The organism is Caldimonas manganoxidans ATCC BAA-369, assembly GCF_000381125.1.
Taxonomy (GTDB): Bacteria; Pseudomonadota; Gammaproteobacteria; order Burkholderiales; family Burkholderiaceae_C; genus Caldimonas; species Caldimonas manganoxidans.
This window is the reverse complement of record NZ_KB905933.1, coordinates 1-111,205: the sequence shown is the minus strand read 5'-3', so window position 1 is coordinate 111,205 and position 111,205 is coordinate 1. Positions and strand designations below refer to the sequence as shown.

At 66.7% G+C, this 111,205-nt stretch carries 108 protein-coding genes, 1 tRNA gene, 2 pseudogenes and 1 riboswitch (1 of these 112 cut by a window edge); of the genes and pseudogenes, 41 read left to right on the top strand and 70 right to left on the bottom strand.

Annotation, left to right across the window (positions count from 1 at the left end):
* The 6 genes from F615_RS0104480 to F615_RS0104455 all read right to left on the bottom strand — a co-directional run.
* Positions 1–190 carry the beginning of an ATP-dependent Clp protease proteolytic subunit gene (locus tag F615_RS0104480; protein ID WP_019559980.1) on the bottom strand. 437 nt of this gene lie to the left of the window's left edge, so the window shows 190 of its 627 coding nt (coding positions 1–190); the start codon lies at positions 188–190; its stop codon lies off the left edge, out of view.
* 81 nt (positions 191–271) lie between these two features.
* Positions 272–571 carry a hypothetical protein gene (locus tag F615_RS0104475; protein ID WP_019559979.1) on the bottom strand — a complete coding sequence of 100 codons (300 nt, stop codon included), beginning with the start codon at positions 569–571 and terminating at the stop codon, positions 272–274.
* A gap of 5 nt (positions 572–576) precedes the next feature.
* Complete coding sequence (thiS, locus tag F615_RS0104470) at positions 577–831, bottom strand: sulfur carrier protein ThiS (RefSeq protein ID WP_019559978.1); 255 nt, start codon at positions 829–831, stop codon at positions 577–579.
* 7 nt (positions 832–838) lie between these two features.
* Positions 839–2,113 (bottom strand): NAD(P)/FAD-dependent oxidoreductase, encoded by a 1,275-nt coding sequence (locus tag F615_RS0104465; RefSeq protein ID WP_019559977.1) that lies wholly within the window; start codon positions 2,111–2,113, stop codon positions 839–841.
* Positions 2,114–2,194: 81 nt separating this feature from the next.
* Positions 2,195–4,042 carry an aldehyde ferredoxin oxidoreductase family protein gene (locus F615_RS0104460; protein ID WP_019559976.1) on the bottom strand — a complete coding sequence of 616 codons (1,848 nt, stop codon included), beginning with the start codon at positions 4,040–4,042 and terminating at the stop codon, positions 2,195–2,197.
* Between the two features lie 12 nt (positions 4,043–4,054).
* Positions 4,055–4,531 carry a 4Fe-4S dicluster domain-containing protein gene (locus F615_RS0104455; protein WP_019559975.1) on the bottom strand — a complete coding sequence of 159 codons (477 nt, stop codon included), beginning with the start codon at positions 4,529–4,531 and terminating at the stop codon, positions 4,055–4,057.
* Positions 4,532–4,881: 350 nt separating this feature from the next.
* Between F615_RS0104455 and F615_RS19330 the strand changes: the two genes are divergently transcribed.
* The gene (locus F615_RS19330) at positions 4,882–5,976 is read left to right on the top strand and encodes a helix-turn-helix domain-containing protein (RefSeq protein ID WP_232301018.1); all 1,095 of its coding nucleotides are present in this window, start codon (positions 4,882–4,884) and stop codon (positions 5,974–5,976) included.
* Positions 5,977–5,982: 6 nt separating this feature from the next.
* Here the strand turns inward: F615_RS19330 and F615_RS0104445 are convergent, their stop codons facing one another.
* From F615_RS0104445 to F615_RS0104435, 3 genes are all read right to left on the bottom strand, one after another.
* Complete coding sequence (locus F615_RS0104445) at positions 5,983–6,819, bottom strand: ABC transporter substrate-binding protein (RefSeq protein WP_019559973.1); 837 nt, start codon at positions 6,817–6,819, stop codon at positions 5,983–5,985.
* Entirely contained in the window at positions 6,810–7,577 is a 768-nt protein-coding gene (locus F615_RS0104440) for an ABC transporter ATP-binding protein (RefSeq protein ID WP_019559972.1), read from the bottom strand. The genes F615_RS0104445 and F615_RS0104440 overlap by 10 nt, the downstream gene beginning before the upstream one ends.
* Before the next feature lie 79 nt (positions 7,578–7,656).
* Positions 7,657–8,370: an ABC transporter permease gene (locus tag F615_RS0104435; protein WP_019559971.1), complete on the bottom strand. Its 714-nt coding sequence runs from the start codon at positions 8,368–8,370 to the stop codon at positions 7,657–7,659.
* Positions 8,371–8,434: 64 nt separating this feature from the next.
* On the opposite strand from F615_RS0104435, the gene F615_RS0104430 reads away from it, so the two are divergent.
* Positions 8,435–9,520 (top strand): substrate-binding domain-containing protein, encoded by a 1,086-nt coding sequence (locus tag F615_RS0104430; protein ID WP_019559970.1) that lies wholly within the window; start codon positions 8,435–8,437, stop codon positions 9,518–9,520.
* A gap of 13 nt (positions 9,521–9,533) precedes the next feature.
* Here F615_RS0104430 and senA read toward each other — a convergent pair whose 3' ends face one another.
* Positions 9,534–10,736, bottom strand: a complete 1,203-nt coding sequence (gene senA / locus F615_RS0104425) for a selenoneine synthase SenA (protein WP_019559969.1) — start codon at positions 10,734–10,736, stop codon at positions 9,534–9,536.
* A gap of 88 nt (positions 10,737–10,824) precedes the next feature.
* Here senA and selD point away from each other — a divergent pair, with 88 nt between their 5' ends.
* A complete protein-coding gene (gene selD, locus F615_RS0104420) occupies positions 10,825–11,874 on the top strand; it encodes a selenide, water dikinase SelD (protein ID WP_026330013.1) in 1,050 nt (349 codons plus the stop codon).
* 15 nt (positions 11,875–11,889) lie between these two features.
* Here the strand turns inward: selD and dxs are convergent, their stop codons facing one another.
* The 3 genes from dxs to F615_RS0104405 are packed head-to-tail and all read right to left on the bottom strand — an operon-like array spanning position 11,890 to position 14,917.
* Positions 11,890–13,779: a 1-deoxy-D-xylulose-5-phosphate synthase gene (dxs, locus tag F615_RS0104415; RefSeq protein ID WP_019559967.1), complete on the bottom strand. Its 1,890-nt coding sequence runs from the start codon at positions 13,777–13,779 to the stop codon at positions 11,890–11,892.
* Positions 13,779–14,672, bottom strand: a complete 894-nt coding sequence (locus F615_RS0104410; RefSeq protein WP_019559966.1) for a polyprenyl synthetase family protein — start codon at positions 14,670–14,672, stop codon at positions 13,779–13,781. Before F615_RS0104410 ends, dxs begins: the two co-directional genes overlap by 1 nt.
* Positions 14,669–14,917 (bottom strand): exodeoxyribonuclease VII small subunit, encoded by a 249-nt coding sequence (locus F615_RS0104405; protein WP_019559965.1) that lies wholly within the window; start codon positions 14,915–14,917, stop codon positions 14,669–14,671. The genes F615_RS0104410 and F615_RS0104405 overlap by 4 nt, the downstream gene beginning before the upstream one ends.
* 303 nt (positions 14,918–15,220) lie before the next feature.
* Here F615_RS0104405 and F615_RS0104400 point away from each other — a divergent pair, with 303 nt between their 5' ends.
* The 5 genes from F615_RS0104400 (at position 15,221) to F615_RS0104380 (ending at position 20,456) form a co-directional block, all read left to right on the top strand.
* Positions 15,221–16,321: an aromatic ring-hydroxylating oxygenase subunit alpha gene (locus tag F615_RS0104400; RefSeq protein ID WP_026330012.1), complete on the top strand. Its 1,101-nt coding sequence runs from the start codon at positions 15,221–15,223 to the stop codon at positions 16,319–16,321.
* 71 nt (positions 16,322–16,392) lie between these two features.
* Positions 16,393–18,189: an adenylate/guanylate cyclase domain-containing protein gene (locus tag F615_RS17760; protein WP_019559963.1), complete on the top strand. Its 1,797-nt coding sequence runs from the start codon at positions 16,393–16,395 to the stop codon at positions 18,187–18,189.
* A 14-nt stretch (positions 18,190–18,203) separates the two neighbouring features.
* The gene (locus F615_RS0104390) at positions 18,204–19,079 is read left to right on the top strand and encodes a DMT family transporter (protein WP_019559962.1); all 876 of its coding nucleotides are present in this window, start codon (positions 18,204–18,206) and stop codon (positions 19,077–19,079) included.
* Positions 19,076–19,954, top strand: a complete 879-nt coding sequence (locus tag F615_RS0104385; protein WP_019559961.1) for a sulfurtransferase — start codon at positions 19,076–19,078, stop codon at positions 19,952–19,954. Before F615_RS0104390 ends, F615_RS0104385 begins: the two co-directional genes overlap by 4 nt.
* Before the next feature lie 67 nt (positions 19,955–20,021).
* Entirely contained in the window at positions 20,022–20,456 is a 435-nt protein-coding gene (locus F615_RS0104380; protein WP_019559960.1) for a universal stress protein, read from the top strand.
* A gap of 82 nt (positions 20,457–20,538) precedes the next feature.
* Here the strand turns inward: F615_RS0104380 and F615_RS0104375 are convergent, their stop codons facing one another.
* On the bottom strand, positions 20,539–21,315 hold the full coding sequence (locus tag F615_RS0104375) for a ZIP family metal transporter (protein WP_019559959.1): 777 nt from the start codon (positions 21,313–21,315) through the stop codon (positions 20,539–20,541).
* Positions 21,316–21,485: 170 nt separating this feature from the next.
* Here F615_RS0104375 and ppx point away from each other — a divergent pair, with 170 nt between their 5' ends.
* Positions 21,486–23,057 (top strand): exopolyphosphatase, encoded by a 1,572-nt coding sequence (gene ppx / locus F615_RS0104370; RefSeq protein ID WP_019559958.1) that lies wholly within the window; start codon positions 21,486–21,488, stop codon positions 23,055–23,057.
* Positions 23,058–23,070: 13 nt separating this feature from the next.
* On the opposite strand, the gene F615_RS0104365 is transcribed toward ppx, so the two are convergent.
* From F615_RS0104365 to apbC, 14 genes are all read right to left on the bottom strand, one after another.
* Positions 23,071–23,862 (bottom strand): heme ABC transporter ATP-binding protein, encoded by a 792-nt coding sequence (locus F615_RS0104365; protein ID WP_019559957.1) that lies wholly within the window; start codon positions 23,860–23,862, stop codon positions 23,071–23,073.
* Positions 23,859–24,884 (bottom strand): FecCD family ABC transporter permease, encoded by a 1,026-nt coding sequence (locus F615_RS0104360; RefSeq protein WP_019559956.1) that lies wholly within the window; start codon positions 24,882–24,884, stop codon positions 23,859–23,861. Before F615_RS0104360 ends, F615_RS0104365 begins: the two co-directional genes overlap by 4 nt.
* Positions 24,881–25,720, bottom strand: coding sequence for a heme/hemin ABC transporter substrate-binding protein (locus F615_RS0104355; protein WP_019559955.1), 840 nt, complete (start codon positions 25,718–25,720; stop codon positions 24,881–24,883). The genes F615_RS0104360 and F615_RS0104355 overlap by 4 nt, the downstream gene beginning before the upstream one ends.
* 1 nt (position 25,721) lies before the next feature.
* Positions 25,722–26,759, bottom strand: a complete 1,038-nt coding sequence (locus F615_RS0104350; protein WP_019559954.1) for a hemin-degrading factor — start codon at positions 26,757–26,759, stop codon at positions 25,722–25,724.
* A gap of 21 nt (positions 26,760–26,780) precedes the next feature.
* Complete coding sequence (locus F615_RS0104345; protein ID WP_019559953.1) at positions 26,781–28,028, bottom strand: HmuY family protein; 1,248 nt, start codon at positions 28,026–28,028, stop codon at positions 26,781–26,783.
* A gap of 20 nt (positions 28,029–28,048) precedes the next feature.
* Positions 28,049–30,061: a TonB-dependent receptor plug domain-containing protein gene (locus F615_RS0104340; RefSeq protein ID WP_245558317.1), complete on the bottom strand. Its 2,013-nt coding sequence runs from the start codon at positions 30,059–30,061 to the stop codon at positions 28,049–28,051.
* Between the two features lie 331 nt (positions 30,062–30,392).
* Positions 30,393–30,854: a phosphohistidine phosphatase SixA gene (gene sixA / locus F615_RS0104335; protein ID WP_019559951.1), complete on the bottom strand. Its 462-nt coding sequence runs from the start codon at positions 30,852–30,854 to the stop codon at positions 30,393–30,395.
* Between the two features lie 10 nt (positions 30,855–30,864).
* Positions 30,865–32,958, bottom strand: coding sequence for a polyphosphate kinase 1 (gene ppk1 / locus F615_RS0104330; protein WP_019559950.1), 2,094 nt, complete (start codon positions 32,956–32,958; stop codon positions 30,865–30,867).
* Between the two features lie 90 nt (positions 32,959–33,048).
* Complete coding sequence (locus tag F615_RS17755) at positions 33,049–33,966, bottom strand: UDP-2,3-diacylglucosamine diphosphatase (RefSeq protein WP_083932392.1); 918 nt, start codon at positions 33,964–33,966, stop codon at positions 33,049–33,051.
* A gap of 67 nt (positions 33,967–34,033) precedes the next feature.
* Complete coding sequence (locus F615_RS0104320) at positions 34,034–34,657, bottom strand: TorD/DmsD family molecular chaperone (protein ID WP_019559948.1); 624 nt, start codon at positions 34,655–34,657, stop codon at positions 34,034–34,036.
* A complete protein-coding gene (locus tag F615_RS0104315) occupies positions 34,654–36,783 on the bottom strand; it encodes a 4Fe-4S binding protein (RefSeq protein ID WP_245558316.1) in 2,130 nt (709 codons plus the stop codon). Before F615_RS0104315 ends, F615_RS0104320 begins: the two co-directional genes overlap by 4 nt.
* The gene (locus F615_RS17750) at positions 36,698–37,345 is read right to left on the bottom strand and encodes a DUF3306 domain-containing protein (RefSeq protein ID WP_019559946.1); all 648 of its coding nucleotides are present in this window, start codon (positions 37,343–37,345) and stop codon (positions 36,698–36,700) included. The genes F615_RS0104315 and F615_RS17750 overlap by 86 nt, the downstream gene beginning before the upstream one ends.
* A complete protein-coding gene (locus F615_RS0104305) occupies positions 37,338–37,850 on the bottom strand; it encodes a DUF3305 domain-containing protein (RefSeq protein WP_019559945.1) in 513 nt (170 codons plus the stop codon). Before F615_RS0104305 ends, F615_RS17750 begins: the two co-directional genes overlap by 8 nt.
* A gap of 12 nt (positions 37,851–37,862) precedes the next feature.
* A complete protein-coding gene (apbC, locus tag F615_RS0104300; RefSeq protein ID WP_019559944.1) occupies positions 37,863–38,954 on the bottom strand; it encodes an iron-sulfur cluster carrier protein ApbC in 1,092 nt (363 codons plus the stop codon).
* A 148-nt stretch (positions 38,955–39,102) separates the two neighbouring features.
* Between apbC and metG the strand changes: the two genes are divergently transcribed.
* Positions 39,103–41,166 (top strand): methionine--tRNA ligase, encoded by a 2,064-nt coding sequence (metG, locus tag F615_RS0104295; protein ID WP_019559943.1) that lies wholly within the window; start codon positions 39,103–39,105, stop codon positions 41,164–41,166.
* 18 nt (positions 41,167–41,184) lie between these two features.
* On the opposite strand, the gene lolA is transcribed toward metG, so the two are convergent.
* The 3 genes from lolA to F615_RS0104280 form a co-directional block, all read right to left on the bottom strand.
* On the bottom strand, positions 41,185–41,796 hold the full coding sequence (gene lolA, locus F615_RS0104290; protein ID WP_019559942.1) for an outer membrane lipoprotein periplasmic chaperone LolA: 612 nt from the start codon (positions 41,794–41,796) through the stop codon (positions 41,185–41,187).
* On the bottom strand, positions 41,796–44,054 hold the full coding sequence (locus tag F615_RS0104285; protein WP_019559941.1) for a DNA translocase FtsK: 2,259 nt from the start codon (positions 44,052–44,054) through the stop codon (positions 41,796–41,798). Before F615_RS0104285 ends, lolA begins: the two co-directional genes overlap by 1 nt.
* A gap of 243 nt (positions 44,055–44,297) precedes the next feature.
* Positions 44,298–44,966 carry a Crp/Fnr family transcriptional regulator gene (locus tag F615_RS0104280; RefSeq protein WP_026330005.1) on the bottom strand — a complete coding sequence of 223 codons (669 nt, stop codon included), beginning with the start codon at positions 44,964–44,966 and terminating at the stop codon, positions 44,298–44,300.
* Positions 44,967–45,233: 267 nt separating this feature from the next.
* On the opposite strand from F615_RS0104280, the gene trxB reads away from it, so the two are divergent.
* From trxB to rpmG, 3 genes are all read left to right on the top strand, one after another.
* Positions 45,234–46,193 carry a thioredoxin-disulfide reductase gene (gene trxB / locus F615_RS0104275; RefSeq protein WP_019559939.1) on the top strand — a complete coding sequence of 320 codons (960 nt, stop codon included), beginning with the start codon at positions 45,234–45,236 and terminating at the stop codon, positions 46,191–46,193.
* 282 nt (positions 46,194–46,475) lie between these two features.
* Complete coding sequence (gene rpmB / locus F615_RS0104265) at positions 46,476–46,709, top strand: 50S ribosomal protein L28 (RefSeq protein ID WP_026330004.1); 234 nt, start codon at positions 46,476–46,478, stop codon at positions 46,707–46,709.
* Positions 46,710–46,743: 34 nt separating this feature from the next.
* Positions 46,744–46,914 carry a 50S ribosomal protein L33 gene (gene rpmG / locus F615_RS0104260; RefSeq protein ID WP_019559936.1) on the top strand — a complete coding sequence of 57 codons (171 nt, stop codon included), beginning with the start codon at positions 46,744–46,746 and terminating at the stop codon, positions 46,912–46,914.
* A 271-nt stretch (positions 46,915–47,185) separates the two neighbouring features.
* On the opposite strand, the gene F615_RS0104255 is transcribed toward rpmG, so the two are convergent.
* From F615_RS0104255 to purN, 3 genes are all read right to left on the bottom strand, one after another.
* A complete protein-coding gene (locus tag F615_RS0104255; protein WP_019559935.1) occupies positions 47,186–48,409 on the bottom strand; it encodes a DesA family fatty acid desaturase in 1,224 nt (407 codons plus the stop codon).
* A 232-nt stretch (positions 48,410–48,641) separates the two neighbouring features.
* Positions 48,642–49,898 carry an RsmB/NOP family class I SAM-dependent RNA methyltransferase gene (locus F615_RS0104250; RefSeq protein WP_019559934.1) on the bottom strand — a complete coding sequence of 419 codons (1,257 nt, stop codon included), beginning with the start codon at positions 49,896–49,898 and terminating at the stop codon, positions 48,642–48,644.
* Positions 49,899–49,929: 31 nt separating this feature from the next.
* Positions 49,930–50,556 carry a phosphoribosylglycinamide formyltransferase gene (gene purN / locus F615_RS0104245; protein ID WP_019559933.1) on the bottom strand — a complete coding sequence of 209 codons (627 nt, stop codon included), beginning with the start codon at positions 50,554–50,556 and terminating at the stop codon, positions 49,930–49,932.
* 104 nt (positions 50,557–50,660) lie between these two features.
* On the opposite strand from purN, the gene F615_RS0104240 reads away from it, so the two are divergent.
* Complete coding sequence (locus F615_RS0104240) at positions 50,661–51,971, top strand: tryptophan--tRNA ligase (RefSeq protein ID WP_019559932.1); 1,311 nt, start codon at positions 50,661–50,663, stop codon at positions 51,969–51,971.
* A 17-nt stretch (positions 51,972–51,988) separates the two neighbouring features.
* Positions 51,989–52,435: a DUF3717 domain-containing protein gene (locus tag F615_RS0104235; RefSeq protein WP_019559931.1), complete on the top strand. Its 447-nt coding sequence runs from the start codon at positions 51,989–51,991 to the stop codon at positions 52,433–52,435.
* Here the strand turns inward: F615_RS0104235 and F615_RS0104230 are convergent.
* The 7 genes from F615_RS0104230 to F615_RS0104200 form a co-directional block, all read right to left on the bottom strand.
* On the bottom strand, positions 52,401–53,780 hold the full coding sequence (locus tag F615_RS0104230) for a sensor histidine kinase (RefSeq protein WP_019559930.1): 1,380 nt from the start codon (positions 53,778–53,780) through the stop codon (positions 52,401–52,403). The two genes, F615_RS0104235 and F615_RS0104230, sit on opposite strands and share 35 nt — an antisense overlap.
* Positions 53,781–53,783: 3 nt before the next feature.
* The gene (locus tag F615_RS0104225; protein WP_019559929.1) at positions 53,784–54,506 is read right to left on the bottom strand and encodes a response regulator; all 723 of its coding nucleotides are present in this window, start codon (positions 54,504–54,506) and stop codon (positions 53,784–53,786) included.
* Between the two features lie 108 nt (positions 54,507–54,614).
* Complete coding sequence (locus F615_RS19325; RefSeq protein ID WP_019559928.1) at positions 54,615–55,202, bottom strand: Spy/CpxP family protein refolding chaperone; 588 nt, start codon at positions 55,200–55,202, stop codon at positions 54,615–54,617.
* A gap of 215 nt (positions 55,203–55,417) precedes the next feature.
* Entirely contained in the window at positions 55,418–56,248 is an 831-nt protein-coding gene (gene cysW, locus F615_RS0104215) for a sulfate ABC transporter permease subunit CysW (protein ID WP_019559927.1), read from the bottom strand.
* Positions 56,245–57,102 carry a sulfate ABC transporter permease subunit CysT gene (gene cysT, locus F615_RS0104210; protein WP_019559926.1) on the bottom strand — a complete coding sequence of 286 codons (858 nt, stop codon included), beginning with the start codon at positions 57,100–57,102 and terminating at the stop codon, positions 56,245–56,247. The genes cysW and cysT overlap by 4 nt, the downstream gene beginning before the upstream one ends.
* Positions 57,103–57,154: 52 nt before the next feature.
* The gene (gene cysP / locus F615_RS0104205) at positions 57,155–58,171 is read right to left on the bottom strand and encodes a thiosulfate ABC transporter substrate-binding protein CysP (RefSeq protein ID WP_019559925.1); all 1,017 of its coding nucleotides are present in this window, start codon (positions 58,169–58,171) and stop codon (positions 57,155–57,157) included.
* Between the two features lie 46 nt (positions 58,172–58,217).
* Positions 58,218–59,249, bottom strand: a complete 1,032-nt coding sequence (locus tag F615_RS0104200) for a sulfate/molybdate ABC transporter ATP-binding protein (protein ID WP_019559924.1) — start codon at positions 59,247–59,249, stop codon at positions 58,218–58,220.
* A gap of 171 nt (positions 59,250–59,420) precedes the next feature.
* On the opposite strand from F615_RS0104200, the gene F615_RS0104195 reads away from it, so the two are divergent.
* From F615_RS0104195 to miaB, 3 genes are all read left to right on the top strand, one after another.
* A tRNA-Met gene (locus tag F615_RS0104195) sits at positions 59,421–59,497 on the top strand.
* 95 nt (positions 59,498–59,592) lie between these two features.
* Positions 59,593–59,976, top strand: coding sequence for a hypothetical protein (locus tag F615_RS0104190; RefSeq protein WP_019559923.1), 384 nt, complete (start codon positions 59,593–59,595; stop codon positions 59,974–59,976).
* A gap of 18 nt (positions 59,977–59,994) precedes the next feature.
* Positions 59,995–61,362, top strand: coding sequence for a tRNA (N6-isopentenyl adenosine(37)-C2)-methylthiotransferase MiaB (gene miaB, locus F615_RS0104185; RefSeq protein ID WP_019559922.1), 1,368 nt, complete (start codon positions 59,995–59,997; stop codon positions 61,360–61,362).
* A gap of 12 nt (positions 61,363–61,374) precedes the next feature.
* On the opposite strand, the gene F615_RS0104180 is transcribed toward miaB, so the two are convergent.
* Positions 61,375–62,550 carry a sensor domain-containing diguanylate cyclase gene (locus F615_RS0104180; protein WP_019559921.1) on the bottom strand — a complete coding sequence of 392 codons (1,176 nt, stop codon included), beginning with the start codon at positions 62,548–62,550 and terminating at the stop codon, positions 61,375–61,377.
* Positions 62,543–62,827, bottom strand: coding sequence for a hypothetical protein (locus F615_RS0104175; RefSeq protein WP_019559920.1), 285 nt, complete (start codon positions 62,825–62,827; stop codon positions 62,543–62,545). The genes F615_RS0104180 and F615_RS0104175 overlap by 8 nt, the downstream gene beginning before the upstream one ends.
* Before the next feature lie 80 nt (positions 62,828–62,907).
* Here F615_RS0104175 and hemA point away from each other — a divergent pair, with 80 nt between their 5' ends.
* The 3 genes from hemA to prmC are packed head-to-tail and all read left to right on the top strand — an operon-like array spanning position 62,908 to position 66,174.
* A complete protein-coding gene (gene hemA / locus F615_RS0104170) occupies positions 62,908–64,194 on the top strand; it encodes a glutamyl-tRNA reductase (RefSeq protein WP_019559919.1) in 1,287 nt (428 codons plus the stop codon).
* 58 nt (positions 64,195–64,252) lie between these two features.
* Complete coding sequence (prfA, locus tag F615_RS0104165; RefSeq protein ID WP_019559918.1) at positions 64,253–65,344, top strand: peptide chain release factor 1; 1,092 nt, start codon at positions 64,253–64,255, stop codon at positions 65,342–65,344.
* A complete protein-coding gene (gene prmC, locus F615_RS0104160) occupies positions 65,341–66,174 on the top strand; it encodes a peptide chain release factor N(5)-glutamine methyltransferase (protein WP_019559917.1) in 834 nt (277 codons plus the stop codon). The genes prfA and prmC overlap by 4 nt, the downstream gene beginning before the upstream one ends.
* 3 nt (positions 66,175–66,177) lie before the next feature.
* On the opposite strand, the gene F615_RS0104155 is transcribed toward prmC, so the two are convergent.
* Complete coding sequence (locus tag F615_RS0104155; RefSeq protein ID WP_019559916.1) at positions 66,178–67,077, bottom strand: LysR substrate-binding domain-containing protein; 900 nt, start codon at positions 67,075–67,077, stop codon at positions 66,178–66,180.
* 134 nt (positions 67,078–67,211) lie between these two features.
* On the opposite strand from F615_RS0104155, the gene F615_RS0104150 reads away from it, so the two are divergent.
* Positions 67,212–68,183 (top strand): tripartite tricarboxylate transporter substrate binding protein BugE, encoded by a 972-nt coding sequence (locus F615_RS0104150; protein WP_019559915.1) that lies wholly within the window; start codon positions 67,212–67,214, stop codon positions 68,181–68,183.
* Entirely contained in the window at positions 68,183–69,052 is an 870-nt protein-coding gene (locus F615_RS0104145) for an N-formylglutamate amidohydrolase (RefSeq protein WP_033370926.1), read from the top strand. The genes F615_RS0104150 and F615_RS0104145 overlap by 1 nt, the downstream gene beginning before the upstream one ends.
* A 3-nt stretch (positions 69,053–69,055) precedes the next feature.
* On the opposite strand, the gene F615_RS0104140 is transcribed toward F615_RS0104145, so the two are convergent.
* A complete protein-coding gene (locus F615_RS0104140; protein ID WP_156824536.1) occupies positions 69,056–69,265 on the bottom strand; it encodes a hypothetical protein in 210 nt (69 codons plus the stop codon).
* A 128-nt stretch (positions 69,266–69,393) separates the two neighbouring features.
* Here F615_RS0104140 and F615_RS0104135 point away from each other — a divergent pair, with 128 nt between their 5' ends.
* Entirely contained in the window at positions 69,394–71,190 is a 1,797-nt protein-coding gene (locus tag F615_RS0104135) for a SulP family inorganic anion transporter (protein ID WP_051090184.1), read from the top strand.
* 69 nt (positions 71,191–71,259) lie between these two features.
* Here the strand turns inward: F615_RS0104135 and F615_RS19610 are convergent, their stop codons facing one another.
* The 3 genes from F615_RS19610 to F615_RS0104120 form a co-directional block, all read right to left on the bottom strand.
* Entirely contained in the window at positions 71,260–71,421 is a 162-nt protein-coding gene (locus tag F615_RS19610) for a DUF1328 domain-containing protein (RefSeq protein WP_019559911.1), read from the bottom strand.
* A 22-nt stretch (positions 71,422–71,443) separates the two neighbouring features.
* Positions 71,444–71,776: a BON domain-containing protein gene (locus F615_RS0104125; protein ID WP_211211781.1), complete on the bottom strand. Its 333-nt coding sequence runs from the start codon at positions 71,774–71,776 to the stop codon at positions 71,444–71,446.
* A 146-nt stretch (positions 71,777–71,922) separates the two neighbouring features.
* Positions 71,923–73,818 carry an SLC13 family permease gene (locus F615_RS0104120; protein ID WP_019559909.1) on the bottom strand — a complete coding sequence of 632 codons (1,896 nt, stop codon included), beginning with the start codon at positions 73,816–73,818 and terminating at the stop codon, positions 71,923–71,925.
* A 128-nt stretch (positions 73,819–73,946) separates the two neighbouring features.
* Between F615_RS0104120 and F615_RS0104115 the strand changes: the two genes are divergently transcribed.
* The gene (locus tag F615_RS0104115) at positions 73,947–74,462 is read left to right on the top strand and encodes a LapA family protein (RefSeq protein ID WP_019559908.1); all 516 of its coding nucleotides are present in this window, start codon (positions 73,947–73,949) and stop codon (positions 74,460–74,462) included.
* A 26-nt stretch (positions 74,463–74,488) separates the two neighbouring features.
* Entirely contained in the window at positions 74,489–75,409 is a 921-nt protein-coding gene (locus tag F615_RS0104110) for a 5'-nucleotidase (RefSeq protein ID WP_019559907.1), read from the top strand.
* Positions 75,410–75,483: 74 nt separating this feature from the next.
* On the opposite strand, the gene F615_RS0104105 is transcribed toward F615_RS0104110, so the two are convergent.
* A complete protein-coding gene (locus F615_RS0104105) occupies positions 75,484–75,762 on the bottom strand; it encodes an HU family DNA-binding protein (RefSeq protein WP_019559906.1) in 279 nt (92 codons plus the stop codon).
* Between the two features lie 254 nt (positions 75,763–76,016).
* Here F615_RS0104105 and F615_RS0104100 point away from each other — a divergent pair, with 254 nt between their 5' ends.
* From F615_RS0104100 to F615_RS0104070, 7 genes are all read left to right on the top strand, one after another.
* Positions 76,017–76,496 carry an aminoacyl-tRNA deacylase gene (locus tag F615_RS0104100; RefSeq protein ID WP_019559905.1) on the top strand — a complete coding sequence of 160 codons (480 nt, stop codon included), beginning with the start codon at positions 76,017–76,019 and terminating at the stop codon, positions 76,494–76,496.
* Positions 76,497–76,557: 61 nt separating this feature from the next.
* Entirely contained in the window at positions 76,558–76,965 is a 408-nt protein-coding gene (locus F615_RS0104095) for a DUF2946 family protein (RefSeq protein ID WP_019559904.1), read from the top strand.
* Between the two features lie 74 nt (positions 76,966–77,039).
* A complete protein-coding gene (locus F615_RS17740; protein WP_019559903.1) occupies positions 77,040–79,316 on the top strand; it encodes a TonB-dependent receptor in 2,277 nt (758 codons plus the stop codon).
* A 12-nt stretch (positions 79,317–79,328) separates the two neighbouring features.
* Positions 79,329–80,660 (top strand): PepSY-associated TM helix domain-containing protein, encoded by a 1,332-nt coding sequence (locus F615_RS17735; protein WP_019559902.1) that lies wholly within the window; start codon positions 79,329–79,331, stop codon positions 80,658–80,660.
* Between the two features lie 36 nt (positions 80,661–80,696).
* Positions 80,697–81,209, top strand: coding sequence for a copper chaperone PCu(A)C (locus F615_RS0104080; RefSeq protein ID WP_019559901.1), 513 nt, complete (start codon positions 80,697–80,699; stop codon positions 81,207–81,209).
* A gap of 104 nt (positions 81,210–81,313) precedes the next feature.
* Entirely contained in the window at positions 81,314–82,276 is a 963-nt protein-coding gene (locus F615_RS0104075) for a patatin-like phospholipase family protein (protein WP_083932386.1), read from the top strand.
* Between the two features lie 45 nt (positions 82,277–82,321).
* The gene (locus F615_RS0104070) at positions 82,322–82,954 is read left to right on the top strand and encodes an L-threonylcarbamoyladenylate synthase (protein WP_019559899.1); all 633 of its coding nucleotides are present in this window, start codon (positions 82,322–82,324) and stop codon (positions 82,952–82,954) included.
* Positions 82,955–82,957: 3 nt separating this feature from the next.
* Here the strand turns inward: F615_RS0104070 and F615_RS19315 are convergent.
* The 6 genes and pseudogenes from F615_RS19315 to F615_RS0104035 form a co-directional block, all read right to left on the bottom strand.
* A pseudogene (locus F615_RS19315) lies at positions 82,958–84,928 on the bottom strand (PAS domain S-box protein).
* 26 nt (positions 84,929–84,954) lie between these two features.
* The gene (locus F615_RS0104055; protein ID WP_019559896.1) at positions 84,955–85,305 is read right to left on the bottom strand and encodes a RidA family protein; all 351 of its coding nucleotides are present in this window, start codon (positions 85,303–85,305) and stop codon (positions 84,955–84,957) included.
* Between the two features lie 10 nt (positions 85,306–85,315).
* On the bottom strand, positions 85,316–85,969 hold the full coding sequence (plsY, locus tag F615_RS0104050) for a glycerol-3-phosphate 1-O-acyltransferase PlsY (RefSeq protein WP_019559895.1): 654 nt from the start codon (positions 85,967–85,969) through the stop codon (positions 85,316–85,318).
* Between the two features lie 31 nt (positions 85,970–86,000).
* The gene (locus F615_RS0104045) at positions 86,001–86,492 is read right to left on the bottom strand and encodes an aminoacyl-tRNA deacylase (protein ID WP_026330000.1); all 492 of its coding nucleotides are present in this window, start codon (positions 86,490–86,492) and stop codon (positions 86,001–86,003) included.
* Between the two features lie 12 nt (positions 86,493–86,504).
* The gene (locus tag F615_RS0104040) at positions 86,505–87,572 is read right to left on the bottom strand and encodes an aldo/keto reductase (RefSeq protein ID WP_019559893.1); all 1,068 of its coding nucleotides are present in this window, start codon (positions 87,570–87,572) and stop codon (positions 86,505–86,507) included.
* A 67-nt stretch (positions 87,573–87,639) separates the two neighbouring features.
* Positions 87,640–87,990, bottom strand: coding sequence for a hypothetical protein (locus F615_RS0104035; protein WP_019559892.1), 351 nt, complete (start codon positions 87,988–87,990; stop codon positions 87,640–87,642).
* Between the two features lie 234 nt (positions 87,991–88,224).
* Between F615_RS0104035 and F615_RS0104030 the strand changes: the two genes are divergently transcribed.
* Positions 88,225–88,503: a GNAT family N-acetyltransferase gene (locus F615_RS0104030; protein ID WP_019559891.1), complete on the top strand. Its 279-nt coding sequence runs from the start codon at positions 88,225–88,227 to the stop codon at positions 88,501–88,503.
* 132 nt (positions 88,504–88,635) lie between these two features.
* Here F615_RS0104030 and F615_RS0104025 read toward each other — a convergent pair whose 3' ends face one another.
* Positions 88,636–90,915 carry a response regulator gene (locus tag F615_RS0104025; RefSeq protein WP_245558319.1) on the bottom strand — a complete coding sequence of 760 codons (2,280 nt, stop codon included), beginning with the start codon at positions 90,913–90,915 and terminating at the stop codon, positions 88,636–88,638.
* A 23-nt stretch (positions 90,916–90,938) separates the two neighbouring features.
* On the bottom strand, positions 90,939–92,198 hold the full coding sequence (locus tag F615_RS0104020) for a sensor domain-containing phosphodiesterase (RefSeq protein WP_019559889.1): 1,260 nt from the start codon (positions 92,196–92,198) through the stop codon (positions 90,939–90,941).
* A gap of 214 nt (positions 92,199–92,412) precedes the next feature.
* Here F615_RS0104020 and F615_RS0104015 point away from each other — a divergent pair, with 214 nt between their 5' ends.
* A complete protein-coding gene (locus F615_RS0104015; RefSeq protein WP_019559888.1) occupies positions 92,413–92,760 on the top strand; it encodes an FKBP-type peptidyl-prolyl cis-trans isomerase in 348 nt (115 codons plus the stop codon).
* Position 92,761: 1 nt separating this feature from the next.
* On the top strand, positions 92,762–92,983 hold the full coding sequence (locus F615_RS0104010; RefSeq protein WP_019559887.1) for an RNA-binding S4 domain-containing protein: 222 nt from the start codon (positions 92,762–92,764) through the stop codon (positions 92,981–92,983).
* Between the two features lie 11 nt (positions 92,984–92,994).
* Here the strand turns inward: F615_RS0104010 and F615_RS19605 are convergent, their stop codons facing one another.
* Positions 92,995–93,945 (bottom strand): GNAT family N-acetyltransferase, encoded by a 951-nt coding sequence (locus F615_RS19605; RefSeq protein WP_019559886.1) that lies wholly within the window; start codon positions 93,943–93,945, stop codon positions 92,995–92,997.
* Positions 93,946–93,998: 53 nt separating this feature from the next.
* Positions 93,999–94,190: riboswitch (yybP-ykoY riboswitch) on the top strand.
* A gap of 5 nt (positions 94,191–94,195) precedes the next feature.
* Here F615_RS19605 and F615_RS0104000 point away from each other — a divergent pair.
* A complete protein-coding gene (locus F615_RS0104000) occupies positions 94,196–94,765 on the top strand; it encodes a TMEM165/GDT1 family protein (protein WP_019559885.1) in 570 nt (189 codons plus the stop codon).
* A 60-nt stretch (positions 94,766–94,825) separates the two neighbouring features.
* Here the strand turns inward: F615_RS0104000 and F615_RS0103995 are convergent, their stop codons facing one another.
* From F615_RS0103995 to F615_RS17725, 3 genes are all read right to left on the bottom strand, one after another.
* Positions 94,826–96,970, bottom strand: a complete 2,145-nt coding sequence (locus F615_RS0103995) for a TonB-dependent siderophore receptor (RefSeq protein ID WP_156824535.1) — start codon at positions 96,968–96,970, stop codon at positions 94,826–94,828.
* A 323-nt stretch (positions 96,971–97,293) separates the two neighbouring features.
* Entirely contained in the window at positions 97,294–99,864 is a 2,571-nt protein-coding gene (cphA, locus tag F615_RS0103990) for a cyanophycin synthetase (RefSeq protein ID WP_019559883.1), read from the bottom strand.
* Positions 99,865–99,885: 21 nt separating this feature from the next.
* Positions 99,886–102,129, bottom strand: a complete 2,244-nt coding sequence (locus F615_RS17725) for a cyanophycin synthetase (protein WP_083932385.1) — start codon at positions 102,127–102,129, stop codon at positions 99,886–99,888.
* Positions 102,130–102,288: 159 nt separating this feature from the next.
* Here F615_RS17725 and F615_RS0103980 point away from each other — a divergent pair, with 159 nt between their 5' ends.
* From F615_RS0103980 to F615_RS0103965, 4 genes are all read left to right on the top strand, one after another.
* A complete protein-coding gene (locus tag F615_RS0103980; RefSeq protein ID WP_019559881.1) occupies positions 102,289–104,556 on the top strand; it encodes a cyanophycin metabolism-associated ABC transporter in 2,268 nt (755 codons plus the stop codon).
* Between the two features lie 14 nt (positions 104,557–104,570).
* A complete protein-coding gene (locus F615_RS0103975) occupies positions 104,571–105,035 on the top strand; it encodes a cyanophycin metabolism-associated DUF1854 family protein (protein ID WP_019559880.1) in 465 nt (154 codons plus the stop codon).
* A 118-nt stretch (positions 105,036–105,153) separates the two neighbouring features.
* Positions 105,154–105,522, top strand: a complete 369-nt coding sequence (locus F615_RS0103970; protein WP_019559879.1) for a YbaN family protein — start codon at positions 105,154–105,156, stop codon at positions 105,520–105,522.
* An 83-nt stretch (positions 105,523–105,605) separates the two neighbouring features.
* Positions 105,606–106,091 carry a universal stress protein gene (locus tag F615_RS0103965; RefSeq protein ID WP_019559878.1) on the top strand — a complete coding sequence of 162 codons (486 nt, stop codon included), beginning with the start codon at positions 105,606–105,608 and terminating at the stop codon, positions 106,089–106,091.
* Positions 106,092–106,226: 135 nt separating this feature from the next.
* Here F615_RS0103965 and F615_RS20380 read toward each other — a convergent pair whose 3' ends face one another.
* The 9 genes and pseudogenes from F615_RS20380 to F615_RS0103915 form a co-directional block, all read right to left on the bottom strand.
* Positions 106,227–106,457 (bottom strand): GDCCVxC domain-containing (seleno)protein, encoded by a 231-nt coding sequence (locus tag F615_RS20380; protein ID WP_083932398.1) that lies wholly within the window; start codon positions 106,455–106,457, stop codon positions 106,227–106,229.
* Positions 106,458–106,840: 383 nt separating this feature from the next.
* Positions 106,841–107,182, bottom strand: a complete 342-nt coding sequence (locus F615_RS0103955) for a type II toxin-antitoxin system RelE/ParE family toxin (RefSeq protein WP_019559876.1) — start codon at positions 107,180–107,182, stop codon at positions 106,841–106,843.
* Positions 107,182–107,457, bottom strand: a complete 276-nt coding sequence (locus F615_RS0103950) for a type II toxin-antitoxin system Phd/YefM family antitoxin (RefSeq protein WP_019559875.1) — start codon at positions 107,455–107,457, stop codon at positions 107,182–107,184. The genes F615_RS0103955 and F615_RS0103950 overlap by 1 nt, the downstream gene beginning before the upstream one ends.
* 15 nt (positions 107,458–107,472) lie before the next feature.
* On the bottom strand, positions 107,473–107,847 hold the full coding sequence (locus F615_RS0103945; protein WP_019559874.1) for a hypothetical protein: 375 nt from the start codon (positions 107,845–107,847) through the stop codon (positions 107,473–107,475).
* A gap of 13 nt (positions 107,848–107,860) precedes the next feature.
* The gene (locus F615_RS0103940; RefSeq protein ID WP_033370929.1) at positions 107,861–108,082 is read right to left on the bottom strand and encodes a helix-turn-helix domain-containing protein; all 222 of its coding nucleotides are present in this window, start codon (positions 108,080–108,082) and stop codon (positions 107,861–107,863) included.
* A gap of 311 nt (positions 108,083–108,393) precedes the next feature.
* Positions 108,394–109,848, bottom strand: coding sequence for an ATP-binding protein (locus F615_RS0103930; RefSeq protein WP_019559871.1), 1,455 nt, complete (start codon positions 109,846–109,848; stop codon positions 108,394–108,396).
* Between the two features lie 551 nt (positions 109,849–110,399).
* Positions 110,400–110,651, bottom strand: coding sequence for a ribbon-helix-helix domain-containing protein (locus F615_RS0103925; RefSeq protein ID WP_019559870.1), 252 nt, complete (start codon positions 110,649–110,651; stop codon positions 110,400–110,402).
* A 54-nt stretch (positions 110,652–110,705) separates the two neighbouring features.
* Positions 110,706–110,963, bottom strand: coding sequence for a type II toxin-antitoxin system mRNA interferase toxin, RelE/StbE family (locus F615_RS19595; protein ID WP_083932397.1), 258 nt, complete (start codon positions 110,961–110,963; stop codon positions 110,706–110,708).
* Positions 110,960–111,205: pseudogene (locus F615_RS0103915) on the bottom strand (hypothetical protein); the annotation flags it as partial. The gene F615_RS19595 and the pseudogene F615_RS0103915, both read right to left, overlap by 4 nt.

Here is a 111,205-nt window from a genome sequence, read left to right as displayed (position 1 = left end):
CCATGGCGATGAGCTTCTCACACGTCGCGCGCGCGACGGCCGGATTGATCTCACCAAACACCAAGACGAAGCGCGACTGGAACACCAGGCGTTCGGTGAGGTTTCCCGCCTTGTCGAGCTTGTCGGACTTGTCGCCGGCCTCACCGCCCCACACGGGATCGTTGGAAACGAAAAATGGCTGCATGGTCATGGGTTCTCGTCTGTGAACAAGAAGCCTTCCAACGATAGCGCATCTGCGGGCACCGCAAGGCCGAGCGCCGGTGTGCCGACCTCATCCGCCTCCGCGCTGCATGTACAGATCGAAGTGCCGCATGAAGGCCTGCCGCAGCCTGGCCTCCACCCCCTCGAAGCGGAAAGACACGCTCAAACGCGGCAACTGCACCAGCGCGATGCGCCGTGGCGGCAGCGCCTGCCAGCGCAACGTCAGACGACCGGAGCCCAGCTCCACCTGCGCTTGGCCGCGATCCAGCCGCAGTGGCGCCTGGCCGACCGCCCCGGGCAGCCAGGCCAGCCATTCGGCTTCGGTACATCCCATGTCCCGCTCGAAGCACTCGGCAGGCTCGAAGGGCATGGTCTTCAGCCCCCGGCAATCGGCGGCCAGATCGCCAACACATCGCCTTCTTGCAAGCGGCGGGTGGCGCGCTCCTGAGGCGGCACGAACACACCATTGACCAGCACCAAGTGCACGAGCTTCATTGGCAGGTTGAACGGGGCCACGATCTGCTCGATCGTGGCTTGTGGGTCCACGTCGAGCTCGATGCGGTTGTCGCTGCGCGCCTGCGGCGGCAGATAGTCGGTCAGTGTGGCGTAAAGCTTGAAGGTGATTTTCATGGCCCGATCATGCCGCCGCCTTCAGCCGCGCGGCTTGCCACTGGTGCTGCGCCTGCGCGCAGGCAAGGTAAGCCTCCATCAGCCGCGTGGGCTCGCGCAGCAGCCGGTCTTTCCACGCCCCCAGGCGCACCCGGCCCTCCACCAGGCCGCGCAAGACGCCCACATGCTCGGTCCAGCCAATGGTGTTGCAGCCCACCAGACGGTCTGCCTCGAACTGCAGGCTCAGGTGCTTCCATTGGGCCTCATCGGTCAGCTCGACACCCTCGCCGCCAGGCACGCCTTGCCACAGACCAAAGCTCGTGCTGATGAGCCCCAGGGTGTCGAGCACGTTGATCTGCGTCACGCCTTTGAGCACGGCGGGCTTGCCAGCCATGTTCATCGCTGCCACGTAGGCCTGATCGGCCGCGTTGGGCTGGATCGCGCTGACGATAGGGCGGCCGGTCACCAGGTCCAGCGCTTCGGCACAATCGCCAGCGGCATAGATGCCCGGCACATTGGTGCGCATGTGTTCGTCGGTCAGCACCCCCTGCAGGCAAGTCACGCCCGAGTTCTCGAGGAAGGCGATGTTGGGCTTCACACCGGTGGCGCTGATGACCAGGTCCACGCTGAGGTGCTGGCCATTGGACAGCCGCACTTTCAACGGCGTGCCGCTGTCGATGGCCTCCACCCGGGTGCCGGTGTAAACCGTCACGCCCTTGGACTCCACCCAGCGCTTGATCATGCCGCCGGCGGTCGGCCCCATCATGCGCGGCACCATGCGGTCGCCCATTTCCACCACGGTCAGCTGCACGCCGCGCAGGGCCAGCGCTTCCATGATGATGCAGCCGATGAAGCCAGCGCCCATCTGCAGCACGCGTGCGCCCTTGGTGGCCAAGCGTTCGATGGCACGGGCATCCTCCAGCGTCCAGCACGCATGCACGCCCGGCAGATCCAAGCCAGGAATGGGCGGGCGCACGGGGCTGGAGCCGGTGGCGATCAACAAGGTGTCGAAGTCCAGGAGGCTGTCGTCATCCAGCGTGAGGCGACGAGCCGCTGCATCGAGCCGTTTGGCCCGCTGCTGTCGCACCTGGATGTTCAAGCGCTGAAAGTGATCGGCTCGCTTGCGCAAGTAGGTGCCCGACTCGCCGATCTGGCCGCTCAAGAGATAAGGAATGGCCATGCGCGAGTATGGCGGCTCGCGTTCCGCTCCGATGAGGAGGATCTCGTCGCGCGGGGCGTGTTTGCGCAAGGTTTCCGCGGCGATCACGCCGGCCGGGCCGGCGCCGAGGATGACGTGTTTCATGGAAGGCTCCAAAAACCAGGGGCGGCGCCAGCGCGCTGGGCCGCCCCACGGGGTCACGCCACCGGAGTCACAGTCCCGTCGTCACAGTCCCAAACGGGCGCGCGTCTCCGGCTTGAGCTGGCCATCGGGGGTCCAGCCGCGCAGCTCGTAGTACTTGGGCAGCATTTCGGGCAGCTTGCTGGTCAGCCCCTGCGCCGGCCCGGTTTTGGCCCCTTCCTTGAGCAAGCGCGGCGGCAAGGTGTCGTCCTTGGCGGTGAAGCCGGCCCGGTTGTTGAAATCGCGCTCCATGTTCCAGATGCGCTCGCCCACCTCGTTGAGGTATTCCAGCGTGAACTCCTCGCCACAGGCCGCGGCCACCTGGGGTTGCACATCGGCCAGGCTCCAGGCGAAGCTGGTGAAGATGCAAATGCCGGCCGAATCGAACACCGCCGTGGCATCCTGGAAGGCCTTGACCAGCTCGGGCTTGCCATCGGCCACCAGCGGGTCGGTCTTCATCGGAATGCCCAGGATCTCCGACGCCACGGTGTAGCTGCGCAGGTGGCAGGCCCCGCGATTGCTGGTGGCATAGGTCAGCCCCATGCCCTGGATGCCGCGGGCATCGTAGGCAGGGAACTCCTGCCCTTTGACGCTCATCGACAGCTCGGGGTGGCCGTACTTCGCACACAGCCGCTTGCTGCCCTGCCCGATCTCCTTGCCAAAGCCCACCCCCTTGGCCGTCATCTCGGCCAATTCGCACAAGGCCTTGGCCGAGCCGAACGGCGCCTCGATGCCGATCTGCTCCTTGGTCAGCACGCCCATTTCGTACAGCTCCATCACCGCGCCGACGGTGGCACCGAAGGAGATCGGGTCCATGCCCTGCTCATTGCAGATCAAATTGGCGTACTGCAGCGCCTCCAGGTCGTTGACCCCGTTGGCCGCGCCCAACGCCCAGGCAGCCTCGTACTCCAGGCCACCGGAGGCGCCCCAGTACTGCGGCTTGTTTTCCACCGAGAAGTGGGTCTGGTCGATCTTGCTGATGCGCCCGCAGGCGATGGTGCAGCCGAAGCAAGCTTGGTTGGTCACGAGCTGAGGCTTGCCATCGCTCTTGCGCGGCGTGGCCATGGCCTCGGCCGAGATGTCCTTGGCCCCCTCGAACTGGCTGTCGCGGTGGTTGCGCGTGGGCAGCGCGCCCACCTCGTTGATGACGTTCATCAGCACCTGCGTGCCATAGGTGGGCAGCCCCTGGCCGGTGACGGCATTGTCGGCGAGGATTTTCTTTTTCTCGAAGGTGACTCGCATGAATTCCTTGGGGTTGGCCAGGTTGCCCACGCCCCGGGTGCCGCGCACGGCAATGGCTTTGAGGTTCTTGCTGCCCATCACCGCCCCCACGCCAGAGCGTCCGGCGGCCCGGTGCAAGTCATTGACCACCGCGGCAAACAGCACCAGGTTCTCGCCCGCTTGCCCGATGCTGGAGATGCGGGTCAGCGGATCCTGATGCTGCTTCTTGATGATTTCTTCGGTCTCCCACACCGATTTGCCCCACAAGTGGGCCGCATCGCGCAACTCGGCTTGATCGTCGACGATCGCCAGATAAACCGGTTTGGGGCTCTTGCCTTCGAAGATGACCATGTCCCAGCCGGCCATCTTCAGCTCGGCCCCCCAGTAGCCGCCTGAATTCGAGCAGGCGATGGCGCCGGTCAGTGGCCCTTTGGTCACCACCGTGTAGCGTCCGCCGGTGGAGGCCATCGTGCCCGTCAGCGGGCCGGTGGCCCAAATGATCTTGTTGTCCGGCGACAGCGGATCGACTTTCGGGTCGATTTCGCTGCTCAGATACTTGGAGGCGAGGCCGCGTGACCCGAGGTACTGTTTGGCCCAGGTCATGTTCAACGGTTCGCTCTTGCACTGCCCCGTGGTGAGGTTCACACGCAAAATCTTGCCAGCCCAGGACATGATGCGCTCCTTTCAGGCCGCTGCTGCTTGATTGCCGAGCTTGTCGGCCCAGGCCTTCATGCGGTCCAGGCCGGTCCAGTTGGCATCGACGAAGGTGATGGCCTGTGTGGGGCAAGCCTCGGCACAGGCCGGCTGCCCACCGCACAAGTCGCACTTTTGCACCTTGCCGGTTTCCTGCACGTAATTGATGGTGCCAAAGGGGCAGGCAATCGTGCACACCTTGCACCCCACGCAGGTGGTCTCGCTGACCACCTTGGCGCCGGTGAGCTTGTCGATGGTGATGGCCTCCACCGGACAGGCATGCAAGCACCAGGCCTCGTCACATTGTGTGCAGGTATAGGGTACCTTGCGGCCGGTGTGGTGGAAGTCGAAGACCTTGATGCGCGACTTGGAGGTCGCATACACCCCGTAGTTTTCGAAGCTGCAGGCCATCTCGCATTGCAGACAGCCGGTGCACTTCTCGGGATTGATGTGCAGAACCTTTTGCATGGCTCGCCTTTCGGTTGGCTGTGGAGGGTTCGTGCGGCAGGACAGGGCATGTGCGCGTCCTGACCCGGTGCTATGCAATCTTCTTCCTAGGTCGTCGGCCTGCAAACCTAGGCCTTACCCGGGTTTTCCGGGGGTCTGGGCCGCGCCGCTGTTCCACGCTGGGACAGCCCCCCGGTCCACCTTGGCAAGCCGCTCGGCCAATGCCACACTGCGCGTCATGGTCAATTCCCGCGGTGCCTGGGGCGGCCGGCCACAGGCACTGCCGCCTTCGTCGCGCAACGAGCATGTCCCGATTGGATCGCCCTGCCATCGGCAAGCTGGATCGCATGGCCCTTGAGGGCCCGCCCCCGATGTCTGCCGACCACGCCAGCGCGATCGCGCGCAGTCACGCCCGTTGTGCCGCCTTGGGCGTGGATGAGCGTGCCGTGCCGGACCTCAGTCCCGTGCCCCTTGGACGGCTGCAAGAGATGCGCGAGCGCAACCGGCAACTCTGGCGACACGCCGTGCCGGTGATGGAGATGTTGTTCGAGCAAATCGTCTTCACCCGCAGCCTGGTGGTGCTCACGGACAGCCAAGGCACCATCCTGCACAGTCTGGGCGACGATGGCTTCATGGAGAAAGCCCAACAAATCGCGCTGGCGCCCGGGGTGAACTGGTCCGAGGCCACCAAAGGCACCAACGCGATCGGCACCGCCTTGTTCGACGAAGCCCCCACCCTGGTGCATGGCGCCGAACATTTCGTGCGAGTCAATCATTTCCTGACCTGCTCGGCCGCGCCGATCTTCGACCATGCCGGCCAGGTGATGGGCGTGCTGGACGTGACCGGCGACCAGCGTTCCTACCACCCCCACACGCTGGCGCTGGTCCGCCTGTCGGCCCAGATGATCGAAAACCATTGCTTCAACGACCGCTTCCGCCAGGGGCTGCGGCTGCACATTCACCCGCGGCCAGAGATGCTTGGCACGGTCCGCGAGGGCTTGCTGGCGGTCTCCCCCGATGGCGCGGTGCTCGGCGCCACCCGCACCGCCTTGGACATGCTGGGGCGCAGCGCTGCTGCCCTGCGCATGCAAGGCTTGCAAGCCGCACTCGGCATCACCGTCGGCCAGGTCATCGACCATTGCCGTCGCTGCGGCGACGAGCCCTTGCGGATCGTGCTGCACCGCGGGGGCCTGGGCGAAAGCAGCCTGTATCTGCGCGCATTTTTCAATTGGCCGACCTTGTGGAGCCGGGGGCGCAACGCCGTGGCACCGCCCCCGCCGGCCTTGCTCGCTGCACCGGTGGCCGTCACGACGCCCCCGGCGACCCTGCAAGCCTTGGAGCTCGAGGCCATCCGGCGGGCGGTCACGGCCGCCGGCGGGAACATCTCCAAGGCGGCCCGCCAGCTGGGCATTGGACGCAACACGCTGTACCGCAAGTTGCGCAAGGCATCGCCGGGCGCGTCTTGAGCCGGCTCAGGGATCGGTCTTCGCGTTGGGGAAGAACAGCGGTTCGCCACCGATACGATAGGCGGCGATTGTGGCCTGGCCGGCCTCGGACACCAGCCAATCGACAAAGGTCTGGGCCAGGTCCCGCTTGACATGCGGATGCCGCGCCGGGTTGACCACGATCACACCATACTGGTTGAACAGGCGCTGGTCGCCTTCGACCAGCACGGCCAGATCGCCGCGATTCTTGAACGACAGCCAAGTCCCGCGATCGGTGAGCACGTAGGCCTGGCTGCCAGCGGCCATGTTCAATGCCGGGCCCATGCCGCAGCCGCAGGCCTTGTAGCCGCTGACCCGGGTCTCGGGGGCCTCGATGCCCGCCGCCTTCCAATAACGCAGCTCGGCCGCATGGGTGCCGCTTTTGTCGCCGCGGGAAATGAAGGTGGCATGGCCGGCGGCCAACTTCTGCAAGCCGGCCACGATGTCGCGCCCCTTGACGCCGGCCGGATCAGCCTTCGGACCGACGAGGATGAAATCGTTGTACATCACTGGGAGGCGCTTCAGGCCGAAGCCTTCGGCCACGAACTTCTCTTCGGCGGCCTGGTCGTGCACGAAGACGACATCCGCGTCGCCACGCCGCCCCATGTCCAGCGCCTGCCCCGTGCCCAGTGCCACCACCCGCACCTCGATGCCGGTTGCTTGCTTGAAGGCCGGCAGCAAGTGGGCGAACAGGCCCGACTGCTCGGTCGACGTCGTTGACGCCACCACGATGAAGCGCTCCTGCGCCCACACCCCCACCGTCAAACAGGCCCCCAGGCCCAAGCCCGCCACGCGCAGGATCAGCCGCCCAATCGTCAGTGCCATGGAAGTTCTCCTTTGAGGAATAGCTGCGCTTGCCGCGGCAACTCGCCGTGGAAGAAGCGATCGACATCGACATCGGCCAGCACCCGCCCCTGCTCGAGGTAGACGACACGGGTGGCCAAGCGCCGGACCTGCCCCAGGTTGTGAGAGCTCATCAGCACGGTGAGCCCCTGGCCGGCGAACTGCTCGATCAAGGCCTCCACCTCACGCTGGGCAGAGGGGTCCAGGCTGGCGGTGGGCTCGTCCAGCAGCAGCATGTCGGGCTGCAAAGCCCAAGCGCGCGCCAGCGCGACGCGCTGCTGTTGGCCGCCGGACAGCACCCGGGCCGCCCGCCGGGCCTGCGTGTGCAGCCCCACACGCTGCAACGCCTCCTCGGCACGCGCAACACATTCGCGCCAAGGGACACCGGCCAGCCACGGCCCCAAGGCGACGTTGTGGCGCACACTCAGACGCAGCATGTGCGGGCGCTGGAACACCATCGCCTGGCGCCACGGCTGCCCGTCCTCGCGCCGGCCGCAGTACCGGCGGCCTTCGGTCAGTGGCACCAACCCGTGCAAGGCCCGCAGCAACGTGCTCTTGCCTGACCCATTGGCCCCGACGAAAGCGATGCGCTCCGCGGCATGCACCTGCAGGTCCACACCGTGCAATGCCGTCTTGCGGCCAAAGCGCACGTATGCCCCCTCCAGCCCGATCTGCAGGGTCGGCTGCGCAGCAGGCGCGCGGTGCACCACACGCAAAGACGTCACCGGCGGCCAGCTCACGGCGCGGCCCTCCGGTCACGGCGTGACCTGATTCCGAAATGGGAGGCGCCCTCCTCTGGGAACGGCTGTGCAGCAGCAATCATGCGTAGGACTCATCCTGCCGTTCGTGCCACTGGCGCATGGCGGCGATCAGCACGTTCAACGCCAGCACCACGGCCAACAGCACCAGCCCCAGACCCAGGGCCAGCGGCAGGTCGCCCTTGCTGGTTTCCAAGGCGATGGCGGTGGTCATCACGCGCGTGACGCCATCGATGTTGCCGCCCACGATCATCACCGCCCCGACCTCGGCGATCGCACGGCCGAAGGCCGCCAGTCCCACCGTGGCCAGTGCGGCACGCTCGTCCCAGGCCAAGATCAAGGCGCTGCACAGGCGCCCCGCCCCGAGCGAGCGCAACTGCTCGCCGTGGTCGTTCATCGCCGCTTCCAGATGCTGGCGCACCAGTGCGGTGACGATGGGCAGCACCAGCAGCGTCTGCGCCACCACCATCGCCGCAGGCGTGAACAGCAGGCCCAAGGGGCCCAAGGGACCTGCGCGCGATAGCAGCAGGTAGACCACCAAGCCCACCACCACCGCCGGCAGGGCCAAGAACGTGTTGAGCAACACCAACACGGCAGCGCGGCCTGGGAAACGGCTGACCGCAATCCACGCACCCAGCGCAAGCCCCAGCCCCATCGCGATGAGGCTGGCCGTGCCGCTGACCTGCAGGGACAGCATCACGATGCTCCACAGCCGTGGATCGAAGGACGACAGCAGCGCGAGCGCCTGGACGACGCTGTCGGCCAAGGCGTTCATGCAAAGACTCCGGTCATGCTCGTTATGCTAGGGCTCAGTTCCCTCCACGGCGATATGAAGACCCATGCATAGGATCTCGCTGCGCTATGCGCTGTGCGCACCGAACGAGCCGGTCGAAGACCTGTACCACCCCTTGATTCGGCTGCTCCAGGCCATCGACCGGTCGGGGTCGATCTCTGCCGCGGCGCGCGAACTGGAGCTGTCTTACCGCCATGTGTGGGGCGAACTCAAGCGCTGGGAAGCCGAGTTGGGCCAGCCACTGGTGCGGTGGGTCAAAGGTCAGCGGGCTCAACTCTCGCCCTTTGGCGACAAGCTGCTGTGGGCCGAGCGCCGCGCCCGCGCGCGGCTGGCCCCGCAGATCGAGGCTTTGCGCAGCGAGTTGGAGCGGGCCTTCGCGGTGGTCTTCGACGAGCAAGCCTTGGTGCTGAGCGTGCAGGCCAGCCACGATGAGGCCCTGCCGCGCTTGCGCGAGCGAGTGGCTCGCTCGGGCCTGCATCTGGACCTGCAGTTCAGCGGCAGCGTCGATGCGCTGGATGCCTTGAACGAAGGGCGCTGCCTGGTGGCTGGCTTCCATCTGCGCTTGGATGCCGATCGCCGCTCGGCCACGGCGCGCACCTACCGCCCCCGCCTCAAGCCGGGGCGCCACAAGCTCATCGGCTTTGCGCAGCGCTGCCAAGGCCTGATCGTCGCGCCAGGCAATCCGCTGCATGTGCAGGGCCTGGCCGATCTGAGCCGCCCAGGACTGCGCGTCGTGTACCGGCCGCGGGGCACGGGCTCACGGGTGCTTTTCGAGGAACTGTGCGCGCAGGCCGGGCTCGCAGGGCCTGCGGCAGCCCTCACCGAGCCTTCACATGCTGCCGTGGCCGAGGCCGTCGCCAGTGGCGCCGCCGATGCCGGCTTCGGCATCGAGACGGTAGCGCGCTCGCGTGGCCTGGACTTCCTGCCGCTGGTTCAGGAACGCTACGTGCTCGCCGTGCTGGCCCCATCGCTGGAGCAGCCTGCCGTGCAACGGCTGATGCAAGCGCTACGCGACCCGGCCTGGCAGGCCGAGCTGGCCACCTTGCCCGGCTACACGCCCGAGCGCTGCGGTGAAGTACTGAGCCTGCGCGCGGTGCTGCCCTGGTGGAGCTACCGACAGCCGCGCCGATGAAGCCTGCGTCTTCTCACAGCGCACAAGAGCGAAAGCCGCTGAAGACATCGTCACGTTCGGGCCGCAGGAAGTGGCGGTACTTGGGGTCCTTCAGCCGTCCGCGCGTGACCATCGACCCGCCCTTGAGCACCCAGTGCGTCCCGAAGCAAGGCAAGGAGTAATGGCGGTAGGGATCGGGCTCGAAGCCAGCATACGGTTCGAAGCGACTGGCCGTCCACTCCCAGACCTCCCCGCTGCGAAACCCCTGGCGACGGCCCAGGGCGTGCGCGGCCTCCCACTCCTCCTCGAAGGGCAATCGCCGTCCCGCCCAGCGGCACCACGCCTCGGCTTCGTGGCAACTCACATGGGTCACCGGCGCGGCCAGCGGCACTTGGGTGAGCACGCCAAAGCGTCGCACCAGCACGCCATGGCGCAACTGCTCGACATGACGCGGCGCGGTGCGCGCCTGCCGCTGCACCCAGGCCCAACCGGCCTCGCTCCACCAGCGGGGATCCTCGTAGCCCCCATCATCGATGAATTCCAGAAACTGCGCCCAGCTCACCGGCTGCGCGTCGATCTCGAACTCCGGCAAGCGCACCTCGTGAGCCCATTTTTCGTTGTCGAAGACGAAGCCTTCCCCGCGCGGCCGTCCCAGGCTCCAGCGGCAATGAGGCACCCGCACTGCCGCACGTGGCGTGCAGGGCTCTGGCACGACCACATCGGGCATGGGAATGCCCACCGTCTGGGCCATGCAGGCCAAGGTCTCGGCGCACTGATCCTCGTGAAAGAGGGCCAGCCGGAAGAAATACAAGCCCTCGTCGGTCTCTGGAGCGTTGGCCAGCAAGTCCAGCGTGGCCTCCAAGGTATCGACCAGGTAGTTGCGCGTCTCGGTGGCATCGGGCCAATGCCGCAACCAGCGCTGGTCGTGCGGCACGCACGCGGGGTCATACCAAGCATCGGCCTGCGGCAAGATGGAGGCCAGCTTCGGCCGGGTCGGGTCGGCCTGAGCCCCGCGGTAACGTTCCACGTTGCGACCGATCCAGTATTCCTGGAACCAGGCCACGTGGCCAAGCAACCACAGCGGCGGCTCGAGTTCGGGCCAACAAGGCACCTGCAACATGCCGGCCTGCTCGAACGACGCAAAACGACGCAAACTGCAGTTGCGGGCATCGATCAAGGCCAAGGACAGGGCGTCGCGCCCCAGCTGGCGCAACAAGGGGGTGTCGATGTCCACCATCGTCGATTCCCGCACAATTGGCGATGCGGGCATTGTCCCACCTCCGGTGGCCCGCCGCCCCCCGATCCACCGCCCAAGACCTCACCCCATGACTGCTTCGACCCCTCCTCGCTTGACCTCGCTGTCCCACGGCGGAGGCTGCGGCTGCAAAATCGCGCCCGCGGTGCTGTCCGAGATCCTGCGCTCCACGCCCGGACTGCCCGTGCCCGAGGCGCTGATGGTGGGCATCGAGACGGCCGACGATGCGGCCGTCTACCGCCTCAACGACCAGCAGGCCCTCATCGCCACCACCGACTTCTTCATGCCCATCGTCGACGATCCCTACGACTTCGGGCGCATCGCAGCCACCAATGCGATTTCCGACGTGTATGCCATGGGCGGCCGCCCCATCCTCGCCTTGGGCCTGGTGGGCATGCCGGTCAATGTGCTGCCGCTGGAGATCATCGGCCGCATCTTGCAAGGCGGCCAGAGCGTCTGTCGCCAAGCCGGCATCCCGATCGCCGGCGGGCATACCATCGACTCGGTCGAGCCCATTTACGGCCTGGTCGTGCTCGGGCTCGTCCATCCCGAACGGGTCAAGCGCAATGCAGGATCGCAGCCCGGCGACCTGCTCGTCTTGGGCAAACCGCTGGGCGTGGGCGTGCTGTCGGCCGCACTGAAGAAGCAAGCGCTGGATGAGGCCGGCTATCGGCGCATGATCGACACCACCACGCGCCTGAACACGCCCGGCATGGACCTGGCCGAGTTGCCCGGCGTGCATGCCTTGACCGACGTCACCGGCTTCGGCCTGGCCGGTCACGGCTTGGAGATGGCGCGGGGAGCCGGCGTGCGGGTGGTGATCGATTGGGCCTCGGTGCCCTTGCTGGAAGGCGCACGCGAGCTGGCCGCGCGTGGTTTCATCACCGGCGCCTCGGGCCGCAACTGGGCCAGCTATGGCGCCTCAGTCGATCTCCCCCAGGGCTTCGACGACATCGAGCGGGCCTTGCTCACCGACCCACAGACCAGCGGCGGGCTGCTGGCGGCCTGCGCCCCTGAGGTCGTCGACGAGGTGCTGGGCATCTTCGGCCGGCACGGATTCGAGGCCGCCACCGTCGTGGGTCGGATCGAGGCCGGCGAAGCGCGGTTGGTGGTGCGTTGACCGATCCGTGGCGGCTCAGGCCGCCGGCTTGATCCGTTCGAGCTTGGCGCCAAAGCGTTGCAAGATCGACCGCTCGATGCCCTGGGCATCCAGCCCTTGCAGGGCCAGCAAGCGCGCCGGATCGCCATGCTCGACGAACTCGTCCTTCAGGCCGAGCATCAGCACCGGCACCGTCACGCCCTCTGCATGCAGCGCCTCGGCCACCGCGCTGCCGGCTCCCCCCATGAGGCAGCCTTCCTCCACCGTCACCAAGGCATCGTGGCTGCGGGCCAGCTCCTCCACCAGGGCCACGTCCAGCGGCTTGACGAAGCGCATGTTGGCCACCGTGGCATCCAGCCGCTCGGCGGCGGCCAAGGCGGGGTAAAGCATGGGCCCGAAGGCCAAGATGGCGATGCGCTGGCCACGGCGACGCACCTCGCCCTTGCCAAAGGGCAGGAGCGTCATCGCCTTGTTCACCTCCACGCCAACGCCGGCGCCACGCGGATAGCGCACGGCCACCGGATGGTCTTGCATATAGGCGGTGTAGAGCATCTGCCGACACTCGTTCTCGTCGGCGGGCGTCAGCACGCTGACGTTCGGAATGCAGCGCAAGTAGGCAATGTCGAACGCGCCCATGTGGGTGGCGCCATCCGCCCCGACGATGCCGGCGCGATCGACGGCCAGCACCATGGGCAGTTTCTGAATCGCCACATCGTGGATGAGCTGATCGTAGGCGCGCTGCAAGAAGGTGGAATAGATGGCCACCACCGGCTTGAGGCCCTCGCAAGCCAGCCCGGCGGCAAAAGTGACGGCATGCTGCTCGGCGATGCCCACGTCGTAGAACCGGGTCGGGAAACGCTGATGAAACTCCACCATGCCCGAGCCCTCCCGCATGGCCGGCGTGATGGCCACCAGCTTCGGGTCGGCCTCGGCCATGTCGCACAGCCACTGGCCGAACACCTGGGTGAAGGTCAGCTTGGGCGGCGTGGCCGGCTTCTGCAATCCGCGCACCGGATCGAACTTGCCCGGGCCGTGGTAGGCGATCGGGTCGGCCTCGGCCAGCTTGTAGCCATAACCCTTTTTCGTGACCACGTGCAAGAACTGCGGGCCCTTGCGCTGGCGCAGGTTCTCCAGCGTGGGAATCAGGGCGTCGAGATCATGACCGTCGATCGGCCCGACATAGGTGAACCCGAATTCCTCGAAGATCGTGCCCGGCACCACCATGCCTTTGGCATGCTCCTCGAAGCGACGCGCCAATTCGAACAGTGGCGGCGCGTTCTTCAGCACCGCCTTGGCGCCCTCGCGCGCGGCGGCATAGAACTTGCCGCTCATCAGCCGGGCCAAATATTTGTTCAGCGCCCCCACCGGCGGGCTGATCGACATGTCGTTGTCATTGAGCACCACCAGCATGTCGGCCAAGCCCACCGCATGCGGCACGCCCGCATTGTTCAGCGCCTCGAAGGCCATGCCAGCGGTCATCGCCCCATCGCCGATGATGGCCACGCAGCGCCGGTCCTCGCCTTTGAGCTTGGCCGCCAAGGCCATGCCCAGCGCGGCCGAGATCGACGTGGACGAATGCGCCGTGCCGAAAGTGTCATACGGGCTTTCGTCACGGCGCGGAAACCCGCTGATGCCGCCGAGCTGACGCAAGGTGTGCATGCGCTCGCGCCGGCCCGTGAGGATCTTGTGCGGATAGGTCTGATGCCCCACATCCCATACCAGCCGATCCTCGGGCGTATTGAACACGTAGTGCAGCGCGATCGTGAGTTCGACCGTGCCCAAGTTGGACGACAAATGACCGCCCGTTTGAGACACGCTTTGCAGCACGAAGTCTCGCAACTCGACAGCCAAACGTTTGAGTTCGCCGCGGGGCAGCCGCCGCAAATCGGCTGGACTGCGGATCGTTTCCAGCAAGGAGTGCTTCATCAGTGTTCTCGATCGACGATGCGCTCGGCCAGCCGGGCCAGACAGGCCGTGTTGGCCAAGCCGCTGCGTGCCAAGGCCTCGCAGGCGGCGTCCCGCAACTCGCCGGCATGACGCCGTGCGGCCTCCAAGCCCAACAGTGAGACATAAGTGGGCTTGCCGTCCTGAGCGTCCTTGCCCGCGGTCTTGCCCAGGGTCTCCGACGCCTGGGTCACATCCAAGATGTCATCCACCACTTGAAAAGCCAAGCCCACGGCCCACCCATAGTCCGACAACGCCTGCATGGCCGCCGCGTCGGCCGCACCGCAGCTCGCCCCCATCATCACGCTGCCATGCAACAAGGCCCCGGTCTTGCATCGGTGCATGTGGCGCAACTCGGCCTCGCTGAGCGTGCGGCCCACCGCCGCCAAGTCGATGGCCTGCCCGCCGGCCATGCCGGCATGCCCGGCCGCGCGCGCCAGCAGACCGCACAGTCGGGCCTGCATCGGCAGCGGGATGTCGGCCTCGTCCTGCGGCGTGAGCACCTCGAAGGCCAAGCCTTGCATCGCATCGCCGGCCAGCATGGCCAGCGCCTGGCCGAACTTCACATGGACCGTGGGTTTGCCCCGGCGCAGCACGTCGTTGTCCATGCAAGGCATGTCGTCGTGAATCAGCGAATAGGCGTGGATCAACTCCACCGCACACGCCGCACGCAGCGCCGCTTGCGCATGGCCGCCCACGGCCTCGGCAGCGGCCAGCACCAGCAACGCGCGCAAGCGTTTGCCGCCATCGAGCACGCCGTAGCGCATGGCTTCCCCCAGCCCGGCCGGCGCATCGGCCGGCACGAAGCGATCCAAGGCGGCTTCCACGCGCTGCAGCGCCGCTGCGGTCCAGTCCTGAAACTGCGCCGGGCTCATGTCGGGTTCCAGGGCTTGAGCTGCCCGTCCTCGATCACCTTGACCTGGGCCTCCACCGCCTCGAGGCGACTGCGGCAAAAAGCCAATAACTCCGCCCCGCGCTGGTAGGTCTGCAACAGACGATCCAGCGGCAACTGCCCGGACTCGAGCTCGGCCACCAGGCGCTCGAGTTCGGCCAGCGCCTCCTCATAGCTGGCAGGGCGGGCCGCGCTGGCGGCCGACGCAGATGTCGGGGTCTTGGGCATGGGATGCGGGGAAAAGCTTCTGATTGTAGTCAACCGTCATTGTGCGAAAAACGCACCGCAGACCGTCCCTACGCCCTGGGATGGCGCAAGCCGCAGCGCCACGTAGGGCCACCCGGCCGAACAGCCCCCCCGCCGGTAAAATCGTGGATTCCCCGTCATCGCCCGTCCCGGACCGCCCAGAGGTCCTCAACACACACTTCAACGGAGGCATTTGCCATGGACGGCGCCACTGTGACCTGATCGGGGAAGATGGGCCCACCGTGGGTGGTGGTTGGACATTGGTTTTTGGAGATCCTGGGGATCATGTCAGACCTAAGCATTGCCCTTGAGCAAAGCCACACGCAACTGCCGGTATCGGCCTATTTCAGCGAGGAGTTGTTCCGTCGCGAAATGGAGCTCATCTTCCATGGCGGTCCGCGGTACCTCGGGCATGCGCTCGCGGTACCCGAGGTGGGCGACCACTACGCCCTGCCCCAGGAAGGCGAGGGCCGTGCGCTGGTGCGGTCGCCACGTGGCATCGAACTGATCTCCAACGTGTGTCGCCACCGTCAGGCCGTGATGCTGCGCGGTCGCGGCAACACGAAAAGCAACATCGTCTGCCCGCTGCACCGCTGGACGTATTCGCTGGACGGCCAGTTGTTGGGTGCCCCGCACTTCGCGCAAGACCCCTGTCTGAACCTCAACACCTACCGACTGCGCGAGTGGAACGGGATGCTGTTCGAAGACAACGGGCGCGACATCGCCGCCGACCTGGCCGGGCTGGGCCCGCGGCAAGCCTTCGACTTCTCGGGCTATGTGCTCGATCATGTCGAGTTGCACGAGTGCGACTACAACTGGAAGACCTTCATCGAGGTCTACCTGGAGGACTACCACGTCGGCCCCTTCCATCCCGGATTGGGGAACTTCGTGACCTGCGACGACCTGCGCTGGGAGTTCGGTCGCGAGTACTCGGTGCAGACCGTGGGGGTGTCCAATGCGCTGGGCAAGCCGGGCTCGGACGTCTACCGCAAATGGCATGAGGTGCTGCTGGCGTACCGCAATGGCGAGCCGCCCACCCAAGGAGCCATTTGGCTGACGTATTACCCCCACATCATGGTGGAGTGGTATCCGCACGTGCTGGTCGTCTCCACGCTGCACCCCAAGGGCCCGCAAAAAACGCTCAACGTGGTGGAATTTTTCTATCCGGAGGAGATTGCCGCCTTCGAACGAGAGTTCGTCGAAGCGCAGCGTGCCGCCTACATGGAAACCTGCGCCGAAGACGACGAGATCGCCCTGCGCATGGACTGGGGTCGCAAGGCCCTGCTGGAGCGCGGCGACAACGAGGTCGGCCCATACCAAAGCCCGATGGAAGATGGCATGCAGCATTTCCACGAGTGGTATCGCAAGAAAATCGGCCCACTCTGATCCGATGCCTTGACGTCTCGAAGGCACGACACCCGGCTGCGGCCGGGTGTTTCTTTTCCGGCTGTCGCACAATGCCGGACGTTGCCTGCCCCGAATCGCCCGTGACGCCGCCGCCGCCCGACACCCACACGCGCTCGCTCAGCCGCACGCTGCCGATCTCCGTGTTGCTGTTCACCGTGGTGCCGCTGGTGATCGCCGGCTTGCTGACGCTCACCGAAGGCGCACAACGGCTGCGCGAGGAACAAGAGCTGCGGGCGCGCCAGACGGCCAGCCTGCTGGCCGGGCGGGTCACCCAGTTGCTCGCCAGCGCCCAACGCTTGGGGCAAGCGATGGCCGTCTCGCCCGCGGTGCTGGCGGCCTTGCAGCCGCCCGCCTCTGCCGATCGTGCGATGGACGAGCCGCCCTCGCGTCCGGAGGTCCTCGGCGACCCCTGGCTGGCACTGATCCGCAGCTTTCCGGAAGTGGACCGCGTCGAGCTGCTGGATGCACAGGGCCGCAAGGTCTACACCCACCCGCCTCGGATGCAGGAAAGCCCGCCGGTGCGCCACCTCACCGCCTCGCAGCCCCCTTGGTACCCCCGGGAAGATCTCGGCAGCATCGAGATTGGGCTGCGCGTGACGCACGATGGAGCCGACGGCTGGGTGGTCGTGGGGGTGTCGGCGCAGTCCCTGGCCCGGGCGTTGGAGCCTCCGGCCCAAGACGGCGGCGAACTGTGGGCCCTGCTGCGCGATGCCCAAGGGCGGGTGCTCATGCTGGTGCGGCGGATCGCGGGTCAGCCACCGGAGGTCCAGCCCCTGCCGGTGATCGAGGCCCTGGCCGCCCCCGACGCCCGCTCCCGCCCGGTGGTGGCCCGCTCGGCTTTGGACGACAGCGCCTGGAGCGTCGAAGTCCAGGCTTCGCTGGATGCCTACCGCTCCTTGGTCTTGGCCGAGCTGCTGCGTTTCGGCCTGACGGTGTTGGTGATCTCGGCCCTGAGCGCTGGGCTGGCCTGGCATTTCGCTCGCTCGCTGACGCGAGCGATCCGGGAAGTGGCGCGTGCCGCGCGGGCCATCCTGCGCGGCCATTACCTCAATGCCCATGTGGCCCTTCAGCGCGATGACGAGCTGGGGCTGTTGGCCCAGTCGTTCAATCACATGAGCCGGCAGCTCGAGCAACGGGAGCGCGAGCGCGATGTCTTTGGCCGCCTGGTCTCGCCCGAGGTGCGCGACCAGCTCGTGCAAGGCGAGCTGATGCTCGGAGGGCAAGAGGTGGAAGTCACGGTGTTGTTTTCCGACATCCGCGGCTTCACTCGGTTGTGCGAAGGACTCAAGCCGCGCGACGTGGTGCTCACGCTCAATGAGTACTTCACACGCATGACCCATGCGGTACAGCGCTTCGGCGGCTACGTCAACAACTACATGGGCGACGCCATGGTGGTGGTGTTCGGGGCGCCCACGCCCGATCCGCACCGCGTGGAGCGGGCGCTGCACGCGGCCGTGGCCATGCGTCGCGAGCTGGCGGCCTTCAACCAGGAGCGTGCCAGCTATGGGGCCGCTCCGCTGGAAATCGGCATCGGCTTGGCCAGCGGCACCGCCCTGGCCGGACAGATCGGCTCGCCCGAACGCTGTATTTACACGGTGATCGGGGACACGGTGAACATCGCCGCCCGTCTGGAAGGCTTGGCCAAGCACGAAAGCGGCATGCAGGTCTTCATGAACCAAGCCACCCGCGACCTGCTGCCACCGCATCTGCGCGAAGCCTTGCAACCCCTGGGCGAACTGGCCCTGAAGGGCCGCGGCACGCGGGTGCCAGTCTGGGGGCTGCCCGAAGGGGCCGAACTGCCCGAGCCCCCGGCCCACTTACGACGTCCCGAGGAAGAAATCTTGTGAGTGCACCCGTCTTGATGGTCTTGTCCTCGCTGCTGTTCGCCACCATGGGGGTGTGCGTCAAATATGCCTCCGCATACTACAGCAGCGGTGAAATCGTGTTCTACCGCGGCTTGGTGGGCGCCACATCGATCGCGCTGCTGGTGTGGCGACGAGGCGGCAGCCTGCGCACTTCGGTGCCTGGCATGCACTTCTGGCGCAGCCTCAGCGGCGTGCTCGCGTTGAGTCTGTGGTTCTATGCCATCGGCGGACTGCCGCTGGCTACGGCCATGACGCTCAACTACATGTCCTCGGTATGGATGGCGCTGTTTCTGCTGGGCGGGGCGATCCTGATGGGCGGCGCGCGCGTGGACGGCCGGCTCATCGCCGCAGTGATCACTGGCTTTGCCGGCGTGGCCCTGATCCTGAGACCCACGATCGAAGACCGTCAGCTCTGGTACGGCCTGGTCGGCCTCATTTCCGGCATGCTGTCGGCCACGGCGTATCTCCAGGTCACGGCCCTGGGCCGCGTCGGCGAGCCCGAATACCGTGTGGTCTTCTATTTCTCCCTCGGCGGCGTGGTGGCCGGGGGCTTGACCATGCTGGTCGGTGGCGCCAGCACACACACGCCCCAGGGCGTGGCCTTGCTGCTGGCCGTCGGGGTGTTGGCCACCGTCGCGCAACTGCTGATGACGCGCGCCTATGCCACCGGCAAGCCTTTGGTCAATGCCAGCCTGCAATACCTGGGCATCGTCTTTTCTTTTGGCTACGGCGTGCTGCTGTTCCACGACCCCGTGACATGGATGGCCATCGTCGGCATGATCCTGATCGTGGTGGCAGGCATTGCCGCCACCTTCCTGCGCAGCAAGACCGCACCGAACGTGCCCCCGCAATCCACCAGCACCGAGTCATGAGCCTGCCCTCTCCTCTGATCTCTGCCCAGGCGCTGCGCACGGCCCTGGCGTCGTCGCAGCCGCCCGTGCTGATCGACGTGAGCTTCGACCTGGCCGACCCGACCGCCGGCCAGGCCGCTTATCTGCAGTCCCACCTGCCGCAAGCCCACTACCTGCACCTGGACCGGGATCTGTGCGGCCCCAAGAAAGGCGGCAATGGCCGCCATCCGCTGCCTGCCCGCGAGGTGTTTGCGCAACGCATCGGCGCGCTGGGCATCGGCCCAGACACCCCCGTGGTCGTCTACGATCGCCAAAGCGCCATGTTCGCCGCCCGGGCTTGGTGGATGCTACGCTGGCTGGGCCACTCGGAGGTGGCCGTCTTGGATGGTGGCCTGCCAGCCTGGGAAGCCCTCGGCGCACCGCTGCAGGCCGGCCCCGTCACCCCGCTGGCGCCCCGCGATTACCCTTTGCGACCGGCAGGCATGCCCATGCGCGATGCGCAAGCGGTCCTGCACGCGTTGGGCACGCCGCAGCAACGCCTGATCGATGCCCGCGCTCCCGAACGCTATCGCGGCGATGTCGAGCCGCTGGACCCGGTGGCCGGGCACATTCCCGGCGCCATCAACCGCTTCTACAAAGACAACCTCGGCGCCGATGGCTGCTTCCGCCCCGCTGAGGAGCTCAGGGCAGAGTTCCTCACGTTGCTGGGCGATGCGCCCGTGCAAGCCGTGGTGCATCAGTGCGGCTCGGGCGTGACGGCCTGCCACAACCTGTTGGCCATGGAAGCCGCTGGGCTGCACGGATCGGCGCTGTATCCCGGCTCCTGGAGCGAGTGGTGTGCCGATCCGACCCGGCCCATCGAACGGGGCTCGAGCGCGCCTTGTCGCGTCGCTTGATTTGCCTCAACATGCTTGGGCGCCCTCGGCGCAAGATCTGGACATCCATCACCGACAGGAGGTCAGCATGTATCAGCGCATCCTCGTTCCTACGGACGGCTCCGACATCACCCAACGCGCCGTTGCCACTGCCGTGGGCCTGGCCAAACAGTTCGGTGCCGAGGTGTACACGCTCGCGGTCAAAGACCCCTACCCCTACAGTGCGATGTCGGAGATGCAGCCCACGCTGCCACAAGAGTTTCTCGACGCGCAGGAGCGGGTGGCGGCCAAGAACGTGGCCGCCGTCAAAGAGGCCTGCGCCGCCCATGGCGTGCCTTGCACCGGCCACACGGTGGAGTCGGTCAGCGTCTGGGAGGCGATCGTCGACTACGCCAAACAACACCAAATCGATCTGATCGTGATGGCCTCTCATGGCCGCCGTGGCGTGCAAGCCTTGCTGCTGGGCAGCGAAACCAACCGCGTGCTCACGCACACCACCGTGCCGGTATTGGTGGTGCGCTGAAGTCCGCGGCTCGCCTCCGCAAGACGGCCACACGGCCGCAGCCTCGGGCCGTTGGGCGGGTTGCGGCCCGACCCGGGGACTTTCAATGGCCGTGGAACTGCTCCACCAGCGCGAGGATCAAGCCCAGCCCTGTGGCCAGCCACAGCAGCTGGGCCACGGTCTCGCGCAGTGACAGCCTGCGCTGCAGCTGGGGAATCAAGTCGGCCACGGCCACATAGATGAAGCTGGAGGAGGCCACCACCAACAGATAGGGGAACACATCCTCCCAAGGCCTCACGACGAAGTAGCCGATCACGCCACCCAGCACCGCGGCCAGGCCGGACACCGCGTTGTACAGCAGCGCTCTGGCGCGCGTAAACCCGGCATTGAGCAACACGATGTAGTCGCCCACCTCTTGCGGAATCTCGTGGGCAATGATGGCCACCGAGGTCACCACCCCGAGGCGCACGTCCACCAGAAAGGCCCCGGCGATGATCACCCCATCGCAAAAATTGTGGATGCTATCGCCCACCAGCACCGCCCAGCCACCCCGGCCAGCCTGCTCATGGTCGAAGCCGTGGTGGTGGTGATCGCCATCGCCTTCGTGATGGTGGCCGTGCCGATAGAGCTCGGCCTTCTCCAGCAGGAAAAAGAACAGCAACCCCCCCAGCAGCGTGAGAAAGAGTTCGTGAGCGCCGGCCGAGCTCTCGAAGGCCTCGGGCAGCACATGGATGAGGGCCGTGCCCAACAGCACGCCTGCCGACAGACTCACCAGGTGACGCACCACCCGGCTGAGCACGCTCACCGTCAGGCTGGCGGCAATCACGACAGACAGCACACCACCGATCAGGGTGGCCAACACGATGTAGACGAGCGTCATGGAAACAGGAATGTGGTCCACAGCAAAGAAGGGCCCGCAGGCCCTTCACTGTGCATCGAAGCACGCACTATCTTAACAACCCTGTCAACACGGGCTGGCCTGGGCAGGAGGCGGGCCGGCCCCGAGGCCAGGGGTGACGGGGCAAGCCGCTTGCAGGGACAATCACGGCCATGACCTCTTCCACGTCCGCTTCGGCCTACGCGGCTGCCCCGGCCCGGCATGGGCCCGACATCGTGCCCGGTCCGGCGGAATCGCCGCTGGCGGCCATCGACATGGGCTCCAACAGCTTCCGGCTGGAGATCGGCCAGATCGAGCGTGGGCACTACCGGCGCCTGGACTACATCAAGGAGACCGTGCGCCTGGGCGGCGGGTTGGATGCCCAGGGCATGCTCACCGAGGAAGCCGCGCTGCGCGGACTGGCCTGCTTGGCCCGCTTTGCCGAGCGCTTGCGCGACTTTCGCCCCAGTCAAGTGCGCGCGGTGGCCACGCAAACCTTGCGCGAAGCGCGCAACCGGGATGCATTTCTGCGCCGCGCCCAGTCCGTGCTCGGACACCCGATCGAGGTGATTTCCGGACGCGAGGAGGCCCGACTGATCTATGTGGGCGTGACACGGCTCATGCCTGCGGCCGAAGGGCGCCGCCTGGTCATCGACATCGGTGGACGCTCGACCGAGATGATCCTGGGGGAGGGCCGCTCGCCGCTGCAGGCCGAGTCGTTCCAGATCGGCAGCGTGAGTCTGTCGATGCGCTATTTCGGCGATGGACGTTTCACGGAAACGGCCTTCCGGCAAGCGCAAGTGGCCGCTGGGGCCGAACTGGAAGAGGCCCTGGACACCTTCGCTCCCACGCGCTGGCAGCAAGCCCTGGGGGCCTCGGGAACGGTCGGGGCCGTCTCCCAACTGCTGCAAGCCAGCGGGGTGACCGATGGCACGATCACCCCCGAAGGCTTGCGTTGGTGCATCGAACGCTGCTTGCGCGCCGGCCGCATCGAGCGCCTGTCGCTGCCCGGCCTCAAAGAGGACCGCAAAGCCGTGCTGGGCGGCGGACTGTCGATCCTGTACACGCTGGCCACGCATTTCGGGATCGCGAAGCTACAGCCGGCCCGCGGCGCCCTGCGCCAAGGGGTGATCTTCGATTTGCAAGATCGCCTGTACGGCAGCCAAGACGGCGAGCACCCCCACGACATGCGCGACGATTCGGTCGTGCAGCTGCAACGGCGTTTCGGTGTGGACCTGCTGCAAGCCGAACGGGTGCAGACCGTCGCCCGCACCTTGTATCACAGCCTGGCGCCCCAGGCGGCGCTGGAGTCCCAACGCGAACTGGACTGGGCCTGCGCGCTGCACGAGATGGGCATGATGGTGTCGCACCACGACCACCACCGCCACAGCGCCTATTTGCTGGGCCATGTGGATGCGCCGGGCTTTTCGCAGTCGCAGCAGCGCCGCCTGGCCAACCTGGTGCTGGGGCAGCGCGGAGGATTGCGCAAGCTGGAAGACGCTTTGCGCGAAGAAAGCTTCGCCGTGCAAGTGCTGTGTCTGCGTTTGGCCGTGATCCTGTGCCATGCGCGCACCCTGCCGGCGCTGTCGGCCCTGACGGCCAGCCGTCACGGTCGCAGCATCGTGCTCAGCGTGGAAGCCGGCTGGGCGCAAGCCCATCCTCGCACGATGTACTTGCTGCACGAGGAGCAGGCCGCCTGGGAGCGCAGCCAGTGCTTCCGGCTGAGCCTGAGCACGCACGGCTGAGCCCGCTGCGCGCTCACGCATCGAACACCACCAGGGGGCATCCGGCCCGTTGGGGGTGATCGATCACCTGGGCCGACAAGCCGTACACCGAGGCCAAGACCGCAGGCCGCAGGACGTCGGCCACCGGCCCGTGCGCCACGACACGCCCCTCGGACAACAGCAACAGCCGATCGCAAGCCTGCGCCGCGAGGTTGACATCATGCAGCACCAGCAGCACGGCCAAGCCCTCCTGCCGGGCCAAACGCCGAACCGTGTGCATGAGCGCGATCTGATGACGAGGATCGAGGCTCGCGGTGGGCTCGTCCAGCAACAGCGCCCGGTACTCACCGTCCGGTCGGCCGGCCAGCACCTGCACGAGGCATCGCGCGAACTGCACGCGCTGCTGCTCCCCACCGGACAAGCTCAGGTAGCGCCGCCCGGCCAGCGCGGCCACATCGGCCTCCTGCATGGCCCGCTCGCAACACGCTCGCAAGGCGCCCGGGCTGAGCATGGGATGGGGATAGCCGCCCATGCCCACGACGGTCGAGACTTCCAGATCGAAGCTCAGCGAGGGCGACTGGGGCAGCACCGCCCGGCGCCGCGCCAAGGCACGGGGCTCCCAACGGTCCAGCGGGCGCCCGTCCAGGCTCACGCAGCCCGACTGCACGATCAGCTCGCCCGCCAGCGCGGCCAGCAGCGAGGATTTGCCCGCCCCATTGGCCCCCAGCACGCCCAACACTTCTGCGGCCTGCAGCTCGACATCCACCTCGCGCAGCACGCTGCGCCCAAGTCGCTGAAGGTGCATCTGACGTGCACACAGGGTCATCGCCGCTCCCGCATCAGCAGCCACAGCAAGAACGGACCGCCCACCAGGCTCGTGACGATGCCAATGGGCAGCTCGGCAGGCATCACCACCACTCGGGCCAGCGTATCGGCCAACAGCAACGCCAAGGCGCCGAACACGCCGCTGAGCGGCAGCAGCCAGCGGTGGTCCGCACCGACGCCCAAGCGCACCAGGTGCGGCACCACCAGTCCCACGAACGCGATGGCGCCGGTCACCGCCACCAAAGGCCCCACCAACAGTGCCGCGCCGAACACGATGCGCCGTTGCAGCCGCTGCGGCGCATAGCCCAGGTGGCGGGCCTCGCGCTCGCCCAGCAACAAGGCGTTCATCGCGCGCCAGTCGCGCATCAGCCAGATCGACCAGCCCAGCACCCAAGGCGCCAGCCAGGCCAACAGCGTCCATTGAGCGCCGGCCAAACTGCCCAAATTCCAGAAGGTGAGGTTGCACAACTGCACATCGTTGGCCTGGAACGTGAACAAGCCGATCACGCTGGCGCAGATCGCATTGATGGCCACCCCGGCCAGCAGCAAATGCGCCACGCCATCGTGCCGGCCCCCCAAGCGGTAGGCCGCCAACGTGGCCACCAAGCTGCCGACGAAGGCCGGCACCGCCACTGCCGGCAGCGTCTGCGCCCCAAGCACGATGGCCACGACCGCTCCAGTGGCTCCCCCCAGGGACACGCCCACCAGCCCGGGCTCGGCCAGCGGATTGCGAAACAACGCCTGCATCGCCGCCCCACAGACGGCCAGCGCCGCCCCGGCCAACAGGCCCAGCACGATGCGCGGCAAGCGCAGCTCGATCACCACCTGGCGCCACAGCGCGTCCTGCGGGTCGGCCGAAGCCGCCCACAGTGCCGGCCCCAGCCGCCAAAGCGGCACGGTGACGGCCCCAAGAGCGGCCGACACCACCACCAAAACGCTCACCAGCAGCAAGCCCCCGGCCAACCAGCGCACGGGTCCTGCGCGTTGCCGCCGGCGTTGGAGTGGCTGCGCCAACGAACTCATCGCCCCTCCCATCCCGCACGCAAGCGCTCCAAGGCTTGAGGCAAGCGCGGCCCAAAGCCCAGCAACAGCAAGTCGTCCATCACCACGATGCGGCGCTGTCGTGCCGCCGGCGTGCTGGCAATGCCAGGCTGAGCGGCAAAGCGCTCCACACCGCCGGCCGCAGCCACCGCGGACTCGGTGGTGACGATGAGCTCAGGCTGCAACGCGGCCACCGTCTCGGCCGAGACCGGCTTGAAGCTGGTGTGGTCCTGAAACACGTTGATCCCACCGGCCAAGGTCAAGAGCGCATCGGCGGCCGTCTCACGCCCGGCCGCCTGCAGCCGACCGGTATGGCCGCTCAACATCAGCACACGCAAGCGCCCCGGCAGCGGTGGCAAAGACTGCACCTGGCGCTCGATGTCTTGCGCCAGGCGGCGGCCTTGCACGGGCCGGTCCAAGGCATCGGCCACGCCGATGATTCTTGCGCGCAAGGCCGGCAAAGTCGGCCCGGCCGGCAGCACCACCACCTTCAAGCCCAAGCGGCGCAACTGCTCCAGCGCCCCCGCCGGCCCCGCATGCTCGGAGGCCAACACCACATCGGGTTTCAGGCTGAGCACGCCCTCGACCGAGAAGTTGCGGTAGTAGCCGACCTGGGGCAAGTCCCGCATCGACGGCGGATACTGGCTGGACTGGTCCACGCCCACCAGCAGCGCCTGCGCCCCCAGCGCATGCACGATCTCGGTGATCACGCCGCCCAGGCTGACCACCCGCGCCGGTGCGGCCAGCGCCATGCCGGTGGCGGCCCACATCGTGACGAACGCCACCAGCCGGCGGCGCCAGCAATCGAGGCCACGCATCTCAGGCTGCCAGCGGTTGGGGGCACAGATCGGCCAGCAGCCGGCGCCAAGCCGGCAGCTCGGGTTGGCCTGGCTTGCGCGCACCAAAGAACTGCACGATCAAGCGGCCATCGGCCGCATAGGCTTCCAGCGAGGTGACCCAGCCATCGCGGGTGGGCTTGTTCACCACCCAACACGAGGCGATGGCCGTGGTGTCCAGATGCAGGTTGAAGCGCTCATCGAGCACATTGAACCAAGGGCCGGTGCGCAGCAAACGCTGCACCGGGCCGGTATGGATTTGCACGATGCCGCGGTTGCTCACGAAGCACATGAGGGGCAAGGCTGAGGCCGCGGCGATGTGCAAGGTGCGCTCGACGGCCCCGTGGTCCACCGGCTGCGCCAGATCGGCGCCGGCCGCGCGCAAGGCGCCCAAGCGCGAAACCTTGAAGCGGCGCAGCATCGGATAAAACTCATGGGTGTCTTGCAAGCCCAACCAGTGAGCCCGCAAGGCCGCCGGGTCCTGCGGTGTGTCGGCCTCGTCCAGCGGCGCCAGCGCAGCCGGCTGCACCGGCCGCTTGTGCTCCAGGGCATGACGGGCCACCAGCGCGTCCCAGGCGCGTGCATCGGTCGCGGCGGTGCGGTAAGTCTTGTGCACGGCCACCCCTGCGGCATCGAAGAACTGCAAGCTGTGCCGCTCGTTCTCGATCACCGCATAGGCGTACACCCAATGCTCGAAAAAGATGCGCAGGTCGATGTCCGGCCCCAACACCAGGCCCACGGCCCCATCGATGCGAACGTCCTCGTAGCGACCATGGCGCTCATGCACACACGCATCGTTGCGGCTGAGCGCCATCACCGGGCCCAGCGCTGGCAGTGCACGCAAGAGGGTCTGCGGCGTCGCGTCCAGCTCGTAAGAGCTCAGGCCGCAATCGGCCGCGACCAACTCGGCCTCGCTCACCTGCAAGGCCGCGGCCCGCTCGCGCATGCGCAAGCGGGGCTGCTCGGCCACCAGTCGGTCGTGCCGGGCGCGCAGGTCGATCATGCGGATCATGGCATCCATGGGCAACTCCAAAAGCGAGACTCAACGCGCGGGTTGGACGTCGAACTCGAAGGTCCAGGTCTGGGCACTGCTGGCATTGTTCGGGTCGGCATACACGATCGAGCGCAAACGCATGCGAGCAAAGGTGTTGCCCTCGCCGCCACGCAACAAGGTGCCGCGCTCGGGCTGAGCCTGCAGCAAGTGGGCCACCGCAGGCAGACCGGCCGCTTGGGCCGACGCAGCCGTTGGGTGATAGACATACCAGCCATAGTCCAACGAGTTGGGGTAGCTGCCGCGGACCGCGGGATTGAGGGCCGAGGCCAAGGTGTCCCGCACCCAGGCGCTGGCGCTCGATGGCGTGCTCAGGTCGCTGGCCTGCAAGTCCGGCAAGGTGTCGGCCGCCACGGTCTGCGATTGAAACTTGGCCGCGATGGGGGCGCCGTTGGCGTCATAGAAGCCCGCCGGCGTGCGCCCGATGAAGCCCGCGACATTGCCGCTGCCGGAGCTGCCGCCGTTGAGCTTGACGTTGTAGCGGTTGAAGGCGATGTGCCAAGGACCGGTTTCACTGCTGAGCTGGCGCTGGACGAGGTCGAAATACACCCAGCCCGTCCGCGCGTCCACGGTGGCCTCATGCACCATGGACGGGTCTCGCCGATCGACCCAGCGGAACGAGGGATAGCCCGAAGTGGTGCCGCCCGCCCCACCGTAATAGCCCGTGATCTGTAGCGCAAACACCGGCGATGTCTCGGTGCCTACGGCATCGGCCGAGGCCGCATTGGTGGTGATCAGAAACACCCGGAAGTTGGGATACAGCAAATGGTCGTTGCTGCCGCCCACACCATATTCGAAGGCGGCGGACTGGATGCCATTGCTGCCGGAAAACACCCCGCTGGCACCGTCGGCACGAAACACCGTGGCCGGCAGCGTGGTGGCATCGGTGTAAGACTGCAGTTCCGTCCAGGTGTGATCGAAGGGCCCGCCGAACGCCCCGCCGGCGCCCGTGCCGCTGGTGCCACTGTTGGTCCACAAGCTGGCACTGCCGCGCGAGCCTACGGTCAGCTTCAAATCCCAGGCATTGCCGGCGCAGCCGGCGACCTCGGCACGCGCGTTGAAGTCGTAGCACACCGAGCTGCCGCTGGCCGGCAGCGTGACGGCCCAGGTGGCCTGCTGGGTGAAGGACGTGGTCGGCGTCGGCGAGCTGTCCTCCTGTGCACCGCCGCCCCCGCCACAGGCGGCGAGAATCGCGCAGGCGCAGACCAGCGGCAGCGAGCGGTCGAAGGCATGAGGCATGGGCAAAACTCCTAGGCAGCTCAGGGTTGGGGGGCCAGGCTCATCCGCACACCCAGGTAGACGAAGCGGCCGGACGCCGGGCTGAAGTCCTGGGCCTGGGTGAAGTCGCGCTGGACATCGAAGACGTTGTCCACCCCGGCGAACAGCGTCCAGCCGGGGCGCACTGTGTGATTGAGGCGCAGATCCAAGACGCTCCAGGCCGGCGAACGCGCCCCGCTGGCGGTGTCGGCCAATTCGTCGCTTTGATGGCGCATGCGCAGCGACCATTCATGCCGATCGCTCAGGGCCCAGTCCGCCCCCAGGCGCGCGATGTGGCGCGGCCGGCGCGTGAGCTCGGTGCCGCTGTCCACATCCCGGGTGTTCGTGTAGGTGTAGGCCGCCTGCACGCGCAACGCGGGCAAGGCTTGCCACTGCATGCCGGCCTCCACCCCTTGCGTGCGAGCGCGCGCCACGTTGCGATAGGTGTATTGCGCCACCCCATCGATCACGACCGCACGCGCCAGGTCGGTCTGGATGAGGTCGCGCACCCGGTTGTGAAACAGGTTCAGATCCAACGACAGCCGAGGGCCGATCTGCGCGTTGGCCCCCAGCTGCACGCTGGTGGACGACTCGGGGCGCAAGTCGGGGTTGCCGATCACCCGGTACCCCAAGGCGCTGTGGTCGAACAAGTAGAAGCGCTCTTTCAGATTGGGCACCCGGTAGCCCTGACCCACACTGGCGCGCAGGCTGCCACGCCAGTCGCCCTGCCCCCCGAGCCGACGGCGCACGCTCAGCTTGGGCGCGGCATGGCCGCCGAAGTCGGAATCGTCCTGCCACCGCAGCCCCAGCAGCAACTCCCAGCGGTCGTCCAGCAGGATGTCGTTCTGCACGAAGACCTCGTGACTGCGACGCTCCACGCGCCCGTCCAGCACCACCTCCGAGCGTCCATTGTGGGTTTGCGACAAACCTTCACGGTGCAGGTCGAAGCCGACTTGCCAACGTTGGCGCCCCCAAGCCGGCATGTCGATCTGGCCGCCCAGGTGGCTCAAATCCAGCTCCGCCTGGCGTTGGCCCGTCAGCGTGGCGTCGGAATAAGACCCCGTGTAGGCACGGTAGCGCTCGTGCACCCCGCGCAGGTCCAAGCCCCAGCCGCCCTCGAGCGCCCATCGCGCCCCCGCGGCCAGCCGATCCCGGGAGGCCTCCTCGGCCTTGCGCTGCGGCACGAGACGCGGAGGCACATAGTAGTCATAGCGTTTCTCGGCGTCTTCGCGGTAATGGCTGGCGTCCAACCACGCTTGCGCTCGATCCGAGGGATGCCAGGCCAGACGCACCCCCGCCTGGGCCCGTTGCACGGCGTCGCCTTGACGCGCCCAGGCCATCGGATCCACCGCGAAGCCTTGGTCATCCAACACATCACCGACCACACGCAGCCGCCACTGCGGGCTGCCGCCTTGCACGCCCACCTGGAGGTGGCGCTGCGCCAGGTCCGCGCTGCGGCCCGAGGGGTTCTGCCGCCCGCGAGTGCCGCCATCGACCACCGCGAACCCACTGCGCCCGGGCGCGATGCCGCGGGTGATCACGTTCACCACCCCGCCCATCGCCGAGCTGCCGTACTGCGCCGAGGCCGCCCCCTTGACCACCTCGATGCGCTCGACATCGGTGAGCAAGTACTGACTGAGATCGACCGTGGAGCCGGTGCTGGCCGTCAAGGGCAGCCCATCGACCAGCACCAGCACCTGGTCGCTGCCCAAGCCCTGCATCGACAATTCGTAGCCCGATTTGCCGTGGATCTCTCGCAATTGCACGCCCGGCAGGTTTTCCAAGGCGTCCTTCAGCGTGCGTGCATGCGTGCGGCGCAACTCCTCGGAGCCCACCACCTCGGTGCGCACCGGGGTCTCATCGACCGACCTTTCGGTGCGCGTTCCCGTCACGACGATGGCCTCCAACGCCGCCGTCAGTGGCTGCGCCTTTCCCGCAGCCGGCCACGAGACCACTCCCAGACACACCGCCAGCAAGCACATCGAACCCGTCGTGCCGCGGCGCAAAGCGTTCAAACAGGACCCGGGACGACAGGACACGGAAGGAAACGAAAACTTCTTGAGCACAATCCGTAATAGTAATCGTTCTCATTCGTAACCTCAATCAATATTTTTGTGTCCCCTGGGCACACAGGTGTCGATCTTTCGCATCCGGGTTGCGCCCGGGGCCCAGGCAAGCATGCCGCCCGACCCAGGCCCGGTCAGCCATCGAGGCGCGGCCATGCGCGCCCAAAAAGGGCGCCAAAACGTGGCGCCCGAAAAGTGGCGCCCGAAAAGTGGCGCCCGAAAAATGGCACCGAAAAGGGTCGCCCCCAAAGGGGCCCGCCAAACGGTCGTTCGAGGCTCGTCAGAGACAGTCCACCGACTGCACCGCCTGCAGCACCACGGTCGGTCGCCCGTCGCGCTCGCGCCGGCGCAGCCACCACACCGCACCCTTTTTGACCGACCAGGACTGCTCCACGCCGGCCAGCAATTGCGCAGCCACCTGGCCCAAGACCGGTTGATGGCCCACGATGAGCACCGGCTCTGCGGCATCGGGCCAGCGGGCCGCGCGCAGCACGGACTCGACGTCCGCCTCGGGGGCCAGCGCGGCCACGGTGCGGAAGGGCCGCCCCAAGGCCTCGGCCGTCTGTTGGGTGCGCAGCGCCGGGCTCACGAGGATGCGGGTGGATTGCGCCAACCGTTGATTGAGCCACTCGGCCATCCGCGCGGCCTGGCGCTCCCCCTTGGGCGTGAGGGGGCGCGCCAAGTCGTCCTGATCGGCCCGGGCCAGCGCGGCCTCGGCATGGCGCCACAAGATCAAATCCATCTTGCTCCCTTCAGCCGGCGGGCGTGTAGCGCAGCATCAGCGCTTGCTGAGCACTGGGGCCGTCGGTGCCGACCCGCTCGTAGTGTCCGTCGGGGTGTTGGACCCAGGCGTCGCGGGCGTCCAGCAGGTAGGGCATCAGGCACTCGTCGATCAAGCGCTGGCGCAGCGCGGCGTCGCGCACCGGCCAGGCCACTTCGATGCGGCGGAACATGTTGCGGCTCATCCAGTCGGCGCTGGACAGATACAAGACTTCCTGGTCATCCGACGCGCCCCAGCGGAAATACAGCAGCCGGCTGTGCTCGAGGAAGCGTCCCACCACGGAACGCACGCGGATGCGTTCGGAATAGCCCGGCACCCCAGGCGGCAAGATGCAGGCCCCGCGCACGATGAGGTCGATGCTGGCGCCGGCCTGCGCCGCCTGCACCAAGGCCTCGATCAAGGGCACGTCCGTCAGCGCATTGATTTTGGCCACGATGCGTGCCGGCGCACCGCTGCGCGCGGCCTCGGCCACTTGTTCGATGTGACGCAGCATCTGCTTGTGCAGGCTAAACGGCGCCATCAGCAGATGACGCGGGCTGCGTACCCGCGTGAGGCTGGCCAACTGCTGAAACACCAAGTCGGCATCGGCCGTCAATTCGGCATCGGCCGTCAGGAAGCCGATGTCGGTGTACAGGCGCGCCGTCTTGGGGTTGTAATTGCCAGTGGACAAGTGCGCATAGCGGCGCAAGACCGGCCCGCGGGGGCCTTCCTCGCGGCGCGTGACCAACAGCAGCTTCGCGTGGGTTTTCAAGCCCACGATGCCATAGACCACCTGGGCCCCCACGGCCTCCAGGCGTTCGGCCCAGTTGATATTGGCTTCTTCGTCGAAACGCGCCTTGAGTTCGACCACCGCCATCACTTCTTTGCCCCGCCGGGCCGCTTCGATCAGCAAATCCATCAGCACCGATTCGCTGCCGGTGCGGTAGATCGTCTGCTTGATCGCCAGCACATCCGGGTCGTGAACGGCCTCGCGCAGGAATTGCACCACCGGCTCGAAAGACTCGAAGGGATGGTGCAGCAACACGTCGCCGCGCTTGAGACGCTCGAACATCGACAGCTGCCGCGGCAGCTCCCGCGGCCAGGCCGGCTCGAAGACCGGGAAGCGCAAATGGGGCGCATCGGCCTGATCGATGAGCTGATTGAGCCGCACCAGGTTGACCGGCCCGTCCACCCGGTACAGCGCCGCCTCGGGCAGGCCAAACTGCCGCAGCAGGAAGCTCGACAGCTCGGGCGGGCAAGTGCTGACGACCTCCAAGCGAATGGCCTGGCCGAAGTGGCGAGCGCTGAGCGAAGACCGCAATGCCTGACGCAAATTGGTCACGTCTTCCTCGTCGACCGCCAAGTCGGAATCCCGCGTGAGGCGAAACTGCGAAAAGGCCTCGACCGTGCGCCCCGGAAACAAGTCCTCCAAGTGCGCACGGATCACACTGGACAGCAGCACGAAAGCCTGCTTCCCATCGGTGAGCTCCTGCGGCAGGCGGATCACGCGCGGCAGCACACGCGGCACTTTGACGATGGCAATCGAATTGTCGCGTCCGAAGGCATCCTTGCCGCCGAGCTTGACGATGAAATTCAGCGACTTGTTGGCCACCTGCGGAAAGGGATGCGCCGGATCCAGGCCCATCGGCACCAACAGCGGACGCACCTGCCGCTGGAAGAAGCGATCCACCCAGCGACGCTGGGCTTCGTTACGCTCGGCATGGTTCAGGATGATGATGCCCTCACGCTTGAGTGCAGGCATCACCTCCTGATTGAACACCGCGTACTGGCTATCGATGAGCTCGTGCGCGGCCGCAGCCACCTCGGCCAAGTCGTGCTCGGACACCCCACCGCCGGGCCGGCGCGCGGCTTCCAGATAGTCGCCGAAGCGCACCTCGAAAAATTCATCCAGGTTGGATGAGACGATGCAGATGTAGCGCAAGCGTTCCAGCAAGGGCACGTCAGGGCGGCGCGCCTGGGCCAGCACGCGACGGTTGAACTCCAGGATGGCCCGTTCGCGGTTGAGCAGCTTCAGGCCAGATGCAGGCGTGCCGGGCGCCGCCGCGCCCGAGGCCACACGCTCCATCGACAACACAGGGGCGAAATCGGAACTCATCGATTCAGTATATGACCGGCACGTGACACTGAAACGACACGCCCTGCCCCCGACAGCCGCTCACACCAGCGTCGGCGACACACCCGCTGCCACGGCCGAGTCTGGGCGCTGCCGAGCACGCATGCGCGCGGCCCAATCGACGATCTCCAAGCGGCCGTCGGCATGCTCCACCACGGCCGTGAGGCTCTCGACCCAGTCGCCATCGTTGGCATAGAGCACCCCGTCGATGTCGCGCAGCTCGGCATGATGGATGTGTCCACACACCACCCCGTCCACGCCACGCTTGCGCGCCTCACGGGCCAGCGCGTCCTCGAAGTCACTGACATAGCTCACGGCCCGCTTGACCTTGAATTTGAGGTACTTCGACAACGACCAGTACGGCAGCCCCAGCCGGGCGCGCATGCTGTTGAGATGGCGGTTGAGTCGCAGCGTGAACTCATACAGCGAATCGCCCACGTGAGCGAGCCACTTGGCGCACTGAATGACTCCATCGAAAAGGTCGCCATGCGTGATCCACAGGCGCCGACCGTCCGCGGTGACGTGCACCCAATCCTGCACGACCTCCACACCGCCGAAGTTGTGCTCGGCGTAGCGGCGAGCGAACTCGTCATGGTTGCCGGGAATGTAGATCACTCGCGTGCCTTTGCGGGCCTTGCGCAGCAGCTTTTGAACCACATCATTGTGGGCTTGCGGCCAGTACCACTGGCGACGCAGCTGCCAGCCATCGATGATGTCGCCCACCAGAAACAGCGTCTCGCACTCCACGGCGCGCAAAAAGTCCAGCAAGGCCGTGGCCTGGCACCCCGGGGTGCCCAGATGGAGGTCCGAAATGAAGACCGTGCGCACATTCAATGAGCCGTCATCCTGCGGCTTCGCAGGAGCAGGTGCCGGCGAGTGCGCCCTACGGACTTCGGGCGCTTCGACCGCCGCTGGCGCAGCCTGCGGCTGGAAAAACTCGGTGGGCGGGATCCATCGCATGAGCCCACATCGTGAGGCCCCCGCGTGACGTCACGGCGTCAGGTCCGTGACACGCCGATGACCCGCCTCACTCGATCAGGTCGAACCCCTGCGTCTCCACCTGCATGAAGGCGCGCGTCAAGTCGGCCACGGCACGGTAGACCCGGGCCCGCGGGTGCGCGGCCAACGCATCGCACAGGGACTCCACCCAGGGTTGCACATGGGCGCGGAAGAAACGCCGTTGCTGCTCCAGGTTGCACACCGCCGCATCGTCTGCAACGATCAGATAGCGCATCACCTCGAACACGTAAGCCACGTGGTCCTCGGTCTCGCCGCGGGTCTCGTCACGGGTCAGCCCCAAGGCCGCCAGGTCCTGCCGCAGCGCCGCCAGTGGCTTTTCGTTGAGAAAGCCAGCCAAGTAATACGAGCCATACAGGAAGACCTCGGGCTTGCCCACACCTTGGAACAGCGCATCGTATTCCTCGGCCACTTCCGCCGGCGTGGACTCGCGCAACGTGGCCACCAGCGCCTCCCAGGGAGGCTGCAGGAACGCCCCCTCCACCGACGCGTCCGTCACCGCCACGGCAAACTGCCGCAACAACGCCTCATCCGGGGCCGCCATGAACAGCCGCGCCAGCAGCCCGTACATCTCGGCACGCGCCAACTCTTCGGCATCGCCGGCAGCAGCAAAGGCCATCACCGTGGTGTTCATAGGTCGGTGATCCTCACTTCATCAGGCTGGCTGTACAAATCGATGACGCGGCAATCGCCACACATGCGCAAGCGCTCCAAGACCGGGCCCTGGAAAGCCGCATGGCCGGCCAGCTTGCCGATCATCAATTCCACCGCTTTGAGCGTGCCAAACGGCTTGCCACAGCGCACACAGCGATAGGGTTCCACCTCGTGCAGCACCCGGGCCTGTTTGCGAGCCTTGCCGCCGTCGGCCAGCCACAAGCGCGGCTGCAACGTGATCGCCCCCTCGGGACAGGTGGTCTCGCACAAGCCGCACTGCACGCAGTGCTTCTCGATGAAGCTGAGCTGGGGCCGTTCGGGGTTGTCGACCAAGGCGCCCTCGGGGCAGGCGCCCACGCAGCTCAGGCACAACGTGCACTTGTCCGTATCCAGCACCACGGTGCCAAACGGCGCGCCCGCTCGCGGCAGGGCGATCTCGTCCACCGGTTGCGGAGCCTGGGCCAGCAGATGATCGAGCGCCAAGTCCAGCGTGACCCGCTTGTCCGCCTGGGTGGCAAAAGTCGCCGGCTGCCGCACCGAGCGCCCGGCCGGCGCTCGCAGGGCTCGATCCAGCGCGGCCAGGTCGTGCGCGTCGCGGGCTTCGATCAGCGCCACCGGCGTGCCGTCGAAGCCCAAGCCCTTCAGAATGGCGTTGGCCAGCGCCGCCTGCGCCGCCAGCGCTTCCCGGTATTCAGGCGCTTCCTCGTCGGTCAGCAGCACCCACACCTGGGCCGCTCCATACGCCACGGCCGCCAACCACAGATCCAGCCCCACGCTGGCGGTGTGCCACAGCGCCACCGGCAGCACCCGGGCCGGCACGCCGTGCAGCGCCGGATCGACCCGCGCAGCGCGGCCCAGGTCCTCCACCAGCCGCGCGCCAGCCCCCTCACTGTGCAGCAACAGCGCCGGATGGCGGCCACCGGCCTTCAAATACGTCGAAATCAGCGTGCGCAGGCGGCGGCCCTGATCCACCGTGTCGGGATAGGCATAGGCCAGCGCGCCGCTGGGACACACCGTGGTGCAAGCCCCGCACCCCACGCATAGGTGCGGCTCGACGAAAATGCCTCCGCCGTCATGCAACTCGGAGCGGATGGCCCGGGCCGAGCACACCTCCACGCAAGCTTGGCAGCCGAGCTTCTCGTTGCGGCTGTGGGCGCACAACTTGCGCTTGTAGTGGAAAAACTTGGGCTTTTCGAACTCGCCCACCCAGTCTTTCAAGGTCAGCACGGCCTGCCACAGCCGCGCCGGGTCGGGCCCGGCATGCACATAACCTTGCGGCGGCTGGTGCATCGCCAGCCAGGGGCGATCGCCCAAGTCGAGCACCAGATCGAAGGTCTCGGTGACCGTGGTCGCCTCGCGCTGAAAGTCGATCGCCCCTGCGGCCTCGCACACACGCACACAGTCCCGATGCGCGCGGCAACGCTCCATGTCCACCTGGTAGCTGAAGTCGATGGCCCCTTCTGGACAGGCTGAGATGCAAGCATTGCACCGCGTGCATAAATCCAGATCGATCGGATTGTCCGTCGTCCAACTCGCCTCGAAGGCGCCCAGCCAGCCACGCAGCCCGGTGAGCCGACCGGCATGCACCACGTACTGGCGACGCTGCGGCCAGCCCTCGCCCCGCCCTTGCACCAAGACCGTGACCTCCAGCGCATCGGCCAGCAGCGCCGCGGCGCGCTGCGCGGCCTGCGCAGGCCCCACCACGAGGCACCGACCCGCACTGCGGTAGCTCACCGTGGGCACGGGCGCCGGGTCGGGCAACTGCGCCGCTGCGATCAAGGCGGCCAGCTTCGGTGTGGCCTGCGCCGCATCGCCAGACCATCCCGCGGTCTCGCGGATGTTGACGAAGCGAATCGGCCGCTCGGCCACCGGCAACGCGCCCTCGGTGGCCTCGTTCAGTTCCAGGAAAAGCCGGCTTTCCTGCGTGCAGGCCACCAACAATTCCTCGCCGCTGCGGGCGGCTCGCTGAAAGGCCGCCGCCTCGCGCCGGCACAGCACCGTGTGGGCCGACAAGTCGGCTTCAATGCCCGCCTGGCTCAGCGCCCTCTTCAGGGCCGCTTCGTCCAGCGGCATCGTGCGATTGCAACTGCAAATCAAGGTTTTCATCGTGGGGGGGCTCACGGCCCGCATCGACGGCAGGCTCTGACATGGCCTCGGACCCACACTGTGACACGTTGCCGCCGTCGGCACCATCGGGCTTTGCCTTGGAACCCTGCGGCCACGTGCGCTCATCGCGCCACAGCCCCAAGGCTTGCGCCTGCACCAGACGGCGCAGCACGGCCTGCGGCACCGGGGTGAACTGGGTGTAGTCCTCGATGTAGACATCCAGCCCGTCCATCCGGTTGAAATGCGGGTCGGCGAAAAGCTTTTTCAGCGCCGCATGCCGGACCGTCTGATCGACATCGGCAGCCATGAAGCGAGACACGTCCGCCCCCGGCTGCAGCCGCAGCGCCTCCTCCAGCGTGGGCGGCGCAGACTCCGGCACCGCCTCAGGCGCACGGGGCTCGGGCGCACGGGGCTCGAGTGCATTGGGCTCGGGAACGGCGGCCGCTGGCGGCGCCGGCAGCGGCACGGCGGTGCGCGCCGGCAGCGGCCGCTCGTCCGATGGCGCCTGGCCGGCCTGGGCCTTGCGCCGCGACCAGCGCGCGAAAAAACCTTCTTCAGCCATCGTGCGCCCCCGGTTCACGCCGGCTCGGCCCCAGAAAAGACACCGGACGCTGACGCTTCTTGGGCTCGGGCCGGTAATGCTCGTCGGTATAGGCTTGCAACCAGGCCGCCACCTCGGGCGGCAGGGGCACGCCATCGACGCGCTCTTGCGCGTCGAGCCAGCGGCCCGCCTCGTTGTATGACAGGCTCACCGCCGCAGGGCAGGCTTGCGAAGCATCGTCCGCGTGCAAGCGCCACATCACGAACCACATCGGCTGGCCCGAACTGAGGTTCAGATGGTAGCCCTCTGCCTCGTCGCGGAACAACTCGACCACGAAGCCCGGATGGAGCCAACGCGCCCAGCGCCCATCATCGACCAACAGACGCGCAGCCTGCCCAAAACCAGGTTGCTGGGGCACGACCTCGACCACGCGGAAACGCCAGTCCTCCCAGACATTGGGCGCACGCTCGCGCTCCATCACCACGGCCACCTCCAGGCGATGGGTTTGCAGCGCGGATGAGGTCATGCGCAGCTCCGCTCAGGTGTGCTTCGAAATGGCGATCGTCGGGAACTTGGACGAGTAGTCCTTGGCCTTCTCGGCGATTTTCACGGCCACCTTGCGCGCCATCTCCAGGTACAAACGCGCAATCTCGCCATCGGGCTCGCTGACCACGGTGGGACGGCCCGCGTCGGCCTGCTCCCGGATCGACAGGTTCAGCGGCAAAGCCCCCAGGTAGTCCACGCCGTATTGCTCGGCCATCTTGCGACCGCCATCGGCCCCGAAAATGTGCTCGGTGTGGCCGCAGTGGGGGCACACATGCACCGCCATGTTCTCGACGATGCCCAGGATGGGCACGCCCACCTTCTCGAACATCTTCAAGCCCTTGCGGGCATCGAGCAGCGCGATGTCCTGCGGCGTGGTGACGATCACCGCACCGGTCAGCGGCACGCGCTGACTGAGCGTGAGCTGAATGTCCCCGGTGCCCGGCGGCATGTCCACCACCAGGTAATCGAGATCGCGCCAGTTCGTCTGACGCAGCAGCTGGTCCAGGGCCTGGGTGGCCATCGGGCCGCGCCAAATCATCGGGTTGTCCGGCTCGATCAAGAAGCCGATGGACATCACCTGGACGCCGTAGTTCTCCAGGGGCTCCATGGTCTGGCCATCCAAGCTCTCGGGACGCCCCTGGATGCCCATCATCATGGGCTGGCTGGGGCCGTAAATGTCGGCATCCAAAATGCCCACGCTGGCGCCCTCGCTGGCCAGCGCCAGCGCCAGGTTGACGGTGGTCGTGCTCTTGCCCACCCCCCCCTTGCCCGAGGCCACCGCGATGACGTTCTTCACCTTGGGCAGCAATTGCACGCCGCGCTGCACCGCATGGGCGATGATCCGGCTCGTGATGTTGGCGCTGACGTTTTCGACACCGGGCACCGTGCGGGCCGCGGCGATGAGCTGCTTGCGCAAGCTGGGCACCCAGCTGCGGGCCGGATAGCCCAACTCCAGGTCGAAACTCACCTCCCCCCCGTCGATGCGCAGGTTCTTCAAGGCTTTGGTGCTGACGAAGTCACGCCCCGTATGGGGATCGACGACGGTCTTGAGGGCTTGGAGCAGCGCTTGTTCGGTAGGAGCCATGAAAAATCGGAACGCGAGAAACGGACTTCGACCCAGTCTAGCGCAGGGCTGCGGACCTGAGGGCCACAGGGACACGCCAAGCGCCACGGCGGCCTAGAATCCGGGGTTTTCCCCCAGTTGCGTTCGCACGCCGCGGCGCCAAGCCACGATGACACGCCAGATTTTCGTCACCACTGCCCTGCCTTACGCCAACGGCAAGTTTCACATCGGCCACATCATGGAATACATCCAGGCCGACATCTGGGTGCGCTTCCAGCGCATGCAGGGCCACCAGGTGTACTTCGTCGGTGCCGACGACGCCCATGGCGCGCCGATCATGATCGCCGCTGAGAAAGCGGGCAAGACGCCCCAAGCCTTCGTGGCCGAAATCGCCGCCGGCCGCAAGCAATACCTCGACGGCTTTCATCTCAGCTTCGACCACTGGCATTGCACCGACAGCCCCGAGAACACCGAGCTGGCCCAAGACATCTACCGGGCGCTGCGCAAGAACGGCCTGATCTACACCCGCGAGATCGAGCAGTTCTACGACCCGGTGAAAAACATGTTCCTGCCCGACCGCTACATCAAGGGCGAATGCCCCAAATGCGGCGCGAAGGACCAGTATGGCGACTCCTGCGAAGTGTGCGGCGCGGTCTATACGCCCACCGAGCTGAAGAATCCCTACTCCACGCTGACCGGCGCCACGCCGGTCATGAAGACCAGCGAGCACCACTTCTTCCAGCTGTCCTCGCAGCGCTGCATCGAGTTTCTGCAGCAATGGACGCAAGACGGCAAGCTGCAGCCCGAAGTGGCCAACAAAGTCAAGGAATGGTTCACCACCGACGAACACGGCCACGGCGGCCTGTCGGACTGGGACATCTCGCGAGATGCCCCCTACTTCGGCATCGAAATTCCCGATGCGCCGGGCAAGTATTTTTATGTCTGGCTCGACGCGCCGGTGGGCTACTTGGCCTCGCTCAAGAGCTACTTTGATCAAGGCGGGCCCAAGGCCAAGTACGGTGAGTCCCGCTCATTCGAGGCGTTCATCGCCGACCCCCAAGTGGAGCAGTACCACTTCATCGGCAAGGACATCACCTACTTCCACACGCTGTTCTGGCCGGCGATGCTGCATTTCAGTGGCCGCAAAACGCCCACCAACGTCTTCGTGCACGGCTTCATCACCGTCAGCGGCGAAAAGATGAGCAAGAGCCGCGGCACCGGCATCGACCCGCTGAAGTACCTGTCGCTGGGGATGAACCCCGAATGGCTGCGCTACTACATCGCGGCCAAGCTCAATGCGCGCGTGGAAGACGTGGACTTCAATCCCGAGGACTTCGTGGCGCGGGTCAACAGCGACCTGGTGGGTAAATACATCAACATTGCCAGTCGCGCCGCGGGCTTCATCGCCAAGCGTTTCGCTGGACGGCTCACCGCCGACCTCAGCGCCGATGGGCAAGCACTGCTGCAGGGCTTGAGGGACGGCCGCGCAGGCATTGCCCGCTTGTACGAGGAGCGCGAGTTCGGCAAAGCCTTGCGCGACATCATGCTGCTGGCCGATCGCGTCAACGAATACGTCGATCAGAACAAGCCCTGGGAGCTGGCCAAGCAAGCCGGCACGGACCAGCGCCTGCACGAAGTCTGCACCGTGTGCATCGAGGCGTTCCGTCTGCTCACCATTTATCTCAAGCCCGTGTTGCCGGCCTTGGCCGCGCGGGTCGAAGCCTTCCTCAAGATCCAGCCACTGCAATGGAGCGACGCCCAACACGGGCTCGGCGCCCACACGATCGGTACCTATGAGCACCTGATGCAGCGTGTCGATCCGAAGCTGCTCGACGCCCTGTTCGAACCGCCCGCCCCCGACACGCCCAAGCCCGGCGGAGAGGCCATTGCCCCCACCATCGGCATCGAAGACTTCGCCAAGATCGACCTGCGCATCGCCAAAATCGTGGCCTGCGAGCCGGTGGACGGTTCCGACAAGTTGCTGCGCCTGACGCTCGATGTGGGCGAAGGCAGAACACGCAATGTCTTCAGCGGCATCAAATCGGCCTACCGACCGGAAGACCTGGTGGGCAAGCTCACCGTGATGGTGGCCAACCTCGCCCCGCGCAAGATGAAGTTCGGCATCAGTGAAGGCATGGTGCTGGCCGCCTCCCATGCCGACGAAAAGGCCCATCCCGGCATCTATGTGCTGGAGCCTTGGCCGGGCGCACAGCCCGGCATGCGCGTGCGCTAAGCCGGCTCTGGGCCCGCGCTACTGTTCCAGCACATCCGCCCCAGGCGGCGGCGTGAAACGGAAACGCTCGGGCGCAAGGTGCACGTTGGCCTCGAATTGGCGCATCGACAGCACCGAGACCTGGCCGAAGCCATCGACGATCTCCAGCGCTGCCAGCTCCTTGCCCCTGAAGCCCACCCGCACGGCCTGGAAGGCGCTGTCGCGCGCCTTGGGCACGGCTTCGACCCACTGCAGGCCGTCGCGATCGGGCAAGCCCTTGAGGGTGAACTCTCGGTCCAGCGGGCCACCGGCCAGCAAGGCCGCCGGCGTGGCGCCCACGGCCTCGCTCATCGCGCGCACCGTGACTTGGTTCAAATCGGGGTCGTACAGCCAGACCTTCTGGCCGTCGGCCACGATGGTCTGCGCCATCGGCGGCGCATAGTCGAAGCGGAAGCGGTTGGGCCGCACGAACTCGAAGCGGCCTTCGCTGCTGCGCTTGCGTGTCCCCTCGGGGGAACTCACCGTCTGCGTGAACACCGCCCGGGCGCTTTTGACCTCTTGCACGAACTGGCGCAGGCTGCCAAGCGCATCGGCCCAGGCGGGCCCCGCCAGCATGGCACCCAGCAGCAGCATCAGGATGGATCGATTCATCATTCGTCGCGGGCAGCCGGCACGAGAACGTCTCGACTGCCATTGGTGGCCATGCTCGATACGAGGCCCGCGCGCTCCATTTGTTCCAGCAAACGGGCCGCGCGGTTGTATCCGATGCGCAAATGTCGTTGAACCAAGGAAATCGAAGCCCGACGGTGCTGCAGCACCACGGCCACGGCCTGGTCATACATCGGGTCGGCCTCCGCGTCGGCACCGCCAACGACCCCGGCCTCGCCAGCGCCAGCGCCCTCGCCGTCGAGCACCCCGCCTTCGAGAATGCCCTCGACATAGTTGGGCTGTCCTTGGGTTTTGAGGTACTCCACCACCCGATGCACCTCCTCATCACTGACGAAAGCGCCATGCACACGCACCGGCAACCCAGTGCCTGGCGCCAAATACAGCATGTCGCCTTGCCCCAGCAGGGTCTCGGCCCCCATCTGATCGAGGATGGTGCGGCTGTCGATCTTGCTGCTGACCTGGAACGCGATGCGGGTCGGAATATTGGCCTTGATCAGCCCGGTGATGACGTCCACGCTGGGCCGCTGCGTGGCCAAGATGAGGTGGATGCCCGCCGCCCGCGCTTTTTGCGCCAGGCGTGCGATCAGTTCCTCGATCTTCTTGCCCACCACCATCATCAGGTCGGCCAACTCGTCGATGATGACCACGATGTAGGGCATGCGCTCCAGCGGCTCGGGAGCGTCCGGGGTGAGGCTGAAGGGATTGGGGATCTTCTCGCCACGCTCGGCACTTTCGGCGATCTTCTTGTTGTAGCCGGCCAGATTGCGCACCCCCAGCTTGCTCATCAGCTTGTAGCGGCGCTCCATCTCGCCCACGCACCAGTTCAGCGCATTGGCCGCTTGCTTCATGTCCGTCACCACAGGCGCCAGCAAGTGCGGAATGCCCTCGTACATGGCCATCTCCAGCATCTTGGGGTCGATGAGCAGGAGCCGCACGTCGCGGGCTTCGGCCTTGTACAGCAGCGACAGGATCATCGCGTTGATCCCGACCGACTTGCCCGAGCCGGTGGTGCCAGCCACCAGCAGGTGGGGCATCTTGGCCAGATCGGCCACCACCGGCCCGCCGACGATGTCCTTGCCCAAGCCAAGCGTGAGCACAGACTGCGCATCGTTGTAAGCCTGCGAGCCCAGGATCTCGGCCAAGCGGATGCTCTGGCGACGGGCATTGGGCAGTTCGAGGGCCATCAGGTTCTTGCCGGGAATGGTTTCGACCACCCTGATGCTCACCAGACTGAGCGAACGCGCCAAATCCTTGGCCAGATTGACGATTTGTGAGCCCTTGACGCCCGTGGCCGGCTCGATTTCATAGCGCGTGATCACGGGGCCGGGCGAAGCCACGACCACCCGCACCTCGACGCCGAAGTCTTTCAACTTCTTTTCGATCAGGCGCGAGGTCATCTCCAAGGTCTCGGGCGAGACCGTCTCCTGCCGACCGGTGTCGGCATCGAGCAGATCCACCTGCGGCAAGCGGGTGTCGGTCAGTTCGTTGAACAGCGGCTTTTGGCGCTCTTTGGCCACACGGGCCGACTTGGGCAGCTCGGGCACCGGGGTCTCGATCAAGATCGGCGCATGCTCGACCAAGACCTGACGCTCGACCTGCACATCGGCCTCGCGCTCGCGCATGGCGCGCTCACCCAGGCGTCGGTCCTCTTTGCGCTCGCGCGCCTCCTCCCGCCGCATCCGCCACCCATCGATCCAGCCGCCCAGCCGCTCGGCCACTTGCAACCAGGAAAAGCGGAAGGCCATCGAGAAACCGGCCACCAACAGCGCGATCCAGAACACCCCGGAGCCCACGAAGCCCAACAGCTTCATGCTGGCCGTGCCCAGCGCGTAGCCCAACACGCCCCCGGCATGGCCGGGCAGGTGCGGCTCCAGGGCGTACAGCCGCGTCCACTCCAGACTCGCGCTGGATGCCAGCAGCACGACCACGCCCCCCCAAAACAGCCAAGCCGGTCCGGCCGGCTCGGCCGAGGGCGCGGCCGGGAGTTCTTGGCCGCTGCGCAGCCAACGCGCCAGCGCACCCAGCCAGGCGCGCACGGCCACGATCACCAGCCACCAGGCGGAAAACCCGAAAAAGTAGTACAGCAGATCCGACACCCAAGCGCCCAACACCCCTGCCTGGTTGCGCAAAGGACGACCATCCCCCGAGGTCGACCAGGCCGCATCGCCGGCCGAATGCGTCAACAAAGCCAGCAGCAGCAAGGCCAGCCCCATGCCGCCCAGCAACACCCCCAGCTGCATACGCCATCGGGGAGCCGGGGACGCAGGCGCAGGCGCTGCCTGACGCGACACACGCTTGTAGGTCGAAGACGCAGGCCGGGCGGAGGCGTCGGCGGCGTCGGAAGCGTCACTGCCTAGAGAACCAAGAGGAAAAGCCATGCGCGGATTGTGAATCAAGCCGACGCCCTCGCGCGCATCCCACCCGGGCGGTGCAACGAATGCTCACCGTCGGGCCGCTCCCCGGCGGCATGGCCTGCGGCGCGCTCACGCCGTCACCAACGGCTCCCTGATGATGACCGAGCCATCGGGCTGGGTTTCGACGTAATGGCGCTCCTCCAGATCCTTCATCACGCGACTGACCATCTCGCGCGAAGCGCCAACGATCTTGGCCAGATCCTGACGCGAGACCTTGTTACGGATGAGCAGCGTCCCGCCGCTCTCCTCGGCCATGTCGAGCAAGGTGCGCGCCACCCGACCATACACGTCCAACAGCGCCAACGACTCGATCTGGCGGTCGGCCGCGCGCAGCCGGGCCACCAAACCGCGCATGATCGCATAGGACAAGCTGGAGTTCTCGGGCAAACAGCGGGCGAACTCGGCCCGCCCCAGCACCAGCACATCGGTCTGGACCTCGGCGCGCACCGTGGCCGAATGCGGCTCGTTGTCGATCAGGCTCATCTCGCCCACGTAGTCGCCCGGATGCAGCATGGCCAAAATGACCTCCCGTCCGCGCGAGTCGGCCGTCAGCACGCGGGCGCGGCCGGTGAGCAAGATGAACAGCGCATTGGACTTGCGCCCCTGCTCGACGATGATCTCACCGCGACGGAAGCGCCGTTTGACGATGCCTTCGGCCACCTGTTCCGCTTGGGCATGCGTGAGCATCGAAAACAGCGGGACGCGACGAATCAGATCGAGGTTGGACAGCATTGCCATGGAAAACCCCCTTCGTTCGTTTCGGTCAGCATCGATCAGGATTGCCACGCATCAAACCCCGACGGCGCATCGGCAAGAGCGCTTTCCTACAATGCCGTCTTGCAGTGAAACCGGCGGGCCTCATCTGTGACAGCAGCGGATTGCCGGGATCAGTGTGAGTTATCGCACAACCGCAACTCTAACTGAAGCACTGACTTTCACGGAGAGCCGCGCCAGCGCAAGGCGCGCGAACACCGCCCAACCGTTCCTTCTCGCATCGCCATCGTCATGAGTACCCCTCCCAAGCACGCCCGGGTTCTGATCCTGGGATCCGGCCCGGCCGGATACACCGCCGCCATCTATGCGGCACGCGCCAACCTCCAACCTTTGCTGATCACCGGTCTGGCCCAGGGCGGCCAGCTCATGACCACCACCGACGTGGACAACTGGCCCGCCGACGTGCATGGTGTGCAAGGCCCCGAGCTGATGCAGCGCTTCCAGCAGCATGCCGAGCGCTTCAAGACCGAGATCGTCTTCGATCACATCCATACGGCCGACCTGTCGCGGCGGCCGTTCACGCTCACCGGCGACAACGGCAGCTACACCTGTGATGCGTTGATCATTGCCACCGGCGCGTCGGCCAAGTACCTGGGGCTGCCCTCGGAGCAGGCCTTCATGGGGCGTGGGGTCAGCGGCTGCGCCACCTGCGATGGCTTCTTTTACCGCGACCAACCGGTATGCGTGGTCGGCGGCGGCAACACGGCCGTCGAGGAGGCCCTGTACCTGTCAAACATCGCCAGCAAGGTGCACCTGATCCACCGCCGCGACAAATTCCGCGCCGAAGCCATCATGGTGGACAAGCTGATGGACAAAGTGGCCACCGGCAAGATCGAGCTGCACCTGTTCCATACCCTCGACGAGGTGCTGGGCGATGCCAGTGGCGTGACCGGCGTGCGCCTGAAGCACACCCAAGACGGCAGCACCAAGGAGCTGGCGGTCCAGGGCTGTTTCATCGCCATCGGCCACCAGCCCAACACCGACATCTTCAAGGGACAGCTCGAAATGAAGGATGGCTACATCCTCACCCGCAGCGGCTTGGACGGCATGGCCACGATGACCAGCGTGCCCGGCGTGTTCGCCGCCGGCGACGTGCAAGACCACGTCTACCGTCAGGCCATCACCAGCGCCGGGACTGGCTGCATGGCGGCCCTGGATGCCCAGCGCTTCCTGGAGCAAAACCCCCGCTGAAGCCCTCTGGCGCCGCCCTGCCCGGGGGCGGCTGGCCACTCGGCTGCGTTATGGCTATAATGGCCGTCTTTGCCGAAAATGGCCTTGCGAAAATGGCCTTGGATGGCGAGTGTTGCGCCGAATGGTTGCTTGGCCGCTTGCATGCCTGCAGCGGCATGCAAACATGGGTCGGCAGGCAGTCCAAGGTCTTCGAAGGGTCTTCGAAGGGCAGCCACTAGGGGAGAAGTCGCCCCGCACTCGTGGTTGCCGCGTCGTGAACCGAGATTGAAACGGAGAAGCGTCATGGCACGCGTCTGTCAAGTTACGGGCAAGGGCCCGATGGTGGGTCACAACGTGTCCCACGCCAACAACAAAACGAAGCGTCGATTCCTGCCCAACCTGCAGTACCGCCGCTTTTGGCTCGAATCCGAGAACCGCTGGGTGCGTCTGCGCGTGAGCAACGCCGCGTTGCGCCTGATCGACAAGGTTGGCATCGACCAAGTGGTGGCCGACCTGCGCGCCAAGGGCGAGCTCTGATCCCCTACCCCTGCCTCACTGAGGAGAACGCACCATGGCCAACAAAGGCGGACGCGAAAAGATCAAGCTGGAATCCACGGCCGGCACGGGTCATTTCTACACCACCACCAAGAACAAGAAGACCACGCCTGAAAAGCTGGAATTCATCAAGTTCGACCCCAAGGCGCGCAAGCACGTCGCCTACAAGGAAGCCAAGCTGAAGTAAACCCGAGGGCGGGCCGTCCGTGGCCTGCCGCCCCGGTTCACCGGCAAAGCAAAACCCGCCTGCGGCAACGTCGGCGGGTTTTTTCATGGGCGGCCCCATTCACGCTCGACCATCGCGCGTGGCCCGCGGACGCGCTCGGTAAGGCCCGGGCCCGAACCCCGTACCGAATACAAAAAGAGCGCCCTACTGGGCGCTCTTGGGGGCGCTCTTGGGGGCGCTCTTGGGGGCGCTCTTGGGGGCGCTCTTGGACCGCCAGGCTGCGCCTTGCGGCTCAGGCGCGAACCGCCCTGAGTTTCAACGCAAACTCTTGCAAGGCAGCCACACCGCTTTCCTCGGCCTTCTTACACCAAGCCTGCAAGTCGGCAACGAGCTGTTCGGCCGAGACATTGGTGCGCGTCCACAGTTGGCGCAATTCCTCTCGCATCGCCACCAGTTTGGCCAGCGTCGGCGATTGGGCACACACCCTGTCGATATGGGGCTTGAGATCGCTGGGAATGCGGTCCTGATCCCGATGCAGCCAACGCTTGGCCAGACGCAGTTCCTTCCAACGCGCGGTGTTTTTCGCCCCAGCCTGCTTCAGGGCACGCAGTTCGTTTTGGCACACGCGACGCAGTTCACGGGCGTACTTGGCCATGACCTCGTAGCGGTTCGCAATGATGGCCTCCAGGGTCTTGGCGTCGGCCACCGGTTTGACCGCCCCCAGCTTGAGCAACGGTGGCGTTTTGCGCACCTTGGCCAAGCCCAGCATTTGCAGGCCCCGGATGTACACCCAGCCGATGTCGAACTCGAACTTCTTCACCGAGAGCTTGGCCGAGGTCGGGTAGGTGTGGTGGTTGTTGTGCAACTCCTCTCCGCCGATGAGGATGCCCCAAGGCGAAATGTTGGTCGAGGCATCGGCCGCCTCGAAGTTACGATAACCCCACCAATGGCCCAAGCCGTTGATGATGCCGGCGGCCGTGACCGGGATCCACAGCATCTGCACCGCCCACACCGTCAAGCCAATGGCCCCGAACAGCGCCAGGTCGATGATCAACATCAAGCCCACCCCTTGCCAGGTGTAGCGGCTGTAGACGTGGCGCTCCAGCCAGTCGTCGGGCGTGTTGTGCCCATACTTGGCCAGGGTTTCCTGGTTTTTGGCTTCGGCACGGTAGAGCTCGGAGCCTTCGCGCAACACCTTGCCAATGCCGTACACCTGCGGGCTGTGTGGATCGTCCGCGGTCTCGCACTTGGCATGGTGCTTGCGATGGATGGCCACCCACTCCTTGGTGACCATGCCGGTGGTCAACCACAGCCAGAAGCGGAAGAAATGCGACGCGATCGGATGCAGATCCAAGGACCGGTGCGCCTGCGAACGGTGCAGGAAGATCGTGACGGAGGCAATGGTGATGTGTGTGACCACCAGCGTAAAGACCAGGATCTGCCACCAGGCAGCCTGCAGCATCCCGTTGGCGAGCCAGTCCACCAGGCTCTCCCACACGATGAGAATGTCGGACATTGAACCGATCCTTTCAGCAACAAACGAAACCCTCAAGCCGTCAGCACCCTCATGGCACCCACGCTTGAGTCCAGGCGATTGTAGGACGGGCCGCGCCGTCGGGGGCACACCGCCCCCGAAATTCCGAGCCGATGCGGCCACATCGCACAGTCACCGCAGGCCCTGCGCGGCCTGCGAGGCGCCTCCCGCCCGTCAGAGTCCAGCAGGAAGGCTCTGCTTGGAGTCCCGCCCCTCAGCGCCGTTCCCACACGGCCGCAAAAAAACCATCGGTGCCATGCCGGTGCGGCCATAGCTGCAGACTATCGCCTTGCACCAAGCGCTCAGGCTGCGGCACCTTGGCCTGGGTCAGCGCCTCGGCCGCGCCAAGTCGGCAAAAGTCGGGATGGGCTTCGGAGAAAGACGCCGCGATCTGTTCATTTTCTGCGGGCAGAACGCTGCAAGTGGCATACACCAGGCGCCCGCCCGGCTTGAGCAGCCGCGCCGCACTGTCGAGGATGGCGCGCTGCCGGGCCTGCAATTCGGCCACGGCCTGCGGCGACTGACGCCACTTCAGGTCGGGGTTGCGACGCAGCGTGCCCAGACCGGAGCAAGGCGCATCGACCAGCACCCGATCCACCTTGCCTGCCAGGCGCTTGATGCGTTCGTCGCGCTCATGGGCGATCTGAACCGGGTAGACGTTGGACAGGCCACTGCGCGCCAAGCGGGGCTTGAGTTTTTCCAGCCGATGCCCTGACACGTCGAAGGCATACAGCCGCCCGGTATTGCGCATGGCCGCCCCCAGTGCCAGGGTCTTGCCGCCCGCGCCGGCGCAGAAGTCCACCACCATCTCGCCGCGTTTGGCCCCCGTCAGCAGCACCAGCAGTTGGCTGCCCTCGTCTTGCACCTCGACATCGCCCCGTGTGAACACCTCCAGCGTGTGCAACGCCGGCTTGCCCTGCACACGCAAGCCCCAGGGGGAATAGGGCGTGGGCTCGGCCTGGATGCCGGCAGCCGCCAGTGCAGCCTGCACCGACTCCACCTTGGCCTTCAGTACGTTGACCCGCAGGTCCAACGGCGCCGGACGGGACAGACTGTCCACCAGCGGCCAGAACTCGTTGCCCAGCGCCGTCTTCAGCGCACCGGCCAGCCAATCGGGCAGGTTGTGACGCAGCTTCTCCGGCAAGGTCGTCGCATCGACCGCCTGAACCTGCTCCAACCAGGCCTGTTCATTGGGACCTGTGGCAGCGCGCAGCACGGCCGGGCTGCCTTGCCAGGCCAGCAACACCAGTCGGCGCTCCAAAGCGCCATGGCCCGATTGGGCGAAGTGTTGGTAGTACAGCCGCCGCCGCAGCACCGCATAAGCGGTTTCCGCCAGGGCGTGCCGCTCGCGCGGCCCCAGCGCGCGATGCTGTCGAAAGAACTGGGACACCACCGCATCGGCCGGCGCCTCCAGCTTCAAGACGGCGCGCAGCAAGGCGGTGGCGAGATCGAGCAAAGCATTCGGATGCATGGCGCGGGATTATCCCCGGCCGCGCAGTCCATCACAGCAACAGCTGCGGCTCCCCCGCGCGATGAATGACGATCCCGTCACGCACCTGCAGCGCGTCTTCGACCATCCACCGCACCGCACGCGGATAGATGACATGCTCCTTGGCCAACACCCGTTCGGCCAGGCGATCCTCGGTGTCGTCGGGCAGCACGGGCACGGCCGCCTGGATGATGATGGGCCCGTGGTCGAGTTCGGGGGTGACCAAGTGCACCGTGGCACCAGCCAGCTTGCAGCCGGCCTCCAGCGCACGCCGATGGGTGTGCAGGCCCGGGAAAGCCGGCAGCAGCGAGGGATGAATGTTCACGAGCCGGCCCCGGTAGTGCTCCACGAAACGCGCGGTCAAGATGCGCATGAAGCCGGCCAGAGCCACCACATCGGGCTCGAAGGCATCGATCACGCGAGCCAGTTCGGCATCGAAAGCCTCGCGGCTGGCATGCTGGCTGTGGTCGACCACCGCCGTGGGAATGCCGCGCGCCGCGGCGAACTGCAAACCCTTGGCCTGTGGACGGTTGCTGACCACGGCGACGACACGCGCGGCCCATTGCTCGGCTTCGCAGGCCTGGACGATGGCTTCCATGTTCGAGCCCCGCCCCGAGATCAGGATCACGATACGTTTCATGGGCCGGCAGTGTAGCCTTTGCCTGCGCCGGCCTCGGCAGGGCTGAAGCCGCCCACCTAAAATCCAGCGCTCACCTTGTGCCGTTCCCATTTGTGGCCTGACCCATGACCCAACGCGTCCTCACCGGCATCACCACCACCGGCACGCCCCACCTGGGCAACTATGTCGGCGCCATCCGCCCGACCGTGCAAGCCAGCCTGGAGCCCGGGGTGGAGAGCTTTCTGTTCCTGGCCGACTACCATGCGCTGATCAAGTGCGACGAACCCGAACGCATCGAGCGCTCGCGCCTGGAGATCGCCGCCGCGTGGCTGGCCGCGGGGCTCGATCCCCAGCGCGTGACCTTCTACCGGCAAAGCGACATCCCCGAGACGCCCGAGCTGACCTGGCTGCTGACTTGCGTGACCGCCAAGGGATTGATGAACCGCGCACACGCCTACAAAGCGGCCACCGATGCCAACGAAGCCGCCGGCGAGGATCCCGACGCCAATGTCACGATGGGTCTGTTCAGCTACCCCATTCTGATGGCCGCCGACATCCTGCTGTTCAATGCCCACCGCGTTCCGGTCGGCCGCGATCAGGTGCAGCACATCGAAATGGCCCGCGACATCGCGCAGCGCTTCAATCACCTGTTCGGGCGCGGGCGCGACTACTTCGTGCTGCCGCAAGCCCAAATCGACGATCATGTGGCCACCCTGCCCGGCCTGGACGGCCGCAAAATGTCCAAGAGCTACGACAACACCATCCCACTGTTCGAAGGCGGCGCCAAGGGCCTGCAGGAAGCCGTCGCCCGCATCGTGACCGACTCGCGCGCGCCCGGCGAACCGAAAGAGCCCGAAGGCTCGGCGCTGGTGATGATCTATGACGCCTTTGCCGACGCCGAGCAACGCGAAGCCTTCCGGGCCGACCTGCGCGCCGGACTGGGCTGGGGCGAAGCCAAGCGACGTTTGGTGAACCTGATCGAAGGACACATCGGGCCGATGCGCGAGGTCTATGAGCGCTACATGGCCCATCCCGAGCAGGTCGAGGACATTTTGCAAGACGGTGCTCGCAAAGCTCGCGCAGTGGCCACGCCGTTCTTGAAGGAATTGCGCCATGCCGTGGGTCTGCGGCCCATGGTGGCGGTGCCGCGGGCTGCGCCGGTGAAAGCCGCCCCGGCGGTCAAGGCCCCAGCCTTGCCAGACTTCAAGCAGTACCGCGAAAACGGCTTGTTCTATTTCAAGCTCACCGCAGCCGACGGCCGCGTGCTGCTGCAAAGCCACGGGCTGGCCGAAGGCCGCCAAGCCGGCGTGTGGGTCAAGCGCTTGCGCACCGAAGGCGCTGCGGTCTTGGACGAGGCGCCAGTGTCGCTCGGTGACGGGGTCGATCGCGCCACCGTCGAGGCGGCGCTGGCCGCCCTGGTGGCCTCGCAGGAGTGAGCCCCGCAGGAGCCCTCATGGCCGGGATCCACATCACCGACATCGAAGCGGCCATCAACTGGTGGCGTCAGCGGCAGCCCTCGCCCGATGGCGTGACGGCCTGCCCCGAGGTGCGCGCCTTGGCCGAGGTGTATGCGCTGATGGTCTATTACCGCCACAGCGAATGCGACGAGCACACGATGCCGCCTCAGGCCAAGGCCGCCTGGTTGGCCTGGTATGCCACCACGCCCGACACGCCATGCATCGCGATCTGTTCGACCAGCCAGGGAGACGAGGTGTGCAAAGGCTGCGGGCGCAGCTTCAGCGAGGTGCAGCGCTGGCCACAGATGAGCCCCGCCGAAAAACGCGCCACCTGGCGGCGCATCACGCTGCAAGGCACGGCTTGGCGCTTCAACCGCTATGCCGAGCGCACCCAAGGGGATGCGGCCATCACTGCGGCATCTCCAGCGGCAGGGACAAACTGAAGCAACTGCCCCCGCCTTCGCGCGGCTCGCAGCAAACCTGCCCGTCGTGGCGCTGCGCGATCTGGCGCACCAGGCTCAGCCCCAGGCCCACGCCGCCGGCGTATTCCGCATGACCAGGCAGACGATAGAAGGCTTCGAAGATGCGCTCGCGCTGGTCCTGCGGCACCCCCGGGCCGCGATCGCACACCTGCACACGGGCCTGCCCACCGTCCACACCGACGCGCACCAATGGCGGCTCGCTGCCGCCATAGCGGCGCGCGTTCTCCAGCAGGTTGCGCAAGGCGCGGCGCAGCAGGCGTTCGTCGCCCAGCACCACCACGGGGTCCCCTTCCACCTGAGCATCGAACCGAGCCCCCTCCTCGGCGGCCAGGGCCAGCAAATCCACCGGCTCGCGACGATCCAAGGTCTGGGCCGCATCGAGCCGACTGGCCAACAGCACTTCTTCGACCAGGGCATCGAGCTCGCGGATGTTCGATTCGATCTCCTGCCGCAACGCGACCCGCGCATCGGCAGGCGCCGTCTCCAGCAGTGAGACGGCCATCTTCAAGCGCGCCAACGGAGAGCGCAGCTCGTGCGAGGCATTGGCCAGCAGCGATTTGTGCGAACGCACCAGCTCCTCGATGCGCTCGGCCGCCCGGTTGAAGCTCGCGGCCACGGCGGCCACTTCGTCACGGCCGCTGACATGCACGCGTTGGCTGAGCCGGCCGGCGCCGAAGGCCTCGACGCCGCGCTTGAGCGCTTCGAGCTGGCGGGTGAGCCGGCGCACCACCGGATAGGCCCCCACGGACACGGCCACGAACAGCAGCACCAGCGCGATCAACAGGCCCTGCGCCCCTTCGAACCACACCCAGGGAGGCGCCCCCGGCGGCGGCCCCGGTGGCGGCCAGGCACGCACTTCGCCCGACTCGGTGATGACGCGCACCTCACGGCGCCAGCCTCCTTCGGCTCGTGGCCCGGGCCGCGGGGGACCTCGCAGCGCCCACAACACCCGTCCGTCATTGAGCTCCATGCGCCAAAAGCGACGGGGCCCTTCGTCCAGCGCCTCGCGGAAGCTGGCGGACTCGGCAATGCGTTGACCTTGCGCATCATCCAACGCCAGCGGCACGCGCAGGCGTTCGGACCACTCTTGCACCCCTTGGGCCTGCGTCTGCCGCGGCGCGCTGGCCGGGGGCAGGGCATGGGCGAACAACTCGCCCCATGCGGCCTGCCGCTCCGAAGACAGCGCCACGGCGCGCTGCGCCTGCTCGCGCTCGAAGTTGTGCTTGAACAGCCACCCTGCCACCAGCGCGAACAACAGCAACACCGCCACCACGGTGACATAGATGCGCAGGTACAAGCTCTTCACGTTTCAGGCGTCTTCTGCATCTTGCTTCTTGGCGAACACGTACCCCGTGCCGCGCACCGTCAGGATGCGCCTGGGATGTTTGGGATCGTCTTCGATGGCCGCCCGAATGCGCGAGATATGCACATCGATGGAGCGGTCGAATGCCTCCAAGGCATGGCCCTTGAGCGCATCCATGATCTGGTCGCGCGACAGCACTCGCCCAGGATGCCGAGCCAGCACCGTGAGCATCTGAAACTGGTAACCGGTCAAGTCACACTCGCGGCCATCCACGCGGGCCACGCGCGCGCCCAAGTCGATCTCCAAGCGGCCAAAGCGCATCACATCGGCCTCATCTTCGGCCTGACCGCCGCTGGCACGGCGCAAGACGGCGCGCACACGGGCCAACAGTTCGCGCGGCTCGAAGGGCTTGGGCAGATAGTCGTCAGCCCCGATTTCCAGGCCCACCACGCGGTCCATGGGCTCGCCACGCGCCGTCAGCATCAGCACCGGCAAAGCCCGGGTGCGCGGCTGCGCGCGCAATTCCCGACACAGGTCCAGGCCATCGCCGTCGGGCAGCATCAAATCGAGGATGAGCCCGTCAAAGCCATGCTCCTTGGCCGACAGCAGCTTGCGCGCCACGGCCAACGTCGGTGCGGCCGTCACCTGGTAGCCGGCCTGACGCAGGTAATCACCCACCATGCCGGTGAGGCGGGTGTCGTCATCGATGAGCAACAGGTGCGCAGACATGAGCGTTTCCTCGCCGCAGGTTCTTGGCCGCACAGCATAGCGCCGGGCGCTGGCACGCAGCACGAGCAGCATCACTGAGCACCGCACCAGGCCAACGGCGCCACCGGCTCACTGCGTCGGAGGCGGCGCGTTGCGCCGATGCGCCCCCTCATGACGCTCCTGCCGGCGTTCGTGCCTGCGTTCCTGCATCCGTTGCACCAGCTGTGTGCGTTGCTCGGGCGTCAACACGGCGCTGATCTCCAGCAAGGCACGGTTGATGCGTCGGCTGCGCTCGTCCATCAAGGCCATGTGTTGCTGCCGCATCGACTCCACCGCCGCCGCATCGACCTGAGGTTGCGTCCACACTCGCGCGGCTTGTTCTTTGAGCGCGCGCATCTTGTCGCGCTGCCCCTGGAGATCCTGAGCAGCCGCCCGAGCAATGGCCCGGATCTGGTCTGCTTGGGCTTGGCTCAGCGCCAGGTCTCGCGCCACGCGATCGACCATGCGGTCCACATGCTGCGGGTCGTCGCCCAGCCTGAAGCCCAGCCCCCCAGACGGCCCGCCGTGATGCATGGCCATGTGCAGCGCGGGCGGGCTGCCAGGCCCCGGGTTGGAGGCAGCCGCAACGGCTGCCCCGGCGGCCGTCAGTGCCACGGCGGCGGCCCCGACGGACACCCCTCGTTTGAACCAATTCCAAGTCAGATTCGTCATGTCCATGCGCTTACTCCTGGTGGGTGCCGGGCCCCATGCCCGGCGTCCATGGGCATGACTGTGAAGCGCCAGCGTGTCCCCGTTGTGCGGCGCGAGTAAAGATATTTGAACCGTGCCGCGCGCAGGTCCAACGCCACTGGCGCTGCCGCGGTGGCGCATGACCGCGGTGCATCCGGCCCAAGCCGCAAGCCCCTCCCTCTGGCCGCTGGCCCGGGCTGCGCTCAACGCCCCGCCGCCAGTGCCTCCAGCCGCTGCTGGCGCCACTCCATCACGCTCTTGAGCAGCAGGCTCAACAAGGCCATGCACGCCAGCAAGGCCGCAGCCGTGAAAGCCGCGGCCACTTTGTAGTCGTTGTTGAGCTGCTCGACCAGCAGGGGCAAGGTGAGCGTCTGGTTCATGATGGTGCCGGAGACCACGGCCACCGCCCCGAACTCGCCCACGGCCCGCGCGTTGGTCGTGACCACCCCGTTGAGCAGGGCCCACTTGATCTTGGGCAGCGTCACGCGCCAGAAGATCTGCCAGCCGTTGGCCCCGAGCGTCAAAGCCACGTGCTCCTCGTCGTTGCCATGCGTCTGCATCAGCGGAATGAGGATGCGAGCGACGTACGGCGAGGTGATGAATATCGTCACCAGCACGATGCCCGGCCAGGCAAAGATGATCTGGATGTCGTGCGCGGCCAGCCAGCGGCCAAGCCACCCTTCCATGCCGTAGACCACCAGATAGCACAGGCCGGCCACCACCGGCGAGGTGGCAAAAGGGATGTCGATCAGCGTGGTGAGCAGCCGCCGCCCGCGGAATTCATACTGCGTGACGCACCAGGCCAGGGCGATGCCGAAGACCAGGTTGACCGGCACGGTGAGCATGGCCACCAGCAGGGTCAACCCCAAGGCGTGGCGCATGTAGCCTTCGGACAGGTTGGCCGCCAGCAACGCCCAGCCGCCGCTGAGCGCCTGGACGAAGATCAGCAGCAGCGGCAGCACCAGCAGCAAAGCGGCCACCCCGACGCCCAGGCCGATCAAAGCCCATTGATGCAGGTGTTGGGGTCGCTTCATCCGGCGCTCCTCTGCCAACGCAGCACGCGGCCTTGCAGCACATACAGGCTGAACATCAGCAGCAGCGACGCCAGCAGGATCACCGTGGCAATCGCCGCAGCGGCCGGGTATTCGTATTCTTGCAGGCGCACGAAGATCATCAGTGAGCTGACCTCGGTCTGGAAGGGAATGTTGCCGGCGATCATCACCACCGCGCCAAACTCACCCAGGCTGCGGATGAAGGACTGAGCGCCTCCGGTGACCACGGCAGGGATCAGCGTGGGCAAGATCACCCGCCAAAAAATCTGCACGCGCGTTGCCCCCAACGTGCGCGCGGCCTCCTCGACCTCGGTGCCGAAATCCTGCAGCACGGGCTGCACGGTACGCACCACGAAGGGCAGGCTGGTGAAGGTCATGGCCACCACGATGCCTGGATAGGCATAGGCGATCTTCAGGCCCACGAGCTCGAACCACTGGCCCACCCAACCGGTGGGGGCCAGCAGCACCGACAAGGTCAGGCCCGCCACGGCCGTGGGCAGTGCAAAGGGCAGATCGATCAGGGTGTCGAGCAAGCGGCGGCCGGGAAACTCGTAGCGCACCGTCACCCAGGCCAACAACAGCCCGATCAGCACCGAGGCCACGGTGGCATACAGCGCAGCCCCCACGGTGACGCGGTAGCTCGACAGCACGCGCGGATCGGTGATGGCCTGCCAGTACTGCGCCGGGCTCAGCTCGGCCGCATAGGCCAACAGCGCCGAGACCGGAAAGAGAATGATCAACGAGACATAAAAGCTGCTGATGCCCAGGCTCAGCCCAAAGCCGGGCAACACGGCAGGCCGCATCAGCAGCAAGGGACGGGAGGTGGTGACAGCCATGGCAAGGCGAGCCCGTCATGGGCTCGCTCAGGTTCCAAACGACAGGGGTGAATCAACGGCGGCGGGCCAGCAACTGGTCCAAGATGGCGCCCGAGGCGAAGTGGGTCTCGCTGATTTTGTCCCACGGCCCCAGCACCTTGACCGGATCGATCAGGCGAATGGACGGAAACTTGTCGGCCGTCGCCTTGACCACCGTGGGCTCGTGCACCCGGTAGTTGAACGAGGTCAGCAGCAACTGGATCTCGCGGGTGTACTGGAAGTTCAAATATTCGGTGGCCAAGGCGCGGGTGCCCCTCTCGTCGACCACCTTGTCGACCACGGCCACCGGGAATTCGGCCAGCACCGACACCGGCGGCACCACGACCTCCAGGCCCAGGGCTTTGAACTCGTCGCCGCGAGCGATATTGATCACCTCGGACTCGAAGGTCAACAGCACGTCGCCCTGGTTGTTCTGAGCGAAGGCCACGGTGGCACCGCGGCCGCCGGTGGGGAAGTTCTGCACGTTGGCCAGCAACCGGGCCACGAAGTCACGCACCTGCGCCTCATTGCCATTGAACTTCTCGTTCGCGTAGAGCCAGGCGCCCAGGTAGGTGTAGCGTGCGTTGCCGGAGGTCTTGGGATTGGGGAAGATGAGTTTCACATCATCACGCACCAAGTCGTCCCAGGACTTGATGTTCTTGGGATTGCCTTTGCGCACCAAGAAGGCGATGGTGCTGTAGTACGGCGAGGCGTTGTTCGGGAACTTCTTCCTCCAGTCGGAGGCCACCAAGCCGCGCTTGGCCAACAAATCGACATCCGTGGCCTGGTTGAAAGTGACGGTATCGACCTTTTTGCCCTGGATGATGTCCTGGGCCTGACGTGACGTGCCGGCGTGGGATTGGTCGATCCGCACATCCTGGCCGGTTTTCTTCTTCCAATGCTCGACGAACTTGGGGTTGATGGCGGCGAACAGTTCGCGAGCGATGTCGTACGACGCATTGAGCAAGGTGGGGCCGGATTGCGCCCATGCGGTCGATACAGCAGCCCACACGGCCACGGCCAGGCCCACACGCAGCAGAGATTTGAACATGATGACGTTCCTTGAAATGGGAAGAAATCGGGACAGACGAAAGGACTCAAGCCGCCTCGACCTCGAAGCGCGTCACCCGACGCGGCTTCAAGTAGGCCGTGCTGCCGGGCTGCAGGCCCAGCTGCTCGCGCAGTGCGACAAAGCGGGCGCGCGGCATCTCGACGTCCACATAGCAACCATCGTCCAATCGTTTGAATTCGATGCGGGTGTTGGGCCCGACGGTCAGGATCTGCGACAGCGTCACCGGCAAGCTGCCCTCCTCGGGCTGGCCCAAGATGTCGAGCTCGTGCGGCCGCACGTAGCTCACCTCGTCGGTGGCGCCACCCGGAGCATGCCCCAAGCGGCCGTGAAAGAGGTTGACATCCCCGAGAAACTCCAACACGAATGGCGTGGCTGGATGGTCGTAGACCTCGTCGGGGGTGCCTTGCTGCTCGATGCGACCATGGTTCATCACCACGATGCGGTCGGCCACTTCCATGGCCTCGTCCTGGTCGTGCGTGACGAAGACGCTGGTCAGATGCACTTCATCGTGCAGCCGACGCAGCCAGCGGCGCAGCTCCTTGCGCACCTTGGCGTCGAGCGCGCCGAACGGCTCGTCCAGCAGCAGCACCTTGGGCTCCACCGCCAATGCTCGGGCCAGGGCAATGCGTTGCCGCTGACCGCCCGAGAGCTGGTGGGGATAGCGGTCGGCGATCCAGTCCAATTGCACGAGCTCCAGCAACTCCATCACCTTCTTGCGGATTTGGGCCTCGCTGGGCCGCGTGGCGCGCGGGCGCACACGCAGCCCGAAAGCCACGTTCTCGAAGATGGTCATGTGATTGAACAGGGCATAGTGCTGGAACACGAAGCCCACACCGCGGTCGCGCACATCGGCATCGGTGGCATCCTCCCCATGAAAATGCACCGTGCCGGCATCGGGGCGCTCCAGGCCGGCGATGATGCGCAGCAACGTGGTCTTGCCCGACCCCGACGGCCCCAACAGCGCCACCAACTCGCCCGAGGGGATGTCCAGGTTCAGGTGGTCACACACCACCGTCTTCCCGAAGGCCTTGTACAGATTGCGCACTTCGATGCTCATGGGCACCCATCCTGAAAATCTTTCGATGCGCAGGGATGCTAGCGACGCGCAATCAGAATGAAAAATAATAAATAGTCTTTTCTTTATAATGTTTTGTGCTGATGAGTGACCGCTGAAACCGGAAGGCGACTTGGCAAGTCATCGGATATCGGCTTATAATCGCAGGCTCTTGGCGCTTTAGCTCAGTCGGTTAGAGCGACGGAATCATAATCCGCAGGTCCGGGGTTCGAGTCCCTGAAGCGCCACCAGATGTTCGGCCCCAGTTCTTCCACTGGGGCCGTTTTCGTTTTGCGCTGCCGTGGTCCATACTGCGCAGCACCCTGACAGCCACTGGATCTACACCATGTTTCGCTGTGTGCTCATCGGCCTGACCCTGTCGGCCGCCACCCTCGTCGCCCAGGCCCAGGCCGTCGTGGCGCGCCAGTTCCCTGCCACGGCCTTGCGTGGCGAGATGGTGTTCGGACAGCCGCCCGAAGTCCTGCTCAACGGCAAGCCGGCCCGCATGGTGCCGGCTTCACGCATCCGCGGCACGAACAACTTGCTGGTGCTGTCCGGCTCCTTGATCGGCACCAAAGCGATGGTCCATTACACGCTGGACACCCAAGGTTTCGTCAAAGACGTCTGGATCTTGCGAGACGACGAACTCAAAAAGCCCTGGCCGCGCACGGCCGAGGAAGCCAGCCGCTGGCAGTTCGAGCCCATCTCTCAAACCTGGACCCCGCGCTGAAGGAGAAGGAGAAGGGCCATGAGCCATGCCACCGCCCCCAAGAAGGTGTACATCAAGACCTTTGGCTGCCAAATGAACGAATACGACTCGGCCAAGATGGCCGACGTGCTCGCCGCAGCCCAAGGTTATGAGCCCACCGACGATCCCGAACAGGCCGACCTCATCCTCTTCAATACCTGCTCGGTGCGCGAAAAAGCGCAGGAGAAGGTGTTCTCCGACCTCGGCCGCATCAAGCACCTGAAGAAAAAAGGAGTGAAGATCGGCGTGGGCGGCTGCGTGGCCAGCCAGGAAGGTGCCGCCATCATCGAGCGCGCCCCGTACGTGGACGTGGTCTTCGGGCCGCAAACCCTGCACCGCCTGCCGGAGATGCTGGCACGCCGCGAATCCCAGAATCGCCCGCAGGTGGACATCAGCTTCCCGGAGATCGAAAAGTTCGACCATCTGCCGCCGGCGCGCGTGGAAGGCGCTTCGGCCTTCGTCTCCATCATGGAAGGCTGCTCCAAGTACTGCAGCTATTGCGTGGTGCCGTACACCCGGGGCGAGGAAGTCTCCCGACCCTTCGAAGATGTGCTGGTCGAAGTGGCCGGCCTGGCCGACCAAGGCGTCAAGGAGGTGACGCTGCTGGGGCAAAACGTCAATGCCTACCGCGGCAAGATGGGCGACAGCGCCGAGATCGCCGATTTCGCGCTGCTGCTGGAGTATGTGGCCGACATTCCGGGGATCGAACGCATCCGCTACACCACGAGCCACCCCAACGAGTTCACGCAGCGCCTCATCGACGTGTATGCCAAGGTGCCGAAGCTCGTGAATCACTTGCACCTGCCCGTGCAACATGGCTCGGACCGCATCCTCGCAGCGATGAAGCGCGGCTATACCGCGTTGGAATACAAGAGCACCATCCGCAAGCTGCGCGCCGTGCGGCCAGACATCAGCCTGTCGAGCGACTTCATCGTGGGCTTTCCCGGCGAGACCGAGGAGGACTTCGCCAAGCTGATGAAGCTCGTCGAGGACGTCGGCTTCGATGCGAGTTTCAGCTTCGTGTTCAGCCCCCGCCCTGGCACGCCGGCAGCGGCCTTGCACGACGACACCCCGCAGGAGGTGAAGCTGCAGCGCTTGCAACGCTTGCAAGCCACCCTGGAGGCGCATGTGCGGCGCATCAGCCAAAGCCGCGTGGGCACGGTCCAGCGCATCCTGGTCGAAGGCCCGTCGAAGAAAGATCCGAACGAACTGATGGGCCGCACCGAATGCAACCGCATCGTCAACTTCCCCGGCGGCCCGAACGCCGCCCGCCTGATCGGCCAAATGATCGATGTGCGGATCACCGCGGCCTTGCCGCACTCGCTGCGCGGCGAGGTGCTGGTGAAAGAAGTCGCGACCAGCGCCTGAAGCCCGCGGGCATCACAGACTGCGAATCAGCGCGCCGCTGCCGCGACGGATCTGGGCGACGGCCTGGTCCAGACGTTCGATCAAGGTTTGCGGCTTGCCCTTGAGATCCTGCGGAATGCAGGCCACGGCCGCATGCCAATGCAGCCGTTCCAGCGGCGGCAGCTCAGGATGATGCCGCAGGCCCAGCTCCAGGATGCGCTGGGCCAGCGCATGAGCCTCGGACCGGCTTTGCACCTGCTCGAGCACCACCACGAAGCGCGCGTCGTCCAAGCGCAAGGGCAGGTCGTCCGGGCTGCAGGCCTCGCGCAGCACGCGGGCGCACGCCTTCATCACGGCCTCGGTCACTTCGGATCCATGGGCACGCTGCAGGTCCTCCAGATTGGCCAGGCGCAGCATGATCACTGCGCCAGCGGTGTTCATGCGCAGCGAACGCACCGACAGCGACATCAACAGGCCCGGCAGCTCGCCGCCGTGCAGCAGGCCGGTCCAACGGTCCAGGCGGGCGCCGTGGCGGCGCTCGCCGGGGCCACGCGACAAGTCGCGGGCGCTGAAATTCAAGGCATAAGTGAGGATCAGGATTTCCAGCCCGGCGCCGGCCAGCATGCCATAGCGCTCCCATCCGCCCTGCGCAGGCAGCCAGCCACGCTCGGCCGCCGCAGCCAGCGCCAGGCCGGCCGCCACCGACAGGAAAGCCGCCGCATACCAACCGATATAGGGCAAGCGCACGCCGCGCAAGGCCCACAGCAGGAATATCACCGACGACAAAGCCAACAGGTCATACGCCCGCTGCGCCAGCACCACCGTGGGCTCGCGGGCCAGCTCCGGCCATGCCAGGTAGCCGGCCGTCAGCGCCACACCGACGGCGGCCACCACCACCGCCCAGCGGTCGGCCCGCCGGTCTCCCAGAGCGCGGGGCAGCAAGCGCCGCGCGAACAGAAGACTGACCGCCGCCAACAAGGCGCCAGCCATCAAGCGCACGGCCTCGCGCATGCCGGCATCGTGCCCCACGTCCAACCCATCGGCGTAGCCCAGCTGCACCCCTTGGTACAGCACCATCATCACGACATGCAGGGCATACCAGGCATTGACCGCATCGCCGCGCATCAACGCCTCGCCGCTGGCATAGGCCAAGGCCATGGCCGCCACGCCCAGGAACAGCCCGAGCCACAGCAGATCCAGCTCAGGCATCGCGGCGTCCACCAAAGCCGGCCCAGGCCAAGGCCACGGCCGTGGCGAACACCATCGCGGCATAGGTGGCCATGCGACCGTCAGCCCCCCACAGAACGAGCCCTCCCAACAAAGCCACCGTGGCGCCTGCCGCACTCCACCCCAGCAGCCGCGCCCAGGCCACGCCACGCAGCTGGCGCCACCACAAGCACTTGCTCAGCGCCGTGGCGATCGCCGCCAAGCCCAGGGCCGGTGCGAACAGATTGAGCAGGTGCCACAGGGCGTCGAGGAAACCCATGGAGGACGATTGATATGCGTCAAGAACGGCTCGTCGTCCGCAGGCTGCGAGCCAAAGCGTCAAATTTTATAATCGAGCCCATGAGCGTCATTGCCCTGGGCCTGAACCATACGAGCGCGCCGCTGGACCTGCGCGGCCGCTTTGCGTTCACGCCCGAGCAACTGCCTGGGCTGCTGCGCCAATTGCGCGATCGCTTGCACCAGACCCGGGAGGCGGCGCTCGTCTCCACCTGCAACCGCACCGAGCTGTACTGCGCTGCCTCGCCCGAAGTGGTGGACCCCACGCTGGAGTGGTTCGCCCAGTTGGGTGGGGTCAGTGCCAGCCAGCTTCGGCACCACACCTACGTGCTCGAAGGCGGGCACGCCGCGCGCCATGCCTTCCGGGTGGCCAGCGGGCTGGACTCCATGGTGCTCGGTGAGCCGCAAATCTTGGGCCAGATGAAGCAGGCGGTGCGTCAAGCCGACGCGGCCGGCACGCTGGGCACGACGCTGCATCAGCTCTTCCAGCGCTCATTCGCCGTGGCCAAAGAGGTCCGCACCTCCACCGAGATCGGAGCGCATTCGATCAGCATGGCCGCCGCAGCCGTGCGTTTGGCCGGCCAGCTTTTCGAGGACCTGCGCGAAGTCAAGGTGCTCTTCGTCGGCGCCGGCGAGATGATCGAGTTGGCGGCCACCCACTTTGCGGCCAAAAAGCCCAAGGCCATGGCCGTGGCCAACCGCACGCTCGAACGTGGCGAGAAACTCGCCGCTCATTTCGGCGCCGAGGCCATGCGCATGGCCGAATTGCCCAGCCGCCTGGCTGAGTTCGACGTGGTGGTGTCTTGCACGGCCAGCTCGCTGCCGATCATCGGCCTGGGGGCGGTCGAGCGCGCCTTGAAGCTGCGCAAGCACCGCCCCATGTTCATGGTGGACTTGGCCGTGCCGCGCGACATCGAGCCCGAAGTGGCCCAGCTCGACGACGTCTACCTGTACACGGTGGACGATCTGAGCGCCGTGGTGCAAACCGCCGGCGAGAAGCGCCAAGCCGCCGTGGCTCAGGCCGAGGCCATCATCGAAACCGGTGTCCAAAGCTTCGTGCACTGGCTGGATCAACGCGCCAGCGTGCCACTGATCCAGGCTTTGAATGCCCAGGCCGATGAGTGGCGCCGCATCGAAATCGCTCGGGCACGCAAGGCCTTGGCCCGGGGCGAAGATGTCGAGGCCGTGCTGGAGGCGCTGTCACGGGGCATGGCCAACAAAATGCTGCACGGAGCCTTGGCCGAGCTGCACAGCGCCGACCCCAAGCATCGCCAACAGTTGGCCGAGACGGTCTCGCGCCTGTTCCTGCGCCGCACCTCCACCGACCCCAGCCGTCAAGGCAAGCGCTAGCCCGGCGGACCTGCGCCCGGGCCGCGCCATGGCCCGCCCCTCTCCATCCGCCCGCCCCATGAAAGACGCCCTGCGCCAGCAACTCGACCGCACCTTGCAACGCCTGCAAGACTTGGATGCCGTGCTGGCCGCCCCGGACGTGGTGGCCGACATCACCCGCTTTCGGGATCTGACAAGCGAGCACAGCGAGGTCTCGGCGCTGGCCGAGCGCTATCGCCGCTATCTGCAACGCGAACGGGATCTGACCGCAGCCCGCGAGATGCTGGCCGATCCGGAATTGGCAGACCTGGCCGCTGAAGAGATCTCGCAAGCGCAGGCCGACTTGCAGCGCTTGGAGACCGAGCTGCAGCGAGCCTTGCTGCCACGCGACCCCGATGACGCACGACCGGCCTTCCTGGAAATTCGTGCCGGCACCGGAGGGGATGAATCGGCGCTCTTCGCGGCCGATTTGCTGCGCATGTACCTGCGCTATGCCGAGCGTCGCGGCTGGCGCAGCGAGATCCTCTCGGCCAGCGAATCCGACCTGGGAGGCTACAAAGAGGTGGTGGTGCGCATCGAAGGCGAGGAGGTCTATGGGCACTTGCGCTTCGAATCGGGCGGCCACCGTGTGCAGCGCGTGCCGGCCACGGAAGCGCAAGGACGCATCCACACCAGCGCCTGCACGGTGGCGGTGTTGCCCGAACCGGATGAAGCCGAGGAGATCCGGCTCGATCCGGCCGAGCTGCGCATCGACACGTTTCGCGCCAGCGGCGCTGGCGGGCAACATGTGAACAAGACGGATTCGGCCATCCGCATCACGCATCTGCCCACTGGCTTGGTGGCCGAGTGCCAGGACGACCGCTCGCAACATCGCAACAAGGCCAAGGCCATGGCCATGCTGGCGGCAAGGCTGCGTGAGAAAGAACGCGCCGAGCGCGCGGCCAAGGAAGCGGCCACGCGCAAGAGTCTGATCGGTAGCGGTGACCGCAGCGACCGCATCCGCACTTATAACTTTCCGCAAGGGCGGCTCACCGATCACCGCATCAACCTCACGTTGTACAAGTTGGGCGCCGTGATGGACGGCGATCTCGACGAGGTGATCGAGGCCCTGCGCAGTGCTCGTCAGGCTCAGCAGGTGGCCGACTTGCTGCAAGAGATGGGGATCGAATGAGCACGGTGGCCCAAGCCCTTCAAGAGGCCGCAGCCCTGGGCATCGACCGGCTCGATGCCCAATTGCTGTTGGCCGAGGCGCTGCAGCTGGGCGAGCAAGATGCGCGCGCCTGGCTGCGGGCACACGACACCGACACGCTGGATGGGCCGACGCTGCAGCGCTTTCGCCATTGGCTGCAGCGACGCCGCGCCGGCGAGCCCGTGGCTTATCTGCTGGGGCGCAAAGAGTTTTATGGGCTGATGTTGCAGGTCGGCCCCGATGTGCTGGTGCCGCGGCCCGACACCGAAGTGCTGGTCGACTGGGCGCTGGAGCTCCTGCATGGTTGCCATGCGCCGCGCGTGCTCGACCTGGGCACCGGCAGTGGCGCCATTGCCCTGGCCCTGGCGCACGAGCGGCCCGATGCGCAGCTCAGCGCGGTCGACCTCAGCGCACCCGCGCTGGCCGTGGCCGTCTCCAATGCGCACCGCCTGGGGCTGTCACTGCGCACGTTCCAGGGGTCTTGGTGGCAGGCCCTGCCTGCCGGTGAAGCGCCGTTCGATCTGGTCGTGAGCAACCCGCCCTACATCGCCGAGGGCGACCCGCATCTGGCCGACCTCGCGCACGAGCCCCGGCTGGCGCTCACGTCCGGGCCCGACGGGTTGGACGCCATCCGCACGATCATCGCGGGTGCCCCCCACCATCTGCGCGCCGGCGCCTGGCTGCTGATCGAACATGGCCACGACCAGGCGGATGCCGTGCAGACCCTGCTGCGCCAGGCCGGGTTCGAGGCCGTGGCCAGCCGCTGCGATCTGGTGGGTCACCGCCGTTGCAGCGGGGGACGCCGGGCCTGAGGCTCAGGCCGGCGCCCCTTGCGCCTGGTCCAGCAACCACTCCCGAAAGATGGCCAGCGGCCGGTGATGGCGCCGCCCGCGGGGGTAGCACAGGAAGTAGCCGCGCTGGTTGAGCACCGGGCGCTCGAAGGGCACGACAACGCGACCAGCGGCCAGATCGTCCTCGATCAGGCAGCGCTGCACCACGGCCACCCCGAGCCCGGCGATGACGGCCTGCACCAGCATGGCCACCTGGTCGAAGTCGGCAGCCGGTCTCAGCGGCGGCGCCTGCACGCCAACCGCAGCGAACCAGTAGGCCCAGTTGTCGGGATAGTTGGTGTGGAAGAGCAGCGGCCGTGCGAGCAGGTCGGCCGGCTCGCGCAGCGCCTGCGGGCCGTGGAGGTCTTGCGGACGGCAAATGGGCACGATGTCGCGGCCCACCACGTAATCGGACACGATGGGCGCCGGCCAGCGCCCGTCGCCGTTGCGCACCCAGGCATCGATCTGCGGGTCTTCCAGCGGGTCGTCGCGCCGGTAGGGCGCAAAGGACAACTGGATGCCGGGGTGTCGGGCCTGGAAGTCGGGCAGGCGGGGGATGAGCCACTTGCTGGCCAGTGTGGGCAGCACCGAAATGCGCAAGGCCCCCACCGCGCGGTGGGCCTGCAGTTCGATGGTGGCGGCCTCGATGGCCGACAGGGCCGGGCCCACCTGCGCAAGGTAGGCGCGGCCGGCCTCGGTGAGCTCGCTGCGGCGGCCCTGGCGGCGCAGCAGGGGCTGGCCGACATGCTCCTCCAGGCGCGCCACCGCCCGGCTGATGGCCCCCTGCGTGACGCACAGGACCTCGGCAGCGCGCGAAAAGCTGCCCTGTTCGGCCGTGACCGCCAGAGCGTGGAGTTCGTGCAGCGAGGGGGACCGAATGCGCATGCGGGGGCGTCAACTATGAGCGTTGCTCATGGCAGCAAGCTATTTTGTCGCTTTTTCCGGCGTGAGGTGCCCTCCAGAATCAACGGCAGCCCTTGGGTGTGACTTGCACAACGTTTACAGGACCACAGACCACCATGACTTCACGCCGACTCTGGCTGGCCAGCCTGGCCGCCGCCTCCCTGCTCCTGCCGCTGGCTGCGCGCGCCCAGTATCCGGAGCGCCCGATCAAGCTGATCGTGCCCTTTGCACCTGGCGGCTCCACGGACATCGTCGCCCGCCTGCTGGCCGACCAGATGGCGCCCATCCTGGGCAAGGCCGTGGTGGTGGAGAACCGCGGGGGCGGCGGGGGCGCCATCGGCATGGACGTTGTGGCCAAGTCGCGCCCCGACGGCTACACCATTGGCATGGCGACGGTGAGCACGCATGGCTCCAACCCGGCGATCTACAGCAGGCTGCCCTATGACCCGGTCAAGGACTTCGTGCCCGTGGTCAACGTGATGTCCGTGCCCAGCGTCTTCGTGGTCCACCCCAGCGTGCCGGCACAGACCATGCCCGAGTTCATCAAGCTCGCCAAGGCCAAGCCGGGCCACTACACCTTCGCCTCGCCGGGCAACAGTTCGCTGGGCCACGCGAATATCGAGCACTTCATGGACCTGGCGGGCATCGAGCTGCTGCACATTCCCTACAAGGGCGCCGGCCAGGCCGCCAGCGACGCGCTGGCCGGCGTGGTGCATGCGATGACCGACAACCTGCCCTCGACCCTGCCGAACGTGAAGGCCGGCAAGCTGCGCGCGCTGGCCGTGCTCTCGCCGCAGCGCAGCCCGGCGCTGCCGGACGTGCCCACCTATGCCGAACTGGGCTTCACCGAAATGCGCGAAGGCGGCTGGTTCGGCCTGGTGGCACCGGCCGGCACGCCCGCCGAGGTGGTCAAGACCCTGAACGCCGCGGTCCACAAGGCCATGGCCACGCCGGCCTTCCAGGCGACGATGAAGGAGATCTCCGGCGTCCCGATGGCCGGCACGCCCGAGCAGTTCGCCGCGCAGATCCAGGAAGCCATGGCGCGCTACCGCCGCATCGCCCAAAAGGCCAACATCAAGCTGGACTGATGCATACCGATCCCCTGACCCCACCGCCGATGGTGGTGGTGCGCGAGCCCGTGGGCTCGCGCCTGCCCTTGGTGTGCGACTCGCCGCACAGCGGCACCTGGTACCCGCCGGATTTCGGCGCCGCCGTGCCGCTGGCGCGGCTGCGCCAAGGCGAGGACACCCACATCGAGACTCTGTGGGCCGATGCCCCTGCGCACGGGGCCACGCTGATCGCGGCCAACTTCCCGCGCACCTACATCGACCCCAACCGGTCGCTGGCAGATCTGGACCCGGCCCTGCTCGACGGCCCCTGGCCCGAACCGCTGGCCCCGGGCGAGAAGTCGCGCCTGGGCTACGGGCTGGTGTGGAGCCGCGTGGACGCGGCCACGCCGATCTACGACCGGCGACTCACAGTGAACGAGGTGCAGGGCCGCATCCGGCGGTGCTGGCAGCCCTACCACACCGCGCTGCAGGCCGGCATCGACGCTGCCCTGCGTGATTTCGGCCGGGTGTGGCATCTGAACCTGCACTCGATGCCCAACGACGCATACGCGCGCCTGGGCAAAGTCTCGGCCCGGCCGCTGGCCGACTTCGTGCTGGGCGATCGTGACGGCACCACCTGCGACCCGGCCTTCGTGGACCTGGTGGGACACACGCTGCGCCGCCTCGGCTACACGGTGGCGGTCAACGACCCTTACAAGGGCGTGGAGCTGATCGGCCGCATCGGCCGGCCGGCGGCCGGGCGCCACAGCCTGCAGATCGAGATCCGCCGTCCGCTCTACATGGACGAGATCACACGCGAGCCGAACGAAGGTTTCGAACGCCTGCGCCGCGACCTCTCGACACTGCTGGAGACCCTGGCCGGCCATGTGCGCCGCCAGATCGGATGAACCTCAGCCCCTGAAGCGCCCCCCCATCACGTTGCCGATCAGACGGTCGCCTTCGAACAGATCCCCGTTGCTGTGCTGCACGGCCACGCGGTAGCCGCGCTGTTGGAACCATTGCGCCCACTGACGCACGCGCTGCTCGTCCGGGTGCCAAGGGCCTTTGTCAGCCGTGGACAGGCGACGTGGGCTGCCGTTGAGAAAGCACACTCTCCACATCGAGGCTCGATCAGACACATTGCGCATCATGGATCGGTGGGTCGCCGGGCCTGCGCCGGGTCCGACGTGCCGGCCGATAATCTAGCGAGGCCGGCCGGTCCTGCCAAGTGCAACATGTCACACTGTCCATGCCCCCTTCCGTGAGCTCGCATCCCGCGCCTTGGCAGCGACGGCTGGCCCGCGTGCTGGGCGACTGGGTTCATGAGGTGAGCCCCGCCTCCTTGCGTGCCGATGGCCTGGCCGGCCTGCTGGGGGCCCTGCTGGTGCTGCCGCAGGGCATTGCATTCGCCACCCTGGCGGGCCTGCCGCCGCAGTACGGCCTGTACACGGCCATCGTGCCATGCATCGTGGCGGCGCTGGCCGGTTCGAGCCGGCATGTGATGTCAGGCCCGACCAATGCGAACTCCGTGGCGCTGTACACCATGCTCAGCCCGCTGGCGGCCGCTGGCACGCCGCCGTACATCCAACTCGCTCTGGCGGTGACGGTGCTCGTGGGCCTGATGCAAACGCTGGTGGGCGCCTTGCGCCTGGGCTCGATCGCCAACTTCATTGCGCCGTCGGTGCTGCTGGGCTTCACCAGCGGCGCAGCGCTGCTGATCGCCCTGTACGCACTGCCTGATCTGATGGGCCTGCCTGCGCCGCCGGGCCACGGTGCCTGGGCCGTGCTGACCCACCTGGTGCGCCAGGCCAGTGAGGCACAGCTGACGGCCTTGGCGGTGGGAACGGTCACGCTGCTGGCGGCCCTGGGGCTGCGCCGCCTCCAGCCGCGCTGGCCGCACATGCTGGTGGGACTGGCCGCCGGCACGCTGCTGGCCACGGGGCTGAACCGGCATGCCGCGGCGTTCGGCTGGCCCCCCGTCGAGGTGGTGGGAGCCATTCCGGGAGCGTGGCCGGTCTTCGCGGTCCCGGCCGTGGACTGGTCGAAACTGCCCGAGCTGCTGGGCTTGGCCGCCGCACTGACCATCGTGGCCCTGGGTCAGTCGATCTCGATCGCCAAGGCGGTCGCCCAACGCTCGGGGCAGCGCATCGATGCCAACCGTGAATTCCTTGGCCAGGGCCTGTCCAACCTCATTGGCGGCTTTTTTTCCTCGTACGTGAGTTGCGGATCGCTCAACCGCTCCATGCCCAACCTGGAAGCCGGCGCGCGCACGCCTCTGGCGGCGGTGTTTTCGGCCGTGCTGCTGATGGGCTTGGTGGCCTTCACGGCACCGGTGCTGGCGCTGATCCCGATGGCGGCCATCGCAGGCTTGCTGCTGCTGGTGGCCTGGACGCTGCTGGACCTGCCCCGCTGGCGCCGTCTGTACCTGCTCAACCGCACGGAATTCGGCATCGCTGCGCTCACCCTCGCGGCAACGGTCGGCCTTCGCTTGGAGGTCGCCATCCTGCTGGGCACCATCGCCTCGCTGATGAGCTACCTGTATCGCACGGCACGGCCGGCGATGCGCACGATGGGCTTCATGTCGATGGACGAAGGGCGCCATTTCGAGGTGATCGACGGACACCCCGAAGGCGCGCTGCCCGAATGCCCGCAAGTCAAACTGCTCCGCATGGAGGGGTCGATCTATTTCGGCGCCACCCAGCACGTGGCCGACACCCTGCACGCCTTGCGCACCGCGCCCAACGCCCCCAAACACCTGCTGGTCATGGCCAAGAGCATGAATTTCATCGACCTGGCCGGCGCCGAGCTGTGGCAAGCCGAACTGGCCGCCCGGCGCGCCATGGGAGGCGACTTGCACTTCCACCGGCCCCGCCCGCAAGTGCTGGAGATGTGGGAGCGCACCGGCTTCCTCGACGCCCTGGGGCCGGACCACATCCACCCGGACAAGCGCACCGCCATCGCCCGCATCTTCCAAACCCTGGACCCGCAGATCTGCCGCACCTGCCGTGCGCGCATCTTCTGGGAATGCAGCCAACTGGACCAGTGAGCCGGCGTCGCCGTAAAGAAGAACGGCCCGCGCAGGGCGGGCCGGTCCGTGGTGTCGTCAGGAACGCGGCTAGCGTTTGATCAGCCCCATCACCAGCGACACGACAAAGCCGATGAGGAAGATGAAGAACAGGATCTTGGCAATGCCCGCGGCGCCGGCGGCGATGCCACCGAAACCGAAGACGGCCGCGATCAGGGCGATGACGAAAAAGACGGCAGCGTAGTGCAGCATGGTCGTTCTCCTTTGACGGTGATCAGCTCACCGACTGCTTCAGTCGGATGTCGTTCTTCACCGCCTTCACGCCCTTGATGCCGCTGGCAATTTCGCCGGCGCGCTGCACCTCGGCCGCGCTGTTGGCAAAGCCGCTGAGCTGCACGGTGCCGCGGAACGTCTCGACCTGGATGTTCAGCGCACTGACGATCTTGTCCTCGACGAAAGCCGCCTTGACCTTGGTGGTGATCCACGCATCGTCGATCACCTCGCCGGCACTCGCCTGGGTGGGCGTCGCCGAGCAGCCGATGGTGCCGATGGTGGCGCCCAACGCCACCGACAGGGCCGTGATGCGCAACAGTTGGCTCGCTTGCATGGTGTGCTCCTTCAAGTTCATTTGTTGAGTTGCAGCCAGCCTCATGTTCGAAGGCCGTGAGTGAACTCTAGGACTACGGGTCTGCGATGCCTGTCGGCTGGTGGCTTGCGCACCTGTCGGCATCGACCGACAGGCGTTACATATTTCTACAGCCCGTAGCGCCAGACAAGCGCCGCACTCAGGCCCAGCCACATGATGAGGAACAGCGGCGCCCCCACACGAACGAAGTCACCGAAACGGTAACCGCCCGCATTCATCACGAGCAGGTTGGTTTGGTATCCCATCGGCGTGAGATAGCACAGGTTGCATCCGAACAGCACGGCCAGCACATAGGGCTCGGGCGGCACACCCAGCTGGCGCGCCATCTCAAACCCCAGCGGCGTGCCGATGGCTGCGGCCGCATTGTTCGACACAAAGTTCGTGAGCAGACCCATCAGGCCCATCAGCCCCACGAGCACCCAGCGAGGCTCCAGCACGTTGGCCATCGTGACGAGCTGGGAGGCCAGAAACTCCGTGCCCCCCGTGGCCATCAGCGCATCGCCCAGGGCCAGGCTGGCGGCAACAAGCATGACGACCTTCATCGACAGCGAGGCGCCGATGTCACGCCAGCTCAGGGCGCCCGCAGCCAGCAGCACGATCACCCCGCCCATGGCCGCCACCTCGATCGGCAGGATCTTCGTGACCGCCAGCGCCACCGTTGCGCCCAACGTCAGCAGGGCGATCCACGCCTTGTCCTGCCGGGGCAGCACATGTCGGGAATCGAGCAGCAGACCAAAGCCGTCACGCTGTGCCTCCTGCATCTCCTGAATCGGCCCCTGGAGCAACAGCACGTCGCCGGCGTAGAGCTGCCGATCGGCCAATTCCTTGCGCGACCAGTTCGCCTGGGGCGTGCGGCCCGGCCGCACCCCCAGCACCGCGATCTGGTAGCGATCGCCCAGGCGCATCTGCCGCACAGTGCGTCCCACCAGGGGCGATTGCGCCGTGATCACCATCTGCGCCACGATCGCCGAGGCCCGGCGGCGGGTCTTTGTGTCCTTTTGCTCATCCGGCGACGCAGAGGCATTCTCATTGGAGCGCTCCTCCTCATCGTCTTCCAGACCGTGCAGGCTGGCCTTGAGCACGGTCTCGAATTCCTTCAGATTCGCCACCGTGTCCTGCAGCACGAGCCGGTCTCCTGCCCGCAGCTTGGAGGTGGGCAGCTTCACGCGCGAGCGCCCGCGCTCGTCACGCACCTCTAGCACCCGCATGCGCCCCTCGGTCGTCTCGATGACCTCACCCAAACGCTTGCCTTCAAGCCAGGAGCCCGGCTCGACATAAATCTCGGCATCGAAGGCCTCCTGCGTTTCGATGGCCTCGTTTCCCTTGACGCTGGCCAGGAGACGCGGTGCCACAAGCCAGAGATAAAGCAAGGCAGGCACGGCTGCCGTCGCCACGATCGGATAGAAGTCGAGCATGCCGATCGCCGGCAGGCCCAGCTGCTGCGCGAGGTTGACCACGATGAGGTTGGTCGACGTGCCGATGGTCGTGGCCATGCCGCCGATGAGCACCGCGTAGTTCATCGGCATCAACATGCCCGCCGCCGACGTCTTGGCACGATGCGCCGCAGCAATCAGCAGCGGCAGCAGCAGCACCACCACGGGCGTGTCGTTGACGAAGCCGCTGGCGCCGGCCGCAGCCAAGAGCACCACGGCCAGGGCGAGGAAGGGCCGCTGCACCACCAATCCTGACAGGCGCCGCGCCGCTGGCTCCAGCGCCCCGGTGACGACAAGCGCATGCCCAATCACCATGAGCGAGCAGATCGCCACGAGCGCCGGATGCCCGAAACCCGCGTAGAAGCGGCTCACATCGAGCGTCTCGCTGCCGGACAACGGCATGGGAAAAAGCGTGAAGAACACCGGAAGGAACACCAGGATGCCCAGACAGACCGACGCGACGGGTAGGCGGTCCAGCACGAACACCACGAACACCGCCAAGGTAAACAGACAGATCACCACGCCGTGCCCCGACAAGCCGTGAATAGCCAAGAGCGACAACAGATCCATGGAAAGTCCTCCGCCTTCTTTTGGCTCTGCGGCCCCCCACGGCGGCCACCAGCCCCCAAAGGATGCCATGATTGCGTCCGAGCGCCGCCACCCGGAGAGCGGGCGCCATCAGCCTGGAGGAATCGTTCATGTCCCTGCGTACTGTCCTGCTCGGCCTGATGCTGACGTTGATCGCGCTGTTCGCCGCCTTGAACTGGCCCGCCATCGTGGCTCCCACGCAGATCAACCTGTTGGTAGCCGAAGCGGAGGCCCCGCTGGGCCTTGTCCTGCTCGCCTTTCTGGCGGTGGAGGCCGTGGCCTTCCTGACCTACATTGCGGTGATGCAGGCCCAGCGCCTGTCCGACGCCCGCCGCCTGATGCACGAGGCGCGCGAGCAACGCGAGCTGGCCGAGAAGGCGGAGGCCTCACGCTACACCGAGCTGCGCCGATGGCTCGAACAAGAGCTGTCCGCGCTGCGTCAGGACGTGTCCACCGTCTCGGGCGAGGTGGTGGCGCAAACCCGCCGTCTCGATGAAGGTTTGCGCCAAGCGATCAACGACAACGGCAACGGCCTGGCCGCGGCCTTGGGTGAAATCGAAGACAAACTCGACCGACAAGCCCAAGCCAACCCCAGTTCGATCGTCTCGACGACGAGCAGCCCCTGAAACCTCACTCGACCCCCTGACCTGCCATGCCCGGACCCCTGGACGGCCAGCTCGTGGTGGCCATCTCCTCACGCGCATTGTTCGACTTCGAAGAAGAAAACCAACTGTTCGAAGCGCAAGACGACCGCAGCTACATGCAATTGCAGCTGCAGCGGCTGGACGTACCGGCCCGCCCCGGCGTGGCGTTTTCGCTGGTGAACAAGCTGCTGGCCTTCAACCGCGGCCGCCCTGGGGCGGCGCCGCGCGTGGAAGTGGTGATCCTCTCGCGCAACGATCCGGTCTCGGGCATGCGCGTGTTCCGCTCGGCCCAGCATTACGGCTTGCCGATCCAGCGCGGGGTCTTCACGCGCGGCCAATCGCCGTACCGCTACTTGCGCCCGCTCAACGCCCACCTGTTCCTGTCAGCCAACGAGGCCGATGTGCGCGCCGCGCTCGATGCGGGCTTCCCGGCCGCGCGGGTCTATCCACAATCGGCCCGCGCCTCGGACGCTCATCCCAGCGAGGTGCGTATCGCCTTCGACGGCGACGCGGTGCTGTTTTCCGACGAGGCCGAACAGGTGTTCCAGAACAATGGCCTGGACGCCTTTCAAGCCCACGAAAGCCACCGATCCTCCACGCCGCTGCCCGCCGGGCCGTTCAAGCCGCTGCTGGAGGCCCTGCATCGTCTGCAGCGCGAGGGCACCCCGGCCATGCGCATCCGCACGGCCTTGGTCACCGCCCGCAGCGCTCCGGCCCACGAGCGGGCCATCCGCACCCTGATGGACTGGAACATCGAAGTCGATGAAGCCATGTTTCTCGGCGGCTTGCCCAAGGGCCCGTTCCTGCGTGAATTCGAGCCCGACTTCTTTTTCGACGACCAGATGCGCCATGTCGAAAACGCCGCGACGCATGTGCCTGCGGGGCACGTGGCCTTTGGTGTCACCAATGGGGCGTCCTCTGGCGTGTAGCGCCCCGCCGGCGGCGTGGCGGCCTTGGGGCGCCCACGCGGCGCCCCCGGCCTTCGAGGCGGCAGGCCGACGGTTCAGCGACCGTTGAGCGCGTCCTTCAAGGCCTTGCCGGCGCTGAACTTGGCCGCTTTGGAGGCCTCGATCTGGATCTCCTCGCCAGTGCGCGGGTTGCGGCCCGTGCGGGCGGCACGCTCGGACACGGCGAACGTGCCAAAGCCGGCCCAGGCCACGGTCTGGCCTTGGGCCAGCGCTTGGGTGATGCGCTGGGCCACGGCGTCCAGCATGCGCTGGGCGCACGCCTTGCTCACATCGGCATCGGCCGCGATTGCATCGATCAGATCGGATTTCGTCATCAATCAAAGTCCTCAGGTTGAAGTCCCACCCCGCCGACCCCGGCGGGGAACGAGGGCCGCACTATGGCATGAATCGGTCCCGGTGGAGAACGACAAACCGTGACAAGTGCCATCACAGACGGGCTGCTGCGATGACCTGGTTGGAAACAGGGCCTTGCCTTCCGGCCCCGCCACGGCCGACGCACACTGCCGCATGCGCCGCAACGGCGCCCTGGCGGCGCCCAGCCGCTGAGTTCGCCGTCGTGGAGGTCGCCATGCCCATTCCCCCCCGCCTCTACCACTATCTTGCACAGCGGGGCACCCGTTACGAGGTGCTGGCCCATGTCCACAGCCGCTCCAGTGCCGAAACCGCTCGCAGTGCGCAGGTACCAGCCCACCATTTGGCCAAGCCGGTCTTGCTCGAAGACGATGAGGGCTGCGTGATGGCCGTGGTGCCGGCCGACTGCCGGGTCCAGGTCGGCGCGGTGGCCCGCATGCTCGGACGGCCGGATCTCCATCTGGCCAACGAGGCCCGGATTGCCGAGCTCTTCGATGACTGCGACTTGGGCGCCCTGCCCCCCGTGGGCATGGCCTGGGGTGTGCCGACGGTGGTCGATGACGAATTGGAACGTCTGGACGAAGTGTGGATCGAAGGGGGCGATCACGAGCGGCTCATGCGCCTGAATCACCAGACCTTCCATGAGTTGATGCGTGCGCAGCCCCATGGCCCGATCTGCGAGCCGACGCGGCATTGACGCACTCGAGTGCTGGACGAACCCGGAGCCCAGGCCGCTGGCTGAGGCATAATCGCGGCCGATGTCGCCCCCCCGCCCACTGAGTCTGTGCTGGCTGGCCTTGATGCTGGTGCTCAAGGCGGCTTTGCCATGGTTGGCCGTAGGCGCTGCGCAGGCCCAGGGCAAGACGCTGGTGGAGGTCTGCACGGTCTACGGGGTGAAGACCGTGGTGCTGGATGACCGCGGGCAGGTGCTGGACGACTCCGCCGACCCGGAAGATTCTCACGCCGACGCCGTGGCCGCCTCCGGGGAGCATTGCGTGCTGGCCAGCTTGGTCGCTCATGCCGCGCCGGGCCTGGTCTGGACCCTGCCAAGCCGGTTCTACACCGAAGGACTGCCTCCGCCGGCCACCGCGCCGCCACGTCCTGTCTTGGATGCAGCGGCCCAATGGGCCGTGCGGCTGCATCACGCCCCTCCCGTCCTGAGCTGAAACGACTTTGCCCCCGTGGCTGCCGCCATCTCAAGCGGCACACCCCTGCCTGGTCATTTCGTTCAGGAATCTTCGTGAAAGCTTTTGCCTTGCCTGCCGTGGCGCTGCTTGCTGCGGCGCCCGCCTCGCTCGTCTTGGCGCAAGGGGTGGCCACTGACGCATCGCTCGATCCGGTGCGGGTCACCGGACAGCGCATCGAGCTGGACCCCACGTTGCCGGCCTCCACAGCCACCAAGACGGCCGAGCAGCTGCGCGACCAGAACCTGGTCAATCCCGAGGACGCGCTGCGCTACGTCCCGTCAACCACCCTCCGCAAACGCTATATCGGCGACCGCAACGCGCTGATAGGCGGACGCAACTTCGGCCCCTTGCAACCTTCACGCGCGCTGGTGTATGTGGATGGCTACTTGCTGTCGAATTTCCTCGGGCGTTTCGATGCGCCGCGCTGGAACATGCTCACGCCGGAGTCCATCGAGCGTGTGGATGTGCTTTACGGGCCGTACTCCGCGCTGTACCCGGGCAACTCCATCGGCACCACGGTGGTGGTGCACGAACGAGCGCCTCAGCGCCTCGAAGCCTCAGCCCGGCTGGGTGGACACCGTCAGTGGTTCTCGGCCTATGGTCACGGTGACCATGACGATGGTCATCAGCTCAGCGCACGCATCGCTGCGCGGCTGGACGACGGACGCTGGTACGCGCTGCACCTGAACCACCAGGACAGCACCTCGCAGCCGATGCAGTACTACACCAGCACCACGTTCACGCCGGGGACGTCGGGCACGCCCGTCACCGGCATTCGGTATGACACCGACCCGCTGGGACGCCCCCGGGCCGTGTTCGGCGCCAGCAGCGGCGCCATCGACCGCACCGAGCAGCACACGATCAAGTTGCAGCTCGGTCAAGCGCTGACGCCGACGCTGCAGGCCAGCGGCTTCATCGCGCACTGGGTGAACGACTCGAGCACGCGCAACCACACCTTCTTGCGCGATGCCAACGGCAATGCGGTGTGGTCGGGCCCCGTCAGCGACGGAACGTACCAGTTCACCCTGCCGGCCACGGCGTTTGCGCCTTCGCAGCGTGACGAAGCCCATTGGCAGGCTGGCTTTACGCTCAAGACCGAGCACGGCACGGGTTGGAAAGGTTCGCTCGTGGCTTCGCGCTACCACATCGCGCGGGACGATGCGCGCCAGGCCACGCAGCCCGACCCGGTGGCAGCACTGGGCGGGCCCGGCTCGCTCACGCGCCGCGCGGGCACAGGCTGGTACACCGTGGAAGCGCAGGCGTCGTACACGCCGGTGGCAGGCGACTTTGGCAACGGCCGGCACGCCCTGACCTTGGGCTTGCATCGCAACGGCTATCGCCTGGATCAAACGGTGGACTCTCTCGGCGATTGGCGGCAAGGCACCGGCACCTTGACACAGTACTACCGGGGCCGCACCGACATCACGGCCGTGTATGCCCAAGACGTATGGACGCTGCGCGAGGATCTGCAGCTGACGCTGGGGCTGCGACTGGAGCACTTCCGTGCGGACGAGGGTGAACAGCTGGCCTCCAATGGCGTGCTCACCGTCTACGAGCCGCGCAGTCTGAGCGGCCGCTCGCCCAAGGCCTCGCTGGCCTGGTGGGCCACATCCGATTGGCTGCTGAAGTTCAGCGCAGGCCGGGGGGTGCGTTTTCCGAACGTGGAGGAGCTGTACAACGGCACGGCCACCGGCAGCAGCGTCATCGTGAGCGACCCTGATCTTCAACCCGAGCGCTCCAACGCCTTGGAGCTGTCGGCACAACACAGCGGCGCGGCGCACAGGCTGCGGGTGTCGGTGTTCCAGGACTGGGTGAAAGACGCCATCCTGCGTCAAACCGATGCCACGGTCACGCCCAGCGTGACTCGCGTGTCCAACGTGGATCGGGTGCGCACGCGCGGCATTGAATTGGAGTGGGCGCAGCAGGACGTGGGGCTGCGGGGGCTGGACCTCGAAGCTCATCTGGCCTTCACGCGCAGCATCATCACGGCCAATACGCGCGACCCGGCCAGTGTGGGCAAGTACTGGCTGCGCGTGCCCAAGTCGCGCGGGGCGGTTTTGGTCAGCTGGCGCCCCAACGACCGCTGGCGCACCAGCCTGGGTCTGCGCTACAGCGGCCGAGCGTACAACGATGTCTACAACCTCGATGTCAACCCCGATGTGTACGGCGGCGTCTCGCGGGTCCGGCAACTGGACTGGCGCGCCAGTGTGAAACTGCAGCCCAAGCTCGAATGGGCCCTTGGCATCGACAACCTGACCGATCAGCGCGCCTGGCAGTTCCATCCCTACCCAGGGCGCACGCTGCACACCGAGCTGCGTTGGTCGCATTGACCGGAGACCTCGATGAAGCCTCTTTCGTCATGGGCCACGGGCCCGCAGGCGCGCACGGCGCTGGAGCGGATGTTTTGGCGGCTGCATTTCTGGGCCGGTCTGGTCATGGCGCCCTTGGTCGTGTTGGCCGCGCTGACCGGGCTCTCGTATGTGATCACACCGCAGATGGAGGCCTGGCGGCATGCCTCGGTGGACCGGGTGCCGCCGGCCGACACGGTGCGCCGGCTGGATGATCAGGTGGCCGCGGCACGGGCCGTGGAAGCCAACAGACCTTTGCGCTTCGTCGTTCCGGCCCACCGGCCCGGCCAGACCACACAGGTGCACTTCGGCGCCGATCCGGCCGCCCCACCGGCCACCGATGGCTTGCCGTCGGGGCGCATCGTCTATGTGAACCCCCACACCGCCGAGGTGGTGGGCGCGCTCGATGAACTGCAACGCTACCGCAACTGGGCGCGCAAGCTGCATGCCTCGCTGCTGCAAGGCGAAGGCTGGCGCTGGATCATCGAGTTGGCCGCCAGTTGGCTGTTGCTGCTGCTGATCACGGGCTTGGCGATGTGGTGGCCCCGCCGCCGGCCGCCGGCCGTGGCGCAGCCTGCCTCCCTCAGCCCCGCGCCGCGGCTGCGCTGGCGCCGATGGCACACCCGTGTGGGGCTGGGGATGAGTGTGGTCCTGGGGGTGATCGTGTTGACCGGCCTGACCTGGTCGGCCCACACGGGCCAGCGCTTCCGGGCCGCTCAGCATGCGTTGGGACAAGCCGCGCCGCGTCCGCCGGCCGACCTCGGCAGCGCCTTGCCGGCCGATGGCCGGGGCATGCTGAGCTGGCAAGCCGCCTACGAGGCCGCGCGCGCGCAGGCCCCCGACATCGCGATGATGATCACGCCTCCCCACGGTCCACAGGGGGTGTGGCGCATCGAGAATTTCGATCGCAGCCAGCCCACGCGCCGCTTCGTGCTGGCCTTGGATGCGTATCGTGGCGAAGTCTTGTTCGCCGCTGGCTGGGACGAGATGCCCCTGTTGGCCCGTGCCACCGCGGTGGGCATTCCGTTTCACCGCGGTGAGTTTGGGCTGTGGAATCAGCTCGTGCTGGTGCTGGTGGCCTTGGCTTGCATCGCAGCGGTCGTCTCGGGCCTGCGCATGGCCTGGTTGCGCCGCCCGCCGGGCCGATGGATGGCCGCCCCGCCGCGGGTCGCAGAGGGTTGGCGCGCCGTGCCTTGGGGCGTGTGGGCGCTGTTGGGGGGCCTGGCCTGGGCCCAGCCCGTGTTTGCTTGGAGTTTGTCGATTTACGCCGCCTGTGAAGTTGGGCTGGCGCTTTTGCGGCGACGCCGGTCTCCCATGACGGCCTGACCCGCCTGTTTCGACCTTTTGTTCAAAGGAGCTCTCATGACACCCATGTCTTCGATCCGCCGCGCCCTGCTCGTGACGGCATGGCTGGCCGCCCTGACCGCACCGGCCCTGGCGCACGACTACACCGTCGGCGATCTGCACATCGACCATCCCTGGGCCCGTGCCACGGTGCCCGGCCAACGCGCCGGCGGCGCGTTCCTGACGATCGACAACCGCGGCCGCAGCGACGACCGGCTGCTGCGCGTGCAAGCGCCGGCCGACCGGGCCTCCCGCGCCGAACTGCATTCCATGCACCAAGAAGGCGATGTCATGCGCATGCGCGAGGTCGGCTCCATCGACATCCCGGCCGGACAAACCGTCAAGCTGCAACCCGGCGGCTTGCACATCATGCTGATGGGCCTGAAGGCCCCGCTACAAGCCGGCGACAAATTCCCGCTGGTCCTCACCTTCGAGAAGGCGGGCTCGGTCACCGTGGAGGTGCTGGTGCAAGCGATGCATGCCGCAGCCGACAAGCGTGACACCCACGGCGGGGGGCACCACAAGCATTGAGGGTCGCGCACACCGGCCGGCCTGGCCGCAGCGTTCGGGTGCTGGCCGCACTCCCCCGACATGCGACCAGCCCACCGCCGGGGTGCTTGGGCGATACTGTGCCCATGTCTGCGTCACGACAAACCCAGAGGCCGGATGTCTCGACGGCCGTGACGGTCGATCCGTCCATTCCGGTCGCATTGGTGCTGGGCAGCGGCGGGGCGCGCGGCCTGGCGCACATCGGCGTGATCCGTGCGTTGCTCGACGACGGCGGCTACCGCATCCACTCCATCACCGGCAGCTCCATCGGCGCGCTGATCGGCGGGCTGTACGCCGCCGGCAAGCTCGATGCCTACACCGACTGGGTCTGTGGGCTGTCGCGCTCCGACGTGTGGGCCTTGATGGATTTTTCCTTCACCCGGCGTGGGCTGATCGAGGGCGAGCGCCTGATGAAGAAGCTGGCCGAACTGGTGGGCGATGCCCGCATCGAGACCTTGCCGCTGCCCTTCACGGCCGTGGCATCGGACATTCGGCGTCGGCGCGAGGTCTGGTTGAACGAAGGCTCCTTGTTCGAGGCCATTCGCGCCTCGATCGCGGTGCCTGGCCTGTTCACGCCCCTGGAGCGTCGCGGCGTGACCCTGGTCGACGGCGGACTGCTCAGCCCACTGCCCATCGCCCCCAGCCTGCGGCATGGCACCGAACGCATCGTCGCCGTCTCGCTCAATGGGCCGCCCCTGCCGCGCGCGCGCAACGACCCGCAGGCCAACGGCGCCCACACGCAGACGCCACGCACGGCCTTGCAGCGCTGGATCGAGCGCACCCGTGACAGTCTGGGCCTGGCCCGTGGCAGTGACGAGCCCTCCGACGATGCGTTCGACATCATCAGCCGCTCGCTGGAAGCCATGCAAGACCGCATCACCCGCTATCAGATCGCGGCCTACCGGCCAGACATCCTGGTGGAGATCCCCGCCAATGCCTGCGGCTTGCTCGACTTCCATTGCGCCGAACGCATGATCGCGCTCGGTCATGCGCGGGCGCGCGCAGCGCTGCAGCGTGCTCGCGAGGCGATCCCCGGGGTGGGATTCTGAGGCGTCAAGCCACAGCCGCTGGACACAGCAGCGACAATTCCCCGCATGGCCCAGTACTTCGAAGTCCACCCCGACGACCCGCAGCCGCGGCTGCTGAAGCAGGCCGCGCAGATCCTGCACCGCGGTGGCATCGTGGCCATCCCCACCGATTCGAGCTACGCCCTGGTCTGCCATTTGGACGACAAGGCCGCCGCCGAGGCGCTGCGCCGCCTCCGCGGGGTGGACGACAAGCATCATCTGACGCTGCTGTGCCGTGATCTGTCGGAGTTGGCCAGCCATGCCCGCGTCGACAACCGGCAGTATCGCCTGCTGAAGCTGGCCACGCCGGGCCCCTACACCTTCATTCTGGAAGCCACCAAGGAGGTGCCGCGACGGGTATCGCACCCCTCGCGGCGCACCATCGGCCTGCGCGTGCCCGACCACCGGGTCACGCAAGCGCTGCTGGAGGTGTTCGGCCAGCCTCTGTTGGGCACCACACTGATCGCCCCCGGCGAGAGTGAACCCATGAACGACCCGCAGGAGATCCGGCAGCGACTGCAAAAACAAATTCAGGCCGTGGTCGACGCGGGGGCCTGCCCAGGCCAAGCCACGACGGTGATCGACCTCAGCGGCGACGAACCGGTGCTGGTGCGCCAAGGACGGGGTGATCCGCGGTCGCTCGGGCTGGCGCCGCAGTGAGGGTCAGATCGGGGCATCGCGCTCGCTGGCGCCTGCGCCCCGGGTGCGGACAGCCACCCAGCGGCACAGCATGCGGTGCAGCACCGAGGCGTCCAGCGGCTTGGTGAGAAAGTCGTTCATCCCGGCCTCCAGCGCCGCCTCGCGCTCGGACACCAGGGCGGCGGCCGTCAGCGCGATGATGGGCAGCTCCTGAGGGCCGAATTCGCGGCGCAGTTCCTGCGCGGCCTGCGCGCCGCCCATCACCGGCATTTGCAAATCCATCAGCACCAGGGCATAGGGACGCTGGTCCTCAGCGGCCGCCCGCACAGCGTCGATGGCCGCGCGTCCGTCACTGCAATGGGTCACGTCCAGGCCCCATTGTTCGAGCATGGCCACGCCGATGAGCAGGTTGACCGGGTTGTCCTCGACCAACAGCACCCGCACGCCCCGCAGGTCGATGGACTCATCCATCGGCACTTGGGCGCAGCCCTGTTCATCGGCCCACGGCAACGGCAGCTCGACCCAGAACGTGCTGCCGCGGCCTGGCTCGCTGTCCAGGCCGACCTGTCCACCCATCAGCTGCGCCAGTTCACGGCAGATCGACAGCCCCAGCCCGGTGCCACCATGCCGGCGTGTGGCCGACGTGTCGGCCTAGCTGAAGGGACGGAACAAGCGCGCTTGCTGCTCCAACGGAATGCCCGGCCCGGTGTCGCTCACGCTCAGACGCACGCGCGGGCTGCTGCCCCGCTCGGCCCGCAGCACCACCTGGCCATGCTCGGTGAACTTCAAGGCATTGGACAAGTAATTGCCCACGATCTGCCGAAGCCGCAAGGCGTCGCCTCGCACCCAGGACGGCAGGTCCTCGGCCAGCTCCACGCGCAGCGCCAAGCCCTTGGCCTGGGCGACTTCGGCATGCGAGCGCGCCACGCTGTGCAAGAGTTCGTGCAGATCGAACGGGGCCGACTCGATCGCCAGCTGGCCTGCTTCGATCTTGGACAGGTCCAGGATGTCACTGATGATGTCGCGCAACAGCTGCGCGCTTTCCAGGATGCGGTGCAGGTACTCGAGGCGGCGGCGCTCGTCGATGTCCTGCCGCAGCGCCAAGCGGGCCAAACCCAGCAGACCATGCAGCGGCGTGCGCAGTTCATGGCTGGTGTTGGCCAGGAACGCACTCTTGGCGCGGCTGGCCGCCTCGGCCGCATCGCGAGCCGCCGACAACTCCTGCTCGAAACGCTTGCGCTCGGTGATGTCTTCGATAATCCAGATGGTGCCCCCGGTGGCCGGCGACACCCGATCGACCGCCCGCCCACGCAGCTTGCACCACAGCGGGCGGCCGTCGCGCCGCGCCATCATGGTCTCGGTCTCGAAAGGTTCGCCGCGCGACAGCACCGGGCCGGCCTGCAGGCCGATGCGCTGATAGTCCTCCTCGCTGCACCACACCACCGAGCCGGGCTGGCCGATCAGCGTGCCCGGCGGCCAGCCGAAGATCTCCTCCATGCGCGGATTGGCATGCACGAAGATGCGGTCGCGCGTGAAGGCGATGCCGATCGAGGCGTTCTGCAAGATCGCCTCTTGCTGCAGGCGCACACGCTCGATCTCGGACACGTCGCGCACGTTGAGCACCAGGTAAGACTTGCCGTGCCAATCGAAACACGAGCCCGAGACCAGCATTTTGAGCACTTGGCCGTTCTTGATGCGGAAATGGACCGGCAGGTCGCGCACCGCGCGCTCTCGGGCAATGGCCTCGACGAGTCGCTGCCGATCGCTGGCGTACACCCAAATGCCCAGCTCCAACGAGGTCTTGCCGATCACCTCTTCGGGACTGTAGCCAGTGATGCGTGTGAACCCGGCATTGACCATCACATAGCGGCCGGAAGCCCGCTCGGTCAGGGTGATGCAGTCGGGGCTGGTCTCGAACACATGGCGCAGCAGCTCCGGCGCGCGCTCAAGGCTCGCGTCGGCAGCCGGCGGCGCGGATTCCCGCGGCGATTCCATGGGCGCTCAGGGCTGAAGCGGCCCGGTCAGACCGCGGCCGTGATCACCACTTCGATGCGCCATTCGGGCCGCGCCAGCTTGGCCTGCACCGTGGCGCGCGGCGGCGCCTGGCCCGGCACCTCGCCGATCCAGGCATCCCACACCTCGTTCATGCCCTCGAAATCGGCCAGATCGGCCAAGAAGATCTGCGCCATCAAGATGCGATCCTTGCCGCTGCCAGCCTGGGCCAACAGCCGGTCGATCGCCGCCAGCACCTGGGCCGTCTGGCCACGGATGTCCTGCGTGCCGTCCTCGGGCACCTGCCCGGCCAGGTAAACCGTGCCCTGGTGGACCGCCATCTCCGACAGACGCGCTCCGGGGTGAAAACGTTGCACCATGAAGGATCCTTCAGCGACGTGGACGCGACGAGCGCTGCGACGCCGAGGGCGGCGCCGCCTTCTGGCCGATGCGGCTCTCGGTGCCGGCGATCAATTTCTGAATGTTCGCACCATGCCGCCACACCAGCAACAGGCTCATCAGCAGGATGGCGTCGGCCACGGGCCCGGTGCCCCAGATGAGCATCTGATAGAACGGCGCAAACACCGCAGCAGTGATCGACGCCAGCGAGGCGTAGCGGAAAAAGACCGCGATGATGAGCCAGGTCAGCAAGGTGGCCAGTCCCAGCCAAGGATTGATGCCCAGCAACACCCCGGCCGCAGTGGCCACCCCCTTGCCGCCCTGAAAGCGGAAAAACAGCGGCCAAAGATGGCCCACGAAAGCGCCCACGCCGGCCAGCGCCGCGCTGCCTTCGCCCAGGCCGTGCTCAGGCCCGAACACCAGCACCAGCACCACGGGCACATAGCCTTTGAGGGCATCGAACACCAAGGTCAGAATGGCCGCGACTTTGTTGCCCGAACGCAGCACATTGGTGGCCCCGGGATTGCCCGAGCCATAGGTGCGCGGGTCGTGCAAACCCATGAGCCGGCTGATGATCACGGCAAATGACAGCGAGCCGAGCAAATAGCCCGCGACGATGGCGGCCAAGGCGTAGGCAGTCTCCATGGGGCGACAATCGTTGGAAAGTGTAAAAAGACTATTCTGCACTGGCGCAGCGCACCGGCCGAGCGCCCAGAGGCTCGACCAGCACCGCGGGCGCCAGCTCGACGAGGTAGCCGCGACGTCCGCCGTTGATGCAGATGCGCGGCAGCTCCAGGATGCTGGCTTGCACATACACCGGCATGGCCTTGCGCGTGCCAAAGGGCGAGGTGCCCCCCACCTTGTAGCCACTGTGACGCTCGGCCACCTCGGGCCGGCAGGGTTCAACCCGTTTGGCCCCGATCTCGCGGGCCAGGGCCTTGAGGCTGACTTGCCGGTCGCCATGCATCAGCACGATCAGCGGACGCGCCTCCTGGTCCTGCATCACCAGGGTCTTGATGATTCGATGCTCGTTCAGTCCGAGCTGGCGCGCCGACTCGGCCGTGCCGCCGTGCTCGACGTACTGGTAGACATGTTCGACGAACGACACACCGTGACGGCGCAGCCATTGCGTGGCCGGCGTCTCACTGACATGCGGTGTTCGAGCCACGGGCGCCGCAGCTCACTGTGCCGGGTCACGCATGTCCCAGCGGATGCGGTCGATGGCTTCGAGCAGGTCGGGCGACAGCGTGGTGCCCCAGGCAGCCACGTCCTCTTCCAATTGCGCCACGCTGGTCACGCCGATGATGGTGCTGGTCACCTGCCACTTGGTGTAGCAAAACGCCAACGCCATCTGGGTGGGCGTCAGTCCATGCTCACGCGCCAGCGCGTTGTAGCGCCGAGCGGCCGCCAGCGCCTCGGGGCGGCCCCAACGCTGCCGACGCATCGACTCGAACTGCGCCAGCCGGCCCGTGGCCCCGCCCGTCAGCCCCCCTTGGTCATATTTGCCGGTCAACAAGCCGAAGGCCAGCGGCGAGTACGCCAGCAGGGAAATGCCATAGCGATACATCACCTCGTCCAAGCCGTTTTCGACCGAGCGGTTGACCAGACTGTAGGCGTTCTGCACGGTGGCCACACGCGGCAGGCCGTGCTGTTCGGCCACACGCACGAACTCGGCCACACCATAAGGCGTCTCGTTGGACAGCCCGACGGCCCGCACCTTGCCCTGGCGAACCAGGCGCCCCAAGGCATCGAGCTGCTCATGGATCGAGGACACGGGTCGGTCGCGCTGGGGATCGAAATACAGCGCCCCGAACATCGGCACGTTGCGCACCGGCCAGTGGATCTGATAGAGGTCGATCACATCGGTGCGCAAGCGCCGCAGGCTGTCGTCACAGGCTTGGACGATGTCTTGCGCCTTCAGATCGGCACTGCCCTGGCGGATCCAATCGTAGCCGCGCACCGGGCCGGCCACCTTGGTGGCCAGCACCACCCGCTCGCGCACACCAGGCCGCGAGGCGAACCAGCGGCCCAAGATGCACTCGGTCTGGCCATAGCGTTCGGCCGAGGGTGGCACGGGGTACATCTCGGCCGTGTCGAGGAAGTTCAACCCCAGCTCCAGCGCCCGATCGAGGATGCGGTGCGACGTGGCCTCATCGACCTGCTCGCCAAAGGTCATGGTGCCGAGACAGATGGGGGTGACTTGCAGGCCGCTTTGGCCCAGGCGACGTCGGGGAAGGGCAGCGTTCATCCCTCAAGTGTGCCAAAGCCCCGCTGGTCGTGCACGCGCGCCGCGCGTGGCCTCGCCGGCACCGGCCTCACAGCGGACCGGGCAGCAGCTTCAAACCCAGCCAAGCCACACTGATCACGGCGTTGACCGGCACGCTGATGGCCGAAGGCACGAAGAACAGCGCCGCCAGCATGGCCGTGCCGCCAGCCAGCTCGACCACCGCCCCCAACACGAAGAAGACCAAGCCCAAAGTGGCCCAGCGGCGCAGGTAGGTCGGCAGCCAGCGCGCCTGTTCGCGGTTGTGACGCCAAGCGGCGGCACGTTCGAACACCGTCCCACGGCCTGCGTCGCGGAACAACCAGGCAAAAAACCAATAGCGATAAAGCAAGGTGCGAAACCGCAGGGCCGAAGGGGGGGCCGAAAAGGTCCGATCGTCCATTGCCATGCTCCGTGCCCGCTGCGCAAAGCATCGGCCTATGACCAGCGGCCAAGGTCCAGCGCGCAGGACAAGATGGTGCTCCGAGCGCGGCGCCCTGTCCACACCCGCCCCCACCCGCGTCCCCGGAGATGCCAAAGCCGTCACGGTCCATCACGAGAGTTGACGGCCCTCAGGACACGGCCTCACACCTTGTGGCACGATGGGGCATTGCAGCCACCGCATCACCCGCACCCCATGTCTGTCGAAGTCACGCACAACCCCGCTGCCCAGCGTTTCGAAGCCAGGCTGGACGGCCAGCTCAGCGTCGCGGACTACGAACTGCGCGACGGCATCATGCACATGACCCATACCGGCGTCCCGCCGGCGCTGCGCGGGCGCGGCATCGCGGCCCTGCTCGTGCAAGCCGCGCTGGACCATGCGCGCGCTCATGGGCTCAAAGTTCATCCGCTGTGTTCCTACGTGCGTTCCTACATGGAGCGCCACCCCGAAACACAGGTGCTGTGGGCGCGTTGAACCTCGCGCCGGCACGCACACGCCTTGACGTGCCGCGGGCCAGCCCGACCCGGCCTGCACCGTCGTGCCGGGTGAGCCGCCCTCGGCACGGCCCGAGGCCCCGACCCGCCCGAGCCCCCCGCGCGCGGCCGCTCAAGACGGTCCGTCGGCCCGCAGCGCTGCCGGCACCTCCCGCGGCCCGGGCTGCCAGCGCAGCAGCATGCGCTGCAACTGTTCGAGCGTGAAGGGCTTGCCCAGAAAATCATCCATGCCGACCGCTTGGCCGCGCTGGCGGATTTCCGGCTCGGGATTGCCGGTTACCGCAATGACCGGGGTGCGGGCACGCCCGAGCCGGCCTTCGATCTCACGCAGCTTCTGCGTCGCGGTCAGGCCATCCATGCCAGGCATTTGCACGTCCATCAGCACGAAGTCGAAAGTCTGTTCGGCAAAGCGGTGCAGCGCCTCGCGTCCATCGCCAGCCACCACGACAGCCAACCCCAGGCGCTCCAGCAAGGCCTGGGTCATGACTTGGTTGACCGGGTTGTCGTCCACCAACAGCACTCGACCAGCCAAGGCCGACAGCTCGGCAGCCGGCGCCGCATGCGCCCCGGCCGGGGTGGCGCGTTCGCTTTGCCGACGCGCGTGCAACGCCCAACGCAGGCCATCGTACAAGGCATGCGGGCGCACCGGCTTGGACAACACGAACACCCCATCGAGCATGCCCATCGTGGTGTCGCTCGACACGCCGCGCATCAGCAGCACCGGCAAGCCCACCTCGCGGGCCATCTGCTCCAGACGGTCGTGCCCGCGCGCGCCCAGCAGCTTCTCATCGAGCAAGATGGCATTGACCCCCTGATCGCGCAGCGCGAGCAGCTCGGTCTGGGTGGGAGGCACGGGCTTGATGTCGTAGCTGACGCCAAACTCGCGCAAACCGGCCTCCACATGCTGCACCAGCCGCAGGTAGTTGGCCACCACCAGCACACGCAGCGGCACGCCCGGCGGCAGGCCGGCATGGGGCTGCTCGACATGATCGAGCGTGAGCTCCAGCGTGAACACCGAGCCCTTGTGCAGCTCGCTACGCACCGAGATCCGCCCCCCCATGAGCTGGACCAGCTCACGGCAAATGGCCAGGCCCAAGCCCGAGCCTGCCGGCCCACGCGCGGCGGCCTCCTCACTGCGCGGGAAGGCCTCGAACAGCCGAGGCAGCAGCTCGGGCGCGATGCCCACGCCGGTGTCTTGCACCTCGATCCGCAGCCGGGCCTGTCCCTGCGTCAGACCTTCGGGTTCGACCCCCACTTGGATGTGCACCCCACCCCGGGAGGTATAGCGCACGGCATTGGACACCAGGTGACCCAGCACTTGGCGCAGCCGCGTGGGGTCCACCCTGACGACCGGGGGCACCTCGCTGGCCCACCCCAAGGTCAGCTCCAAGCCCTTTTCGTGAGCCAAAGCCGCATGCAACTCCAGCGCATCGAACACCAGCTCGCGCAAATCCGTGTCCACGGGCTCGAGCTCCATGCGCCCGGCTTCGATTTTGGTGTAGTCGAGCACATCGTTGACCAGGGCCATCAGCGTGTCCAGGCTCTGGCGTTGCAAGGCCACGATCTGCTGCTGGCGGGCATCGAGCGGGGTACCGCGCAGCAATTCGATCGCCCCCAAAATGCCATTGATCGGCGTGCGGACCTCGTGGCTCATGTTGGCCAGGAAACGGGCCTTGACCTGCGAGGCGGCCAAGGCCTCGTCTCGAGAGCGCCGCAACTCCCGCAATGCCAGGGTGAGCTCACGTCGCAAACCGCGGCGCAGGCCGAGGGCGTACAGCACGAAGCAGCCGAACAGCACCAGCGCAGCGGCGGCCCAGGCCCCAGCATCCAGGGCGCGCTGCGCCGGTGGGGTGGGCGACAAATCGGGCAGCCCCAAACCCTCCACGGCCCAGGGGGTCAGGACCAAGACCCCCAGGATGACCCCACCGAGCATCAGGCCCTCGCGTCGAGCGCCGGTCAGCATCCACATCATCGGCAGCAGGACCAACCACCACAGACTGGGTGCCGTCCAGCCCCCCATCAACCACGTGAGCGCCGTCAATGCCACGGCCAGCACGACCATCAGCACGGCAATGCTGCGCCGGATGCGCCCGGTGCGAACCGCATAGGCCGACACGCCCAGAGTGGCCGCCACGTAGAGCGCGGCCACTGCGACCAGCCCAGGCCGTTGCGACCACCAAAAGTAGGCGCACAGCCCCAGCGCGCCGGCCTGGCTGAGCGCCACGGTGAACCAGAACAGCCGCTCGCGCATGCGTGCTTCCAGCTGCGCCGGCTCGCGCACCTGTGGCCATCGCCGCGGCAGCGTGTCGGCCTGCGCCGCAGCAGTGTCGGGACGGACGGGCGACTGGGGCATGGACAGGCGGGCCGCAGGGATGAAGAATCGATCGACCACCAAGGCCAGGATTGGCGCTCAGCTTACCCGAGCGCAGGCTGAATGTCCCAGTCGATGTCGCCGCCGAGCACCACCAGCCGCTCTTGCCAGCGCAGACCGATCGATACGGTGACGCACAAATGCGCGCCATGCACCGTCAGGTACGGCCGGGTGACCTGCACCCGCCCGATGTGGTCCAGCGCGCGGCGAAAGTAGGGCCGGCGCGCCCAGCGCGCGCCGCGGGCGTCGCGCAACGGTGCAAACTGGGCCGAACGCCTGGCTTCGAAATGCGGCGAGGTGACGTTGTGCCCGATCTGCAAGCCCTGCTCGTCGATCAGGTAGCACAGCTCGGCCCCAGGCAGGCGCAGGAATTCCTGGCAACACGCCTCCAGCGGCAGGCCGGCCTGCAACAAGGCGGCCGCATGGCCGATGGCATTCATGTACGGCGCCAAGCGCTCGCGCTCGGCACGCTTGTCGGCCTCGAAACGGGCATCGAAGCGCTGCCACACCGCATCGATCACCGGATGCGGCCATTGCGGCGGCTGCAGCACGGGCGCCGGAGGCGCGAACAGGTAGCCCTGCACGAAGTCCACATCGGCCTGCAGCGCCAGATATGCCTCGTCCAGGGTCTCGATGCCTTCCATCAACACCATGGCCCCACAAGCGTGCAGCAGCGACACCATCTGCGTGGCGATGCGGCCGATGCGCGGCTCCATGGCCGCACGACGCACCAGGCTGCGGTCGAGTTTGACGATTTCAGGGCGGATGTGCCAAACCCGGTCGAAATTGGAATGGCCCGCCCCGAAATCGTCCAGCGCCAGCAAACAGCCCAGCTCCCGGGCCTCGGCCATCGCGGCCTCGAAGCTCTGGTCGCGTCGGACCATGTCCTCGGTCACTTCCAGCACGACCTGCGATGGTGGCAGTGCGAACCGATCCAGCATCGCGCGCATGTAGCGCTGCCCCCCCAACCCTGGGCCACGCACGAACACGGCCGGGTGGATGTTGAGGAACAGCCACACCGGCTCAGGCCCGGCCTGGGCACTGAAATTGGCCACATGCAGCAGCCGGCACAAACGGTCCAAGTGCACCAAATCGTCCGGTGACGTGGCAGCAGCCAACACCGATGGCGGCGCCACGGCACGCCCCTGCGCATCCACCGCCCGGAGCAAGGCCTCGTGCCCGACGGCCCGGTGGTGAGACAGGCTGTAGATCGGCTGAAAATGGGAGTGCAGCTCGAAGCGGGCATGGCGGGCCGTCCAGCGTCCGTCCTGCGCGCGCTGAACGGCGTTCAGCAGGGTCCGCATGGGCTCATCGGCCCGGTGGGCCGACGAAGAATCATGGGGCGACGAAGGGTCCACGGACGGCGGTACGACGCAGAAACCCTCTCATTGTGGCCGAGAAATCCACCGGCGGCGGGTGCGTCTTGCACCCATGGGCGCAAAGCTGTGCTACCGTGGCGCCCCTGCTGCGTCTGCCATCCCGGGCATCGCCACCATCGCTCGACATGAAAGGATCGCCATGATCACCACCGCCAGCGGGCTGCAATACGAAGACACCGTCATCGGCCAAGGCGACGAGGCGCGGGTCGGCTGCAACGTCACGGTGCACTACACCGGCTGGCTCTCTCACGACGGCCAGCCAGGGGCCAAGTTCGACTCCAGCAAGGACCGCAACGCCCCCTTCGTCTTCCCTTTGGGCGCCGGCCTGGTGATTCGCGGCTGGGACGAGGGGGTGCAAGGCATGCGGGTCGGCGGCACGCGCCGCCTCCTCATTCCGCCGCAACTGGGCTACGGCGCCCGCGGCGCCGGCGGCGTGATCCCGCCGAACGCCACACTGCTGTTCGAGGTCGAACTGCTGGCCGTCTGACATGCCCGACATCGACTTCGAACTGCGCGGCGAGCACGTCGAACTGCACGCCCTGCTCAAGCTGGTGGGCGCGGCCGACAGCGGCGGCCAGGGCAAGGCCCTGGTGGCCGCCGGCCTTGTCGAGGTGGACGGCCAGCCCGAGACACGCAAGAGCGCCAAGATCCGCGCCGGCCAGGTGGTGCAGGTCCGGGGGCTGCGCATCCACGTGAAGCCGGCCGCCTGACCCCCGGGCATTCACAGCATGGCTTGCATGAAAGCCACATCGAGCCAGCGGTCGAACTTGTAGCCGCCTTCGCGGATCACGCCGGCCAACTTGAATCCCAGCGACTCGTGCAGTTTCACCGACGCGGTGTTGGCTGCATCGACCACACCCACCATGCTGTGAAACCCCCGCTCGCGCGCATGCGCCATCACCGCTGGCAGCAACAGCTTGCCCAAGCCACGTCCCCGCCAGTCGCGGTGGATATAGACCGAATGCTCGCAGGTGAAACGCCACCCCTCACGCGGGCGGAACAGCCCATAGTTGGCATAACCCACCACGGCGTCATCGTCGGTGACGGCCACGAAGAAGCGATAGCCTTCGGCGCGCTTGGCCAACCACTGCGCCACCTGTTCGTCCAGGGTGCGCTCGGCATACTGGTAAGTGGCGGTGCTGTGGCGCACCTCCTCGTTATAGATCTCGAGCACGGCCGGCATGTCGTCTTCGCGGGCAGCGCGCACGCTCACGCCAAAGCGCAGATCCCGCATCATGGTGATGCTGCTGTCCGGGCAGGCCCCCTGAAACTCGACGCTCGCGTGCACTGCGGCCGGCACCGCGGACGGCTCCACACGGCGAAAGCCCTGCTGCGCGAAGAAGCCTGCGGCCGTGGTGGTGCGCAGCACGGCCCACTGCGCGCCGCGCTGACGGGCCTGACGCAGGGCCGCGCGCACCATCTGCCCGCCCAGGCCCTGGTGACCGATGCGCGCCACCACCGAACGCAACAGCACGCCGTCGCCATGAAACTCCAAACCAACGCAGCCCATCAAGCCACTGGCATCTCGCGCGACGAGAAAGTCGGCCCCATGCTCGTCCACCCCCGCCAGGGGTAAGGCGTGCTCGTTCAGCATGGCCGTGATGGCCGGCAGGTCTTCGGGCCCGGCAGGGCGCAGAGGCGGGGCGTGCGGCAGCTCAGCGTGTGGCAACAAGGGCGGCTCCTCATGGACATCAAACCTCAGTATGCCGCCTCCGGCTACAATGCGCGCCTGTCATTGGGGAGTAGCCTCCCTCGTGCGCGACATCGACGCGCCCCCGAGGGTCCTGTGTCAACACACTTGCCCGTCTGTGGGCATGGCACAGGAAGTGGAGCGAACTTGGCGAGACCTTTGACCGTGCCTGCTTGCGTGCCGGGAGCAGGTGCGGTCATGGGTATGAACGCCGGCCGGAATCCTTTGCCCCGTGGAAGCATTTTTCGTCTCGACCGGCATCGTCGCCCTGGCAGAAATGGGCGACAAAACGCAACTCCTGTCCCTGCTGTTGGCCGCCCGCTACCGGCGCCCCCTGCCGATCCTGCTGGGCATCTTCGTGGCCACCCTCGTCAACCATGCAGCAGCCGGTGCGCTGGGCGCCTGGATCACCTCGATGCTGGGGCCCCAGGTGATGCGTTGGGCGCTTGGCCTGTCGTTCATCGCCATGGCGATCTGGGTGCTCATTCCCGACAAGCTCGACGACGCCCAGGCGGCTCAGGGCCCGCGCTGGGGCGTCTTCGGGACCACGGCGCTGGCGTTTTTCCTGGCCGAAATCGGCGACAAGACCCAAATCGCCACCGTGGCCCTGGCGGCCCAGTACGCCGCGTTCTTTGCCGTGGTGCTGGGCACCACGCTGGGCATGATGATCGCCAACGCGCCAGCGGTGCTGCTGGGCGAGCGGCTGACGCGGCGACTGCCGATCCGCCGCATCCATCAAGCCGCCGCGGTCTTGTTCGCCGCGCTGGGCGTGCTGATCCTCGGCGGATGGTCGGCCATGTGAAGCCGCAGCCTGGCCGATGGCTGAATGCCACCCGTACCAGGCAAGCGGCCGCGGCAAGGCTCACAAGCGGTATTCGAGCGCCAGATAGGCCGTGCGCGGGGCGCCGTAAATCGCGCCGAACTGCACGGTGCGCAAGTACTTCTCGTCGAACAGGTTGTTGACGTTCAGACGCAAGACCGCCCGCTCGGACAGCGCATAAGCCGCAAAGGCATCGACCACGGCATAGGCATCTTGGCGCACGCCGCCTTGCTTGTACACGTCCGACTGCCAGCGCAGACCGGCGCCCACGCGCAGCTGAGGCCATGCCGGCACGCGGGTGTCGGCCAGCAGCTTGAGCGTGCGTCGCGGCACCCATTCATACGTGTTGCCACCGTCCGGGCCGGTCAGCTTCAGCGCGGTAAAGCCTGCCGTCAGCCGCGTGTCCGCACTGACCCGGCCCGTGGCTTCGAGCTCCACGCCTCGGGACTTCACGTCACGCGGCTCGTAATAGGACTGCTGCGCGATCGGATCGAAACCCGCCTCGGTGGCCAGACCTTTCTGCTCGGCCTGGAAGACGGCCACGGTGGTGAGCAAGCGCCGGTTCAGCCATTCGCTCTTGAGGCCGGCCTCGAGGTTGACCCCCTTCATCGGGGCCAGATAGTTGCCGTTGATGTCACGCTGGTCTTGCGCCTGGAAGATGTCCGAATATGAGGCATAGGCCAGCGTGCTGGGCGTCAGGTCGTAGGTCAGGCCGGCGTACGGGCTGATCTTTTCGGTGGTTTCGTCATCCAGGTTGACGCCCCCGCCATAAATGGCCGAACCGTCGCGCACCAGCTTGATCGCGTTGAAGCCGACGATGCCCTTGAGCCGATCGGTCAGCGCCCAGCGGCTGGCGGCGTACAGGCGCGTGAGGTGTTGATCGCCATCGGCACTCAAGTTTTTCGCGCCCCACACCGGTTCTGGAAACACATCGCCCGGATAGGGAAAGGCCGGCAGGGTGGGAAAGGTCGCGCCGGAGTAGTAGTAAGCGCGATGCGTGCGCTGTGAATGGCTCAGGCCCAAGATGGCTTCATGGCGACGGCCGAAGGCATCGAAGCGGCCCTTCAGATTCGTTTCGACGATGTGGCTCTCGGAGCTGCTTTCGCCGCGATACGGCCAGCCGAGCAGGCCGGTGTTGTCATCGTTCAGATAGCCGGTGAGGGTGTAGGCATAGAACAGCCGGGTGGATTCCTGGCCCCGGTTGTGGTTGTAGCTGGCCTTGAGCTCCCAATCGGGCGACAAGGCATGCACGTATTCCACGAAGGCATTGAGTGATTCGGTGTTCCAGCGCGTCCAGTCCTGTGAGGTGGAGGCCGAGACATCGAAATCGGCCTGCCGCCCGTCGGCATACCGCAAGGTCAGCGAGCCCCACATCGGCGAGCGCTGGCGTGCGTCACGATACGTCGTGCCCAGCGTGAGCACACCGTGGGGGCCGACCTGCCCCTCGACCACGGCGTACACGGTGCTGCGCCGATCGTGCAAGGCCCGCAAATAGGATTCCTTGTCTTCGTGGGCCACCACCAAGCGAGCCGCCCACATTCCGTCGCCGCCCAAGACCTTGTTGTAGTCCAGCGCCACGCGCTTGAAATCGTGCGAGCCCACCGAGGCCAGGGCCTGGCCGCCGTCCCGATTGGTGGGGCGCTTGCGCACGAAGTTGATGGTGCCCGAGGAATTGCCCACGCCGGTGAGCAAGCCATTGGCTCCCCGGATCACCTCGATTTTCTCGAACAAGAAGGTGTCGAGCTGACCCACGACCAAGCCCCAGTCATTGCTCATGCCCTGGCCGTCGATCTGGGTGAGCATCACATCGAAGCCGCGTGCGTTGAAGCTGGTGCGGTTGGTTTCCCACTCGTCGACGTTGATGCCGGTGCCCAGGCGCAAGGCATCGTTGCTGCTGCTGAGGCCGAAGTCGCTCAGCACGTCTTGCTCGATGGTGCTGATGGACTGCGGCGTTTCCTTGATTTCCAGCGGCAAATTGGTGGCCCCGGAGGAGACCCGGTTCTCGCGCCGCGCCGTGACGGTCACCGAGGGCAGCGCTGCGGCAGCCTCGGTCGCGGTCGCCGCCTCGCTGGACGAGGACTGGACGGCTTGCGCCTGGACGCCTCCGGCCACCCCCAGGCCGAGCACCACGGCTGCGGCGGCCAAGGCCGTGGGAGTCCTGCGCGACTGAGGCTGTATCGATGACATGAACCACTCTCCTCAAAAGAAACAACAACGAAGACCAGCCGGCCTGACCGCAGCGTGCGCGGATCGCCCGCGGCCCGATGCACTCTGGGAAGGGACGACAGGCACACCAAGGCCCGCCTCGACCCTGCATGAGCCGCTCTGGCGGAACCATGGGCAACGACAATTAAATTACGAATGCGAATGATTCGTAATTTAATTGTAAACGAAATCGAGCCCCCAACGGACCCCACAGATCCGGTTCGGCAAAGGACTTCAGCGCGTCGTGCACGTTGGCCGCCGCGGCCGGGCGCATGCCGCGCCCCTGTGCCGCGTTGCAGCCGTGCTCAGGCCTGGGCCAGGCGACGATGCAGATGGTTCAACGCCGCATCGACTTGGTCGATGAGGATGAGGCACAGATCGCCTTCGCGCAGGTCTTCCAAGGCCGCATCGATGGCGGCGAACTCGCCACGGATCTCTTGCACCTCGCGAGCGCGGCTGGCGCCTTGGAGCCCCTCGCGCAACAAGGCCAGCACCTCGCCGTCGGCACGACCACGCTGGCATTGGTCTTGGTAGAGGATGACGCGGTCGAACGCCGCGCCCAGGATGCGCGTTTGCTGGCGGATGTCTTCATCGCGCCGGTCGCCCGCCCCGCTGATCACCACGGTGCGACGCCGGCCCGGCATGGACTCCACGGCCCGCACCAGGGCCGCGATCGCATCGGGGTTGTGGCCGTAGTCGGCAATGACGGTGGCCCCGCGTACCGTGAAGACATTGAAGCGCCCCGGCGCGTTGTCCGCATCGTTCTCGAAGGTCAACAGCCCGGTGCGAATGGCGTCCCAGCTGGCCCCAGCCGCCCAGGCCGCAGCCACGGCCGCCATGGCATTTTCGACCTGGAAACCGATGGTGCCGTTGCGCGTGAGCGGCACTTCGGCCAGCGCAAAGCGGTGCTTGACGCCCGCTTGCTCGGCCACGATGTCGCCACGGTCGACATACACCACTCGGCGGCCCTGCACCCGGTGAGCGGCCATCACGGGATGGAAGCGGTCGGCCGCGAAGTAGGTGACATCTCCGGGGCAGTTCTCGGCCATCGCGGCGACGATCGGATCGGCCGCATTGAGCACGGCCATGCCGGTGGGCGCGACATTTTGGACGATGACACGCTTGAGCACCGCCAGGTCCTCGACCGTGGTGATGTAGTTCAAGCCCAGGTGGTCGCCCAGGCCGATGTTGGTAACCACGGCCACCTGGCAGCGGTCGAAACCCAGCCCTTCACGCAAGATGCCGCCACGCGCGGTCTCGAGCACCGCCGCGTCCACATCCGGGTGGGCCAGCACGTTGCGCGCGCTGCGCGGACCGCTGCAGTCGCCGGTGTCGATGCGCCGGCCTTGGATGTAGACGCCATCGGTGTTGGTCATGCCCACGCGCCAGCCATGCCGCGCCAAGAGATGGGCCGTCAGACGCACCACCGTGGTCTTGCCATTGGTGCCGGTGACGGCCACCACCGGGATGCGGCCGTCTTCGCCTGGCGCGAACATGGCATCGATGATGGCCTCCCCCACCGGGCGGCCCTTGCCGTACGACGGGCTCAAATGCATGCGCAGGCCCGGTGCGGCATTGACTTCCACCACGGCGCCGCCTTGCCACTCCAGCGGTTGCTGCAGGCTCTCGCACACCACGTCCACCCCGCAGATGTCCAGGCCGATCATGCGCGCCGCATCGACGGCGCGGGCCGCCACCTCGGGATGCACGTCGTCGGTCACGTCGGTGGCCGTCCCCCCGGTGCTGAGGTTGGCATTGTTGCGCAACACCACGCGCCGCCCCTTGGGCGGAATGTCATCGGGCCCAAAGCCCTGCTGGGCCAGGCGGGCCAGGGCGATGTCATCGATGCGCATGCGCGTCAGCGGCGTGGCATGGCCATCGCCGCGCCTTGGGTCGGTGTTGGCCTGGTCCACCAACTCCCGAATGCTGTGCAGGCCGTCACCGATCACATGCGGCGGATCGCGCCGAGCGGCTGCCACCAATCGGTCGCCCACCACCAACAGACGGAAGTCGTAGCCGGGGATGAAACGCTCGACCAGCACGTCGTCGCTGATCGCGCGCGCCGCGTCATAGGCGATGCGCAAATGCTCGTCATCGACGATGTCGACCGTCACGCCCTTGCCCTGATTGCCATCACGCGGCTTGACCACCACCGGCCAGCCGATCTCGGCCGCAGCACGGCGCGCGTCCTCGAAATCCGTCACCGGTCGGCCCTGGGGCACCGGCACGCCGGCGGCCAGCAACAGCTCCTTGGTGAGCTCCTTGTCCTGGGCGATGGATTCGGCGATCGCCGAGGTGACATCCATCTCGGCCGCCTGGATGCGTCGCTGCTTGCTCCCCCACCCGAACTGCACCAGACTGCCTTCGGTGAGGCGGCGGTAAGGAATGCCACGCGCCACGGCCGCCTGCACGATGCTGCCGGTGCTGGGGCCCAGGCGCACGTCTTCGTCGAGATCGCGCAAGCGGGCCAAGGCATCGGCCAGATCGAAGGGCGTGTCCTGCACCGCGGCTTCGCACAGCGCCTGGGCCAATTCGAAGGCCAGACGGCCCACCGGCTCCTCGCTGTACTCGACCACCACCTGAAAAACCCGTTCCTCGGGGGTGGGCGTGGTGCGGCTGAAGGTCACCGGGCAGCCGGCCTGAGCCTGCAAGCCCAGCGCGGCGGCCGCCAGGGCATGAGCCATCGAGACCGCGCCGGTGTGGCCGGTGGCATGCAAGGCGCCGATTTCGGGGAAGCGGGCGCGCAGACGGGCCTCGAAGCCGGGCCGGGTTTGCAGGTCGAGCTCGTCGTCGCGCAGGATCACGACCGCCTCGATGGCGGTGCGGCGCGTCCAGAGGTTGGGGCCGCGCAGGGCCCGCAGGCGGGAAATGTCCATGGGCAAATCGTCTCGTTGCGTTCAGGCGGCAGGGACCAACACCGAGGTCTCGGCCGGCGGGGTGGCGTGGGCGATCACGGGCAGCGGCGGGGTGGCCAAGGGAGCCGATTGGGTGGCGAAGGTCTTGATGCCCGCGCGGATCACGTCGATCTCCATCCCCAAGCCCCAGGCGGCGGCCGAGGCGGCCATCACGGCGCCCAGCACGGCCTCGGGCTCATGGCCCTCGAGGACCGGCAGGCAACGCCATTCGATCAAGGGCGTCTCCTTTGCGCCGTGCGCCATCAGCACCCGGTGCCCCCGCAGGAAGACGGCCCGTCGTCCAGCCGCCAAGTGCGTCTCGATCACCTCGCGCTGACCATCGCGGCCATAGAAGATCACATCGCCGTCGCACAGCGCGGCCATCTGTGCGGCCAGCAGATCATCCGCGTTGAGCACGGCCACGCCCTCGGGCAACACCACGTCCACCTGGGTGCGCAGCACGGTGTAGAGCTGCTCATCGTCATGGATATGGTAGTGGGCCAGCGACGCCGCGCCAGCCACGCCAGTGACGATGCCCACGTGGCAACGGTCGTAGGCCAGACCTTCTTGCACGATGGCCTCGGGGCCGTTTTCGATCACGGCGGCATCGACCATGCGGTTCATCAGCACGCGCCGGCCCGCGGCCCACGTGGCGCGGTCGCCGGCCTCGACGCGGCGACGGTCGAAATACAGCCCCTCCCCACAGGCCAGCCCCACGTGGTGCCCGCCCAAATGGAGCAACCAGGCCACCAGACGAGAGGTCAGCGTGGTGCCTTGCGAGCCGCTGACGCCCACCACCGGAATGCGGCCGGTCTCGCCCGCAGGAAACAAATGATCGACGATGGCCTGCCCCACCGGGCGCGGCTCGCCCTCGGCCGGCTTCAGGTGCATCAGCAGTCCGGGGCCGGCGTTCACTTCCACGATGGCGCCACCTTGCTCGGCCAAGGGGCGGCCGATGTCCTGGGCAACCACGTCCACCCCTGCGATGTCCAAGCCCACCACTCGCGCGGCCAAGGCCACCATCTCGGCCACCTCCGGATGCACACGATCGGTCACGTCGATGGCCAGATTGCCATTGCGCTGCACCCGCACCTTCTGGCCTTGCTGTGGCACGGAGTCGGCCGTGTAGCCTTGGCGAGCCAGCTCCAACACGTTGGCCGGCTCGTGCAGGCGCACGATGTCCAGCGGGTAGGCCTCGTCCTCGCCACGGCGCGGATCGCTGTTGACCTGGAGTTCGACCAATTGCGCCACCGTCGAATGGCCGTCGCCCGTGACCCAGGCGGCGTCCCCGCGCGAGGCGGCCACCACGCGGTTGCCCACCACCAACAAGCGGTGTTCGCCGCCAGGAATGTAGCGCTCGACCAGTACGCCACTGCCTTCGCGCGCGGCCACATGAAAGGCCGCTTCGATGTCTTCACGACGGCGCAGCTCGATGGAGATGCCGCGTCCATGGTTGGCATCCAAGGGCTTGACCACCACGGGCAAGCCGATGTCTTGGGCGGCCTCCCAGGCATCGGCCGGATCGCTCACTTCGCGGCCTTCGGGCACGCACACGCCGGCGGCGGCCAGCAAGCGGCGGGTGAGCTCCTTGTCGCTGGCGATGCTTTCGGCAATCGCCGAAGTGCGGTCGGTCTCGGCCGTCCAGATGCGACGCTGCGCCCGCCCGTAGCCAAGCTGCACCAGGTTGCCTTGGCTCAGGCGGATGGAAGGAATCCCACGCTCGGCGGCCGCATCGACGATGCAAGCCGTGCTCGGCCCCAGGCAACGGCGGTCGACCAGCTCGCGCAACCGGGCCACGGTGGCCGCCACGTCATACGGGCGATCCTCGATGGCCGCCATCACCAGGTCACGAGCGGCGACAATAGCGGCTCGGCCCACCTCCTCCTGTCGGGCGCGCACCACCACCTTGTAAACGCCTCGGGTGGCCGTGGAACGCGCCTTGCCGAAGCCGGTGGGCATGCCCGCCAGGTTCTGCAACTCGATGGCCACGTGCTCCATGATGTGGGCCGGCCATGTGCCTTCGCGCAGGCGCTGCAGGAAACCGCCCCGCTCGCCCACACCACAGCGGTGCTCGATCAGGCCGGGCAGCCAGGACGAGAGGCGTTCGTAGAAACCGGGCAGCGTGTTGGAGGGATGGTCCTCCAGCTCGCCGATGTCCACCCAGGCCTCGATCACCGGCCGGTAGGTCCAGAGATTTGGCCCACGCAGGTAGGCGATGCGTAGGAATTCGATACTTCTGTGACTCATGACTGACAACCTTCTATCCCAGTCCTGCCGCCCCTGCGGCGCTGGCATGTCAACCTCGGCAAGGGTTCGCGCGTGAGCTCTCCCAGGGCATCGCGCAACCATCGTGGCCGCCCAGACGCCCTGACCACTGCCCCGTCCGACGGGGTCCATGTTGTATCCATGAACTTGTCCGTCTCCCTCCCGACCGACCTGGCGGGCCGCCCTTGCGACCCCTGGCCGGATGACTTACGCCTTGCACTGGCTCCTGCCGAGAACGTTCTGGCCGCGCTGGAGGTTGACCTCGATGCGCAACTGCGGTTTGCCCCCCAGTGGCTGGTGCTGACCGACCGCCGCCTGTTGGCCCGCGATCACCCGAAAGCCGTATGGCAAGCATGGTCTTTGAGCCCGACGCTGGAGCTGCGCCTGAGCGACCACGCTGGCGTGGCCCACTTGGCCTTGCACGACGCCCAGCGCCGGCTGGCCGTGTGGCATCTCACACTTGGACGCCAGCCTGCCGCCCAGACCCTGGTGGAGCGTTTCCAGACGCAACAACGCCTGCTGCAAGGCGCGGCGCCGCCCGAGCCGGCCCCCGATGCCGCTGCGGGCGATGGGCTGGAGGCGTCCGAAGCCGACCCCGAAGCGACCCCGCCGTCGACCTGGACCCTGCTGCGGCTGTGGCGCTTTGCCCGCCCCTACCGCGGCCAGTTGCTGGCCGGCTTTGCCCTGACCCTGGCCTCCACCGCCGCCACCTTGGTCCCGCCCTACCTGACCATGCCACTGATGGACCGGGTGCTGATCCCCTACCAAAACGGCCAAGCCATCGACACCGCCCTGGTGGCCTGGCTGCTGGGCGGGCTGCTGCTGGCCGCCCTCGCCGCCTGGGGCTTGGGGTGGGCGCGCACTTACATTTTGGCCTTGGTGAGTGAACGCATCGGCGCAGACTTGCGCACCACCACCTACGAGCATCTGCTGAAGCTGTCGCTGGAGTACTTCGGCGGCAAGCGCACCGGCGACCTGATGGCACGCATCGGCAGCGAGACCGACCGCATCAATGTCTTTCTCTCGTTGCATCTGCTGGACTTTGCCACCGACGTGCTGATGATCGCCATGACTGCGGTCATCCTCTTTTCCATCAACCCCTGGCTGGCCTTGGTCACGCTGCTGCCCCTGCCGTTCATCGCCTGGATGATCCACGTGGTGCGCGAGCGGCTGCGCACCGGCTTCGAGAAAATCGACCGAGTCTGGGGCGAGGTCACCAACGTGCTGGCCGACACCATCCCGGGCATCCGCGTGGTCAAAGCCTTTGCGCAGGAAAGCCGCGAGGCCCGGCGCTTCCGCGAGGCCAACCGGCACAACCTGATGGTCAACGACCGGCTCAACCGTATATGGTCGCTGTTCACGCCCACGGTGTCGCTGCTCACCGAAATTGGCCTGCTGGTGGTGTGGGCCTTCGGCATCTGGCAGGTCTCGCGAGGCGACATCACCGTGGGCACGCTGACGGCCTTCCTGGCCTACATCGGCCGCTTCTACACCCGGCTCGACTCGATGAGCCGCATCGTCTCGGTCACCCAGAAAGCCGCTGCCGGGGCCAAGCGCATCTTCGACATCCTGGACCACGTCTCGTCCGTGCCCGAGCCGGCACAACCCGTGCCCCTGCCGGAAGTCCAAGGGCGCATTCAGCTGCAGGACGTGGGCTTCCGCTACGGCCACCGCCGCGTGATCCAGGGCCTCAACCTGGACATTCGGCCCGGCGAGATGATCGGCCTGGTGGGCCACAGCGGCTCGGGCAAAAGCACGCTGGTCAACCTGATCTGCCGGTTCTATGACGTCAGCGAAGGCGCCATCCGCGTGGACGGCATCGACATTCGCCAGCTGGCTGTGGCCGATTGGCGCCGCCACATCGGCCTGGTGCTGCAAGAGCCCTTTCTCTTCTTCGGCACCATCGCCGAGAACATCGCCTACGGCAAGCCCGGCGCCACGCGTGAGGAAATCATCGCAGCGGCCCGCGCCGCCCATGCGCACGAATTCATCCTGCGCCTGCCCCAAGGCTATGACTCCCTGGTGGGCGAGCGCGGCCAAGGTCTGTCCGGTGGCGAGCGCCAGCGCATCTCGATCGCCCGCGCGCTGCTGATCGACCCGCGCATCCTCATCCTCGATGAAGCCACTTCGGCCGTGGACACCGAAACAGAACAAGAAATCCAGAAAGCCCTGGACAACCTGGTGCGGGGCCGCACGACGATCGCCATCGCGCACCGGCTGTCCACCTTACGCAAAGCCGACCGCTTGGTGGTCATGGACCGCGGCGAAATCGTCGAGGTCGGCCCGCACGAAGAACTGATGGAGCGCCGCGGCGCCTATTGGCGCCTGTACGAGGCCCAAGCCCGCAACGTCGACAGCGAGGGCAGCCCGCCCGAGGCTTGGCGCGACCAACCCGCCCGCAGCGCCTGAAGGAAGCCCGTGCCATGACCCCATTTCAGCTGCACCGCAACCCGCACGGCCAGCTCGTCTGCACCGACGCCCAAGGACAAGTGCACGTGGGCGTCTTGCCCGTGCGTGCCTTTCCCATCACCGCACCCGATGAAGGCGTGTCATTGGTCAGCCCCGAAGGCCATGAAGTCGTCTGGATCGAGCGGCTGTCGGATTTGCCCTCCCCCCTGCGCCGGCTGATCGAAGAAGAACTCGCCCAACGCGAGTTCATGCCCGAAATCACGCGCCTGGTGGCCGTCTCCAGCTTCGCCACCCCCAGCACTTGGGAGGTCGAAACCGACCGCGGCCGCACACAACTCGTGCTCAAAGGCGAGGAAGACATTCGGCGCTTGCCGGGCGGCCGCCTGTTGATCGCCGACCGCGACGGCGTGAGCTACTTGATCCGCGACCCGGCCGCACTGGATCGCGCCAGCCGCCGCCTGCTCGATCGCTTTCTCTGAAACGCCCCGCCCCCAAGGCGGGGGCGCGTCGTGTGGGCGCAGGCCAGCCCCCCCCAACGCGACCTCGCGCCGCCGCGCTACCATCGACACCGGCACCGATCGCGCACACACACCACGGATGATCCGACACACCCGCCTCCTGCTTTGGCGCACGCTGGCCGGCGTGTCGCTGCTGCTGGGGCTGGTGGGCGTGGTGCTTCCGCTGCTGCCCACCGTGCCCTTTCTGCTGTTGGCCGCCTGGGCCGGCGGACGCGGCTGGCCGAGCCTGGAGGCGCGGCTGCTGGCCCACCCCAGGCATGGCCCCATGATCCGTCAATGGCGTGAGCGCGGCGCCGTGCCTCGCCGCGCCAAATGGCTGGCCACCGTGATGATGCTGGGCAGCGCCACCGTCCTCTGGTGGAGCCCGGTGGCGCCCTGGGTGCGCGGCACGGTCTACCTCCTCTTGCTCGCCGTGGCCCTGTGGCTGTGGCGCCGTCCCGAAGCCTGATCCAAGCTGCTCGATCCCCCACTGGGCAAGCACGGGCTTTCGAGTTAGAAACGGTGCATACCGACGACACTCGGGAGTGCGCCATGAAGATCTTGCTGCCTGTGGATGGTTCCGAGCTCTCGCTATGGGCCGTCCGCCATGCCATCGCGCTGGCGCGCAGCGGCCTGCAAGCCCACTTCGTGCTGGCCAACGTGCAAGAGCCGCCCACGCTGTACGAAGTGGTCACGGCGCACGATGCCGAAGTGCTCGAAGGCATGGCCGCAAGCGCCGGCCGCCACGCTCTGGAAGCGGCCGAAACCCTGCTGCGCGAAGCCGGCCTGCCCTACGACCTGGACGTCGTCAGCGGCGCCCCAGCCCAAGCCATCATCGATCTGACCGAAACCCATGGCTGCCAAGCCATCGTGATGGGCGCCCGGGGCATCGGCACCCTGCGTGCCGGCCTGTTTGGCTCGGTCTCCCGTGCAGTGCTCGACCACTCCCCAGTGCCCGTCACGATCGTCAAACCGCCCGAGGCCGACACCGCCGCAGATACCGCCGGCGATGCTTCGGACGAAGCCGCTGGAAGCTGAGCGACGCGTGCCGACATGTGCATGACACATCGGCTGGCCTGTCATCCGTCATGAACGCCATGACCGTCGGACCGGCATTCAACCCGTCGTCCGCTGGGGGCCACCCAGCGGCCGCAGATGCCCCGTGCACGATGGCTAAACAGCCGACGAACCACAACATCCGCCCTTGCCACGCGCTTGGATGGGCGGACACGGCACGGTGCCGTAAGAGCAAAACACGCAGCAGTCACCGGGCTTGGGTTTGAACACGGCATGGCACTGCTCGCATTCGTAGAACCACTGGCAAGCGTCGGTCGGCATGGTTTCAATCTTTGAGTGACCGCATTGCGGACACGTCAGCGTGGACTCCAAGATCACGTCGTTCACTTCGCCGGCCCTCTTGGCCGACTTGCACCGCACAGAAGCCGCGCTGCAGGGCCGGGGGCAGCGTTGCTGCACTGCCCGGGGCAAGCTGTGCTGCCCGCTGATGCAGGCCCTGCCGGAGGCCTGCCCGATGGTACCGTGGTCAGTTGCCATCCGGTAGGCGCTGACACGGCCAACGCTTCAACCGTGGGCTGCCATCGAGCTGCCGGCCCCTGCTGGCGGGCTGTTTCCATCGCGGCGTGGAAATGTCGCCCGAGAAACCAAAGTTCCGCCATCGGCACAAAGGGCCCGGCGATCCTCCGAGCCCTGGGGTGTTGGTGGCGGACGGTTGACCAGGTGCTGACTGGCCTACCGAGCTTGTGAACGCTGGCGTGGGCTGCTGCGGGTCAAGCACCTAACAGGCGGCGAGCGAGCACGGATTGCATGTCACGACGTCCGTCAGCAATCAAGTAAATAATGACTTGGTTGCCTGTGACGCGATAGATCACGCGGTAGGGTTTGAAGAATGTCTGGCGGTATTCTTTGATCCCCAGGCCGACCAGTTCCTTCGGATAACTGCCGCGTTCCGGGAATTTCGATAGGCTCTCCAGCACGCCCATCAACTCGTCCAATACATCGTTGGCGTTGGCCACACAGTCGAACTCGGAGATGTAGTCGTGGATGGCCTCCAGATCCTGCTCCGCCCCCTCAGTGAGCAGGACCTCGAACTTGGCTGATGTGCCTGCCATCAGACCGAGGCTCGCTTGGCGCGGAGGCGGGCAACGACGTCAGCGACAGGCTTCACCTTGCCAGCGGCCACATCCTGATTACCCAACGCGAGGATCTTCAGCAAGGCCAGTGTTTCTTGAGTCTCCTCGAACGAAGCGACGTCCTGCAAGACAGCCTTGGCTTCGCCGTTTTGGGTGATCACCATCGGTTCACGCTGCTCCGCGAGGTGCGCCAGAACCTCGGCTGCGTTGGCTTTGAGATAGCTGATCGGCTTGATTCGCGACGAGTAGCGCATGGCCGTGCTCCATTTTTAAGCAGGACTTAATATAGTCTTTTTGTGGTCTTGCGGCAAGGCATGGAGACGGTCCAGCGTCTCGCCTTCCTTGCCCACCACCTCGCCCAGCCAGCGGCGAATCTCCGGGCTGTTGACGTTGTCGTTGTACACCCAGCCTTCATTGCCGGTGTTGTACGGCGGGTCGATGTAGATGCACTTGACCTGGCCCGCATAGCGCGGCAGCAGGGCTTTGAGGGCGTGCAGGTTGTCACCCTGCACGATCAGGTTGCCCGAGTCTTTGCCGTGCACCGGGCCGCAGGAGAGCTCCGGCACCGGCTCCAGCAGGCGAAAGGGCACTTCTTTGTGGTGTTTGGCGACGGCTTCTTTGCCGATCCAGTGGAGTGTGGGCATTCAGACCATCCCTCTATTTTTTGCACGGCGATGCCGGGTCAGCATCGCCGTGTTTCTCTTCATCCGCGCCCCCGGCGCGTACCCACTCATCCACCTCGAACAGCTTGACCTTCCACAGCCGCCCGACCCGGTGCGCCGGCAGCCCGCAGCGCTCGCGCCAGCGGTACACGGTGTCCTTGGCCACACCCAGGTGCTGGGCGACCTGCTCGACGGAAACCCACGGTTCTGTGGTGATGGCGTCCGTGCCTGCCCACTGCAAGCGCCTCGAGTGGATGAAACCGGGGAAAGTCTATCAGCGGGAATCCGCGCAATTGCGCTCTCCACCGCGCTTGGCTTCGGGGCGGAACGGCGCATGAATCAGGGCACGGCTCACAGCTCGCGAACGAACTCACGGCAGGTGTCGGCTTCGGTGATCACTTCACCGCGCATGGCTGCCCCTTCAATGTTGGTTTGAGCCAAACGGGCAACTCAAGATGATCTTTGCCACGCAGCGTCCGAGCTTCGCATGGCCGCTGCTTGGCGTCGCCCGTGCTCGCGCGGCCAGCTTCACGGCACATCTCCCGGAAGCTCCGCCGCTCCCATCCAGTAGCACAGCAGCGGCGCTGGAATGCGCATGATGCGCGTCGGGGTAGCGGCATCGTCGGCCAGCGGCAGGCCCTGCATCGGCCCGAAGTCGTCCAGCGCTTTGGTGACCACGTAGCCTCGCGCGATGCGCTTGGCTTGGCACAGCTCGATCAGGCCCTTGAGGTCTCGTGCGCCGGTGTGCTGGGCGCGGTACTTGACCTCGAAGGGGATCAGCTCACCACCCACTTCGGCGACCAGATCGACCTCGTGTTCGCGCTTGCCCCGCCAGTAGGAGAAGCGCACGTTCTGCGCGTAGTAGCGGGCGAACAGATGCTTGAACACGGCCGTCTCGGTGGCCACGCCCAGCGCGGTGGCATCCTCCACGATGGCCTTGCCCTTGAGCATCACCGCCGGCGCAATGGCGGCATCGGCCAGATAAATCTTGAATCGCGCGCGCAGCACGTCCTTGCCGTAGCCGTAGGGCGCGAGGCGGTAGATCAGGTGGGCGGCCTCCAGCAGTTCGATGAAGTGCTGCGCCGTGGGGCGCTTGACCTCGAGGTTGCTGCACAGGTCCACCATGTCCAGCAGGCCGCCATCGTGCAGGCACAGGTAGAGGAAGGTGTGCTCCAGGTCCAGCACGCGGCGCACGCCAAAGAGCGCGGTCATGTCGCGCTTGAGCACTTTGTCGATGATGTCCTCGCGCAGCAGGCGCTGCGCCTGCGTGACGCTGTCGATCTGCGCGGTCTGCGGAAAGCCACCGCGCAACAGGTATTCGTGGAAGTGGCCCACGTAGTCGCGGCCCAGTTCGATGGCGCGGTAAAAGTCCGTCGGCGCCCAGTCGAACAGGTCGCGCAGGCTGCGCAGTTGGGGCAGCTCGGGCAGTTGCAGGCGCTTGATCTGCAGGTATTCGTAGAAGGACAACGTGGTCAGCCGGATCGTGTGCCAGCGGCCGACGCCGGACTCGGGGGCGGCCTCCACCAAGGGCATGGCCGAGCCGGTGAACGCGATGCGTCGGTCCTTGCGGAAATCGACCTGGTGCTTGACCCAGGTGCCCCAGTCCCGGATGAACTGGGCTTCGTCGAGCAGCAGGTATTCCGGCCCCTCGGCGCGCGGCTCGCGCTCGCGCCAGGCGTCGAGCACCGCGTCGATGCCGGCGAGCTTCAGGATCGGGTGGTCAAAGGTAGCGTAGAGGATGTTGGGCGCGGGCACGCCGGCGGCCAGCAGCGCCTGCGCGGCCTGCAGCATCAGCGTGGTCTTGCCGATCTGCCGCGCGCCGGAGAGCATCACCGCCCGGGGCGCGGGCGGCACGGTCAGCCAGGTGTGCAGCTCGCGGAAGGCCGCACGCCGCCATGTGGGCAAGTCCGCAATGGGCTCGCCCCGCCACCAGGGGTTGAACTGGGCGAGGACGGCGACGAGCTCTTCTTTCGAGACCCTCATGGCAGAAATTCTACTTGCATCATGCGTTTAGTTAAACTGTAGTTTGCTTATTTGCACGTCAAAAGCAAAATGCCTCGCCACACGGGCGCTTGGCTTCCTGCCCTCACAGCGCGTCCATCGGATCGTCGCACGGGCCCGAGATGCCATGGACACCCTGCCCCAACGCGCCCCGCCCCAGGCCCTGCGGCTGCGCGCCGCCGCCCGCCGCGCCGATGGACGCGCGTGATCCTGCCGGTCAACCTGTGCGGCTGCGCCGCGGCACAAGGCGATGACCGCGTTGGTGCGAAGGCGCGAGTGGGTCGCGGTCAGTGACGGCGACTTCGTGTGGACCGACGCCGGGCCATGCCGTGGCCGGGCGCCGCTACCGCGGGTGGCCCCCGGCAAGCATGCAGACATGCCCAGGCGATTCGACCGTCACGGGCCGTCAGGCTCCTGCACCCATGCCGGGATGTCCCTCGGGCCAGCAGCACCCGCCAGACGTCGATAGGGTCCTGGCGCTGCATCATCGACATCCCGGCCGGCCTGCTCACGCGGGATGATTGGCTTGGCCTTCACGCCTTGGTCGCGGGTTTGGCGGCCTTGCGCACCCGATCCCGCAGGCCATCAAAGTAGCCGGTATCGGCGGGTGCCGCCGGGGCCGAGGCGACTCCGGCCAGCAGCAGGTTGCGCAGTGGGTGGCGATCCTGATCCTTGCGGATCAACTCGCGCACGTACTCGCTGCTCGTGCCGTAGCCGCGCTGCCTGACCTGTTCGTCCACGAAGGACTTCAGGGTGCCGGGGAGCGAGCTGTTCATCGTGCCCATGGGGCAAGTGTGGGGGTCCTTGGCAAAACTGGGTAAACGACAGACCATCCCTGGTCAGGGATGCAGCGCCGCTGCATCAGCCTGCCGTGGTTCCAGAGGAACCCGCTGCCGACCGACTGGGCCGTGCAGTGGGACGTGGTGGCGGGGTTTGATGCCTGACGGCCATTCCTCGAATGGCTCGGCGTGTGTGCCCGCACGAACGAAGATGATCGCGTAGCCATCCAGGCGACAAATGAGCAGGAAGCCGCCACCGATGTGGCATTCGCGGTGGCCGGCCCAATCACCTATCAGAGTCGGCCCTGCAAAATTCATCTCGCGGTGCCGACGAGAAGCGCCGGAGGTGCAAGAGTAGCGAGTCGACTCGCGAACGCGGCGAGCGCTGACAGCAGCCAGAGCGAGCGCAAAAAGGCTGGAGCAATGCCCCGCCGGGCGATGGCACGCAGCAGCCAACGGATGTTGAAGCCGGCTGCGCACAACACCGCATGCAGCGCGTCGCCCTCAGCGCCCTTGAGCCAGCAGCGCTTCATGCCGTGATCGTGCTTGGCATGCCCGAT

What these genes read in the sequence shown, in the direction of transcription:
- F615_RS0104475 (WP_019559979.1), bottom strand. Translation starts at nt 571, where the DNA reads ATGCCCTTCGAGCCTGCCGAGTGCTTCGAGCGGGACATGGGATGTACC.
- thiS (WP_019559978.1), bottom strand. Translation starts at nt 831, where the DNA reads ATGAAAATCACCTTCAAGCTTTACGCCACACTGACCGACTATCTGCCG.
- F615_RS0104465 (WP_019559977.1), bottom strand. Translation starts at nt 2,113, where the DNA reads ATGAAACACGTCATCCTCGGCGCCGGCCCGGCCGGCGTGATCGCCGCG.
- F615_RS0104460 (WP_019559976.1), bottom strand. Translation starts at nt 4,042, where the DNA reads ATGTCCTGGGCTGGCAAGATTTTGCGTGTGAACCTCACCACGGGGCAG.
- F615_RS0104455 (WP_019559975.1), bottom strand. Translation starts at nt 4,531, where the DNA reads ATGCAAAAGGTTCTGCACATCAATCCCGAGAAGTGCACCGGCTGTCTG.
- F615_RS19330 (WP_232301018.1), top strand. Translation starts at nt 4,882, where the DNA reads ATGTCTGCCGACCACGCCAGCGCGATCGCGCGCAGTCACGCCCGTTGT.
- F615_RS0104445 (WP_019559973.1), bottom strand. Translation starts at nt 6,819, where the DNA reads ATGGCACTGACGATTGGGCGGCTGATCCTGCGCGTGGCGGGCTTGGGC.
- F615_RS0104435 (WP_019559971.1), bottom strand. Translation starts at nt 8,370, where the DNA reads ATGAACGCCTTGGCCGACAGCGTCGTCCAGGCGCTCGCGCTGCTGTCG.
- F615_RS0104430 (WP_019559970.1), top strand. Translation starts at nt 8,435, where the DNA reads ATGCATAGGATCTCGCTGCGCTATGCGCTGTGCGCACCGAACGAGCCG.
- senA (WP_019559969.1), bottom strand. Translation starts at nt 10,736, where the DNA reads ATGGTGGACATCGACACCCCCTTGTTGCGCCAGCTGGGGCGCGACGCC.
- selD (WP_026330013.1), top strand. Translation starts at nt 10,825, where the DNA reads ATGACTGCTTCGACCCCTCCTCGCTTGACCTCGCTGTCCCACGGCGGA.
- dxs (WP_019559967.1), bottom strand. Translation starts at nt 13,779, where the DNA reads ATGAAGCACTCCTTGCTGGAAACGATCCGCAGTCCAGCCGATTTGCGG.
- F615_RS0104410 (WP_019559966.1), bottom strand. Translation starts at nt 14,672, where the DNA reads ATGAGCCCGGCGCAGTTTCAGGACTGGACCGCAGCGGCGCTGCAGCGC.
- F615_RS0104405 (WP_019559965.1), bottom strand. Translation starts at nt 14,917, where the DNA reads ATGCCCAAGACCCCGACATCTGCGTCGGCCGCCAGCGCGGCCCGCCCT.
- F615_RS0104400 (WP_026330012.1), top strand. Translation starts at nt 15,221, where the DNA reads ATGTCAGACCTAAGCATTGCCCTTGAGCAAAGCCACACGCAACTGCCG.
- F615_RS17760 (WP_019559963.1), top strand. Translation starts at nt 16,393, where the DNA reads ATGCCGGACGTTGCCTGCCCCGAATCGCCCGTGACGCCGCCGCCGCCC.
- F615_RS0104390 (WP_019559962.1), top strand. Translation starts at nt 18,204, where the DNA reads ATGGTCTTGTCCTCGCTGCTGTTCGCCACCATGGGGGTGTGCGTCAAA.
- F615_RS0104385 (WP_019559961.1), top strand. Translation starts at nt 19,076, where the DNA reads ATGAGCCTGCCCTCTCCTCTGATCTCTGCCCAGGCGCTGCGCACGGCC.
- F615_RS0104380 (WP_019559960.1), top strand. Translation starts at nt 20,022, where the DNA reads ATGTATCAGCGCATCCTCGTTCCTACGGACGGCTCCGACATCACCCAA.
- F615_RS0104375 (WP_019559959.1), bottom strand. Translation starts at nt 21,315, where the DNA reads ATGACGCTCGTCTACATCGTGTTGGCCACCCTGATCGGTGGTGTGCTG.
- ppx (WP_019559958.1), top strand. Translation starts at nt 21,486, where the DNA reads ATGACCTCTTCCACGTCCGCTTCGGCCTACGCGGCTGCCCCGGCCCGG.
- F615_RS0104365 (WP_019559957.1), bottom strand. Translation starts at nt 23,862, where the DNA reads ATGACCCTGTGTGCACGTCAGATGCACCTTCAGCGACTTGGGCGCAGC.
- F615_RS0104360 (WP_019559956.1), bottom strand. Translation starts at nt 24,884, where the DNA reads ATGAGTTCGTTGGCGCAGCCACTCCAACGCCGGCGGCAACGCGCAGGA.
- F615_RS0104355 (WP_019559955.1), bottom strand. Translation starts at nt 25,720, where the DNA reads ATGCGTGGCCTCGATTGCTGGCGCCGCCGGCTGGTGGCGTTCGTCACG.
- F615_RS0104350 (WP_019559954.1), bottom strand. Translation starts at nt 26,759, where the DNA reads ATGGATGCCATGATCCGCATGATCGACCTGCGCGCCCGGCACGACCGA.
- F615_RS0104345 (WP_019559953.1), bottom strand. Translation starts at nt 28,028, where the DNA reads ATGCCTCATGCCTTCGACCGCTCGCTGCCGCTGGTCTGCGCCTGCGCG.
- sixA (WP_019559951.1), bottom strand. Translation starts at nt 30,854, where the DNA reads ATGGATTTGATCTTGTGGCGCCATGCCGAGGCCGCGCTGGCCCGGGCC.
- ppk1 (WP_019559950.1), bottom strand. Translation starts at nt 32,958, where the DNA reads ATGGAGCGTGTGGCCTCGGGCGCGGCGGCGCCCGGCACGCCTGCATCT.
- F615_RS17755 (WP_083932392.1), bottom strand. Translation starts at nt 33,966, where the DNA reads ATGCGATGGATCCCGCCCACCGAGTTTTTCCAGCCGCAGGCTGCGCCA.
- F615_RS0104320 (WP_019559948.1), bottom strand. Translation starts at nt 34,657, where the DNA reads ATGAACACCACGGTGATGGCCTTTGCTGCTGCCGGCGATGCCGAAGAG.
- F615_RS0104315 (WP_245558316.1), bottom strand. Translation starts at nt 36,783, where the DNA reads ATGAAAACCTTGATTTGCAGTTGCAATCGCACGATGCCGCTGGACGAA.
- F615_RS17750 (WP_019559946.1), bottom strand. Translation starts at nt 37,345, where the DNA reads ATGGCTGAAGAAGGTTTTTTCGCGCGCTGGTCGCGGCGCAAGGCCCAG.
- F615_RS0104305 (WP_019559945.1), bottom strand. Translation starts at nt 37,850, where the DNA reads ATGACCTCATCCGCGCTGCAAACCCATCGCCTGGAGGTGGCCGTGGTG.
- apbC (WP_019559944.1), bottom strand. Translation starts at nt 38,954, where the DNA reads ATGGCTCCTACCGAACAAGCGCTGCTCCAAGCCCTCAAGACCGTCGTC.
- metG (WP_019559943.1), top strand. Translation starts at nt 39,103, where the DNA reads ATGACACGCCAGATTTTCGTCACCACTGCCCTGCCTTACGCCAACGGC.
- lolA (WP_019559942.1), bottom strand. Translation starts at nt 41,796, where the DNA reads ATGAATCGATCCATCCTGATGCTGCTGCTGGGTGCCATGCTGGCGGGG.
- F615_RS0104285 (WP_019559941.1), bottom strand. Translation starts at nt 44,054, where the DNA reads ATGCAGCTGGGGGTGTTGCTGGGCGGCATGGGGCTGGCCTTGCTGCTG.
- F615_RS0104280 (WP_026330005.1), bottom strand. Translation starts at nt 44,966, where the DNA reads ATGGCAATGCTGTCCAACCTCGATCTGATTCGTCGCGTCCCGCTGTTT.
- trxB (WP_019559939.1), top strand. Translation starts at nt 45,234, where the DNA reads ATGAGTACCCCTCCCAAGCACGCCCGGGTTCTGATCCTGGGATCCGGC.
- rpmB (WP_026330004.1), top strand. Translation starts at nt 46,476, where the DNA reads ATGGCACGCGTCTGTCAAGTTACGGGCAAGGGCCCGATGGTGGGTCAC.
- rpmG (WP_019559936.1), top strand. Translation starts at nt 46,744, where the DNA reads ATGGCCAACAAAGGCGGACGCGAAAAGATCAAGCTGGAATCCACGGCC.
- F615_RS0104255 (WP_019559935.1), bottom strand. Translation starts at nt 48,409, where the DNA reads ATGTCCGACATTCTCATCGTGTGGGAGAGCCTGGTGGACTGGCTCGCC.
- F615_RS0104250 (WP_019559934.1), bottom strand. Translation starts at nt 49,898, where the DNA reads ATGCATCCGAATGCTTTGCTCGATCTCGCCACCGCCTTGCTGCGCGCC.
- purN (WP_019559933.1), bottom strand. Translation starts at nt 50,556, where the DNA reads ATGAAACGTATCGTGATCCTGATCTCGGGGCGGGGCTCGAACATGGAA.
- F615_RS0104240 (WP_019559932.1), top strand. Translation starts at nt 50,661, where the DNA reads ATGACCCAACGCGTCCTCACCGGCATCACCACCACCGGCACGCCCCAC.
- F615_RS0104235 (WP_019559931.1), top strand. Translation starts at nt 51,989, where the DNA reads ATGGCCGGGATCCACATCACCGACATCGAAGCGGCCATCAACTGGTGG.
- F615_RS0104225 (WP_019559929.1), bottom strand. Translation starts at nt 54,506, where the DNA reads ATGTCTGCGCACCTGTTGCTCATCGATGACGACACCCGCCTCACCGGC.
- F615_RS19325 (WP_019559928.1), bottom strand. Translation starts at nt 55,202, where the DNA reads ATGGACATGACGAATCTGACTTGGAATTGGTTCAAACGAGGGGTGTCC.
- cysW (WP_019559927.1), bottom strand. Translation starts at nt 56,248, where the DNA reads ATGAAGCGACCCCAACACCTGCATCAATGGGCTTTGATCGGCCTGGGC.
- cysT (WP_019559926.1), bottom strand. Translation starts at nt 57,102, where the DNA reads ATGGCTGTCACCACCTCCCGTCCCTTGCTGCTGATGCGGCCTGCCGTG.
- cysP (WP_019559925.1), bottom strand. Translation starts at nt 58,171, where the DNA reads ATGTTCAAATCTCTGCTGCGTGTGGGCCTGGCCGTGGCCGTGTGGGCT.
- F615_RS0104200 (WP_019559924.1), bottom strand. Translation starts at nt 59,249, where the DNA reads ATGAGCATCGAAGTGCGCAATCTGTACAAGGCCTTCGGGAAGACGGTG.
- F615_RS0104190 (WP_019559923.1), top strand. Translation starts at nt 59,593, where the DNA reads ATGTTTCGCTGTGTGCTCATCGGCCTGACCCTGTCGGCCGCCACCCTC.
- miaB (WP_019559922.1), top strand. Translation starts at nt 59,995, where the DNA reads ATGAGCCATGCCACCGCCCCCAAGAAGGTGTACATCAAGACCTTTGGC.
- F615_RS0104180 (WP_019559921.1), bottom strand. Translation starts at nt 62,550, where the DNA reads ATGCCTGAGCTGGATCTGCTGTGGCTCGGGCTGTTCCTGGGCGTGGCG.
- F615_RS0104175 (WP_019559920.1), bottom strand. Translation starts at nt 62,827, where the DNA reads ATGGGTTTCCTCGACGCCCTGTGGCACCTGCTCAATCTGTTCGCACCG.
- hemA (WP_019559919.1), top strand. Translation starts at nt 62,908, where the DNA reads ATGAGCGTCATTGCCCTGGGCCTGAACCATACGAGCGCGCCGCTGGAC.
- prfA (WP_019559918.1), top strand. Translation starts at nt 64,253, where the DNA reads ATGAAAGACGCCCTGCGCCAGCAACTCGACCGCACCTTGCAACGCCTG.
- prmC (WP_019559917.1), top strand. Translation starts at nt 65,341, where the DNA reads ATGAGCACGGTGGCCCAAGCCCTTCAAGAGGCCGCAGCCCTGGGCATC.
- F615_RS0104155 (WP_019559916.1), bottom strand. Translation starts at nt 67,077, where the DNA reads ATGCGCATTCGGTCCCCCTCGCTGCACGAACTCCACGCTCTGGCGGTC.
- F615_RS0104150 (WP_019559915.1), top strand. Translation starts at nt 67,212, where the DNA reads ATGACTTCACGCCGACTCTGGCTGGCCAGCCTGGCCGCCGCCTCCCTG.
- F615_RS0104145 (WP_033370926.1), top strand. Translation starts at nt 68,183, where the DNA reads ATGCATACCGATCCCCTGACCCCACCGCCGATGGTGGTGGTGCGCGAG.
- F615_RS0104140 (WP_156824536.1), bottom strand. Translation starts at nt 69,265, where the DNA reads ATGTGGAGAGTGTGCTTTCTCAACGGCAGCCCACGTCGCCTGTCCACG.
- F615_RS0104135 (WP_051090184.1), top strand. Translation starts at nt 69,394, where the DNA reads ATGCCCCCTTCCGTGAGCTCGCATCCCGCGCCTTGGCAGCGACGGCTG.
- F615_RS19610 (WP_019559911.1), bottom strand. Translation starts at nt 71,421, where the DNA reads ATGCTGCACTACGCTGCCGTCTTTTTCGTCATCGCCCTGATCGCGGCC.
- F615_RS0104125 (WP_211211781.1), bottom strand. Translation starts at nt 71,776, where the DNA reads ATGCAAGCGAGCCAACTGTTGCGCATCACGGCCCTGTCGGTGGCGTTG.
- F615_RS0104120 (WP_019559909.1), bottom strand. Translation starts at nt 73,818, where the DNA reads ATGGATCTGTTGTCGCTCTTGGCTATTCACGGCTTGTCGGGGCACGGC.
- F615_RS0104115 (WP_019559908.1), top strand. Translation starts at nt 73,947, where the DNA reads ATGTCCCTGCGTACTGTCCTGCTCGGCCTGATGCTGACGTTGATCGCG.
- F615_RS0104110 (WP_019559907.1), top strand. Translation starts at nt 74,489, where the DNA reads ATGCCCGGACCCCTGGACGGCCAGCTCGTGGTGGCCATCTCCTCACGC.
- F615_RS0104105 (WP_019559906.1), bottom strand. Translation starts at nt 75,762, where the DNA reads ATGACGAAATCCGATCTGATCGATGCAATCGCGGCCGATGCCGATGTG.
- F615_RS0104100 (WP_019559905.1), top strand. Translation starts at nt 76,017, where the DNA reads ATGCCCATTCCCCCCCGCCTCTACCACTATCTTGCACAGCGGGGCACC.
- F615_RS0104095 (WP_019559904.1), top strand. Translation starts at nt 76,558, where the DNA reads ATGTCGCCCCCCCGCCCACTGAGTCTGTGCTGGCTGGCCTTGATGCTG.
- F615_RS17735 (WP_019559902.1), top strand. Translation starts at nt 79,329, where the DNA reads ATGAAGCCTCTTTCGTCATGGGCCACGGGCCCGCAGGCGCGCACGGCG.
- F615_RS0104080 (WP_019559901.1), top strand. Translation starts at nt 80,697, where the DNA reads ATGACACCCATGTCTTCGATCCGCCGCGCCCTGCTCGTGACGGCATGG.
- F615_RS0104075 (WP_083932386.1), top strand. Translation starts at nt 81,314, where the DNA reads ATGTCTGCGTCACGACAAACCCAGAGGCCGGATGTCTCGACGGCCGTG.
- F615_RS0104070 (WP_019559899.1), top strand. Translation starts at nt 82,322, where the DNA reads ATGGCCCAGTACTTCGAAGTCCACCCCGACGACCCGCAGCCGCGGCTG.
- F615_RS0104055 (WP_019559896.1), bottom strand. Translation starts at nt 85,305, where the DNA reads ATGGTGCAACGTTTTCACCCCGGAGCGCGTCTGTCGGAGATGGCGGTC.
- plsY (WP_019559895.1), bottom strand. Translation starts at nt 85,969, where the DNA reads ATGGAGACTGCCTACGCCTTGGCCGCCATCGTCGCGGGCTATTTGCTC.
- F615_RS0104040 (WP_019559893.1), bottom strand. Translation starts at nt 87,572, where the DNA reads ATGAACGCTGCCCTTCCCCGACGTCGCCTGGGCCAAAGCGGCCTGCAA.
- F615_RS0104035 (WP_019559892.1), bottom strand. Translation starts at nt 87,990, where the DNA reads ATGGACGATCGGACCTTTTCGGCCCCCCCTTCGGCCCTGCGGTTTCGC.
- F615_RS0104030 (WP_019559891.1), top strand. Translation starts at nt 88,225, where the DNA reads ATGTCTGTCGAAGTCACGCACAACCCCGCTGCCCAGCGTTTCGAAGCC.
- F615_RS0104020 (WP_019559889.1), bottom strand. Translation starts at nt 92,198, where the DNA reads ATGCGGACCCTGCTGAACGCCGTTCAGCGCGCGCAGGACGGACGCTGG.
- F615_RS0104015 (WP_019559888.1), top strand. Translation starts at nt 92,413, where the DNA reads ATGATCACCACCGCCAGCGGGCTGCAATACGAAGACACCGTCATCGGC.
- F615_RS0104010 (WP_019559887.1), top strand. Translation starts at nt 92,762, where the DNA reads ATGCCCGACATCGACTTCGAACTGCGCGGCGAGCACGTCGAACTGCAC.
- F615_RS0103995 (WP_156824535.1), bottom strand. Translation starts at nt 96,970, where the DNA reads ATGTCATCGATACAGCCTCAGTCGCGCAGGACTCCCACGGCCTTGGCC.
- cphA (WP_019559883.1), bottom strand. Translation starts at nt 99,864, where the DNA reads ATGGACATTTCCCGCCTGCGGGCCCTGCGCGGCCCCAACCTCTGGACG.
- F615_RS17725 (WP_083932385.1), bottom strand. Translation starts at nt 102,129, where the DNA reads ATGAGTCACAGAAGTATCGAATTCCTACGCATCGCCTACCTGCGTGGG.
- F615_RS0103980 (WP_019559881.1), top strand. Translation starts at nt 102,289, where the DNA reads ATGAACTTGTCCGTCTCCCTCCCGACCGACCTGGCGGGCCGCCCTTGC.
- F615_RS0103975 (WP_019559880.1), top strand. Translation starts at nt 104,571, where the DNA reads ATGACCCCATTTCAGCTGCACCGCAACCCGCACGGCCAGCTCGTCTGC.
- F615_RS0103970 (WP_019559879.1), top strand. Translation starts at nt 105,154, where the DNA reads ATGATCCGACACACCCGCCTCCTGCTTTGGCGCACGCTGGCCGGCGTG.
- F615_RS0103965 (WP_019559878.1), top strand. Translation starts at nt 105,606, where the DNA reads ATGAAGATCTTGCTGCCTGTGGATGGTTCCGAGCTCTCGCTATGGGCC.
- F615_RS0103955 (WP_019559876.1), bottom strand. Translation starts at nt 107,182, where the DNA reads ATGGCAGGCACATCAGCCAAGTTCGAGGTCCTGCTCACTGAGGGGGCG.
- F615_RS0103950 (WP_019559875.1), bottom strand. Translation starts at nt 107,457, where the DNA reads ATGCGCTACTCGTCGCGAATCAAGCCGATCAGCTATCTCAAAGCCAAC.
- F615_RS0103945 (WP_019559874.1), bottom strand. Translation starts at nt 107,847, where the DNA reads ATGCCCACACTCCACTGGATCGGCAAAGAAGCCGTCGCCAAACACCAC.
- F615_RS0103930 (WP_019559871.1), bottom strand. Translation starts at nt 109,848, where the DNA reads ATGAGGGTCTCGAAAGAAGAGCTCGTCGCCGTCCTCGCCCAGTTCAAC.
- F615_RS0103925 (WP_019559870.1), bottom strand. Translation starts at nt 110,651, where the DNA reads ATGGGCACGATGAACAGCTCGCTCCCCGGCACCCTGAAGTCCTTCGTG.
- F615_RS19595 (WP_083932397.1), bottom strand. Translation starts at nt 110,963, where the DNA reads ATGAATTTTGCAGGGCCGACTCTGATAGGTGATTGGGCCGGCCACCGC.